Origin of the sequence: Dyella flagellata, assembly GCF_030160275.1 — a bacterium.
GTDB classification, from domain to species: Bacteria; Pseudomonadota; Gammaproteobacteria; order Xanthomonadales; family Rhodanobacteraceae; genus Dyella_B; species Dyella_B flagellata.
This window is the reverse complement of sequence record NZ_BSOA01000015.1, coordinates 23,935-136,547: the sequence shown is the minus strand read 5'-3', so window position 1 is coordinate 136,547 and position 112,613 is coordinate 23,935. Positions and strand designations below refer to the sequence as shown.

The 112,613-nt window shown below is 59.9% G+C and carries 115 protein-coding genes; 67 read left to right on the top strand and 48 right to left on the bottom strand.

All coding sequences use genetic code 11. The features are described from left to right. Positions 1-276 precede the first annotated feature (276 nt). From QQJ96_RS09580 to QQJ96_RS09570, 3 genes are all read left to right on the top strand, one after another. Positions 277-840: a hypothetical protein gene (locus tag QQJ96_RS09580; RefSeq protein ID WP_284331767.1), complete on the top strand. Its 564-nt coding sequence runs from the start codon at positions 277-279 to the stop codon at positions 838-840. Positions 841-930: 90 nt separating this feature from the next. Continuing rightward, a complete protein-coding gene (locus tag QQJ96_RS09575; protein WP_284331766.1) occupies positions 931-1,473 on the top strand; it encodes a GNAT family N-acetyltransferase in 543 nt (180 codons plus the stop codon). Positions 1,474-1,529: 56 nt separating this feature from the next. Next, positions 1,530-2,450 carry an alpha/beta hydrolase family protein gene (locus QQJ96_RS09570; RefSeq protein WP_284331765.1) on the top strand — a complete coding sequence of 307 codons (921 nt, stop codon included), beginning with the start codon at positions 1,530-1,532 and terminating at the stop codon, positions 2,448-2,450. A gap of 131 nt (positions 2,451-2,581) precedes the next feature. Here QQJ96_RS09570 and QQJ96_RS09565 read toward each other — a convergent pair whose 3' ends face one another. The 4 genes from QQJ96_RS09565 to QQJ96_RS09550 all read right to left on the bottom strand — a co-directional run bounded on the left by QQJ96_RS09565 (position 2,582) and on the right by QQJ96_RS09550 (position 9,223). Next, positions 2,582-4,237 carry a diguanylate cyclase gene (locus QQJ96_RS09565; RefSeq protein ID WP_284331764.1) on the bottom strand — a complete coding sequence of 552 codons (1,656 nt, stop codon included), beginning with the start codon at positions 4,235-4,237 and terminating at the stop codon, positions 2,582-2,584. 7 nt (positions 4,238-4,244) lie between these two features. Then, entirely contained in the window at positions 4,245-4,637 is a 393-nt protein-coding gene (locus QQJ96_RS09560; RefSeq protein WP_284331763.1) for a response regulator, read from the bottom strand. Positions 4,638-4,652: 15 nt separating this feature from the next. Then, a complete protein-coding gene (locus QQJ96_RS09555) occupies positions 4,653-7,283 on the bottom strand; it encodes a response regulator (RefSeq protein ID WP_284331762.1) in 2,631 nt (876 codons plus the stop codon). A gap of 335 nt (positions 7,284-7,618) precedes the next feature. Then, the gene (locus QQJ96_RS09550) at positions 7,619-9,223 is read right to left on the bottom strand and encodes an MFS transporter (RefSeq protein ID WP_284331761.1); all 1,605 of its coding nucleotides are present in this window, start codon (positions 9,221-9,223) and stop codon (positions 7,619-7,621) included. A gap of 3 nt (positions 9,224-9,226) precedes the next feature. On the opposite strand from QQJ96_RS09550, the gene QQJ96_RS09545 reads away from it, so the two are divergent. The 5 genes from QQJ96_RS09545 to QQJ96_RS09525 all read left to right on the top strand — a co-directional run bounded on the left by QQJ96_RS09545 (position 9,227) and on the right by QQJ96_RS09525 (position 11,537). Then, complete coding sequence (locus QQJ96_RS09545) at positions 9,227-9,487, top strand: hypothetical protein (RefSeq protein ID WP_284331760.1); 261 nt, start codon at positions 9,227-9,229, stop codon at positions 9,485-9,487. A 72-nt stretch (positions 9,488-9,559) separates the two neighbouring features. Beyond that, positions 9,560-10,063, top strand: a complete 504-nt coding sequence (locus QQJ96_RS09540) for a hypothetical protein (RefSeq protein ID WP_284331759.1) — start codon at positions 9,560-9,562, stop codon at positions 10,061-10,063. A 127-nt stretch (positions 10,064-10,190) separates the two neighbouring features. Then, positions 10,191-10,514: a DHCW motif cupin fold protein gene (locus QQJ96_RS09535; protein WP_284331912.1), complete on the top strand. Its 324-nt coding sequence runs from the start codon at positions 10,191-10,193 to the stop codon at positions 10,512-10,514. A gap of 83 nt (positions 10,515-10,597) precedes the next feature. Continuing rightward, on the top strand, positions 10,598-11,104 hold the full coding sequence (locus QQJ96_RS09530) for a hypothetical protein (RefSeq protein ID WP_284331758.1): 507 nt from the start codon (positions 10,598-10,600) through the stop codon (positions 11,102-11,104). An 85-nt stretch (positions 11,105-11,189) separates the two neighbouring features. Then, the gene (locus QQJ96_RS09525; RefSeq protein ID WP_284331757.1) at positions 11,190-11,537 is read left to right on the top strand and encodes a hypothetical protein; all 348 of its coding nucleotides are present in this window, start codon (positions 11,190-11,192) and stop codon (positions 11,535-11,537) included. A gap of 66 nt (positions 11,538-11,603) precedes the next feature. On the opposite strand, the gene QQJ96_RS09520 is transcribed toward QQJ96_RS09525, so the two are convergent. Continuing rightward, entirely contained in the window at positions 11,604-12,545 is a 942-nt protein-coding gene (locus tag QQJ96_RS09520) for a helix-turn-helix transcriptional regulator (RefSeq protein ID WP_284331756.1), read from the bottom strand. 141 nt (positions 12,546-12,686) lie between these two features. On the opposite strand from QQJ96_RS09520, the gene QQJ96_RS09515 reads away from it, so the two are divergent. Then, the gene (locus tag QQJ96_RS09515) at positions 12,687-13,208 is read left to right on the top strand and encodes a hypothetical protein (RefSeq protein WP_284331755.1); all 522 of its coding nucleotides are present in this window, start codon (positions 12,687-12,689) and stop codon (positions 13,206-13,208) included. A 63-nt stretch (positions 13,209-13,271) separates the two neighbouring features. On the opposite strand, the gene QQJ96_RS09510 is transcribed toward QQJ96_RS09515, so the two are convergent. Next, a complete protein-coding gene (locus tag QQJ96_RS09510; protein WP_284331754.1) occupies positions 13,272-13,895 on the bottom strand; it encodes a PadR family transcriptional regulator in 624 nt (207 codons plus the stop codon). Positions 13,896-13,990: 95 nt separating this feature from the next. Between QQJ96_RS09510 and QQJ96_RS09505 the strand changes: the two genes are divergently transcribed. The 3 genes from QQJ96_RS09505 to QQJ96_RS09495 all read left to right on the top strand — a co-directional run bounded on the left by QQJ96_RS09505 (position 13,991) and on the right by QQJ96_RS09495 (position 16,850). Beyond that, a complete protein-coding gene (locus QQJ96_RS09505) occupies positions 13,991-15,205 on the top strand; it encodes an FAD-dependent oxidoreductase (RefSeq protein ID WP_284331753.1) in 1,215 nt (404 codons plus the stop codon). 138 nt (positions 15,206-15,343) lie between these two features. After that, positions 15,344-16,120 carry a hypothetical protein gene (locus tag QQJ96_RS09500; protein WP_284331752.1) on the top strand — a complete coding sequence of 259 codons (777 nt, stop codon included), beginning with the start codon at positions 15,344-15,346 and terminating at the stop codon, positions 16,118-16,120. Between the two features lie 151 nt (positions 16,121-16,271). Beyond that, positions 16,272-16,850 (top strand): methyltransferase family protein, encoded by a 579-nt coding sequence (locus QQJ96_RS09495; protein WP_284331751.1) that lies wholly within the window; start codon positions 16,272-16,274, stop codon positions 16,848-16,850. Between the two features lie 17 nt (positions 16,851-16,867). Here the strand turns inward: QQJ96_RS09495 and QQJ96_RS09490 are convergent, their stop codons facing one another. From QQJ96_RS09490 to QQJ96_RS09475, 4 genes are all read right to left on the bottom strand, one after another. Further along, complete coding sequence (locus QQJ96_RS09490; RefSeq protein ID WP_284331750.1) at positions 16,868-18,415, bottom strand: carboxylesterase/lipase family protein; 1,548 nt, start codon at positions 18,413-18,415, stop codon at positions 16,868-16,870. Between the two features lie 260 nt (positions 18,416-18,675). Then, positions 18,676-20,055 (bottom strand): ATP-dependent RNA helicase DbpA, encoded by a 1,380-nt coding sequence (dbpA, locus tag QQJ96_RS09485; protein ID WP_284331749.1) that lies wholly within the window; start codon positions 20,053-20,055, stop codon positions 18,676-18,678. 45 nt (positions 20,056-20,100) lie between these two features. Next, entirely contained in the window at positions 20,101-20,595 is a 495-nt protein-coding gene (locus QQJ96_RS09480) for a YaiI/YqxD family protein (RefSeq protein WP_284331748.1), read from the bottom strand. Between the two features lie 93 nt (positions 20,596-20,688). Continuing rightward, positions 20,689-21,048, bottom strand: a complete 360-nt coding sequence (locus QQJ96_RS09475; RefSeq protein ID WP_284331747.1) for a YkgJ family cysteine cluster protein — start codon at positions 21,046-21,048, stop codon at positions 20,689-20,691. 243 nt (positions 21,049-21,291) lie between these two features. Here QQJ96_RS09475 and QQJ96_RS09470 point away from each other — a divergent pair, with 243 nt between their 5' ends. From QQJ96_RS09470 to QQJ96_RS09445, 6 genes are all read left to right on the top strand, one after another. Further along, a complete protein-coding gene (locus QQJ96_RS09470; protein ID WP_284331746.1) occupies positions 21,292-21,480 on the top strand; it encodes a hypothetical protein in 189 nt (62 codons plus the stop codon). Between the two features lie 201 nt (positions 21,481-21,681). After that, positions 21,682-21,972, top strand: a complete 291-nt coding sequence (locus QQJ96_RS09465; protein ID WP_284331745.1) for a hypothetical protein — start codon at positions 21,682-21,684, stop codon at positions 21,970-21,972. Positions 21,973-22,072: 100 nt separating this feature from the next. Next, positions 22,073-22,579 (top strand): hypothetical protein, encoded by a 507-nt coding sequence (locus QQJ96_RS09460; protein ID WP_284331744.1) that lies wholly within the window; start codon positions 22,073-22,075, stop codon positions 22,577-22,579. Positions 22,580-22,708: 129 nt separating this feature from the next. Continuing rightward, positions 22,709-23,644 carry an energy transducer TonB gene (locus QQJ96_RS09455; RefSeq protein WP_284331743.1) on the top strand — a complete coding sequence of 312 codons (936 nt, stop codon included), beginning with the start codon at positions 22,709-22,711 and terminating at the stop codon, positions 23,642-23,644. A 147-nt stretch (positions 23,645-23,791) separates the two neighbouring features. Beyond that, a complete protein-coding gene (locus QQJ96_RS09450; RefSeq protein WP_284331742.1) occupies positions 23,792-24,253 on the top strand; it encodes a hypothetical protein in 462 nt (153 codons plus the stop codon). 46 nt (positions 24,254-24,299) lie between these two features. Continuing rightward, on the top strand, positions 24,300-25,100 hold the full coding sequence (locus QQJ96_RS09445; protein ID WP_284331741.1) for an energy transducer TonB: 801 nt from the start codon (positions 24,300-24,302) through the stop codon (positions 25,098-25,100). A gap of 85 nt (positions 25,101-25,185) precedes the next feature. Here QQJ96_RS09445 and QQJ96_RS09440 read toward each other — a convergent pair whose 3' ends face one another. The 3 genes from QQJ96_RS09440 to QQJ96_RS09430 form a co-directional block, all read right to left on the bottom strand. After that, entirely contained in the window at positions 25,186-26,982 is a 1,797-nt protein-coding gene (locus QQJ96_RS09440; RefSeq protein WP_284331740.1) for an amidohydrolase family protein, read from the bottom strand. A gap of 501 nt (positions 26,983-27,483) precedes the next feature. Continuing rightward, positions 27,484-28,431, bottom strand: coding sequence for a CPBP family intramembrane glutamic endopeptidase (locus QQJ96_RS09435; protein ID WP_284331739.1), 948 nt, complete (start codon positions 28,429-28,431; stop codon positions 27,484-27,486). 150 nt (positions 28,432-28,581) lie between these two features. Further along, positions 28,582-30,126: a glycoside hydrolase family 30 protein gene (locus tag QQJ96_RS09430; protein WP_284331738.1), complete on the bottom strand. Its 1,545-nt coding sequence runs from the start codon at positions 30,124-30,126 to the stop codon at positions 28,582-28,584. Positions 30,127-30,475: 349 nt separating this feature from the next. On the opposite strand from QQJ96_RS09430, the gene QQJ96_RS09425 reads away from it, so the two are divergent. Then, positions 30,476-30,748, top strand: a complete 273-nt coding sequence (locus tag QQJ96_RS09425; RefSeq protein ID WP_284331737.1) for a hypothetical protein — start codon at positions 30,476-30,478, stop codon at positions 30,746-30,748. 48 nt (positions 30,749-30,796) lie between these two features. Here QQJ96_RS09425 and QQJ96_RS09420 read toward each other — a convergent pair whose 3' ends face one another. Next, positions 30,797-30,970, bottom strand: coding sequence for a hypothetical protein (locus QQJ96_RS09420; protein WP_284331736.1), 174 nt, complete (start codon positions 30,968-30,970; stop codon positions 30,797-30,799). On the opposite strand from QQJ96_RS09420, the gene QQJ96_RS09415 reads away from it, so the two are divergent. Both QQJ96_RS09415 and QQJ96_RS09410 read left to right on the top strand, forming a co-directional pair. Continuing rightward, a complete protein-coding gene (locus QQJ96_RS09415) occupies positions 30,969-31,712 on the top strand; it encodes a hypothetical protein (RefSeq protein ID WP_284331735.1) in 744 nt (247 codons plus the stop codon). The genes QQJ96_RS09420 and QQJ96_RS09415 overlap by 2 nt on opposite strands. A 136-nt stretch (positions 31,713-31,848) precedes the next feature. Then, entirely contained in the window at positions 31,849-33,207 is a 1,359-nt protein-coding gene (locus QQJ96_RS09410) for a hypothetical protein (protein WP_284331734.1), read from the top strand. Between the two features lie 113 nt (positions 33,208-33,320). Here QQJ96_RS09410 and QQJ96_RS09405 read toward each other — a convergent pair whose 3' ends face one another. After that, entirely contained in the window at positions 33,321-33,716 is a 396-nt protein-coding gene (locus QQJ96_RS09405; protein WP_284331733.1) for a DOPA 4,5-dioxygenase family protein, read from the bottom strand. 195 nt (positions 33,717-33,911) lie between these two features. On the opposite strand from QQJ96_RS09405, the gene QQJ96_RS09400 reads away from it, so the two are divergent. From QQJ96_RS09400 to QQJ96_RS09385, 4 genes are all read left to right on the top strand, one after another. After that, the gene (locus tag QQJ96_RS09400) at positions 33,912-34,799 is read left to right on the top strand and encodes a LysR substrate-binding domain-containing protein (protein ID WP_284331732.1); all 888 of its coding nucleotides are present in this window, start codon (positions 33,912-33,914) and stop codon (positions 34,797-34,799) included. A 96-nt stretch (positions 34,800-34,895) separates the two neighbouring features. Continuing rightward, entirely contained in the window at positions 34,896-35,537 is a 642-nt protein-coding gene (locus tag QQJ96_RS09395; protein ID WP_284331731.1) for a DUF6348 family protein, read from the top strand. Between the two features lie 164 nt (positions 35,538-35,701). Then, entirely contained in the window at positions 35,702-36,151 is a 450-nt protein-coding gene (locus QQJ96_RS09390; protein ID WP_284331730.1) for a hypothetical protein, read from the top strand. A gap of 719 nt (positions 36,152-36,870) precedes the next feature. Continuing rightward, a complete protein-coding gene (locus tag QQJ96_RS09385) occupies positions 36,871-37,191 on the top strand; it encodes a hypothetical protein (protein ID WP_284331729.1) in 321 nt (106 codons plus the stop codon). A 69-nt stretch (positions 37,192-37,260) separates the two neighbouring features. Here QQJ96_RS09385 and QQJ96_RS09380 read toward each other — a convergent pair whose 3' ends face one another. Next, a complete protein-coding gene (locus QQJ96_RS09380) occupies positions 37,261-38,385 on the bottom strand; it encodes an alpha/beta hydrolase (RefSeq protein WP_284331728.1) in 1,125 nt (374 codons plus the stop codon). Positions 38,386-38,905: 520 nt separating this feature from the next. Between QQJ96_RS09380 and QQJ96_RS09375 the strand changes: the two genes are divergently transcribed. Together QQJ96_RS09375 and QQJ96_RS09370 are read left to right on the top strand one after the other, a co-directional pair. Then, complete coding sequence (locus QQJ96_RS09375) at positions 38,906-39,979, top strand: alginate lyase family protein (protein ID WP_284331727.1); 1,074 nt, start codon at positions 38,906-38,908, stop codon at positions 39,977-39,979. Further along, positions 39,976-40,761, top strand: a complete 786-nt coding sequence (locus QQJ96_RS09370; RefSeq protein WP_284331726.1) for a hypothetical protein — start codon at positions 39,976-39,978, stop codon at positions 40,759-40,761. The genes QQJ96_RS09375 and QQJ96_RS09370 overlap by 4 nt, the downstream gene beginning before the upstream one ends. 114 nt (positions 40,762-40,875) lie before the next feature. Here the strand turns inward: QQJ96_RS09370 and QQJ96_RS09365 are convergent, their stop codons facing one another. After that, positions 40,876-41,577 (bottom strand): anti-sigma factor family protein, encoded by a 702-nt coding sequence (locus QQJ96_RS09365; protein WP_284331725.1) that lies wholly within the window; start codon positions 41,575-41,577, stop codon positions 40,876-40,878. Then, the gene (locus QQJ96_RS09360; protein WP_284331724.1) at positions 41,574-42,065 is read right to left on the bottom strand and encodes an RNA polymerase sigma factor; all 492 of its coding nucleotides are present in this window, start codon (positions 42,063-42,065) and stop codon (positions 41,574-41,576) included. The genes QQJ96_RS09365 and QQJ96_RS09360 overlap by 4 nt, the downstream gene beginning before the upstream one ends. Positions 42,066-42,186: 121 nt before the next feature. On the opposite strand from QQJ96_RS09360, the gene QQJ96_RS09355 reads away from it, so the two are divergent. Continuing rightward, entirely contained in the window at positions 42,187-43,413 is a 1,227-nt protein-coding gene (locus QQJ96_RS09355) for a S8 family serine peptidase (RefSeq protein ID WP_404649284.1), read from the top strand. A gap of 106 nt (positions 43,414-43,519) precedes the next feature. Then, positions 43,520-44,380: a hypothetical protein gene (locus QQJ96_RS09350; RefSeq protein WP_284331722.1), complete on the top strand. Its 861-nt coding sequence runs from the start codon at positions 43,520-43,522 to the stop codon at positions 44,378-44,380. 134 nt (positions 44,381-44,514) lie between these two features. On the opposite strand, the gene QQJ96_RS09345 is transcribed toward QQJ96_RS09350, so the two are convergent. Beyond that, positions 44,515-45,423: a LysR family transcriptional regulator gene (locus QQJ96_RS09345; RefSeq protein WP_284331721.1), complete on the bottom strand. Its 909-nt coding sequence runs from the start codon at positions 45,421-45,423 to the stop codon at positions 44,515-44,517. A 120-nt stretch (positions 45,424-45,543) separates the two neighbouring features. Here QQJ96_RS09345 and QQJ96_RS09340 point away from each other — a divergent pair, with 120 nt between their 5' ends. From QQJ96_RS09340 to QQJ96_RS09300, 9 genes are all read left to right on the top strand, one after another. Continuing rightward, positions 45,544-46,089 (top strand): carboxymuconolactone decarboxylase family protein, encoded by a 546-nt coding sequence (locus QQJ96_RS09340; protein WP_284331720.1) that lies wholly within the window; start codon positions 45,544-45,546, stop codon positions 46,087-46,089. A gap of 59 nt (positions 46,090-46,148) precedes the next feature. Continuing rightward, a complete protein-coding gene (locus QQJ96_RS09335) occupies positions 46,149-46,778 on the top strand; it encodes a pyridoxamine 5'-phosphate oxidase family protein (protein ID WP_284331719.1) in 630 nt (209 codons plus the stop codon). A 2-nt stretch (positions 46,779-46,780) separates the two neighbouring features. Next, on the top strand, positions 46,781-47,638 hold the full coding sequence (locus tag QQJ96_RS09330; RefSeq protein ID WP_284331718.1) for an alpha/beta fold hydrolase: 858 nt from the start codon (positions 46,781-46,783) through the stop codon (positions 47,636-47,638). Positions 47,639-47,740: 102 nt separating this feature from the next. Beyond that, entirely contained in the window at positions 47,741-49,087 is a 1,347-nt protein-coding gene (locus tag QQJ96_RS09325; protein ID WP_284331717.1) for an alpha-L-fucosidase, read from the top strand. A 226-nt stretch (positions 49,088-49,313) separates the two neighbouring features. Beyond that, the gene (locus QQJ96_RS09320; RefSeq protein WP_284331716.1) at positions 49,314-49,688 is read left to right on the top strand and encodes a type II toxin-antitoxin system RelE/ParE family toxin; all 375 of its coding nucleotides are present in this window, start codon (positions 49,314-49,316) and stop codon (positions 49,686-49,688) included. Positions 49,689-49,748: 60 nt separating this feature from the next. After that, positions 49,749-50,078: a transcriptional regulator gene (locus QQJ96_RS09315; protein ID WP_284331715.1), complete on the top strand. Its 330-nt coding sequence runs from the start codon at positions 49,749-49,751 to the stop codon at positions 50,076-50,078. A 710-nt stretch (positions 50,079-50,788) separates the two neighbouring features. Then, positions 50,789-52,102 carry a serine hydrolase domain-containing protein gene (locus QQJ96_RS09310; protein WP_284331714.1) on the top strand — a complete coding sequence of 438 codons (1,314 nt, stop codon included), beginning with the start codon at positions 50,789-50,791 and terminating at the stop codon, positions 52,100-52,102. Positions 52,103-52,225: 123 nt separating this feature from the next. Beyond that, the gene (locus QQJ96_RS09305; protein WP_284331713.1) at positions 52,226-52,720 is read left to right on the top strand and encodes an STM3941 family protein; all 495 of its coding nucleotides are present in this window, start codon (positions 52,226-52,228) and stop codon (positions 52,718-52,720) included. Between the two features lie 48 nt (positions 52,721-52,768). Then, a complete protein-coding gene (locus tag QQJ96_RS09300) occupies positions 52,769-53,713 on the top strand; it encodes a DUF488 domain-containing protein (RefSeq protein WP_284331712.1) in 945 nt (314 codons plus the stop codon). A gap of 22 nt (positions 53,714-53,735) precedes the next feature. Here QQJ96_RS09300 and QQJ96_RS09295 read toward each other — a convergent pair whose 3' ends face one another. The 4 genes from QQJ96_RS09295 to QQJ96_RS09280 all read right to left on the bottom strand — a co-directional run bounded on the left by QQJ96_RS09295 (position 53,736) and on the right by QQJ96_RS09280 (position 58,249). Continuing rightward, positions 53,736-54,509 carry a LytR/AlgR family response regulator transcription factor gene (locus QQJ96_RS09295; RefSeq protein ID WP_284331711.1) on the bottom strand — a complete coding sequence of 258 codons (774 nt, stop codon included), beginning with the start codon at positions 54,507-54,509 and terminating at the stop codon, positions 53,736-53,738. After that, positions 54,509-55,591 carry a sensor histidine kinase gene (locus QQJ96_RS09290; protein ID WP_284331710.1) on the bottom strand — a complete coding sequence of 361 codons (1,083 nt, stop codon included), beginning with the start codon at positions 55,589-55,591 and terminating at the stop codon, positions 54,509-54,511. Before QQJ96_RS09290 ends, QQJ96_RS09295 begins: the two co-directional genes overlap by 1 nt. Before the next feature lie 51 nt (positions 55,592-55,642). Beyond that, the gene (locus QQJ96_RS09285; protein ID WP_284331709.1) at positions 55,643-56,494 is read right to left on the bottom strand and encodes a DUF2306 domain-containing protein; all 852 of its coding nucleotides are present in this window, start codon (positions 56,492-56,494) and stop codon (positions 55,643-55,645) included. Between the two features lie 192 nt (positions 56,495-56,686). Continuing rightward, complete coding sequence (locus QQJ96_RS09280; RefSeq protein ID WP_284331708.1) at positions 56,687-58,249, bottom strand: phospholipase D family protein; 1,563 nt, start codon at positions 58,247-58,249, stop codon at positions 56,687-56,689. Between the two features lie 452 nt (positions 58,250-58,701). Here QQJ96_RS09280 and QQJ96_RS09275 point away from each other — a divergent pair, with 452 nt between their 5' ends. From QQJ96_RS09275 to QQJ96_RS09220, 12 genes are all read left to right on the top strand, one after another. Beyond that, a complete protein-coding gene (locus QQJ96_RS09275; RefSeq protein WP_284331707.1) occupies positions 58,702-59,532 on the top strand; it encodes a hypothetical protein in 831 nt (276 codons plus the stop codon). 824 nt (positions 59,533-60,356) lie between these two features. Then, the gene (locus QQJ96_RS09270) at positions 60,357-61,076 is read left to right on the top strand and encodes an energy transducer TonB (RefSeq protein ID WP_284331706.1); all 720 of its coding nucleotides are present in this window, start codon (positions 60,357-60,359) and stop codon (positions 61,074-61,076) included. Between the two features lie 158 nt (positions 61,077-61,234). Then, positions 61,235-62,290, top strand: coding sequence for an alpha/beta fold hydrolase (locus tag QQJ96_RS09265; RefSeq protein WP_284331705.1), 1,056 nt, complete (start codon positions 61,235-61,237; stop codon positions 62,288-62,290). A 183-nt stretch (positions 62,291-62,473) separates the two neighbouring features. Next, a complete protein-coding gene (locus QQJ96_RS09260) occupies positions 62,474-63,439 on the top strand; it encodes an RDD family protein (RefSeq protein WP_284331704.1) in 966 nt (321 codons plus the stop codon). A 132-nt stretch (positions 63,440-63,571) separates the two neighbouring features. Further along, on the top strand, positions 63,572-64,135 hold the full coding sequence (locus QQJ96_RS09255) for a CYTH domain-containing protein (RefSeq protein ID WP_284331703.1): 564 nt from the start codon (positions 63,572-63,574) through the stop codon (positions 64,133-64,135). Positions 64,136-64,228: 93 nt separating this feature from the next. Then, complete coding sequence (locus QQJ96_RS09250; protein ID WP_284331702.1) at positions 64,229-64,747, top strand: hypothetical protein; 519 nt, start codon at positions 64,229-64,231, stop codon at positions 64,745-64,747. Positions 64,748-64,749: 2 nt separating this feature from the next. Further along, positions 64,750-64,920 carry a hypothetical protein gene (locus QQJ96_RS09245; protein ID WP_284331701.1) on the top strand — a complete coding sequence of 57 codons (171 nt, stop codon included), beginning with the start codon at positions 64,750-64,752 and terminating at the stop codon, positions 64,918-64,920. Next, on the top strand, positions 64,917-65,492 hold the full coding sequence (locus QQJ96_RS09240; protein WP_284331700.1) for a hypothetical protein: 576 nt from the start codon (positions 64,917-64,919) through the stop codon (positions 65,490-65,492). The genes QQJ96_RS09245 and QQJ96_RS09240 overlap by 4 nt, the downstream gene beginning before the upstream one ends. A gap of 137 nt (positions 65,493-65,629) precedes the next feature. Further along, positions 65,630-66,223, top strand: a complete 594-nt coding sequence (locus QQJ96_RS09235) for a hypothetical protein (protein WP_284331699.1) — start codon at positions 65,630-65,632, stop codon at positions 66,221-66,223. A 127-nt stretch (positions 66,224-66,350) separates the two neighbouring features. Next, positions 66,351-67,451 carry a hypothetical protein gene (locus QQJ96_RS09230; protein WP_284331698.1) on the top strand — a complete coding sequence of 367 codons (1,101 nt, stop codon included), beginning with the start codon at positions 66,351-66,353 and terminating at the stop codon, positions 67,449-67,451. A gap of 48 nt (positions 67,452-67,499) precedes the next feature. Next, positions 67,500-68,444, top strand: coding sequence for an ABC transporter ATP-binding protein (locus QQJ96_RS09225; RefSeq protein ID WP_284331697.1), 945 nt, complete (start codon positions 67,500-67,502; stop codon positions 68,442-68,444). Continuing rightward, positions 68,441-69,202 (top strand): ABC transporter permease, encoded by a 762-nt coding sequence (locus QQJ96_RS09220; protein WP_284331696.1) that lies wholly within the window; start codon positions 68,441-68,443, stop codon positions 69,200-69,202. The genes QQJ96_RS09225 and QQJ96_RS09220 overlap by 4 nt, the downstream gene beginning before the upstream one ends. Positions 69,203-69,311: 109 nt before the next feature. On the opposite strand, the gene QQJ96_RS09215 is transcribed toward QQJ96_RS09220, so the two are convergent. Continuing rightward, a complete protein-coding gene (locus tag QQJ96_RS09215) occupies positions 69,312-70,760 on the bottom strand; it encodes a glycoside hydrolase family 2 (protein ID WP_284331695.1) in 1,449 nt (482 codons plus the stop codon). Positions 70,761-70,878: 118 nt separating this feature from the next. Between QQJ96_RS09215 and QQJ96_RS09210 the strand changes: the two genes are divergently transcribed. Genes QQJ96_RS09210 through QQJ96_RS09200 form a run of 3 tightly spaced genes read left to right on the top strand, consistent with a single transcriptional unit; the run spans position 70,879 to position 73,421 of the window. Continuing rightward, positions 70,879-72,591 (top strand): tetratricopeptide repeat protein, encoded by a 1,713-nt coding sequence (locus tag QQJ96_RS09210; RefSeq protein ID WP_284331694.1) that lies wholly within the window; start codon positions 70,879-70,881, stop codon positions 72,589-72,591. 35 nt (positions 72,592-72,626) lie between these two features. After that, positions 72,627-73,010, top strand: a complete 384-nt coding sequence (locus tag QQJ96_RS09205) for a cupin domain-containing protein (protein WP_284331693.1) — start codon at positions 72,627-72,629, stop codon at positions 73,008-73,010. Between the two features lie 42 nt (positions 73,011-73,052). Further along, a complete protein-coding gene (locus QQJ96_RS09200) occupies positions 73,053-73,421 on the top strand; it encodes a VOC family protein (protein ID WP_284331692.1) in 369 nt (122 codons plus the stop codon). A gap of 133 nt (positions 73,422-73,554) precedes the next feature. Here QQJ96_RS09200 and QQJ96_RS09195 read toward each other — a convergent pair whose 3' ends face one another. Further along, a complete protein-coding gene (locus QQJ96_RS09195) occupies positions 73,555-74,175 on the bottom strand; it encodes a helix-turn-helix transcriptional regulator (RefSeq protein ID WP_284331691.1) in 621 nt (206 codons plus the stop codon). Between the two features lie 145 nt (positions 74,176-74,320). Here QQJ96_RS09195 and QQJ96_RS09190 point away from each other — a divergent pair, with 145 nt between their 5' ends. The 3 genes from QQJ96_RS09190 to QQJ96_RS09180 all read left to right on the top strand — a co-directional run bounded on the left by QQJ96_RS09190 (position 74,321) and on the right by QQJ96_RS09180 (position 76,335). Next, entirely contained in the window at positions 74,321-75,322 is a 1,002-nt protein-coding gene (locus QQJ96_RS09190) for a catalase family peroxidase (RefSeq protein WP_284331690.1), read from the top strand. A 32-nt stretch (positions 75,323-75,354) separates the two neighbouring features. Further along, a complete protein-coding gene (locus QQJ96_RS09185) occupies positions 75,355-75,747 on the top strand; it encodes a tautomerase family protein (protein ID WP_284331689.1) in 393 nt (130 codons plus the stop codon). 168 nt (positions 75,748-75,915) lie between these two features. Beyond that, the gene (locus QQJ96_RS09180) at positions 75,916-76,335 is read left to right on the top strand and encodes an LIC_13387 family protein (protein WP_284331688.1); all 420 of its coding nucleotides are present in this window, start codon (positions 75,916-75,918) and stop codon (positions 76,333-76,335) included. Positions 76,336-76,383: 48 nt separating this feature from the next. On the opposite strand, the gene QQJ96_RS09175 is transcribed toward QQJ96_RS09180, so the two are convergent. The 3 genes from QQJ96_RS09175 to QQJ96_RS09165 form a co-directional block, all read right to left on the bottom strand. Next, complete coding sequence (locus tag QQJ96_RS09175; RefSeq protein ID WP_284331687.1) at positions 76,384-76,866, bottom strand: cupin domain-containing protein; 483 nt, start codon at positions 76,864-76,866, stop codon at positions 76,384-76,386. 50 nt (positions 76,867-76,916) lie between these two features. Continuing rightward, positions 76,917-78,758 carry an RICIN domain-containing protein gene (locus QQJ96_RS09170; protein WP_284331686.1) on the bottom strand — a complete coding sequence of 614 codons (1,842 nt, stop codon included), beginning with the start codon at positions 78,756-78,758 and terminating at the stop codon, positions 76,917-76,919. A 102-nt stretch (positions 78,759-78,860) separates the two neighbouring features. Continuing rightward, positions 78,861-79,226, bottom strand: coding sequence for a winged helix-turn-helix transcriptional regulator (locus QQJ96_RS09165; RefSeq protein ID WP_284331685.1), 366 nt, complete (start codon positions 79,224-79,226; stop codon positions 78,861-78,863). 158 nt (positions 79,227-79,384) lie between these two features. Between QQJ96_RS09165 and gstA the strand changes: the two genes are divergently transcribed. After that, complete coding sequence (gene gstA, locus QQJ96_RS09160; RefSeq protein WP_284331684.1) at positions 79,385-79,999, top strand: glutathione transferase GstA; 615 nt, start codon at positions 79,385-79,387, stop codon at positions 79,997-79,999. Between the two features lie 189 nt (positions 80,000-80,188). Here gstA and QQJ96_RS09155 read toward each other — a convergent pair whose 3' ends face one another. Beyond that, positions 80,189-80,812: a DUF4124 domain-containing protein gene (locus QQJ96_RS09155; RefSeq protein ID WP_284331683.1), complete on the bottom strand. Its 624-nt coding sequence runs from the start codon at positions 80,810-80,812 to the stop codon at positions 80,189-80,191. A 193-nt stretch (positions 80,813-81,005) separates the two neighbouring features. Here QQJ96_RS09155 and QQJ96_RS09150 point away from each other — a divergent pair, with 193 nt between their 5' ends. After that, positions 81,006-81,992: a phytanoyl-CoA dioxygenase family protein gene (locus QQJ96_RS09150; protein WP_284331682.1), complete on the top strand. Its 987-nt coding sequence runs from the start codon at positions 81,006-81,008 to the stop codon at positions 81,990-81,992. A 39-nt stretch (positions 81,993-82,031) separates the two neighbouring features. On the opposite strand, the gene QQJ96_RS09145 is transcribed toward QQJ96_RS09150, so the two are convergent. Further along, positions 82,032-82,499 (bottom strand): hypothetical protein, encoded by a 468-nt coding sequence (locus tag QQJ96_RS09145; protein ID WP_284331681.1) that lies wholly within the window; start codon positions 82,497-82,499, stop codon positions 82,032-82,034. Positions 82,500-82,837: 338 nt separating this feature from the next. On the opposite strand from QQJ96_RS09145, the gene QQJ96_RS09140 reads away from it, so the two are divergent. Continuing rightward, positions 82,838-83,194 (top strand): DUF1428 domain-containing protein, encoded by a 357-nt coding sequence (locus tag QQJ96_RS09140; protein ID WP_284331680.1) that lies wholly within the window; start codon positions 82,838-82,840, stop codon positions 83,192-83,194. Between the two features lie 250 nt (positions 83,195-83,444). Here QQJ96_RS09140 and QQJ96_RS09135 read toward each other — a convergent pair whose 3' ends face one another. Then, complete coding sequence (locus QQJ96_RS09135; RefSeq protein ID WP_284331679.1) at positions 83,445-83,765, bottom strand: hypothetical protein; 321 nt, start codon at positions 83,763-83,765, stop codon at positions 83,445-83,447. A gap of 317 nt (positions 83,766-84,082) precedes the next feature. Here QQJ96_RS09135 and QQJ96_RS09130 point away from each other — a divergent pair, with 317 nt between their 5' ends. From QQJ96_RS09130 to QQJ96_RS09120, 3 genes are all read left to right on the top strand, one after another. Next, positions 84,083-84,634 (top strand): hypothetical protein, encoded by a 552-nt coding sequence (locus QQJ96_RS09130; RefSeq protein ID WP_284331678.1) that lies wholly within the window; start codon positions 84,083-84,085, stop codon positions 84,632-84,634. Between the two features lie 89 nt (positions 84,635-84,723). Then, entirely contained in the window at positions 84,724-85,263 is a 540-nt protein-coding gene (locus QQJ96_RS09125) for a hypothetical protein (protein WP_284331677.1), read from the top strand. 128 nt (positions 85,264-85,391) lie between these two features. Beyond that, a complete protein-coding gene (locus tag QQJ96_RS09120) occupies positions 85,392-85,658 on the top strand; it encodes an FAD-binding monooxygenase (protein WP_284331676.1) in 267 nt (88 codons plus the stop codon). A gap of 301 nt (positions 85,659-85,959) precedes the next feature. On the opposite strand, the gene QQJ96_RS09115 is transcribed toward QQJ96_RS09120, so the two are convergent. The 3 genes from QQJ96_RS09115 to QQJ96_RS09105 form a co-directional block, all read right to left on the bottom strand. Continuing rightward, positions 85,960-86,973: an alpha/beta hydrolase gene (locus QQJ96_RS09115; RefSeq protein WP_284331675.1), complete on the bottom strand. Its 1,014-nt coding sequence runs from the start codon at positions 86,971-86,973 to the stop codon at positions 85,960-85,962. Between the two features lie 194 nt (positions 86,974-87,167). After that, positions 87,168-87,950: a LytR/AlgR family response regulator transcription factor gene (locus QQJ96_RS09110; RefSeq protein ID WP_284331674.1), complete on the bottom strand. Its 783-nt coding sequence runs from the start codon at positions 87,948-87,950 to the stop codon at positions 87,168-87,170. A gap of 2 nt (positions 87,951-87,952) precedes the next feature. Then, a complete protein-coding gene (locus QQJ96_RS09105; protein ID WP_284331673.1) occupies positions 87,953-89,056 on the bottom strand; it encodes a sensor histidine kinase in 1,104 nt (367 codons plus the stop codon). A 729-nt stretch (positions 89,057-89,785) separates the two neighbouring features. Here QQJ96_RS09105 and QQJ96_RS09100 point away from each other — a divergent pair. Then, a complete protein-coding gene (locus QQJ96_RS09100) occupies positions 89,786-90,157 on the top strand; it encodes a nuclear transport factor 2 family protein (RefSeq protein ID WP_284331672.1) in 372 nt (123 codons plus the stop codon). A 171-nt stretch (positions 90,158-90,328) separates the two neighbouring features. Here QQJ96_RS09100 and rpoD read toward each other — a convergent pair whose 3' ends face one another. Together rpoD and dtd are read right to left on the bottom strand one after the other, a co-directional pair. Further along, on the bottom strand, positions 90,329-92,188 hold the full coding sequence (gene rpoD / locus QQJ96_RS09095) for an RNA polymerase sigma factor RpoD (protein WP_284331671.1): 1,860 nt from the start codon (positions 92,186-92,188) through the stop codon (positions 90,329-90,331). A 163-nt stretch (positions 92,189-92,351) separates the two neighbouring features. Further along, positions 92,352-92,792, bottom strand: coding sequence for a D-aminoacyl-tRNA deacylase (dtd, locus tag QQJ96_RS09090; protein ID WP_284331670.1), 441 nt, complete (start codon positions 92,790-92,792; stop codon positions 92,352-92,354). A gap of 330 nt (positions 92,793-93,122) precedes the next feature. Here dtd and QQJ96_RS09085 point away from each other — a divergent pair, with 330 nt between their 5' ends. Further along, positions 93,123-94,001: an LpxL/LpxP family acyltransferase gene (locus tag QQJ96_RS09085; protein ID WP_284331669.1), complete on the top strand. Its 879-nt coding sequence runs from the start codon at positions 93,123-93,125 to the stop codon at positions 93,999-94,001. Between the two features lie 82 nt (positions 94,002-94,083). Here the strand turns inward: QQJ96_RS09085 and QQJ96_RS09080 are convergent, their stop codons facing one another. The 12 genes from QQJ96_RS09080 to def form a co-directional block, all read right to left on the bottom strand. Continuing rightward, on the bottom strand, positions 94,084-94,404 hold the full coding sequence (locus QQJ96_RS09080) for a tetratricopeptide repeat protein (RefSeq protein WP_284331668.1): 321 nt from the start codon (positions 94,402-94,404) through the stop codon (positions 94,084-94,086). Continuing rightward, positions 94,401-96,134, bottom strand: coding sequence for an ArnT family glycosyltransferase (locus QQJ96_RS09075; RefSeq protein ID WP_284331667.1), 1,734 nt, complete (start codon positions 96,132-96,134; stop codon positions 94,401-94,403). Before QQJ96_RS09075 ends, QQJ96_RS09080 begins: the two co-directional genes overlap by 4 nt. 153 nt (positions 96,135-96,287) lie before the next feature. Further along, positions 96,288-97,313, bottom strand: a complete 1,026-nt coding sequence (locus tag QQJ96_RS09070; protein WP_284331666.1) for a CDP-glycerol glycerophosphotransferase family protein — start codon at positions 97,311-97,313, stop codon at positions 96,288-96,290. Beyond that, positions 97,313-98,128: a glycosyltransferase family 2 protein gene (locus tag QQJ96_RS09065; RefSeq protein WP_284331665.1), complete on the bottom strand. Its 816-nt coding sequence runs from the start codon at positions 98,126-98,128 to the stop codon at positions 97,313-97,315. Before QQJ96_RS09065 ends, QQJ96_RS09070 begins: the two co-directional genes overlap by 1 nt. Positions 98,129-98,137: 9 nt before the next feature. Then, positions 98,138-99,139 (bottom strand): glycosyltransferase, encoded by a 1,002-nt coding sequence (locus QQJ96_RS09060; protein WP_284331664.1) that lies wholly within the window; start codon positions 99,137-99,139, stop codon positions 98,138-98,140. A 2-nt stretch (positions 99,140-99,141) separates the two neighbouring features. Beyond that, positions 99,142-100,395, bottom strand: coding sequence for an O-antigen ligase family protein (locus tag QQJ96_RS09055; RefSeq protein WP_284331663.1), 1,254 nt, complete (start codon positions 100,393-100,395; stop codon positions 99,142-99,144). 58 nt (positions 100,396-100,453) lie between these two features. Further along, positions 100,454-101,428: a glycosyltransferase gene (locus QQJ96_RS09050; RefSeq protein ID WP_284331662.1), complete on the bottom strand. Its 975-nt coding sequence runs from the start codon at positions 101,426-101,428 to the stop codon at positions 100,454-100,456. 120 nt (positions 101,429-101,548) lie between these two features. Next, a complete protein-coding gene (locus tag QQJ96_RS09045; protein ID WP_284331661.1) occupies positions 101,549-102,676 on the bottom strand; it encodes a glycosyltransferase family protein in 1,128 nt (375 codons plus the stop codon). Positions 102,677-102,681: 5 nt separating this feature from the next. Beyond that, the gene (locus QQJ96_RS09040) at positions 102,682-104,391 is read right to left on the bottom strand and encodes an ArnT family glycosyltransferase (RefSeq protein WP_284331660.1); all 1,710 of its coding nucleotides are present in this window, start codon (positions 104,389-104,391) and stop codon (positions 102,682-102,684) included. 137 nt (positions 104,392-104,528) lie between these two features. After that, positions 104,529-105,824: a 16S rRNA (cytosine(967)-C(5))-methyltransferase RsmB gene (gene rsmB / locus QQJ96_RS09035; protein WP_284331659.1), complete on the bottom strand. Its 1,296-nt coding sequence runs from the start codon at positions 105,822-105,824 to the stop codon at positions 104,529-104,531. Beyond that, positions 105,821-106,753, bottom strand: coding sequence for a methionyl-tRNA formyltransferase (gene fmt / locus QQJ96_RS09030; RefSeq protein WP_284331658.1), 933 nt, complete (start codon positions 106,751-106,753; stop codon positions 105,821-105,823). The genes rsmB and fmt overlap by 4 nt, the downstream gene beginning before the upstream one ends. Continuing rightward, positions 106,750-107,259 carry a peptide deformylase gene (def, locus tag QQJ96_RS09025; protein ID WP_284331657.1) on the bottom strand — a complete coding sequence of 170 codons (510 nt, stop codon included), beginning with the start codon at positions 107,257-107,259 and terminating at the stop codon, positions 106,750-106,752. Before def ends, fmt begins: the two co-directional genes overlap by 4 nt. Before the next feature lie 194 nt (positions 107,260-107,453). Here def and QQJ96_RS09020 point away from each other — a divergent pair, with 194 nt between their 5' ends. From QQJ96_RS09020 to QQJ96_RS09010, 3 genes are all read left to right on the top strand, one after another. Beyond that, complete coding sequence (locus QQJ96_RS09020) at positions 107,454-108,602, top strand: LysM peptidoglycan-binding domain-containing protein (protein ID WP_284331656.1); 1,149 nt, start codon at positions 107,454-107,456, stop codon at positions 108,600-108,602. Between the two features lie 82 nt (positions 108,603-108,684). Further along, a complete protein-coding gene (gene dprA / locus QQJ96_RS09015) occupies positions 108,685-109,830 on the top strand; it encodes a DNA-processing protein DprA (protein WP_284331655.1) in 1,146 nt (381 codons plus the stop codon). A 137-nt stretch (positions 109,831-109,967) separates the two neighbouring features. Further along, entirely contained in the window at positions 109,968-112,457 is a 2,490-nt protein-coding gene (locus QQJ96_RS09010) for a DNA topoisomerase I (RefSeq protein ID WP_284331654.1), read from the top strand. The last annotated feature ends 156 nt before the right edge of the window (positions 112,458-112,613 follow it).

Sequence of the window (112,613 nt, the reverse complement as noted above, 5' to 3'; positions counted from 1 at the left end):
TGCAGAGGATAGGAGATCGCCATCCTTAAGCCAGCGATCGAAACGGCGGCGAAGACTTGGAGTCGCGAAACCGAGTGCCGCGCGCGCAAATAGAAAGGCCCCCTTGCGGGGGCCAGTTGCTTCATCCCTAGGGGGGTGATGAAGCTTAGGGGTGCTAACCGCCGGGCTCGCAGAGGAAGGGCTGCCCGGCGCGCATAAGATTGCCCCTGGAAGAGAGGCGCTGCAATTCAGGGGGTGACCCGACGCTTTGTAGGAATAGGACTACAAGCTGCGCCCGTGCAGTTAGACTGGCCTGGCTGCCATTGTTCGCTGTCGATCCAAGGCGGAAGCCCCGGCGCACGCCAAAATCAGGAATGGGACAAGAAGATTATGGAAGAGCAGAGCTACTCCCTTCGTTACCGGTCAAGCCGCATGGAAGTCTGGCGGTGGTATTGGCGTGCCTGGCGATCCAAGTATTGGTGGTGGAATCTGCTCATTGCCGCAGCCGTAACTTTGGAAACATTGGCAAGCTCAGGCGAACGATTTGGATTTGCTGTTTGCTTGCTTCGATTCGCGTGGATTGCGCCTATGGTTATCGTCCTGATGGCTGCGTGGCCGCAGATCGCATTCAAGAGCCAGGAACGTGTACTGGAGGTGGGGCCTGAAGGATGGTCATCACGCATTGCCAAAAAATACGGTTCACGAACATGGAAAGCGGTCGCATCGGTTCAGAGCAACGACGAGGTCATATCCATCGTCAGCGCTTCGGGTAACGCCTTGCTGATTCCCATGCGGGCGTTTCAAAGCCAGTCTGCCCGGGAAGCGTTCCTTTTGGACATCCGGCGTTGGCATGAAGCATAGAGCGACTGGCGGCCGACTGTATCTTGCGGTGGCAATCAGAGAATGTTTGCTTCCGGCCCAATTTAAAACGCCCCGAAATCAGGCAAAGATATGTTTGAACCTGTCACCATCGACACCAAGCGCCTACGACTCCGCCCTCTACGCAAGGAGGACGCATCCGCCTTTTTCGAAATGTGGTCCGATCCTGAGACGGTGCGCTACTTTTCGTTTCCGCCCATGCAGGATATCGAGCAGGCTCACGCTCGCATTACCGACAAATTGCAGTCGTCGAGTAACGGCCATAGCGTGACTTGCGTGATCGAATCGAGAGACACGGGCGAAGTGATTGGCGATTGTGGGTTGTTCAACGGGGTTTCGCTCTCCCGGCGCGCGGAGATCGGCTACTGCCTCGGACGCAAATACTGGGGAAAGGGCTACATGGCGGAGGCGGCCGACGCGCTCATCGAACATGGGTTCAAGCAAGCGGGGCTGCACAGGATCGAAGCCGACATCGATCCGCGCAACCTGCCTTCGATCCAGCTGATCGAGCGGCTTGGATTCAGGCGCGAAGGCTATCTGCGCGAGCGATGGCTGATTGGAGGAGAGGTCGCGGATACCGTCCTGTATGGCCTCATCCAGAGCGATCGTTATTAAACCCAATACAGCATTCCAATTCTCAGCAGTCTGACCATTCGATCAGTGGGAACTACATGAAGATCCGCGCAACATCCGCGTTCCTGGCAGCTTGTTGGTACGCCTGCCTTGCCCCGGTTCCTGTCAGTGCGTTCGGACAAACTGCAACAGACGGCAATGTTGCTAAAGCGAGTGTCCCCAACAAGCCCCGGGCTTCCATGGAACCCATGCAGATCCCCAGTCACGGGGCGCAAATAAGCGCTTTGGCCTACGTCGCGGCAGGAGCTGGACCCCATCCGGCGGTGGTGCTTCTGCACGGCATTCCGGGCTATGAGCGCAACCTGGACCTGGCCCAGGATATCCGCCGCGCGGGCTGGGACGTGGTGTATTTCGACTACCGCGGCTCCTGGGGCTCGCCGGGAAATTTTTCGTTCTCGCATGGCATCGAAGACACCGCAGCGGTGCTCGCCTACGTGCGACAACCCGCAAATGCCGCGCGACTGCGGCTGGATCCAAAGCGTATCGTCCTTGTAGGGCACAGCATGGGCGGCTTCATGGCCGTGCAGGCAGCTGCGGCGGATTCCGGCGTAAAGGGGATGGCGTTGATATCGGCGGCCGACATGAGTGGTACGTTCGAGCAGTTGGCGAGACAAGAGTCTCGACAAATAGCCTTGCACGATATGAGCGCAGGACTGGCCTCGGTGGGACTAGCCCCGCTCAGCGGATGCACGGCGGACGGACTCGCCAATGACCTGGCGGATCACGCGTCAGCTTGGGCATTGCAGTCAAAGGTGGGTGCGCTCAAGAGCCGCCCGGCGCTGATCGTCACATCGGACGACGGTATGGCGAGCGACAATGATGCTTTTGCTGTTGCACTTCGGCATGCCGGCAATACACAGGTCACCACCGTGCACTTGCCCACCGACCATGTCTATTCGGATAAGCGCATTGAGCTTTCGCGTGCCGTGCTGAAATGGTTGGCGTCGCTGCCCAAATAGAGTCGATGGCCCGAACGCGTAGGCTGGTATGGCAATCCCAGCATTGCCATGCTTGCAGCCTCACGATGCTGGGATTGTCATCCCAGCCTACGCGTTGCAAGGATTCGAGTAGGCGCCGAATCATTCATGACTCAGTCGTCGTCCTCTCTCCACTCATCGGAGTCCGCCAACATCACCCGGTTGCGACCCGCCAGCTTGGCTTGATAGAGCGCTTGGTCCGCGAGCCGGTGAATATCGTTCGCGTTGGCGCCCAGCCGATACTCCGCAATGCCGCAGCTGAAAGTCGTGGTGAAAGTGAGATCGCTGCTGGCGCGCTGGCGTACCAGGGAAAACGCTTCGCGCAGTTCGTTCATCAGGTGAAGGGCCTGTTGGGTGTCGGTATCCGGCAGGATTACGACAAACTCCTCACCGCCGATGCGGCCGACGATATCGGTCCGGCGCAGGCGCCGCTTGAGCAGCTCGGCGAGATTCTTCAATACGCCATCGCCGATCAAATGGCCGTAGGTATCGTTGACGTTCTTGAAGTGGTCGAGGTCGAGCGCGGCGAGGCAAAAACAGCTTTGTTGACGCATGGCCCTCGCGGTTTCCGTGGCAAGGCGATCCTTGGCCGCGGCGTGGTTGAGGAGACCGGTGAGACTATCCTGTTCGATGTGGGAACGCAGTACGCGATAGCGCCGTAGCCGGGTAGAGACGGCGGAGACCAGGTGCTCGGGCGTAATCGGCTTGGTGAGGAAGTCGTCCGCACCCAGCTGCATGGCGATCAATCGACGATCGGTATCGGTTTCCGTGGACAGATACACGATCGGTACCAGCACATAGTTGTCCAGCTGCCGGATGACGGCAGCGAGTTCCGCACCCGTGCACCCGGGCATGTACATGTCCATCAGCACCAGGTCCGGCTTGAAATCGTCCAGGTGGGCGAGGATTTTCATGGGATCGGTCACGATGTCGGTGCTGATGCCGACCGATTGCAAGGTGACGGCATGGTGGCTGGCCAACGGGGCGTTGTCGTCGACGATCAGCACCCGATAAGGCTCCGGCGGCAAGTCGGTGACCAGATTGTCGAGCCGGGCGATCAGTGCACCGACGTCGATCGGTTTCACCATATAGGTAGCGCCTCCCGCGCGGGCGGCAGCGAGTCGCGCTGTCAGGTCGTTGCGGGAAGAGAAGAAGATGACGGGTGTGCGCAGTTGCCTGGCAACCGACAGCTGGATGATCGCTTCCGGGCCGGCAAGATCGCCCTGCGGGAACACGATGTCCATCAGTACCGCGGCCAGCAAGGGATCGACCGGCGTTTCGAGCAGCTGCGTGGGCGTCTCGAAGATCTTGACGATGTAGCCGAAGTGGCCAAGCTGCAGGCTGAGATCGGTCGCCAGGGAGGCGTCATCCTCAACCAGGTAGATAAGCTTGCGCTCCGTTTCCAGCACGTTGCTCGCAGGCAGTATGGGAGCCGGAGCGGGAACCATTGGGTTGCGCGCTTCCCTGGCCAGCGTTTCGATCAATTGGGCCGCGGAGTCGCTTTCTTTGGGAGTGAGAGGTCGCCCGTCGCACAAGGCAGCATCCACGAGTGTCTCAAGTTGCCGTGCCGCCACGGAGAGAGCGGGGTAGCCAAATGTGGCCCCGGATCCGGCCAGGCTATGCGCCAGGTGGCGCAGGTTCGGCAGCTCGATCAAATCGTCGCGCTGGCGAAACGCGTCTTCCACCTGGGCAAGTTTGGCGGGAAGTTGCTGCGCGTAGTTCTCCCGTAGCAGGCGCAATTGTTCGGTGACGTCCGGCAGGTTTTTCATGGCAACCTCAACCACGGTGTCGGTTCCAGATGTCACGCACTGTGGTGGATAGCGTCATCGGATCGAATGGCTTGGCAATCACGTCAATCGCACCCTGCTGCCGGTAGCGTGTCACTTCGGCCGATTGCACCTTGGCGGTCATGAATACGATGGGTGTTTCCTTGAGATCGGGCAATTGGCGCAACGCGCTGAGCGTGGAAGGGCCATCCATGCCGGGCATCATCACGTCTAGCAGAATCAGGTCGGGGCTGAAGGCCTGCACAGCGTCGAGCGCGGCCTTGCCCGAATCACAGATGCACACGTTGAAACCGCCCACGGCTTCCAGTGCAAGGCGAGCTACGGCCCGTATATCGGGCTCATCCTCCACGTAGAGGATACGTTCCAGGGATTTGACGACCACGTCTTGTCTCCCTCTCTAGAGCTTGCGGGTAAGGGACTGGATGGCATCCAGCAATTCGGGATTGGTGACATGCGACTTCACCATCGCCGCGGCGACACGGCCGGATTCGGCGATGGGCAATTCGCTCGCCGAGAAGACCAATACCGGCGGCCGGGGCTCCAGCTGCTCGATGAAGGGAATCAAATCCCAGCCGGAGCGATCCGGCAACGTAAGGTCCAATACCACCAGGTCGTATTGACTGGTCGACAACAAGACCGTCGCTTCCTGGAAGGTGGCCGCGCTGCTGAAATCGGCCATATCGGCGCACAGCGAAGCCACGATCTTGCGAAGGTCGGGATCGTCTTCGACATGCAGTACGCGGCTCTTTCCATCCGCGCTGCCGGCGATGCCGTTGCGAACCGCGCTGAGCAAGCGCCCCTGGTCGATCGGCTTGGCGATCCAGTCGACGACGCCAAGCTCATCGCCTTCGTTGAGGCGAGGAACCTTGCGCAGGTGGCCGGAAACCACCACCACACAAAGATCCTTGAGCGCAGGGTCGGCATGCATTTCGTGCAGAAAGGTCCGGCCGTCGAGACCGGGCATCTGCACGTCCAGCGTCATCGCCGCGAAGCGTTCCTCGGCCAGCAATCGCCGCACCATGGCGCCGTCATAGGCGGGTATCGCCTCATAGCCGGCTTGTTCGAGCATCATGCACAGCAAGGTGGACACGTCGCGATCGTCCTCGCAGACGAGGATTCTCAACCGGTGCGGTGTCGCTTTCAAAGGCTCCGGAGGAGTGGCTGGAACGGTTTCGGTCCATTCGGGCAAATCAAAATGGAAGGTCGTGCCTTCCCCTTCCTTGGTGTCGAAGCCGACGCTGCCGCCCATCGCTTCCATGATCGCCTTGGAAATGGACAATCCAAGTCCCGTGCCGCCCTTCGGGCGCGTATCCGAAGAGTCCGCCTGCGAGAACTTTTGAAAGACCTTGGGGCGGAACGACTCCGGGATGCCAGGCCCTTTGTCGGTTACGGATACGCGGATCAAGTCGTCATACCGGCCGATCTGCAAATCCACGCTGGCGCCTTGCGGTGAAAACTTGGCGGCATTACCCATCAGGTTGGTCATGACCTGCATCAGGCGATCGGCATCGACGCGAACCCAGATGCCGGGCATGGGTTCAGTGAGCTTGAAGCTTACGCCAAGCTGCTCCGCGTAAGCGCGATTGACGGCCATCGCCTGTTCCACCAGCGGCTGCAACTCGTGTGGCTTGAGGTCGAACTGCATATGCCCCGCTTCGATCTTCTCGATATCGAGAATGTCGTTGATCAGCCGCACCAGCCGCTCGCTGTTTTTGCTGGCCAGGTCGACCAATGCCTTGGTTTGCTCCGAAAGCACACCGCCTACGCCGCCGGCCAGCAAACCTAGCGACCCCATGATGGAGGTGAGCGGCGTGCGCAGCTCATGGCTCACGGTGGAAATGAATTCGTTCTTCATTCGTTCCACTTGCTTGCGCTCGCTGATGTCCTCCAGCGTGCCGACGTAGCCGAGCAGTTGTTCGCCATTGCGCATGGCAGCGGCTTTGCAACTTACCCAGGTGGTAGAACCGTCGTGGCGAAGGAAATGGCAGTCGACGGTAAAGTTGCTGTTCTTCTTCAGCATCTCGTTCCACAAGTCCAGCACCCGCGCCTGATCGCCAGGATGGATACCGAAATTCCACGGCTTGCCGCGCATGGCTTCATCGCAATAGCCGGTGATCTCCTGATACATTTGATTGACGCGCAGGCACAAGCCATTGGAGTCAGTCACGAACGTACCCAGTGGCGATGCTTCGTTCATGGCTGAAAAGCGCGCTGTACTCTCGACCAGGTTGGCCTCGACCCGCCGCCTTTCGTTGATCTCATCGGCAAGTCCGCTGGCATAGCGGCGCTGCTTGCCTAGCACCAGGCCGATGGCGGCGAGCCCGGCTAGCGCTACGACCGCTAGCGAACCGAACGCCTGCTGCAGAGATTGCCGCGAAGCCGTCGCCAGCGAAGACACCGGGCGAATGACCTCCAGCACGCCACGCACGTCACCCACCTTCCAATCTTTTTTCGGGCTGTCCGGACGGGAGTTGTGGCATCCGATGCACTGCGGCAGCATGCGGTCCGCCACGGCGTATCGAAATACGTACTGGCCTTGATAGGTATCAAAGCGACTCTGCGGCTGGTCGGGATTCTTCTGCAGAGAATTGAGCGCGTCGCGTTCGAAGTCGTCGTGAGGACCGCCATCCTTGCGCCAGGGGAACGGGTAAGCGCTGTAAAGGCGCACCTTCAAGCCCGATCCGCTGGCACCCAGCTGCTGGCCAAGCTCGATGGTGAAGGTTGCCGGCAAGGGAATGGCGGCGTCCTGCTTCTGATAGTCGGGCATCACCTGGATGCCATGGTTGCGGACACGTTCGACGACGTTGGAAGTGTAGAGGGCGCGAACTTGCGCAATCGTCCTGGTTTGCAGCTGCGAGCCCTGTTTGGCCAGGGTGGCGACCAGCCTCTCCTGGAGATGGCTCATGTACCAAAACGTCACCCCGGAGGCGGTGACGACCAGCACCATCAACACCAGCACGATGTGTTCGAAAATAAAGCGCGTGATGGCATTGCTTGCGGCGGACAGATTGCGCGTTATTGCGTTCAATTTACCTCCCCCTGTTGGAAGGAAAACCGTCAGCCCGACATGCTCATCTGCAATGAATTCTTTCGACCGGAAGAGCGGGGTCTGAATCGTCGCCAGCGAACTTTCGCCGCTTGCTGCGAGATAGAACCCTTTGCCCTGGTGCCCACTGTTTCAATGCATTTTTTTCACATAGTCTTGGTGTAATTCTTGTGAAGAATGTTCATATCGCATCGTAACAGTTGCGATTATCTCGCTGGGTAAACCCGAATACATGGCGCTGATTGTCACGACAGGTAACGTGTGCCGATGCGTTAGGGAAGGACGTTCGCGCGAAAAAAACGTGCCGGACGAAAATTTCATCGGTTTTCCGTGGCGTGAGATGCGCCGCGCACCGCTTGCTTCCCTCCCATGAATACCCAGGCACTAGCTGCGCTCAGCAACGCCAGCGTCGCGGAAATCAGCATCACACAGCGAAAGCCTGAGAGAAACGACAAGTGCACCGCGTGCTTCAGTGCGTTGACGGTCGCGGCAGGATAGCCACCGGGAATCTCGATACCCGCGAGCTTCTGGCGTTGCCCGACGACGGCGGAAACCAGCTGCACCGGCGCTTGCAGATTTCGAAGCGCGCTGTCCAGCTTCGCGTTGAAGATCAGGGTGAGTGCGAACCCGAACAAGGCAATGGCAAGCAGAGCCGCGGCGCGCGACACCGCGTTATTAATGCCGGACGCCGTGCCGGCCAATTCTTTTCCCGCCACGTTCATGACAGTAGTTGTCAGCGGCGCGATGGTAACAGTCATGCCAAGCCCGAGGACGCAAATGGCGGGAAAGAACGTCGTCCAGTACGTGCTTTCAGTGGAGGGCACGGCGAACATAGCGAATCCAACCGCCGCAATCGTTGGCCCGATCACCAACGGCGGCCTGGCCCCGAACCGGTCTACCAGACGTCCTGTCCAGCGCGACAACAAAAACATTATCGCGATAAACGGCAGCAACGCGGCACCTGCCGCCGTCGCGCCATAGCCCTGTACCTGGATCAAGTTCAATGGCACAAAGAACAGGCTGCCGCCCAATGCCGCATAGAGCAACAAGGTCAGCATGTTGGCGCCGGCAAAGGCTCGCTCGCGAAAAAGTGCCAATGGCAGCATGGGCGATACGGCGCGCGCCTCGACGCGGGCGAACAACAGCAATGCCAGGATGCCGATACCAGCAGCCATCCAGATCGGTGTCGCTGTCCACCCACGAGTGGGTGCTTCGATGAAAGCGAACACCAGTCCCGCCAAGCCAACCGTCACCAGGCAGGCGCCAAGCACGTCGACTGGACCGGCCACGCTGCCCTTGCTCTCAGGCACCTTAGCCACACATATCGCCAGTAACACGGCGCCCACCGGTACATTGACCAGGAACGCCCAATTCCATGAGTAGTGTTCGACCAGAAAGCCGCCGATGACCGGCCCGATCGCGGCGGTGATGCCACTGAATGCGGACCACGTGCCGATGGCTGCCCCCCGTTCCGATGGCGGAAAAGTCGCGCTGATCAAAGCCAGGCTGCCCGGCACTAGTAGCGCGGCGCCGATGCCCTGGAAGGCGCGGGCCACTATCAATGGCAGCACCGCCGAGGACAGCGAGCAGCCGATCGAGGCCAGCGTGAACAGGCCCACGCCGAGCATGAAGATACGTTTGCGGCCGAAGCGGTCTCCCAGCGTCCCGCCTACCAGCAGCAACGAAGCGAGAAACAGCGCGTAGGACTCCATCACCCATTGAGCGTCTGAAGTCGTGGCGCCAAGATCCTGCTGGATGGCCGGGAGTGCGACATTGACCACCGTGCCGTCGATGAAGGCAAGGCTGGACCCAAGAATCGCCGCCACGAGTGTCCAGCGTCGTGATGGCGCCGAACAGGGCTTCGCCTGTGTGCCACAGAGGATGACACCTTCTTCGCAAGGTGGTTTTCCGATCTGGCTCATGCGATGCACCGTGATCGAGACTTGGCGGAGCTTACTCCGCTATCGGCGAAGGCGATCGAGCAGTCCGGCCGCTTGATTGCGCTGGCGGAGCGAGAACCGGGTATCGTATGGTGTGCTTCCGATTCAGGGCAGACGTTGTCGTCTACCAGTGCTTCTACCGCGCCGAAAGTCTTGAAGGGGCAACAAGTGCGCCAGCGCATCTTCGGCCAGACGAAGAGCATGCGGGCATCAAAAGCAAATCGTGATTCGGCATCGGGTGCCTGAGTCAAGGTCTGTTTTCGAAGTGCACATTATGAAAAACAAGGATTTGGGCGAAGTCTTACGGAAGGAAGAGATATGACGGACGTCGAACGTTTGACTGGTACCGCACGTCAGCGATATTCAGAGATGGATTTGGCCAATTTAAAAGAGATGTGGACCGCTGACGGCCGGGCGGAATGGGCTGAAGCCGCATTGCGCGACGAACTTCTAGAACGCGGGGTATCCGAGCAAGATCTCGATGTGATCGCTCGGAGTAGAGCTGAGATTGCCGCGAATGCGCCGCCGTCAGCGCGAACGACTCTTTGGAACTATGGAGTGGTTGGACGTATCCTCACATTGGCTGGCATGTTTGCATGGTTCTTCATTGGCCATGCTTTTGGGGCCTCGGACAAGGTGGGAGTAGCCGGGGCTTTGGTTGTGGTCGGCACTTACGTTTACGTATTGAGTCGCCGAACACAGAAACAAAAGGAGCACTCTACGGCGACCTCGACAATTTTTGCTATGAATTGGCAACTGACCGAGGCGTGGTTTCTTCTTATAGCCATCGGCATCGTTGCGATCGCGATATTCGTTGGGTGACGAGCTTGCACAGCAAGACCTTTCTGCTCAAAGGAAAGAGGCGCTTTGAGCCTCCACTTTCGAGCCATGGCAGACACTGGCACATTAGGTTTCCATTTCGTTACCTCACAAGGAGGTGCTCGTGAACATGACCGACATCCCATTCGGTACGACCGACTGGTCGTCTGTGGACGCAACCCAACATAAGGGTGAGTCCGGCTTCGCCTATTGGCGCACCCGGCAGTTCGGAAGCATGCGGGTTCGGATGATCGAATACACGCCCGGCTACCTTGCGGATCATTGGTGCGTCAAAGGCCACATCCTCCTGTGTATGGAAGGCGAGCTTCACACGGAACTCGAAGACGGTCGCAAGTTCACGCTAAGACCTGGCATGAGTTATCAAGTCGGCGACGGCGCGGAGCCACACAGGTCCTATACGGAAGTCGGCGCCAAGCTGTTTGTCGTCGACTAAGCTGTCGCGGCTTGGCTCCTGCGCCAAGCATTGCCGTCTCATTCGATCAGCGCCATACACTATAGCCAGCACAAGCCAAGGGAGTGTTTGTCATCGACATCGCAAGTGCGCTGCTAACCTTTGCACAGGTAGCCATCGGCCTCGCTGGTTTCTCGGCAATCCTGGTCGCCCTGAGCGGTAAACCCCACCAATGGACGGCAGTCGATGCGTTCCGAATCCGGAATATCCTCGCCTTCAGCTTCCAATCGGTCTTTCTGTCGCTTATACCCTTTGTACTGACGTTTTTCTCGTTGCCTGGGCCGACGGTGTGGCAAGTTTCGTTGCTCATACTCTCGACGACGACATTGGGAGATGTGCTGCTGACGCTTAGTGGCGTCTACCGGTTGTCGTCTGCCGAACGCGCCGTTTTGAACGTCATGGTGGTGTTCTCAGTGGTAGCTCTACTGTGCACCACGGCCGCATTCGAACTACTGGCAGCATTCGGTATCGCGCGTCCGGCATCAGGCGTTTATTTTCTTGGTCTGGTGGTTTTGTTGGGGATCTCGACGGTATTGGTGGCTAGGTTCCTGTTTGCCAGGCCGGCCGATTGACTATTCGCCAGGCGGCCGCTTGCGCTGCGAATAACAGACAGATGCATAATGAAGCGGACCACCCTGCTGCCAGGTGCCGAACCTCATGCGCTATCTGTCGCTACTCCTGCTAGGCCCTTGGCTCGTCATGTTGGCCTGGGCCTATTGGGTGGTGGAAAAGCGCTTTCGTGTCACATGGCAGCTCAAGCTCTATGACGTCATGGTGGTTCTCATGGCCCTTGGCGTCGCCTGCGGAAGCGCCCTGGTGGCTTTTGACGACATCGCCATTCAGAACGTAGGTGGCTTTGGACGGGAAAGTGGCGGCATTTGGAAACAGGTCATGCCCGCGCTCTACGGTTACGGCGCTTTTGCGGCAGTGATGGTGCTGGGCATCGTGATGCGACTCTTCCTGCGAAGACACGAAAGCCATTTCGTCGCTCAAAAGAGAGGATAGAGAAGAGTGGCGCTGCACGGCTCGACGAGTCGTGAAGCAAGGCGCTTTCGCCCGGACAGGCGGCCATCAAGCCATGGCCAGGCGGCCGGCCAACTTTTGCAGGGCATCCCGCAGTAGCACGGGACTGTTCACGCGAAATCCGAATGGCAAACGAGCCAGCTCACGCGCGAGCCAGTCCAGGTCATCGACCTGGCTGCGCATCAATACACCGCGCTCGATCGGTTCGAATACGCCGATGGCGTTGCCAAGGTTGTTCATGGCGTGTGGCAGGTCCGTAAACAGCTCCACTTCGGCCAGATAGGTCCGCGGCTGGGTGGCGAGGCTGTCGGCAAGATGGGCAAGGGTGTCGAAGTGGGCTGGGCGTTCAAAGCCGTTGGGCAACTGGGATACGGCGGTGATGCGATCCAACCGGAATGAGCGCAGCTCTTGACGAAGGTGGCAGCGCCCGACGAGATACCAATAGCCATGGCGATGACCGATCCCAAACGGGTCGACGTCTCGCTCGGTGTGCTCATCTTGGGGCGAGCGATAACTCAAGCGGACCTGCTGACGTTCCTGCGCGGCCTTGCTCAGCTGCATGAGCAGGGTGCTGTTTACGTCGGGAGCAGGGCGCCCGCCTTCCAGGCTGACGGTTTCGGTCAACGCACGCACTTGCTGTTGCAGTCGCTCGGGCATCACCCGCTCAAGCTTGGCTTGCGCGCTGGCAGCCACCGCACCGGCATGGGTCATGCCCAACCTTTGGGCAGCGAGCAGGCCTACCGAAAGCGCCAGCGCTTCGTCATCACTGAACATCATGGGCGGCAATTTGAAGCCGGGCACCAGCATGTAGGCGCCGTGACGCCCGCGCTCGGTCGTAATCGGAATGCCGATTTCCTCAAGAATGGCGATGTAGCGGCGCAGGGTGCGAGGATGGATAGCCAACCGACGTGCCAGTTCGCTACCGCTGATTCTTCGGTGCGCTTGCAACAACTCCAGAACCGCCAGGGCTCGGCTAGTCGGGTGGTACATGCAAAGGTCCCGGGCAGGTAATTAGGACGGAAATTGCCCTAATGGCTGCCTAGCATGCAGGCGTCCTGTGGCTACCGCAAGCGAGCCATGCTCCAGTGCCGGCGGCCACTTATCGCTTTTCGCCAATGGAAGGAACTCCCTGTGAAAGCTTTCGCTTACGTTTGTGCCGCCTTGTTGGCCTTGAGCTTAGGCTCCCCGGCCGTCAAGGCTGCAGCCGACAATCCTCGCTGCGCCGACGCTGCCCACCGGCAATTCGATTTCTTTGCCGGCAACTGGGACGCTTATGACAGCGCCGGCAAGCTGCTTGGCCACAATCGCGTCGAAAAGGCCCATGACGGCTGCGTGCTGATCGAGCATTGGAGCGGTGTGGAAGGGGAGAGCGGCACCAGCCTCAACATCTATGACGCCAACCGCAAGGTCTGGAACGAGACCTGGGCGAGCAGCCACGGCACGCTGCTGACCATCGAGGGAGGCATGCGCGGCAAGCAAATGGTGATGATCGGCACGCATGTTGAAGACGATGGACGCGTTACCCTGCATCGCAATATCTGGACGCCGCTGCCGGACGGCGTGCATCAGGTTTGGGATTATTCGGTCGACGGCGGACAGACCTGGATCGTCAACTATGACGGCTATCTGCGGCCGGCCAAGGCCGCACGCTAAGGACAAACGCGACGTCTTTCCTTGAGGTGCCCAAACAGGCCGACATGAGGCCTGGGTATCCGATCAATCAAGCTGGCCGGTTTCAAACTGAGCGGCCAGCTTGCGCAGCCACTTCTCGTTCCAGGTCATCTCTCCGGATTCCAGCTCGGCAATCAGCCCGTCCAGCCATTTGATCTCGGCTTTCAGCAGCACTTGCTTGTATTCGTCATCCAGCAGGAACAGCCGCGGCAACCCCTTGCCCAGCAGTTCCTTCAGGTGGCCTGATGCATCGGTCCATTGCTGCTTTTGGGTTTCACGTCGTCGGCGCAATTGCGTAAGCACCACCTCCGGCGAAAGCGCCATCACCGTAGCCAGCGCGGCTGGAAATTCGTTGAACTCGGGCCGCGGCTCGCCCAGCATGCTTTCCAGCCAGGCGTGGAAAGTCTTCTTGCCCAGCGGCGTGATCTCATAAACCACCCGCTCCGGCCGGCCTTCTCCCTGTTGCGTTTCGCGTACCTGTATCAGTTCGGCCGCCTGCAGCTGGGCAATGGTCTGATAGACGCTGTTGCGTTGGGCCACGTTGACCACCTTGCCCTTGCCCCGCTGCTTGATCAGCTCATGCATGCGATACGCGTGCGAGGGGGCTTCCGCGACAAAAGCGAGGATCACCATCGCCAGGGGCGATCGCTGTCGAGGGCGAGTTTTCAAGTGCGCGTCCTGAGGCCTGGGGCAGCGGGCATCTTGCGTTCATAGTCATAATATGTCTATATAGTCATACTATGACCAAACTGGAGGGCAGGCGCATGGCTGCCATAAAACACGCACTCGTCATCGGGGGTGGCATCGCCGGCCCGGCAGTGGCGCTGGCGTTGGCCAAAGCCGGTATCCGTTCGACGATCTACGAATCGCATCCCGTCGGGGCGGACGGGCTGGGCGGCAGCTTGATGTTGGCCCCCAACGGTCTTGCGGCGCTAAAAGTCATCGGCCTGGATGCCGAGCAGTTGGCGCTCGGCCAACCCATCGCGCATATGGCCATTGCAAACAGCCGTGGGAAAATCCTCAGCCGTTTCAGCGGGCTCAACGGCATGCAGCCCAGTCGGGTGATGTGGCGAGCCGAACTCTACAAAGTACTGCGCGATGCGGTGGAAGATGCCGGCATACCCGTGGTGTATGGAAAGCGGCTGATCGAGGCAAGCGAGACGGCCAGTGGTGTACGTGCGCAGTTTACCGATGGCAGCAAAGCCCAAGGCGATATCCTGGTCGGGGCGGATGGCATTCGCTCTGCCGTGCGCGAGCTGATCGATCCGAACGCACCCATCCCGCACTATGCAGGCCATTTGGGATTCGGAGGCTGGGCGCCGCACGGCACGGTTGATAGCGCTCCTGGCACCATGACCTTTGTATTCGGGAAGCGCGGCTTTTTCGGTTATTGGCCGGACGCGGATCAAGGAATCTGCTGGTTCGGCAGTCTTCCGCACGATGTGCCGCTATCCACGGCAGAGGTGTGCAAGATGCCTGCTTCGCATTGGATGAATCGGCTGCGTGAGCTTTATCGCGACGACCAGCCGGCACAGGCCTTTTTAAGACACGTGGAACCCCATCAGCTGTTCGCTGCCGGCGCTAGCGAATGGATGCCGCCGGTTCCTCACTGGCATAGTGAAACAATGGTGCTGGTGGGCGATGCGGTGCATGCGCCGTCATCCAGTTCCGGGCAGGGAGCCTCGCTGGCGATAGAAAGCGCGGTGCAACTTGCGCGTTGCTTGCGCGATATTCCCACGCCCTCAGCGGCGTTCGCCGCTTATGAACAGCTGCGGCGCGCGCGCGTGGAAGCAGTGGCAGCCAGTGCCGCCAGGACCAATAGCCAGAAAGCCTCGGGGCCGTTCGCCAAGGCGTTGATGCACATCATCATGCCGATTGCATTGAAGACGTTCTTCAATCCGGCCAAGGTGTTCGCTGCGCAGCACGGCTATCGGATCGATTGGAATGCTCTTGCGCTGCCTTGCCCACATGATTTCTAAATAATTCGCAAAATCATGTAGTTACAAGCGACTGCAGCGGTGCCATGAATTGCGCGCATACTGGACCGGCTTCGTCCGCCCGAAGTGATCAGGGGCCTCAACTCAACCGTGCAGGGCACAGCCCTAAGCGAGGTTCTCATGAACACCACCACACCCTGGCTAGCGTTGTCGTTCACGCTGTTATGTGCCACCGGAATCCAGGCCGCGGACACCAGCGCTCCAACCATCATACGGGACTACACCGATATCGTGGCTCCCGCCGATCAGCAGGCCTATGAAGCGGGCGTCAAAAATTTCAACCAATGCCTGCATCAACATGGCTTCAAGTTCACGTGGAAGGCTTGGGTACATGAGACGGGAAACACCTATAAATACTCGTATGTCTCGGACCCGCTCTCTTGGGAAAGCTTTGATGCGATGAACACGGCGGGCAAGGCCTGCGACCCGACGCTCAGGACGGCCGTAAACCCACATCTGAAAAGCGAGACCAGCTCGTTTTTGGAGGTGATGCCGGAATTGAGCCATATGCCCAAGGCCGCAGACCCTGCATCAGCCCTGATTGAAGTCACGTTCTTCAAGCTCAAGCCCGGCCATGAGGCGGCCGAAGCGTTTGTAGCCGCCGCCAAGAAAATCGCGGCTGCCGCCGACAAGTCCAACTGGGCCTTCAACTACACGATCGGAAGAGTTCGAGAGGGAGACGAAGGCGCACCCGACTTCATCCTGGTAGGCCCCGCCAAAAGCTGGGCGGATCTCGGCAAAGAACCCGACCCCAGCGTGTGGAAGATGGTCGAGAACGTATACGGAAAGGAGGCCGGGCAGGCCATTCGCAAATCCGTCAACGAGGCTCTCCAAAGCGTTTCGTCACACGTAGACAGCTACAGCGCCGACCTGACGTACACGGCGGCTGGCAAGTAAAAGGCAGCCCCAAAGGATGGGGTGGATCAGATTCACTTCCCAGGTCGGAAGTGAATCTGGCTTCATTTCCGTTTGCGCCTGACAAACATCACTCGACCCTGGCATGGTCGCGGCCTATCTTGAAAGCATCGCCTTTCCAGAGATAGCCCCGATGTCGTTTCCATTTGACTACGCCATCTCGCTCATCTGGCTGGCCTGGCTGATCTACTGGTGGGTCAGTTCTTGTGGCACGAAAGCAGCTGCGCGTGTGGATAGCTGGGGGACGTTACTGGTGTACCGGGTACCCTTGGTGATCGGCGTCCTGCTGATGCTTGCCGTCGCGCCGGGGCGTTGGTGGCCGTGGCTGCTGCAGCCCTTTCTACCGGTCGAGGCGGCACTGGCTTGGATCGGAATGGTCCTTTTGCTGCTGGGCTTGGCCTTCGCCTGTTGGGCACGCGTGGTGCTGGGGCGCAACTGGAGCGCCACGGTGCAGCTGAAGCAGGACCACGAGCTGGTAACGGCCGGCCCGTATCACTGGGTGCGTCACCCGATCTACACCGGCGTGTTATTGGGATTGCTCGGCACCGCTCTGGTTAGGGATCAATGGCGTTGCCTGCTTGCGCTGGCCATCATTGCCGCAGCGTTCTGGTACAAGCTGCGGCACGAAGAAGCGTGGATGCGCGAGCAGTTCGGTACGGCGTACGTGGATTACATGCGCCGGACCAAGGCCTTGATCCCGGGTGTCCTGTAGGGCTGTCGCAGACTCGACTAGAGGTGCGCGTCAGGATCGATGCGTTGCAGAAATTCATAGCGCGCAGCGCTATGGTCTATAAGCTCGTGCGTGTCCGCGCCGATCACCTGCCGCAAGAGGCCACCATTCTTGCTTGCGACGGCCGGCCAAGCCGGTAGTCCCGCGCCATTGGGATTGCCGGTCTTGATGAAGTTGGCCCAGTAGCCTTGCATGAGATCGGAAACCTGGTGGTCGGCGGGAGTCCAGGCATAGACGTGGTTGCTGGATAGATTGCCCAGCGCGTATTCGATCTCGCCGCTATGCACCGCTCCTGCATCCGGGCCAGCGCTGCCATCCAGCTTGGCTGGGCGCGCCTGGGTGAAATAGTAGTAATACACCGGGGCTCGTCCGGTCTGGCGTTGCAGTTTCATCCAGCGCCAGGTAGCCGAAGCGATGAACTGGTCGCCTGCGACGGCCGTGCCAGAAGCCTTGATTTCCGCTTCGGTGCGGCCCGGATAGAGCTTCAATGCCTCGGCCGCATGCACGCCGAAGCGCTTTTCCATGGCGGCGCGATAGTTCGCGGGCGTAGGCGCCTGGTCGTCAAGCACGCTGGGGTAATCTCCTTCCTGCGAATTGGAGCCTAGCAGCAGCGGAATATGCGCCTGCGCACCGGCCTGGTAGATGTCCTCCGGCGATCGAGGCAGGAAATAACCGTCGACGGTAGGGTAGAACTCGGGCACCTCCTTCTCGCCGGCGGCCTTGAGCAGCACATCGGCACTCATGGCGCGCAACTGCTCCGGCGAGTGCGCACCGACGCGCTGCTGGAAAGCCTCGCCTTGCTGCTTGGCCAAGGCCAAGGGTCTTGGTTTGAGATTGCCGAGGATGGAGCCGCTCTCACCGATGGCACGCTGCATCAAACCCTTCGACAACGGTGAGGCCATCTGCGCCGACACCGACATGGAGCCGGCCGATTCCCCGCCGATGGTGACCTGATCCGGATCGCCGCCAAAAGCGGCGATGTTGCGCTGAACCCAACGCAGGGCAGCATTCTGGTCGAGCAGGCCATAGTTGCCGGTGGCGTGTTGTGGCGACTCGGCGGCCAGCGCCGGCAACGCAAGGAAACCGAACACATCCAGGCGATAGTTCACCGTGACGGTGACGATCCCTCGTTGGGCGAGACTGGCCCCGTCGTAGCGGTATTCCGAACCGTCGCCACCGGAGAAGCCACCGCCATAGAAGTACACCAGCACCGGCAACTTCTCGTTCGGCTGGCGCGCGGGCGTCCATATATTGAGATACAGGCAGTTTTCGCTCATGCCGTTGGAGCGAAACATCATGTCACTGAAGATCGGGCGCTGCATGCAGCGTGGACCGAACTGTTCGGCCTGCCGTGTCCCTGCCCATGCGGTTACGGGTTGCGGCGGCTTCCAACGCAATGGCCCGACGGGAGGCGCGGCATACGGGATGCCTTTGAATTCGTTCAAGCCAGTCTTGCTGTCATGAACGCCCGACAGCTTGCCGGTGGCGATGGTTGCGACGGGTGGCGAGTCGGAAGCCGTGGCGGAAGTGGCGAGTGCAATAGCCATGGCGGGAAGGATGCAGCGTATACGCATAAAGACAGTGAGCATGGATCAGGTCTTCGTATCGATTGCGTGGAGTCTTCTCGCAAGGACTATAGCCTTTTTGACCAGGGCATCTCCAGCGGTCGGTCAATCAGTATGTGTGTGGGACGCGTAGGCTGGGATGACAATCCCAGCTCTCGATGACGCGCCCGGCATCCGATGCTGGGATTGTCATCCCAGCCTACCTACGGTTGAGCTGTGCGGATCAGTACCCATCAGTAGCATCAATGCAGCGACCGGACTCGCAAATTGCGCCCTTTGATCTTGCCTGCACGCAAGCGCTCCAATGCCCTGTTCGCCAGCGATCGAGTGATTGCCACATAAGCGCGCGTGGCGAACACGTCGATCTTGCCGACGTCGTCCGCCTTGAGTCCGGCGTCGCCGGTCAGTGCACCGAGAATGTCGCCGGGGCGTAGCTTGTCCTGCCGCCCGGCATCGATGACCAAGGTCTTCATTGGCGCAAGGTTCAGCGTCTTGCCACGCGGTGGCGAAATCTTCAGCGGATGCCAGGCCAGCGGCCGGCCGAGCACCTGCTCGATGTTTTCGGCCTTGGGTTGTTCGCGCGGCGTGCATAGCGTTATCGCCAAGCCCGTTTGACCGGCGCGGCCGGTGCGGCCGATGCGATGCGTATGCGTATCGGGATCGTGGGCAACGTCGTAGCTGATCACCAGCGGCAGTGCGGTGATGTCCAGCCCGCGCGCCGCGACATCGGTGGCAATCAGTACGGAGCAGCTGCGATTGGCGAACTGCACCAGCACTTCGTCGCGATCGCGCTGTTCCATGTCGCCATGCAAGGCCAGCGCGGAAAATCCGCGGCGGTCCAGCTCTTCCGCCACCGCGTCTACATCGCGGCGCATATTGCAGAACACCAGCGCATGCTGGCCGCGTTCGCCGGTAAGCAGCTGGGCCAACGCATCGAGCTTGCGGTTGGGATCTACGTCGATGAATTGCTGCTCGATCGCGGGCTTGGTGTCGGTAGGTGCTTCTACGGTGATTTCGACGGGGTTGCGCTGTAGACGTCGACTCACTTCGCGGATCTCGTCCGGGTAGGTGGCCGAGAACAACAGGGTCTGGTGATGCTTGGCGATGCGCCCGACGATGTCGTCGATGGCTTCGCTGAAGCCCATGTCCAGCATGCGGTCGGCCTCGTCCAGCACCAGCACCTTGATGCCGCCGCCGTGCAGGCTGCCGCGCTTGAGGTGTTCCTGTACACGACCGGGCGTGCCGACCACGATATGCGGATCGTGTGTCAGCGAGGCCAGCTGCGGTCCCAAAGGCATGCCGCCGCACAAGGTCAGCAGCTTGACGTTGGGGATGTTCGCGGCGAGCTTGCGAATGGCCTTGCTCACCTGGTCGGCGAGCTCGCGCGTTGGGCACAGTACCAGCGCTTGCAAGCGGATCGTTTCCACTCCCAGCGACTGCAGCAGGCTCAGTCCGAACGCGGCGGTCTTGCCGCTGCCGGTCTGCGCCTGGGCGATCACATCGCGCCCTTCGAGCATGGCCGGAAGGCTTTGCGCCTGGATGGGCGTCATCTCGCTGTAGCCCAGTGTTTCGACACTGGTGAGCAGGGCGGGCTTGAGGGGAAGCGTGTTAAAGGCGGTCATGCGACATGATCGCACAATCGGGCTTTTCATCCCCGAGAGCTTGCTTCACTCCTTTGAGGAAGTGCTTTGCTTCGTGACTTGCGATAGCCAGCGATCAAGCTGGTTGGCAAAGGACTGCCGGTCACGCATATGAAAGGCTGACGGGCCGCCAGTTTGAACGCCGGCCCCGCGCAGTTCCTCCATGAAGTTGCGCATCGACAAGCGTTCGGCCATGTTTTCGGGCGTATAGCGTTCACCGCGCGGATTGATCGCTATGCCGCCCTTGTCGATCACGCGCGCGGCGAGCGGAATGTCCTGCGTAACGACAAGATCGCCGGCCTGCATACGCGCGACAATTTCGTTATCCGCCTCGTCAAACCCGCCCCGCACCGTAAGGGCGCGGATATAGCGCGACGTGGGACGCGGTAGCGCATGATTGGCGATCAGCGTCACATGAATCTTTGCTCGCTCGGCGGCGCGGAACAGGATCTCTTTGATCACACCGGGGCAGGCGTCGCCATCCACCCATATTTGTGGGCCAGTGGTGTCGGGCGAATTCATGCGAGACCTTTGGTCGCCAAGAGACAGTGACTCACTATATGCAAGGGAGGTGATTTTACCTGGCGCCGAAGGGAACTTGCTCTTGGCCGGGAGCTACTTGGCAACTTTGGTAGCGCCGTTTCCATTCGAAGCCTGCTTGGCGTAATCGGAACGAACCGCCCTGCAATACGGGCCGTTCATGACGAATCGTCGACAGGTACTTGGGCGACTCTCGTAAATGCCGCAGTTCATGTGGTTGCGGTCTAGCGCTACACACCATCCGTCTTCGCCGTGTGCCATCACGTGAACACCGTTGGGAAGATAGGTGGTGTACTCAGGAGGAATATGGTCTTCCGGCGTCAAGACGACGGTCAGGCGACAGCACACCGCTGCGCAGCTCTCGCAATGAGCTGCTTTCTTATCTTTCCGCCCGGGCGGGATAGGGTCTGAGGGACGAGTGGAACAGTCTGGCATTAGTGCTCTGGTGGAGCGCCGCCTCTTGGCCGAGGCGGTTCGTGAGGAAGCGTGGCGTACAACTGCTGAACGGCGACGCGAAACGCGGGAAACAAGCTAAGTCAAGCCAACTATAGTACACCAAGGAAACAACTGGGATTGTGTACTGCCGAAGCCTCTTGGTTATGGGAAAGGAGGGCCCTGCACAGCCGACGGTTTAGGAGTATGGTGACTAATCCAGTCATCACCCGCCCAGGTGCCCGAATGAACGACACACCACGCCCCCTTTCGGTAGCGACCATTCATTCGATTTATTCCGGCAAGAAGATCACGTCTGTCGTCGAGCAAGCCAAGCATTTCAAGTCGACGAACAGCTTTGCCCGTGATGTTTCGCATTCCGGCCAGGCGCCCGAAAAGGCCAAGGTGGAAAAGAAGCGGCCGGATCGCCCGTGACGTTTTCTTTTACTGTCATGTCGGGTAAGTGAAGCATGCCTTGACGGGACGTGCGGCGTGCCATGTGCGCGAGTATGAGAGTCGTCGCGCATAAATAATTTGCTTGCCATAGACGATGCTTACGTCCAGCCGGCGCGGCAACGTCCGTTAAGGCAAAGCCAAACGTAGGATGATGACGACTTGACAGGGACAGGGGAAGGAATGAGTGCAGGTCGTTTGGCCAATTTGGCTCTAGTACTCGCAGTCGCCGGTTGGCTGGCGGCGTTCTGCGGCACCACGGCCGTGTTAGGGGATCCAGCGCCGACGATTCCGCGTTCAGTCATTGAGGCTCAGCGGCACCTCAGCACCAGTGTCATGCTGCTTGGGGTCTTAGGCATCCTCAGCTCGCTTTGGCTCTCGGGGCGCAGCTTTCCGGAAGCCAAAAAGCGTTCGATCTTGGTGATCGCATTGATTGCGGTTCCGGCCGCTGCCGTGGCCGTAAGCTTGTACTGATTGCGCACAAATGGCCAATGTTCGCTTCTGACCTGAGGAAAAATAGGACGTCCTGCACCGGGCGGCCATTTCCCAGTCGTTTCATTAGAGAGTCGTGAACATGCCTTCCAAGGATGTTGCCAAAGAACTATCGCGCCGCTTCTGCGATCCCTCACATTTGACCCGCATGGCCTGCTGCTTGCCGCTAGCAATACTGACCAGTGCCGTGGTGGCAAAACCATCGGTTTGTTGGGTCGATAACGTGATCCGCATCGGACAGGATGTTGAGCTCCAATTCGTTGCGGACGGCGGCGTTCTCGTGCGAATCCAGGAAGCAGGTAAGGAAATGGCGCCAACGGATCGCGTCTATCGTGAGATAGGTGACCGGATGCATCGCCTATACCCAGGTGCCATGCAACCCGAGGCAGTAGTGTCCAAGGTCATTCTGTCTGATGGCGAAGCTGCCTGGGTAAGCACCGGATTGCATGGTGCTTGCACCTTGACGCCGACGCACAAGGGCGCGAGTTTGGGCGTGATGGCGACAGCCACGATGAGCATGGGCGGTCTACCGCCCCAGGTGACGTCCCAATTCATTGCAGCGGGGGAGGGGAGGGATGTGACGCCATGAGGTTTTCCGGACTTTGCTCGTCACTCCCATTTGGTTGAGCTGCTGGCCCGGCAGTTCGCGGTTTCGCTACCATGACACTTAGAGAGAGCCTGGCGGGTGGCTTTTTTGGCGGCTCCGTCAACCCGAATCATGGCTGGTCGTACAGGGGAAAATATGGATAACCGTCTCGTCAAGGTCATAGCCTTGTTGGTTTGCGTGTCTTCGGCGCATGCGTCAGACGCCGCGGCGCCCTCTCATGCTTCGGTGCTGAAGGCAAATCTTCAATACCCGGCCGATGCGGTCAAATCGCACCATGAAGGTGTTGCCATGGTGCTAGCGCATGTCGATGCGAGCGGTCAGGTTGCGGAAGCGCGCCTAGATAAGACCAGCGGCTTTCCCGAACTCGACCAGGCCGCGCTGTCCAGCGTCAAGGCATGGTCATTCAACCCGGCCACCCATGATGGCCGGCCGGTGGATGAATGGGTGACGTTGCCGGTGAGCCTCAAGCTCCAGGCGACGCCTTCCGCCTCGCCGATGCCTACGCCCCTTGAGCAGGCAAAGCTGCGGGAATGGATACGAGCCCAAGCCAATCCATCGCAGGAATTTGGATTTCTGTTCGAATGCAAGGGTGGCGATGGAAAATTCTCCACGACGCGCATCCTTGGGCGGGATTGCGTCGTGCACGAACAGCTAGGGCCGTACGTGGTGCTGTCCGATTCACCAACGGATGGCTGGCGCAAGGTTCAGACAACTTCACAAGCCGACTTCTACCTAGACAACAGCAGCTTTTCCTACATCGACGCACAGGCTACGCCAAAGCTGGGGGCGGGGCTATCAGCCTGGTTCAAAATGGTATATCGCAAGCCGCAGGTTGTTACACGCAGCACCAAAAAAGAGACGTTTACGACACGCATCATGTCCTTGAGCTATGGATGCAAGGGCAATAGGCTGGATTACGGCGTCGAGTGGTTATACGACGCTGATGGAAAGCTGGTTGACGCCTACCCACCATCCCCAACCATGATTCTGCAACCGCAGGATCCAATGGCACAGGTATTGAGCTCCTATTGCAGGGCTGGCACCTAGAAATATTCGCGCGGCGGCAAGGGTGGATCGATCGGCTGAAACTGCAATGCATAGCGTTCAGTTTTGCTTGAACTTTGGAGAAGCCATGGACGACTTGATATGTGTGAACTTGGGTTTGCTATAAGAACGCTGGATGACGGGGAAAACATGTCGCACAATCCATACGCCGCCCCGGCGGCAACGCTCGAGCGGTCGGAGTCTGCCAGTATCGCTCTCTATTCACCCATGCAAGCGGCCATGGGCGCGTTTTTAGGTGGTCCGGTTGGGCTTATCTACTTCCTGCGGCATAACTTCACTGCACTGGGAAACAAGTTCGCTGCGCGAATGTGCTTGATTGCCGGTGCGCTGCTGATTGTGGCTCTTGTGATCGTTTTACCGCTGTTGCCAGGCAAGTTTCCAAGCACGCCACTGACTGTTGCTTACGTGGTTATCGCTCGATACATTGCCACGAACTATCAGGCCTCTAAGCAGACGATTGCCGAATCCACTCGATACATTTTCAAGTCCAATTGGAATGTATTGGGTGCAGGACTGCTTTGCCTCCTTGTTTCCGTCATTGTGCTCGTCGGTCTGTATTGGGTGTTTCATCCCTCGGCAATGCACGCCTGAAGTCCTGGAGAGCGGGAAGTGAATTGAGCGCTAAACAGGAATTTACATGTTCAAAATAAGTCGACTAACTGCGATCACGTTGCCATTTTTTCTGGTCTTGCAGATGGCTACTACGCAGATCGCGTTTGCATTTCAGGACACGCAGAGTCAAGAAATCACACAACATGATCAGCTCACAAATGCGTATGTAGCGGCGATAACCCACGAAGTCATGTCCCATTGGCATCCCGACCCAGGCTTGGTGGGTGCGTGTGTGGTTGAAGTCACACAAAAGCCAGGTGGTGTGGTTGTGCAGGCAGCGCTTCTTCCATACTGCCGGTATAACGACATTGAAAAGCAACGAATGGTCAAGGCGATCATGGATTCGTCGCCGCTACCTTACAAAGGTTTCGAAGCTGCCTTTCGGGCTAAGCTAGACATAAACTTTGTACCCGATTCGAGTAGTTCGTCATCCACGCCTTGCCACGTTGGTCCTACGCTCAAAGCTTGCCAGAAGGCCAAGATAGATGAGCTGTTCAAAAAGTTGGACGAAGCTCAGGCGCAGATGAAAGCCAAAGAGCTGGCTGCCAGATACGTGGAGACCATTGGTCAGGCCGTTCGAAGCCAATTCGTGCGGCCGGAATTCATGCCCCAGGTACCATGTCTCGTAAAAGTCGTCCAAAGACCCGGTGGCTGGGTCGTAAGCGCTGCTGTGGATCAATCGTGCCCTTATGACACGACAAGTAGGCGTGCTGTGGAAGGCGCAGTCCTACGGGCGCAACCGCTTCCGTATAAAGGCTTTGAATCGGTATTCTCACCCGTCCTCGAATTTTCGTTCGATCCCAAGTTCCGGGGCGTTGGCAAATAGGTCGATCAGAGTGAGCCGCGTACTACTTTTCGCAAGAGCAGGAAGGAGGTGCCTGAAGCATTTAGCAACCTCCTTCCCTATGGCGTTATAGCGCTTTGTCCGCCGGTACACCGGAAAACCCAGCTACCGTACGTAAGGCATCGGCATCCATCAGCACCCCATCCATCATCACGAGTTGGGTTTGACGCAGTTCGCCGATGTTGACTTGCGGGTTGCCGTTGACCAGCAGCAGGTCGGCAGCCTTGCCCACTTCGATGGAGCCGGTGCGGTTGTCGGCGCCAACCAGGTGTGCCGGCACAATGGTGGCGCTTTCAAGCGCTTCGGTGGTGGTGAGTCCGGCGCCCACGTAAAGCTCAAGCTCGCGCACCAGTTCCATGCCATAGCCGTCCGTTCCCGCGACGATGGGCACGCCGGCCTTGTGCAGGACACCCACCAGACTTTGCAACTTGGCGAAGCTGGCGCGGTAGTCTGCGCGTGTGAGTCCCGCGGGAACAGCCAAGCCGCCTTGGCGCAAGCCACGTTCGAAGCTCGCGGGTAATGTGCCGGCAAACGGAGCATATGCAGGCGAAAGATTGCCGTTGTCCTGGACGTAGAAGGCCTCGACGACTGCGAGCGTAGGATCGGCAGTGATCTTGCGTTGCGCCATCGTTGCAATCAGAGATTTCATCGGCTCCGCATTGAGGTCAACATCCTTGGCTAGGCGTGCTGGCCCCTCTACACGCTTAAGGCCGGCAGCCGAAGTCACCGAATCCGGCATGGCCTGCATGATCACGTAGTAGATGTGGGTAAGCTCATCGTAACCGTCAGCAATAGCCTGTGCGGGGCGCATTCCTACGGGGAGGTGCCCATGCACATGCAAACCCAGGCGATGTGCCTCGGCAGCCGTGGCGCTCACCCATGCGGGATTGAACGAACCGTAGATCTTTATCGCCACAAAGCCGTCGGCCTTCGCTTGTCGTACCAGAGCAAGAGCCTGGTCTTGGGACGTCGCGACACTGCCCACTTGCGCGGTGTAAGGACTTTTGCCATCGATCAGCGATGAAGGGTAGACGTGCGGAAGCAGCAGTTCACCCTTAGCGCGTCTGGCCGCGCGCGATAACGTAAGGGGATTGACGTTGCCGGGATCGCGTACGGAGGTGATGCCCAGCGATAGCAGCACCGGACCAGTCGAATCGCCTTCTACGTGCTGATGCGCGTCCCACAGGCCGGGCACCAAGGTTTTCCCAGTGCCATCGATGACGTCTGCGCCCTTGGGCACAGGTATGCTGCCGGACGGACCGACCTTTGTGATGAGTCCATGATCGACGACAACGGTTTGGTCGTCGGCGAATCGATTTCCATCGACGAATGCGCGCACCTTTACAAACGCGATGGGTGCGGCGGGTTCTTTCAGAAACTTCTGCGCGATGTTGCGCGAACGCAAAGCCAATGCATCGGTCTGCGCCTTTTGCAGCATCGGAACCGCGCTTTCGTAACCCTCAAGGATATAAGACAGCGCCAATGAGTCGATTTGGGCGAACATCTTGCCCGCTCCATCGGCCCATATCACGAAGGGCGTATTGTTGACACCCGTAATGACATAGGCGATTACTTTCTTCTTTGAAGCGCCATTGCCGACGAAGGCATTAGCGAGCACTTCGGCATGAGCCTGGCCGCTAGGTAACATGGCTAACGATTTGTCGGCCCGAGCGAGCAAGGCCTCGATGAAGTCGGCTTGCAAATCAAACGGGCCGCCATAGCTGAGGTACTCCGCGGGCGAATGATAGGGCGCCGAGCCAGCATCCACCGCGCTCTTCCATGTAGCTACATCTTTTTTGATCGCAAATGTTTCGGCAGCGTCGCCGAACGATGTGCGACCACGAACGACAACACGATCGAACATGCCGTCGCTGCCTGTGTGTGAGGCACTATCCGTTTCGTTGACGAGGCCACGCAAAAGCGAGCTTTCCCGCCCCATCCTGGTGCCGTCGGAAGCCACCCACCGCGTGGAGGTCCCATGCCTCGCAGTAGTAGACACGATAGCGAAGCGCTGTGCCGTGGGTGGTGGCGTGGCCAGATCACTAGTCGGTGTTTGTCCGCTGGCTAGCAACGGAACACTGAGGCAGAAAGCAACTAAGGCGGTCACCTTGCGCATACCATTATCTCCAATGGCTCGTTATCAGGTGGTACATCGAATTGGGCGCGATCTAGTTCCTCTGAGTCATTCAGGACTAGAGATCGCAGCGGATGATGCCATGCCATGGCGGAGGGATGGCAGGCCGCCAAGCGAAGGGTGCGGCCGATCACACAAATCCTGCGTGAGCACGCCCCGTCATTCTGGCATTTGCTGAATTGACGGGGCGATTAAAGGCGGCCGAAAGACCATGCTTACAGTGCTCAGCAGCTAGGCCGCTGCTTCCAAAGAATCGATCTGCGCCACGGATTGCTTACGGCGTATCCAGGCAGGTGAAACGACGCAGCCGCGTTTCAGGGCGATGATGAGCAGCACCACTGACAACGTAGTGCATGTAAACAGGGCGATCACCGATGCCTCGGCGCCGAACGATCCGCCGGTGAGCCAATCGGGACCGGTGCGGGTAGAGACCAGCCAACCATCTGCCGACGTGCCTGAAACGGGAATGCCATAGACCGTACCCTGGCAGAAATTCCACGCGCAGTGCAGGCCCATACACAACGGCAATGAGCGTGTGACCATGTAAAGCAGGCCAAACAGGAAGCCGGCCTCGATCGTGATGGCGGCCGAACTCCATAGCGTGGCGCCCGGGTTGCTGATGTGCGCCAGGCCAAAGAACAGTGCCGAGACGATCAACGCCGCCCAGCTGCCAAAGCCTTCCTCCACGATGCGAAAAAGCGCGCCGCGAAACAGGATCTCCTCGCCAATGCCAGCGCCAAGGCCCACCATCAGCAGCGCCGTCACCCAATTGGCATGCGGATTGAAACCCGTGACATGGTAGCTACCGAGTAGCCACATCACGCCCACGACGGTGCTAAACAATAGCGTGCCTATCAACAACCCGGTCAACGCCCGAGAAAACATCGTGCGCGACACCAGTTCGGTAGGCGTGCGACGCTCGATGAAACGAGTCAACAGCAAGAAGGCGGTCAATTCCGGCACCGTGCGCCCAAAAAACTGACCCAAGCCCGCCTGCAAGGGAGGGGCACCATGCGTCCATCCCAAAGCATGCAGCGCCTTGGTTACCAGCATGACACTGGGCACGAACACAGCGATAAATATCACCAGCCGGGCGACCGACGAATACAGCAACCAACGCTGCCAAGCCGGCACCCCGACGGGCATGGCAAAAGCGACCTTTTGGCCAGAAACGAACATTATTAATTCCCCTATAGACGTGATTGCAGTATGGCAGTTGCTGCGGGTACGCGCACAGTGGCGTTGGTCATCCCTGCCGGAGGTCACTGCAGGAGAGTGCAACGTGGCTCCCGAGGACTATGGCGCACCTCGATTGCGTAACCCCTTGCCCTAGCGACTCCTATTGAACCAATCGAGGGCGCGCCGCATCCATGCTTCCGTGCGGCCCGGGTTCCACACGAACGTCGCCACGCTTTGCGGCGGCATCGTGTATTCGAAGCGAGTCTGCCCTTGGGCGATCGAGACAGGATGCTCAGACGCATTGCTGTTTACGATCACCAGTACGATCGATCCGTCAGTGGCATTCTGGAATGCCACGTTGTTGAAGCCCTTGTCGGTCATGGTCGATTCCACCCGAACGGCGCCGGGCAAGACGAATCGGCTGAAGTGCGCCAGCGCGTAATATTCGTCGTTGCGGCCTACCTCACCTGTATGGGAGTTGATGGTGACGACGCCCTTGCAGGCATCACAACCGCCGAAATGCGGGCCGTGTTGCTCGTCGAGTGCCAAGTTCCAATACACGACGCCACGAGCCCACTGCCTGATACCGGTGACCAGCAGCTCTCGGGTAAACCAAAGCAACTCGCCGTTTGCGCTCGATGCCCAATCGCCTCCGGAGCACTCGGTGATGTAGGTGTCTTTTTGGGGGGACGCACGATGGACACGGCCTTGGGCGTACTGGCTACCCTCATAGCAATGCCAAGCAACGCCATCGATATAACGCGCGGCATCGGGAGTCGCCAACATGCTCAATGGTTGCTCAGGCTGACTCCAGTTGTGGTCCCATTCCCAAATCTGGGTTTTCTGCTTGCGGCTCGCCAGCTTCGGGCCGAGGTATTGCGCGACGATGCGCGCCCGTGTCGCCTCAGGCACTTCCATGCCCGGATACGTAATGGGTACGAACCCGGGCTCGTTCTGTAAGGTCACCGCGAAGATGGGGATACCGTAACCCAGATATGTGTCGAGATACTTGACGAGATAGTCCGCGTACGTACTTTCGTACTGCGGCAGCAACTCCCCGCCAATAAGGTTCTCGCTGGTCTTCATCCACGCCGGTGCGCTCCATGGCGAGGCGACGATGCGCAGCCCCGGATTGATGGCAAGGATCTGGCGCACCGTCGGTATCACGTCCTGCACGGTCGGCGTGACATTGAAATGCTGCAGTTGCGGGTCGACCTGGCCGAAGGGAACATCATCCAGGGTGTACGGCTTCAGCGAGAAATCCGAAGCGCCAACGGTCAGGCGCATCATATTGAAGCCAAGAGCGGGTGGCGGGCCATACAGCTCGTGCAACAGGGCCCTGCGCTGGAAGAAATTCAGCTTGTGCTGGATCAACCACGCCGAGGAGTCGGTCATCGCCGCGCCGAAACCGACCATAGTTTGAAATCTTTTCTGGACGTCGATGACGATATCGGCGGGCGACGAGCCGCGGGCAGTCATTTCAATGTCGGGTTGCCGCTGCAGTTTCAGCCGACGATCCGCCGTGCTCAGCCACAGCTCGACGGTAGGCAAGATCGGCCGTGCGGATGGGACGACTTTCGGTTTTGCTAATGGCTGCGTGAAGCGCGGCGCGTCAAGAGCGACCAGTGTTACCAGGATGAGCAAGGCGATGAAGGCGATGACAGTGCGATAGGAATCCGGTCCGCGCTCATTCATGTAAGCAAATCACCGTGGCTCACGTTTGTCTGGGAGCCCTGTCGATCCTCCAAAGGTCACATCGGGCTGACTTGGCGTGGAGGAATCGTACACGCAAAGGCCTCCCTGATGGTTGGTTGAGAGGCTGTCGGCACTTTGTGAGCTTGTCGCGGCCGGAGCAAGGTTCGGTCAACTTCCGAAGGTCGCTTCGGGGCGGACGCTGGGCTTTCCAGGCGCACCGGCGGCCTGGGCTCGCCCGGCGCAGGAAAGTGGGAGAGGCTGGCATGGATCCCCTATGAGTTCCCTCGTTTCGGTTCCAGCCAGCTTTGCGCGACTATCCTGAAACGCGGACGAAACGTGAGATGCCGCCATGTCCGAGAACGCGAAGACTCCGCTCGAACACGTCAACGACTCCATCGCGCAGCTCAAAGAGATGCGCCACTACGCGAAGAACAACGTCGAGGCCCTAACAGCACAATGGTTGCTGTTCGACGGTGAGCTGAAGAAGCTCAAGCAAAGCGGAACGATCGAGACCTTGATGACCCATCAAAGCGAGCTGCACGACGAGCTGAACGAGGAGATCACCTCGCTTGAGAAACTGGCGGAGAAGCTGCAGCCGCCTTCACCTCCGCCAGAACCGTAGGCTGGGATGAAATCCCAGCATTCAGCCCATGCACGAAAGCTGGGATTATCATCCCAGCCTACGTGCGATCAGCAACATCCTGATGACTTCAAGCACATGACGCTCCATCCATGCCGGCCCTAGCGTCTGCGGCGGCAAGGTAACCTCAAAATGGGTGGGCACCATGGCGTCGTACTCCTCAGGCGTACTCCTGCTGGCCTTGGGTTTGGCCAGTCCAGTCATGGCTACCAATGCCCCTGGCGGCAATGACCTTACGCCCCAGTTGTCGGTGGGCCGGACGTACAGCAATGTGTTCTCGATCTATCGCTCGATCAGTGCGCCGGGCTATGACGATCGCTTGAGTCGTAACGGTGGTTCGGCAGACTATCGCGTGATCTCCGCTTCGCCGGGTGAGTGGCACTTCCAGTCCGCATGGAGCTATGGTGGCCAACAGCATGGGCAGGATGAGGATGCGCTGCGCGATCTGGGCGCCACTTACTGTTCCATCACCAATGGCGCCCTTACGAAATGCCAGCCCTATCTTGAAGCCAGCGGACTGCTCTACAACCCAGCTCTGTGGGGCGTGGCACCTGCGCGAATTTCAGCCGGCGCGAGCTGGAAGGTCGACCTCAAGACAGCCTGGGAGCTTGGTGGCAGCGATGGCACCCAAACGGTCACCGTGGTTCGTATCGATCCGGCCAACCACAGCGTGACGCTGATGCGGGAGGGAGACTCCGCGGGCGCGTATTCGGAAAGCGACCCGGCTACGGTTGAGCTGACTCATGGTGGCGTGAAGGAAACATTTGCGGTGGTCCCCGGGTTGTCCCACTGGAAGGGCTACACCACCTTCGTAAACGGTGTCGTCATCAGCGATGAGCTGCTGGTTACCCGAAAGGATGTGTTGCGGCGAAAGGATGGAACCCAACTGGACGCTACCGAACGGCGCATCATGCTGCTGAATGCGGCACCGTATCCTACGCTTTGACTGGCTAGGGCGCTTTTTCGGCACGTCGGCGACCCGAGCTACTTATCCTCGCTGAGCCTGGGGAAAGCCCTAGTTTCGCTCCCATCTAGGTCGGCCTACCTTCTCGGTCGCTAATGTCGAAGGAGGTCTTGACGCCATGTCCTTTCCCGTCGATGCCATCGCTGCCCGCTACGACGTTTCGCCGACCGACAACCAGGTCGATCAAACCAAGGTTGATGCGGCGTTGCGCATGATCCGCCCGGATGTGCCGATCAACCAGTCGCAGCTGGCCAATTTCATGCGCAATCCGAACCTGAACCAGGCCGAGCGCGACCAGATCATCCAGACCCTGGCGCGCGAAAATGGACAGCAGGTCCGCTTCTTTGCCAATGACGCGGTGCGCTCTGCAACGGGCGATCAAGCCTCGCTGCAGACTGATCAGCAGACCATTGCCGATGCCGTCCAGCAGGCCTATAGCGACGGTGCCGTCAACAAGGACGACCTGCTGCACATCGCCGATAGCAATGGAGCGGGAAATGGTGGGCAGCGTTTCATGGCCACTCTGCAGTGGGGCACCAGCACACGCGAGCCCAATGGGGTATGTGAGGTGCTTGCCGATGAACTGTGGGCGCGCAATGGCAACAGCGGGCTGGATCGTGCGAGTGCGGCGATGTTCTTCACCACCGATCCCAGCATGATGTCGCGCAACCTGAGTACGCCCGACGCACGCGCCCAGGCTTTCGAGGCCTTGGTCAATCTCAGCGACAAAGATCCATACAGCAAGCTGCCGGATACCCCGACCGCCACAGAGTGGCGCAACCAGGCCTTGGTCGCCGAAGGCCGTTTGTTCACCAGTTATGGACAGGAACTGGTGGATCGCTACACGGGCGTGGGGGCTGATGGCACGCCGATGCACACCGATGTGCTGGCCAAATTCATGAGCCAGACGGTGCTCAATCCGAATGCGAAGGACATCTGGCTCGACCGCTCGCGTGACCTTGTGCCAGCCATTCGCACCGAGATGAACAACGCCGCACAAACTTTTATCGACCGTGCCCAGCAACCTGGGGTCAGTACACAGGACCAGGAGCGTGCCATGCAGCAGCTCGGCCGCTTCACGTCAGCCGTCTCCGGTGCAACAGCCATGGCGTTGACCAAATACGACGCGCAGATCAATGCTAACGCGGCATCCAAGAAAGATTTCACCGACATGGTCAGCAAGATCATCGGCGTGACCCCGCTCGGGCCGATCGTCGGCAAGATTCCACTGGGCGAGGGCGACCAGCTGGTTCAAAATCTGGCTGGGGCGCTGTATGACGACATGACTCAAAATCCCGACCGCCCCAGTATCGCCATGGCCCGCACGTTATACGACTATGGCGCCGGGCAGGCCGAGTCCTTGAGCAATCAGGTCCACAACGAGGACCCGCGGATGGCCTTCGACTCCGCCTACTCCGCCGAATTGCTCAACCTGCAGCAAAGCCTCAACGTAAATCTTGGCGGGCATGCCAACTAGGTACGTGCGAGCAGGGGCGCGTTGACATCACGAGGCACCCAGGCAGATGGCCTGGGTGCCTGCTTTCATTTATCGATCAACTCGACGATGGGAATACGCGCGCGCCAAAAGCGTCAGAAGTCCGCTTTCCCGAAGCGCGCAATGCCTTGGTTTTTTCCCGGCGGGTCCAGCGTTGTCAGATCGAGTTCCAACGGTTCGCCGATCCAATGGGCCAAACTTGTGTGATCGGCAAGGTCGTCATCGGTTAGCGGGTGAACGAGCGCCCGGAAGCCCGATGCCTTGATGAAGTCGACAATGGCCGGCAGCGCCTCTTTCGTGAAATGAATTTCAAACTGCGGGATGGGGTGCGGTCCTTCCTTGCCGCTCTTGAGTTGGCCTACGAACAAGAGCGTGGGGATTTTTCCCGAGTCCATGGAATCGCGCAGGAGCGTCTGTGCCGTAGCGGCCAGGCCCCGTTGGGACGGTTCGAAATAGATATGCGCGTGGTACGGCGCATTGTCGGTGCTCACGGTTTTCGCTCCTCTATGGCCCGGCCGCTTGGTCAGCATCCTCAGATCCACGCAGGGTAGATCGAGTTGAAAGCTTGGCACAGTAACCCCCTGGGATAGGCGCGCCGGGGCCGGCGGTGCGTCATGATGTCCGCCTTGGTCTGCTTGATAAATATGCGATGATTTCACCCATTCCAAACCTATGGGTTGTTAATCGTGAACAAGCTGGCCAACATGGAAATGTTCGTTCGCGTGGTGGAAAGCGGAAGTTTCGCCGCCGCCGCGGAGGCGAGCCGGGTGTCGGCAACCATGGTCGCCAAGCACATCAACGACATCGAACAACGACTGGGAGCGCGCCTGCTTCATCGCACGACGCGGCGCCAGCAGCTTTCGGACGTGGGGCGCTTGTACTACGAGCGCTGCAAGCACGTGCTCGCGGAAGTGGAACTCGCCGAAGCAAGCGCATCGGAGCTGCAAGCGACCCCGCGCGGGCAACTGCGCGTGATCGCGCCGGTCAGCTTCGGTAGTCACATTCTCGTGCCGGCACTGAGCGACTACATGGCCCGGTATCCGGAGATCAGCATCGAACTGACCCTGGACAATCGCCGCCCGCAACTTGTCGACGGGGGCTTTGAGCTAGGTATCCATATTGGTGATATCAACGAGCAAGGCATCGTCGCGCGCCCATTGCGTCCTTATCGCCGAATACTCGCAGCATCGGCCAGCTATCTGGATCGTCATGGCCAGCCTGGGCACCCGGAGCAATTGAGTACGCACGACTGCCTTGGCCCCTCATATTGGCGAAGATTTGACCAATGGCTGTTCGTTGGGCCGGCCGGCACTACCTGCCAGGTCACCGTGCGAAGCCGTTTCACCGCCAATCAAGGCAACGCGCTTCGCATCGCCGCATTGAATGGGGCTGGCATCGTATTGCAACCCGAAGCCGTACTCGCCGATGACCTCGCCGCTGGCCGGCTGATTCCCGTGCTTCCCGAATGGTCGCTGTCACCCTCTCCGATGTATCTGATTTACGCGCAAGACGCGCGCCCCACAGCCAAGCTGCGCAGCGCGATAGACTTCTTGCTGGCCCGGTTGAACGCCTAGTATTCCCCAGACACCTCTATCGAAGATGGTCGCGAGGCTGGGAGCCACTGCCCATTTGTGAGAGGCTGTCGCGGCTGACAGCCCAGGAGTCATCCGATGAACGACAACGCCGTGCAAACTGAATTGCTTCGACTCTTTGAGCGCCACGGCGTGGAACTGGAATCGGATGAAGAGTGGCTCACCACGGATGGCGATTTTCCCGCCGTGCGCGGCAGCTGGCATGAGGGCGAACAAGGTGAGCCGGGCTGGTTGGATGTCGATGTGGTGATCGGCGAAGAGCGCCATGTCGAGGAGAGCTTTGCCGGCCAGGGCCGGGGTGAAGCCGGTGCGCGGGATGCACTGAAGGCGTTCGAGCGCGATGTCTTGCACGTGCTGTTGGCGGCATGCTGGTACGTCACCGACGATCGCCGCATTCAGCTGCAAAGCTGGGAGCTTGGCATGCGCAGTTGGGATGTATTCGCCGGCCCACTAGCGTTCGACCGTGACGGTGTGACACCGCCCGAAGGCTTGTTGCCGGGGTTGCATGAGGCACTTGGCAAGGAATCATTGAGCGGTGAATTGCACTGGGTCCGTCTGTTCTATCGCCGCAACGATGACGGTTCGGTGGTTACCGGGGCATTGCTGGACAACCAGCCATGGCAGGGTGGTGATCAGCTGATGGGCCAGTTGACCTGGCCGTCAACGGAGAAGGGATATAGCGCACGTTGCTTTATTGCGCTGGATATTCGCGATTACTGAGGTGGCGAATCGGTAGCGTGTAGGCTGGGATGATAATCCTAGCTTTCCATGCGGCATCATGATGCTGGGATTGTCATCCCAGCCTGCGCGCCAATCAGAGCAAGCGTGTCGATGCAACTTAGGGCAACTTACGTTGCCAAAAAACCAAACACAGGGGGAGTCGAATGTCCGCGGATGATGATCGATTTATCGAGCAGGTAATGCAGGAGTTCGAATTAGTCATCCAGAAGGAACGCCAGTCGGCCCCAGAGACGCCGTCGTTTCAGTCTCAGGAGGCCTATGCATGGCACCACTTTCGTGATGGCTTATTGCGGCCGGAATTGGACTCATTCCGAGTCCGCTTCAACGACAACTACCAGTCGCGCATCGAACGTGTCGGAGATGGTGTCAACAGCCTTGGCATAGTGCTGTTCAACATGCGACAACTCAGCTACCCCAAGGGCGGCATCCTTCGATTTTCCCACGCCCCCGTCCGCGACAAGGTCCATATCGAAACAGTTTTCGGGGACGAGGTCGTAGCTGCCGAAGACCGCCACGTCTTGGAGACGCATCTGCCTTGGGTGCACATCTGGTTCAAGAACCTTGTCTTCGATTTTCTCAAGAGGGCGCGGTAGCTGTGGCCGGTTAGCGCGAACATGTCAGCACGTAGGCTGGGATTAATCCCAGCTTTCCATGCGGCATCCAGATGCTGGGATTGCCATCCCAGCCTACGCGCTGCTTAATGCAGTTGATAGACCTTTTCGTAAAGGAGATTCAATCGATGTCACCGCGGATGTGGTTTACGCTCGTCCTTCGCTACCTTGCCGCTTCTGAAATATTCTATGGCCTTCGGGAGTTCGTCACGGCATACAACGTTCATGCAGGTAGTTACTCCATTAGTGCTACTGCCATGGCCTTCGTGAACCATGGGGTTGCGAGCACTGCCCTTGGCCTCATTGTTCTGTTGGGGGCCGCGAACATCTCCGCGCTCCTCGTGCCTCCGCTGCCCGCGAAGCAGGCCGAACCTCGCAACGCTGAGCCGTCAAACATATAGAAAATGGCGTCAGCTGATGCAGGTGCCTAAGGCGCACTGTATAACGTAGATTTCCATATCCGCTTCCGACACGAAGCGGTCGCGAGTGTTACGGCTGATGAGGATTTTAGGGGCAGGGTGTGAGGTGGGCAAAGTTGTGGAAGCGGATTTTTTCGGCGTTTTACGAAAACGTTGGAAGCGGCCTCATTGGGTCATCGATCTGAAGTCCGTTCAAAATGTTTCGTATCGAATGACAAGCGAACCAAAAGAAAAGTGACGTCTGCTTTCGATCCGAGCCGGCACCCCAACAAGGGATATGTCATGAAATGCCGCCCCTGGTGTTTGCTGCTTTCAATCGCATTGAGCGCCTGTGCGACTACATCGAAGGTCGGCAGTACGTACGCGGGCTCTTACTTCTACAACTTTGAATATGCGTACCTGACGCCACAAGGAATGGATGAGCATTGGTGTGTTGATGGCGATATGTTGCTTGCCGAGTTGGCGGGAGGGTCGGGATCTTCCGACGTGGTGGTTCAGGGGGTTGTCGGTCCGATCGGACACTATGGCAACCTCGGTGTGTGTCAGCGCGTTATCAAAGTGACGCGGGTGCTTGAGGTCAAGAGTCGACGTAAAGGTTCATGAGCACGTAGGCTGGGATGACAATCCCAGCTTTCCATGTGGCATCCCGGTGCTGGGATTGTCATCCCAGCGCTACTTGGCACCTCTGGAGCCTCCATCGGCGAGTGGGCGCACATACTCCACCAGTGAGATCAGCGTCTTGCCCGGCTCTTCCGTCATGACTTCATGCGCGGAATTTTCGAACCATACCAGCCGCTTCGATGGCGCCTGCAGTTTCCCGAACCAGGCCGCGGCGACGTTGGACGAGACGTTGTAGTCGTGTCTGCCGAGAAAGAGGAACACGGGACAGTCGATATGCCGCACATTACTGAAATCGACCGTGAGCGCCGTAGTGAGCAGCTTGCCAACCGAATATTGGCTGGCAACGCCGACCGCCTCCAGGTCGCGGTCGGTGTATTCAGGGGATAGCGACATGGCTGCGGCTTCCGCATCGCCACCGGTTCGCCGGTAGACCATGCCGCCATATTGGTTGAGCCACTTTCTTTGCGTCATCACGCTGGCGAGCGGTGCCGGATCGGTTCCCTGGGCGTAGGGGGCAATGGACTGCAGTTCCTGGATGGCCTTGGTGTTGCCGGCCTTGCGGGCCTCCCGCATCGCAAACGCCCAACCCTCACGCTCGCTCTCGGGCATGTTGGTCATCTGGCCGATGCCTATATAGGCGTAGAGCCAATCGGGATGGCGCTGCGCGAGCTCCAGCCCGAGGTAGGAGCCCCAGGAGTGGCCGAGCACGAAGATCTTCTTCTGCCCAAATTCCTTGCGCAGCCACGCTACCATTTCCTCGGCGTCGCCGATCATGCGTTCCGGTGTCATCGTGGGAGCAACGGCTGCCGGGTCGTTTGCGGCGTAGGTGCTGCCGGCGCCTCGTTGATCCCATTGCACCACAGTGAAGTACTCCTCCCAGCCGCGTTGGAAGTACCAGCTGGTCGGCATGGATACCCAGCCAGGGCCGCCGTGGATCATCAGCAATACGGGATTGTGGCGATCGCTGCCGCGAATGCTGACCCATTGGTCGATGCCGCCGATGCGCACCTTCTCGTGCAGATCGATGCCGTCGGGCGTGACGATGCGTTGCATGTCGGCAATGATCTTTACGGCCTCCGCCCGGTTGTGCGGAGAGGGCGGTTCCTCCGCGTGGAGGTTGGGCAGGGCAATGCAGGAGGCGAGTGCCGCAATAAACCACAACAATCCGTGACGCATGAACAGAAATCCTCTTGATGAACGCATTTGTGGAAGTACTCAGCAAGGCGCGCGCCAATAGCGACGACGGAGCCCACCCTTGCATCTACACCATTTGCGGGTACCGCAAGTATGCCGTGGGTCTGTCCGTGGACAGTCCGCGGACGTCCGACCGTCACGCGAGTATCGTGCTCCGGGCGGACAGGTCCCGTTCGCCTTACTCGTAGATAAATTGCCACGCGTCGCTCCAGGGCCGTTCGGTCATCCGGCCCCTTTGGAGCTGCGTTCCCCAAGCAGCGATCACGTCGTAGCCATTTGATCGCCGGCGAGCGCAACAAGGCGCGCTTGCCGGTTCCTGGCGATGAGTGATGGAAAAGCCATGTTCCACGGCTTTACCATTCGGGGCTCGCTACCTTGCCAGAGCGCAAAGCGTTTCTTCAGGGTCGAATAGATGACTAACAGGCAAATAGGTCGCGGCGTGAAACGGGATATTGGTGGACTTGGTGCCGGACATCGCGGCCCTTGGCTTCGTGCGGTGGTCATGGTTGCTATCCTCATGGCTTCGGGGTGCGCCAGCGATGCCGTTCGCCACAGCGCGGCATCGACACCGGAGGTGACTCTTGCATCGTCTGGTTCAGCCGCCTGGCCGAGCATGGGCGACATCGAATCGTTGCGCGCCACGCCTGCACGATGGCAGCCGCTGCGCAATGCCTGCGATCGCGATATCGGCTATGTGCCGCATCCGGTAAGCGATTTTTCACCGCCTCAGCATTACGTCGACCGCGAAGGTGAGCAGCGCATCGCCAAGCCGTTCACGGACGATGGCCATGCGGCTTACCGTGAAGCGCTGTGTTTTGCCATCAGTGGCGACCGGCGTTACGCCGTAGTCGGCGAGCGGATACTCGATGCCTGGGCGGCGAATGTGCAACGCATCGGCCAGGGTCAAGGGGTTGCCGATTTCAATTTCACGTTCCCCGAGTATGCATTGGCCGCAGCGATGGTTCGCACCGATGCCCAGTGGAATGATGCTGCGTTCCGTGCATTCGTGCGTCAGCGTGTATTGCCGATTTCGACAGCGTCACATGCCAACAACTTTGGCAACTGGGGAGTGCTGCTTGAGGCAAGCAGCGCGGTCTATTTGCGTGATCAAAGCTTGATGCAGAAAGCCGCGCAGCGCTGGCGGGCATTGATGCTGAGCCAAGTTGCACCGGATGGATCGATGGCGGCGGAAATTTGCCGAAGCAATACCTCCAACTATTGTGGTGGACCCGACAAGGGCGTCAATGGCCTGTCCTATACGCACTACGCACTGTATCCAACTGCGCTGGCGGCGGAGATCTTCCGCATTGAAGGGATCGATGTATACAAAGGCGATGCAGGTCACCTGCTGAGCCTGGCCTACGCCAGGGCCGCACAATGGACTTTGCATCCGGAATCATTTCCCTACTATGCAAGCAATCATGGGCATCTGAATGGTGTGCGCAATGCTGCTTACTTTCGGATATTGCAGCGAAATATTCCCTGCGACGACGGCCGCGCCGTGATCGACCAGGGACGCCTTGGCATGGATGGCTATGAGATCAATCTTCTTTACGCGGAAAAGGCTGACCCGTGACGCCCAAGGAAAAAACGATGAAGTGCCACCATTCATTCAAGTCTCTTTTGACGCTAGGCATCTTGGTCGGGGTTATCCAGGCCGCGCATGGTGCACCAACTGAGTCGTCGACATTCGTGATAGGGCCGGAGTCGGGCGATCCCCATTCGCATGCAGCCTTCCCGCAGTTGCCGAACGAAATCATCAAGGTGACGTCGCATGTGCGCGTGACCAATGCCGTCAACCAGGGACTCAACTTTTTCGCCATCCAGGTCAACTTTCCCAACCAGACCTGGGCGCACGGCGGGCCTCAGTTGGTGGGCGGCAAATATCAAATGAATTGGGGCGGCCTGGTGAGCCGTGGAGGCAGAGCTACCGATTATCGCGAGGAAAACCCCGCTTCGGACCTCCTGCTGATGCAAAATGCCAAGGATTCGGAGCGCAGCGCTCCGTACGCCTGGGTGGTTGGCAAAGAGTACGTCCTGACGATCGAGCGGGGAAAGCAGGTGACGTTTCCTCCCGGGCAATATGTCTTTATCGGGTCCGGCCCGGTCGTATCCCTACCCAACGTACGCACGATGTGGGAATGGAAATTCACGCTGAAGGCGGCGGACGGTCACGGCCCGGTCCAGGTGTCCACTTTGTATGATGCGGCGGACCGTATCTCCAGCTTTTATATCTGGAACGAATGCGGTTACGGTTCGTGCAACAAGGGGCAGAGCGCTATCTGGTCGATGCCGGTCTATACAGCGCTCGGAGCTTCCGGACAGGGAGAGCATGCTCAAGTATTTAGGCGGTTCTAACTGATCTACGGTCCGACGAATATATGGATGAGGCCCCCCCAATTCGCTCGCAAGCGGTAATCCCAGCTTTCGATGCGGCATCCCGATGCTGGGATTGCCATCCCCGCCTACGCGCTAGCGCCAGCCGGCTGCTCGCGCCGCGCGCTCCTGCTTCGCATCGAAAACCTTGCCGCGTAGGCGTTCATCAACCGCCGTCTGCACTTCGGGCGGCAACGCGCTGGCCGCCTGGCGCAGCTCACCCTCTTCGGATGGCGCCGCTGCGCCGAGCACAGGCAATGCCCAGCCCGCATCGCCATGACAGGCAAGGCCAGCGAGCGTGGGTGGCGTGCGCACGACGAAAGTGCGGCAAATGTGCCCATCGGCCTCACGAAAACTCAAGCCGATGGCGACCGGGGCATGCGCCTTCGGTTCGCTCGCCAACGCTTGGTCGAGTGTGAGGGCGAGGACGCCGGCGGCGTATGGCTGGCCGTTCCGCATGCGTGTCAGGCCCTGATCGGAGCGCCACCACCACACCGACAAAGCGACCAGTACCAGCGAGGCAGCCAGTGCAACTGCTGGTACCCAACGGCGCCGGGCAGGGCGGCGACGAGCGGCCGATACAGATGGTTGCAACAGAGCAGACAGATGCGCGGGCACAGGTTCGTCCAGCACCGGATCGAACATGGCCTGCAATTGCGTACGCAAAGCGCGCATCTGCTGCACGCGATCGGCAAGCACTTCATCGTGCACCAGCGCGGCATCGATGCGCGCCGCGGTGGGAGCGTCGAGTTCGCCATCCACATAGGCCTGCAAGATGTCGTCGTCGATAGGATTCATGCTTCTGTCCCAAGATGAGCCTGCAAAGTGGCGCGAGCGCGTGCCAAGCGGCTGGTGACGGTTCCCACGGGCACTTCAAGCAACTCGGCGGCCTCGCTGTACGACGTGCCTTCGACCAGTACCAATGCCACTACTTCGCGATGATCCGGCGGGAGTGCTGCCAACGCCATCGCCAACTCCAGTCGTTGCGCTGGCGGCGCGGCAGCGACATCGGCCACGGTGTCGCCGTCTTCTTCGGGCGCGAACAGGTTTTGCGATCGGTTGCGTGCACGCAGTTCGTCCCGCCATGCGTTGCGCGCGATCGCGAACACCCATTTGTCCAGTGCGGCATCGGGTCGCCATTGCTCGGCGCGCGCCAATGCCCGCTCCAACACCACCTGCACCAGGTCGTCAGCGTCCGCAACTTGCCACGCCAACGCCCGCGCCAGCCGACGCAGGCGCGGTAACAATGCAATCAGTCCTTCGCGCATGGCGTCGCTCGAATTCACACATCACCTGCCATTACGTTTGGAGGGGCGGATTCCTTCCATGGGGCGCTTCGGCGCGGTTCAAGGGGATAGAGCGTGGCCATGCTAGCATCCGGCCCGATTGCTCTGGAGGCCTCTGGCGATGTGCTTGCGCCGTACTCGGTTCGTTTCGGGCCTGGCCATCGTGCTGACACTGATGAGTGCGGCGCCGGTGCAGGCTCAGGTGCTCGGCCAACGGCTGCCGGGTTTGCCGGCTCCCCTCAACCCTGGCGTGCCGGGCGCGGTGCCTGGTGTGAGCCTGCAAGCAGTCGACAACCTGCTGCAACAGCCACTGGAACTCACCAGGAAGATGCAGATCGACAGCTTGCGTCGCCATGAACGCAGGCGTGTCGATCTTGACCCGCACGGAGCGCCGATTCTGCGCGGCGAATTTCTCGCCATGAACCTGTCGGGCGCGCCGCTCGACGCGGTGCTGGCGGCGGGCTTTACCAAGCGACCAGAGGCGTCGATGGAGGCGCTGCCGGAGTTGGATTTCGTGGTGCTGCATGACACACGCGACCGCAGTACGACACAGGCCATGCGTGCCCTGCAACAGGTAGCACCCAACGCCACGTTCACCTACCAGCATATTTACCTGCCGGCGGGCAGCAGCAGCGAAGCCCCTGCAACGACCTCTTCGGTATCCGCGCCGGGCGTGGCGGAACGACGAGTGGGAATGATCGACGGCGGTGTCGACCCTGCCGATCCCGCCTTGGCGCACGCACACATCGAGCAGCACGGGTGCAACACGGCAAAACCGTCGCGGCACGGCACGGCAGTCGCGGCGCGCCTCGTCGCCGGCGAGCCGGACACCTTGTTCGCAGCCGATCTTTGGTGCGGTGACACTGTCGGCGGCGCCACCTCGCAACTGGTTGAAGCGCTCGCGTGGATGGCGCACGAGCACGTGGCGGTGATCAATATCAGCCTGGTCGGGCCCGACAACCCGGTACTCGCGCGCGCCGTGCAGGCGATGCTCACGCGTGGCTATGTGCTGGTCAGCGCAGTCGGTAACGATGGCCCCGCCGCCCCGCCCCTGTTTCCGGCGGCCTACCCGGGCGTGATCGGTGTCGGCGGTGTCGATGCACACAATCGCGTGCTACCGGAGTCCGCCAGCGGCGACCAAGTGGCCTTCTGTGCATCCGGTGTGATCGGTAGTGGTCGCGACATGTTGCGTGGCACTTCGTTTGCGGCACCGATCGTTGCACGTAAGGCGCTCCGTTTGCTGGATGCGCCCACCCAAGGGGCTTCTGCCCAGGTACTGCAACAACTGATTGGCGAGGCCCGTGCCCTCGATCCCTCGCGTTGCGGCCATGGCCTGCTGTCGCCTTGAACCTGAATGCCGAGCAACCATAGCCCTTAGGTGCGGAAGGATCTGTTGATCGCAAACGTACAGGACCCTGCAAGCCGGGCATTTGCTCCAGGCAGGAAACCGACTCATGCGAAACACGATCCGCAACAACAAGACTCTCTCTATCGCTCTGTGCGCGGGTGCCCTTGCCTTGGCCACCGTAGCGACTGCGCACGCCCAGGTACTTCGCGGCGGCCTCGCAGGTGGGCTGGGCGGCCGGGTCCAGCCCGCGATGGGTCAGATGGCCGGCCAAGTTGGCGGTTCAGCACATGGCATGGCCAACTTCGGTGCGCCGGACATCAACCAGATTGCTGCAGAACGACGCGCTGAGCGTCTACGCCAACGCGCGACGACAACCGCCGCTTCGGCGAAGGACACCGCAACCCAGGCGACCCGCCAGGTTGGCGAGCAAGCGGCCAATGCGCGTCAAGCCGCGACGGGAGCTGCAGGGCAGGCGGTCGGCCAGGCGCGCTCGGATGCTTCGATCGCCAAAAGCGGCACCCAAGGAGCGCTCGATCGTGCGCGCAATGCCGCTGGTAATGCTGTAACCAATACAGGCGGCGTGACCCATGCAGGCACGACCGTGGCCGGACAAGCAGCCGGTAGCGCGAACACCGCCGGCAATTCCACGCAGGCATCATCATCGGGCACCAGCAGCAGCGGAGCGGATAGTCAAACATCGCAGCCATCGGGCAGTTCGGCGCAGTCGTCCAACACCTCAAGCGGTAGCGCGGCTGGCATGAGCAACTTGACGGGCGCTGGTTCCGCTCACGGCGGTGCGAGTGCCAACGGCACGACTTCGAACCGCAATGCCACGGCCAACGCCAACGGCCATGCCGACACGGACGCTCATGTCAGCGGCTCGCACGGTACAACCGGAGGCGGCATCTCCACTTCTGCGCAATCCGGCGGCAACGCAGACGCCAGTGTGAATGCGTCCAAGCACTAAGCCGCCGACATCGCGAAGAACCGAGCAACAAGTGCGTAGCGCCATGGATGGCGCTGTACTCGGCTGCTAAATGAAGCGACAGATGCGGCGATGAATCGCGTCGACCCTTCCAAGCGAGTCGTCAACATTGAATGCTAAGGGAGGTGCACCAGACTCTCGCGCAAACGTGGCGCGGCGAAATCGATAAAGCTGCGCAATTTAAGCGGCATTTGCCCGCGTGAAGCGTGAAGAAGGTGGACGGGTACGGGCTCCGGCTCATACCTTTGAAGAATCCTTTGCAGGGTGCCGTCCCGTATCGCGTCGGCCACCTGATAGTGCAGCAAGCGAGTGACACCTACGCCTCGGATCGCTGCTTGCACCGCTGCTTCCGGCGTGGTCACTGCTAGTCGCGGAAGAATCGGAACATCGCGCATGGCCTGTGACCCGGGCATGCGGAAGCGCCAGGACGGTACCGGCGTGGGCGTGAGGACCGCCACGCATGGATACGTCAAAAGATCATCCGGCTGCTTGGGTACGCCGTGACCCGCGAGAAGTGTCGGGCTGGCGCAAGTCACAGTGCGCATCAAGCCAACCTGGGTGGCCACCATGGTGCTGTCGGGCAAGTTGCCGATGCGAACGGCCATGTCCACGTGGTCTTCGATGAGATCGACGTTGCGGTCGGCCAGGATCAGGCGAAGGTTGATCTGCGCATAGAGGGCGAGGAAGTCGGTCACCACCGGCAGCACATGCAGGCGGCCGAAGAAGACCGGCGCGGTCACCACCAATTCGCCTTTGGGCGTGGTGAATTCGCCTGCCGCCTCGCGCTCGGCGCCTTCCACTTCATCGAGAATGCGCCGCGCCGCCATGACGTAGGCCACACCTGCATCCGTCAACGTAAGTTTGCGAGTGGTGCGGACGAGTAGACGCGTGCCCAGGTGCGCTTCGAGGTCGGAAATCTTGCGGCTAAGCGTGGCCAACGGAACCCGCAGGGCCCGTCCCGCCGCGGAAAAACTGCCGTGATCGGCAATCGCTACCAGCATCGACATGGCTTCGAGGCGGTCCATGGATTATTCCGGTTTTCGGTAAAGACATTCCCGACTCTGCCCGATTATCTTATCAAATGGAAAGGCGCAGCATCTCCGCTCAAGCAAGGCCACCCCGGCCTTCAAAAGAGGAGTTCCCCCATGTCTCGCTTCCCTATCCCTACCCTTGATGCCGCTCCGGAAGCTTCCAAGCCGATCCTGGACGCTGTGCACAAGCAACTGGGCGTCGTGCCCAACCTGTTCCGGCTGGTCGGTACCAGCCCGACTGCCCTTGCCGCGTTCACCAGCTTTCAGGGGGCGCTGTCGAAGTCGCTGGACGTGAAGACGCGCGAGCGTATTGCGCTGGCTGTTGCCCAAGTAAATGGCTGCGATTACTGCCTGTCGGCACACAGCTACCTGGCTTTGAACCTGGCCAAGCTCAGCCCCGAAGAAATCGCCCTCAATCGCAGGGGCGCATCGAAGGACATCAAGGCCGATGCGGCCGTGAGCTTTGCATCGAAGGTGGCTGCGCAGCGTGGTCATGTCGAAGAAACGGATATCGCCGCGGTACGCGCCGCGGGATTCAGCGACGCGCAGATCGTGGAGATCATCGCGATGGTTGCCGAGAACACCTTCACCAACTACCTCAACGAAGTCGCCAAGACCGATATCGACTTCCCGGTGGTGCTCGCCAAGGATGCCGCCTGATTGACCCGGGCCGGGGGCGTGTTGGCGCCTCGGGCTGGATTCGTTGTCGGAGAGCAATCATGTCGTACGGATTTCTGGATGTCGCCATAACGCCAAGCGTCCGCGCCGTGCAGGCGGAGATGGGGGGCGATCGCTTCTGGGCGAACTTCAAGGGTCACCGGGAATTCGACCGGTTTACCGAGGGCGAAGCTGCGTTCATCGCTGAGCGGGACAGCTTCTATATCGCATCGGTGTCCGAAAACGATTGGCCATACGTGCAGCATCGCGGCGGTGCGCGCGGCTTTCTCAAGGTTATTGACGACAGGACCCTGGCGTTCGCCGACTACCGTGGAAACCGTCAGTACATCAGCACAGGGAACTTTGCAGCCAACGATCGCGCGTGCCTGTTCCTGATGGATTATCCCCGGCGTGCGCGACTGAAGATCTACGCACACGTGGAGACGTTGGCGCTCGACGCCGATCCAGCGCTAACCGAGCTGGTGACGGACGTTGCTTACAAAGCGAAGCTTGAGCGAATCTTCCGACTGCGGCTCAAGGCCTTCGACTGGAATTGCCAGCAGCACATCACCCCGCGCTTTACCGAGCAGGAGATCGCCACGGCGATCCAGCCGCTGCGTGAGCGCCTTGCCCGATTGGAGTCGGAAAACGCGGCCTTGCGTAGCCGGCTCGAAATCCCTGGAGAAAATTGACCATGACACATGCCACCTATCGCAGCGTTGACGTCGATGGCTTCGAAGTGTTCTATCGCGAGGCCGGAAACCCAAGCAAACCAACACTGTTGCTGCTGCACGGATTTCCAACCTCCAGCCACATGTTCCGCGACCTGATTCCGCTGCTTGAGGATCGCTTTCACCTGGTGGCGCCGGATCTCCCGGGCTTTGGCCTGTCGGCCCTGCCTACGCGGGACAAGTTCACCTACAGCTTCGACAACCTCGCCAAGGTGATCGGGCGCTTCACAGAGATCGTAGGTCTCAAGCGGTTTGCTCTCTACATCTTCGACTATGGCGCGCCGACCGGGCTGCGTATCGCGATGGCTCATCCGGAGAGGGTGACCGCCATCATTTCGCAGAACGGCAACGCCTACGAAGAGGGGCTAAGCGACGGATGGAATCCGATCGAGCGCTACTGGCGTGAACCAACAGATGCGAATCGACAGGCGTTGCGCGAGTTTCTCACGCCGCAGTCGATCCGCTGGCAGTACGAGCATGGTGTGCAGGACGCCTCGCGGATCTCACCGGATGGCTACGCGCTCGATGCCTGGTACATGCAACGCCCCGAGGCGGATGAGGTGCAGCTCGACCTGATGCTCGACTACGCGAGCAATGTCGCTTTATATCCCGCCTTCCAGGCCTACTTTCGCGAGCACCAGCCCAAGTTGCTGGCAATCTGGGGCGACAAGGACCCGTTCTTCCTTCCGCCGGGCGCAGCAGCGTACAAGCGCGATCTGCCGAACGCGCAGGTCTGCTTCCTGGATACGGGACACTTCGCGCTTGAAACCCACGCGGTGGAAATCGCGGCCGCAATCGGAGATCTCCTATCGTCGAACTAGGCAATGCCGGGCGCCGTGGGCTAGGGTGATGCGTGGACGACCATTGGTCTAATCATCGGACTATTGCGTATGATTGGCCGGTCCCACCACCACCGAGCCATCATGAAAAAATCCATCGCAAAGTCATTCCTGTTCACGGCTCTGGCGGCCCTTCCCTTTGTCGCAGCGGCACAGCCGACGGCGATGAAGCCCGTACCATCGGCGGCCAAGGAACAGCGCATGCAGTGGTTCAAGGATGCCAAGTTGGGTATCTTTATCCACTGGGGCATCTATGCGGTGGACGGCATCGACGAGTCGTGGTCGTTCTTCAACGGGAAGATCAGCTATCCCGACTACATGAAGCAGCTGCACGGCTTCACGGCGGCGCATTACGACCCCCAGGCCTGGGCCGACCTGATCAAGCGTAGCGGTGCCCGCTATGCGGTGCTCACGACCCGCCATCACGATGGCGTGGCACTGTGGGACTCTGCCCAAGGCATCAATGTAGTGAAAGACACGCCGGCGGGCCGCGACCTGATCGGGCCGTTCGTCCAGGCTCTGCGCAAGGACGACCTGAAGGTGGGCTTGTATTACTCGCTGGCGGACTGGTCGTCGCCGAATTACGACGTGTTCACCCGCAAGGAGAAACGCTACACCAACGATCCAGTGCGCTGGCAACGATTCGTCAGCTACTACCAGGGGCAGCTACGTGAACTTTCGCAGCGCTATAACCCGGATCTGTACTGGTTTGACGGTGACTGGGAACACAGCGCAAAGGAATGGCAGGCCGACGATACGGCCAAGATGCTGCGCGGCTACAACCCGCAAGTCATACTCAATTCGCGCCTTCCCGATAACGGTGACTACGCCACGCCCGAACAAGGCCCGCCGATTACCCGGCCCGCGGCCACATATTGGGAATTGTGCCTGACCACCAATGATTCCTGGGGCTACCAGCAGCGTGATCACGACTTCAAGACGCCGACGCAGGTGATCGGCCTGTTCGCCGACACGATCGGCATGGGCGGCAATCTCCTGCTCGACATCGGCGCCCGTGCCGACGGCACCATCCCGCAGGAGCAGATAGACATCCTTGATGCGCTTGGGCGCTGGGTACATCAGTACCCGCAGGCGATCTACGGCACCGACGCCGGCGTGCCGAAGGATTACTACAGCGGACCGAGCACCCTTTCAGCCGACCACCAGACCTTGTACCTGTTCGTCGACGGAAAGCCGAATGGCCCGGTGTTGGTCAAAGGGCTGATGAACAAGGTGGTTGACGCCCGTGTGCTGGGCAGCAACGCCAACTTGAAGACCCAGCTGATCGGCAACAGCGTAAATATCCCGGGGCTGCTGTACATCGACCTCGCCGGGCAGACGTTGGATCCGCAAATGAGTGTGATCGCACTTAAGCTGGATGGCCCGCTCAAGCTCTTCAAGAAGCCGTACGACGCAACCACGGGGAGCTAAGCTCGACAGCGGAGACCTGGCATTCCATGCATTCCTTGGATGGCCAGGTCTCTATGGTGCCAGCCTAACGGAGCGGTACCGAACTACAAGAAACGGCGGCAGCCCAGGACGTCCCCGATTCCGCCAAGGTCAATGCGCCATGAATGGCGAGTTTCCGAGGAATTTGCTAGATGGTAACAAATATGTTACCATATGCACGCATAAGAACGATAGGGAGCTTCTTCTTATGCCGGCTATTACCGAATATGTAGATAGCAAAGGTCGCAATCATTACGCTGAATTTTTCAATGATCTACCTGCCGTCGCTGCCGCTAAAGTCACAGTGGCTGTGGTCAGAATGGAAACCGGCCATAGCTCAGGATTGAAGAGCCTCGGTGCTGGCTTGGCCGAATGGCGCATCGATTGGGGCAAAGGCATTCGCATTTATGTTCATCAGGACGGTGACGAGCTTATTGTTCTGATGGGCGGCGGCGATAAGAGCGATCAATCAAAGGAAATCGAAAAAGCCATCGATCTAGTCAAGGAATACAAACAACGCAAAAAACAGAGCAAGGAAGCGACCAAGAAAGCGACAACAGTCAAACGGAAAAACAAGAAGTAATCGTATCTAGTATGGCTGCCCTACCTTCAGCTTTACTGAGAAAGCAAAGGAGTTCTAAACATGGCACTCACCGTGGACTACCGCGAAACCGTAGCGGAACGTATCAAAAAAGACCCGGAATTTGCCCGCGCTCTACTGGCTGAAGCAGCCACCCTACTGGTCAATGGCGAAGCCGAAGCAGCACGCCTACTTATGCGTGATCTGACACATGGTCTGGTAGGTTTCGAAGGATTGGCCAAGGAAACGGGCAGGCCGTCCAAGAGCCTTCATCGCATGCTTGCTGCGGGTGGAAACCCTGGCATGGATGCTCTGGCAAGTATCTTCAAAGCCCTCACTGGCGCCATGTTGCATGGCAAGAGCGCGGTTGTGAAGATCGCCGAGGCCGCCTGAGCCAAATGCTCGCCTTCGGGTCTGGATTTACCAAAAAGGATACTTGATGAATCCAAAGACAGCGGTGATTTGGCTTTTGGCCTTAATCACATTTTTAAGCGGAGCGATCGTACAGTACTTCCACCAAAGACATGCGCAGCTCCCTCCCTTTGCGGTGCTGTCTGTTCCAACATATGCGTTTCTTCTTTTTCTATGGTACCGGCTGGATGCTGAGCAGCGGTCATATAGGCGTAGCTACCTGTTAAACGTGTGCGTCGCTGGCCTAGTCTTGATCGGACTTCCGTATTACTTCCTTCGCTCTCGCGGAGCCAAGGGTGGTTTCGCAGCGACCGTGCTGTTTATCCTGTCATTCCCGGCTTCGCTCTTGGTGTCATTGGCTGGCCAATTTCTCGTCTTCTCGCTGCTGCGAAATTGGCACTAGTTTTCGTCGGGACCTGCATCTGCCACGATGTACCCTCGTTACGCCTGACGTCCGGCTTTGATCGTTCCCATAGACTCGCTTTTCGATAACACATCGGAGCAAATCGGCAATGAAGCGTACCCACGGACTACTAGTGTTGTTGGCATCCGTACTGGCTTTTACGCAAGCTCCTGCTGCCACTAGCCCGCGACACGCGGAGCTGGCGCAGACAACGCGGTTACCCGACTCTGGGGCGGGTCAGCTACTAGGAGCTTGGCTCGATCTGTGTAGGACACCCAATGCCGAACAGATGGCGAAATGGCTGGCGGCGAATCTTTCGGCCGAGGTTACAAAGCACATATCGGCGCAAGAGCTTGCGCAATCCGATTTCGAAATGTGCACCGATAACGGTGGCTTTCGTTTGGTAAACGTCACCCAATCCAGCGCTCACAGCGTTACGGTGCTAGTGAATGGCGTGAAGTCCCACGAATGGTTCAAAACGCAGCTTGCGATGGACGACGCTGGCCGCGTCGTTCGATACTTCACCTTCCCGACCACACCCCCGGAATCGGCCTTGCCGAAAGACCTTGGCGATGCGGCTATCGCGCGTGAAGTGAGTGAAGTAGTCGCCGAGAAGTCACGCGACGGGTCTTTCTCGGGCATCGTCGTGGTTGCACGCGGAACACAGATCATTGCCAGCGCCAGTGCCGGCTATGCCGATCGTGTAAAGAAAACCCCGATCAGCTCTTCGACGCAATTCACCCTCGCCTCCATGGGCAAGATGTTCACGGCAGCTTCGATCGGTCAGCTGGTCGATCAAAAGAAAATGTCGTTTGACGATACCGTTGGCAAGTTCTTCCCTGACTATCCCAATCAGACCGTGCGCAACAAGGTCACGGTCGGCATGTTGTTGTCACATACCTCCGGCATGGGTGATTTCCTGGGTGCACGCACGCCGGAAATGATGAAGCATGGCGTGAAGCGCGCCGAAGAATTCATGCCGCTGTACGACAAGGATGAGCCGAAGTTCGCGCCAGGAACGAGTTGGGCCTACAGCAATGCCGGCCTCGCGCTAGCAGGCGCCATCGTCGAAAAGGTGTCCGGCGAAGACTATCCCAGCTATATCCGCAAGCACATCTTTGCAGCGGCAGGAATGACTGGCAGTGATCCCAACAATATCCCGTACTCCGGGGCGAAACTGGTCGTCCCCTACACGAGAATGACGGAACAGGGGCCATCGAAGACCTGGCATGAAGCGGAACGTGATATCGGCAGCCCTGCTGGTGGCTCGATCTCCACGGCAGATGACCTCGTGCGATTTGCTAGTGCTTTGCGCGATGGAAAGCTGGAGAGCAAAGTGACGTTCGATCAGATGGTCAAGTCCCGTACTACCAAAGCGTTTGGCGACGAAAATTACGGCTATGCGATGGAGATTGAAAACATCTATGGCCGTACCGTCGTGGGACACGGGGGCGGCTTTCAGGGCGTAAGCACGGATCTATCCATGATCCTCGGCTCGCCGTATACCGTCGTGATACTGGCCAACCAGGATCCGCCCGCCGCGAAGCGCGTCGGGAGCGCTATCGTCGCGTTGGTGGTAGAAAAGGCCAAGTCGGGGCAATGACCTGGCTTGCAATCCTTTTGGCCGACGCGATGACATCTTTGAAGTGACGGAAGCGAGCGCGAAGACAGAGGAGCCGTGGGCACTCTCTTCGCGAAGGAGTGCCGGATGTTAAAGGGGGGAAAGATGAATCAGAGCTTCGAGCTACGCAATTCATTGTGGAGAAATGCTGTGCTATTCGCTCTGTGTCTGGGCCTCTTCGTTCCAGGCTTGCTGCTGCAAATGTGGCAGATATGGTACGGGCTGATTCTCTTTGGAGGAGGCACGATTCTGTTTGGTTACAGGACGTTCGATCGCCGTGTCAAAGTCGTGATCGACGAGCGCGGAATTCAAGATTTTCGCTCCAGGAAATACGGATTGGTTCCCTGGGGCGATGTCGCCTCGTTCGAATTTACCAACGTCAAGGGCAATTATTACCTCTATTACTTCCCGCGGGACCCGTCCAAGTTTCATCAGCCATCCTCCAAGGTCGGCAAGTGGCTGGATAAGAAGATCAAGTTCAGGGTGCAGGTTTCATTGCAAAACATGTCCGTGGACATTGGTGGGCTCAGTATGTTTATGAAAAAAATGATCGCCGCGCATTCTTCGGTGCAACTGCCCGTAAATCAGGTTTCGGCATAGGAGAGATGGACGTGGTTCTTTATTGCGCTTACCAATCATGGTCTAGGCGTGATATTCAAGCTTGCTCGTGGAGGTCAGACGGCGATCTGGGTGAATGACGGCCTATTGGACGCCGCGAAACTGGAGCAACTGCGAGCTGAAGGTTTTGACTTGACAAATTTCACCCATCGAATTGATCCGATGGATGAGCTGGATGTTCAAGGTGCAGTGGAGACGATCAGGGAGCATCATCCGAACCAGGTTTTGTACGTTGAGCGAATCCAGCCTCGATGCCGCTTAGGCATTGGTTATGCGCTTATGGGTGAGAAGGCGTTTTCCATGAACAGCCCCGGGGAACAGGGTGCTCCTTGCTTCCCTTTACGGAATCGCTACCAAGGCAGGGGCAAAGTAAGCCCGTATCGAGCAGGTCTGAAAGCCAACCCCGTATTTCATCCAAGGCGTTGCATGACGCTTCCTTTCTTCACCATCGGCCATTCCAACCGCTGCCTGGACGAATTTGTCGGGCTGTTGCGCGAGGCGGAAGTTCAGCGCGTGGTGGATGTCAGAGCCTTTCCGCGTTCACTGACCAATCCGCAGTTCAATACGGAGGTGTTGCCCGAGGCGCTGCAGCCTTTCCAGCTATCGTACGAACACCTTGCCGCCCTTGGCGGCCGTCGCTGCCGGTCCAAGCCTGTCTCTGCCGAGGTCAATGCCTTCTGGAGCAACCAGAGCTTTCACAACTACGCAGACTATGCGCTCTCGGAGGCTTTCCACAGCGGCCTTGAACATCTGCTTGCGCAAGGACGCAATGAGCGGTGCGCGATCATGTGCTCGGAAGCCGTGTGGTGGCGCTGCCATCGACGCATCATCACGGACTATCTGCTGGCGCACGGTGAATCGGTCTTCCACATCCTTGCGCCTGGCAACGTGGATGCGGCTCGGCTGACCGAGGGGGCGGTGGCTCAGTCGGATAGGACGCTCACGTATCCCGCTGCCGAATCACCACAGAGGTGACTACTGTCTGACAAGCACCCGTCTACATTTGTCGAAACAGATGAAGATAACTGCGGCTGACGGGCAACTGCTCCTTGCGATCCTTCAGGTGCACGCTGGCGGTTTCGTTGCCGCCGCGGGTGATATGGCTTATGGCACGCAGGTTGACCACCACCGAACGGTGCACCTGTACAAACTGCGCGGCATCGAGTTGGGTGATGAGTTCCTTCAGAGTGCTGCTGATCAGTGCTTCGCAGGCTTGGCCGGCCTCGCCGCGCCAGGCGATCAGCGTGTACTTCGCCTCCGAGCGCAAGTAAACGATGTCATCCACGGGAATCAGGCGCAAGGTCTGTCCGACCTGCGCGCGTATCCAGCGCAGCGACGGAGGTGAAGCGCGACGTTCGAGCTGGGTGGCGAGTTCGCGCAGCAAGGCTTCGGTATTCGACGCCGGCTGCGCCATGCGCAGGCGTTCCTTCAGGCGTGCCACGGTTTCTGCCAGCCGCGCCGGTTCCACCGGCTTCACCAGGTAGTCGAGCACGCCTTGGGCGAAGGCTTGCACAGCGTATTTGTCATAGGCGGTGACAAACACCACGTGTGCGCGCCGCCCGATGTGATGCGCCACATCGACACCGGAAACGCCCGGCATGTGCACGTCGAGGAAACATACGTCGGGTTGGATGGCGTCGAATTGCTTGATCGCTTCACGGCCGTTGCGTGCCTGTGCGGCTACCTGCAGCTCCGGCCACGCTTGCGCAAGCATCTGGGCCAAGGCGCCACGCAACAGCGGTTCGTCGTCGGCGATCAGCGCGGTAGTCATCAGCCACCTGCCTCGCGCGCCGGGAATTCAACTTCGGCGGAGACGCCGTGTGGATGTTGTGCGTTGATGCTCAGTCGTGCGTCGCCGGCGAAAGCCAAGGTGAGGCGCTCGCGCAAGGTTGTGAGGCCGGTACCCAGGCCTTTACTGGAGGACTGTAGTCCCACGCCTGTATCGCTAACGCGCACTACACAGCGATCGCCACGTCGCTGCACGTGGATGTCGATGCGTCCGCCTTCCTCGCTCGGGTCGATGCCATGCCGCACTGCATTCTCGACCAAGGTAAGCAAAGTCAGCGGTGGACAGCGCAGCGAACGTGCCGCGTCATCCACGTGCAGCGCAAACTGCAGGCGATCAGGAATGCGCATATGCATCAATTCCAAGTACGCCTTCACCAGCTCCAACTCCTCGCCGAGCGTGGTGACCGATTCGTTCAAGCGCGGCACCGCCGCGCGAAGATAGGCGATCAGATTACGCAGCACTGCAGATGCTTGCGGGGAACCTTCATCCACCAGCACCTGTACGTTGGCGAGCGTATTGAACAGAAAATGCGGCGCGACCTGCGCCTGCAACAAGTGCAGGCGCGCATCCAGTGCCTGACGCTCAAGTTCGCTGCGTTCCAAGTCGAATGCGAGCGCTTGGTGGCGGGCCAAGGCCTCTTTCTGGCGCACGAGCGCGCCCAATGCCGCCCACGGCGCCAGCAGAATGCCGAGAAAGCTCAGGGTAAAGAAGCCTCGCAGGCGGTCCTCGTCATGCCAAAACGACGGCGCGCCTGCCGGAGTGGTGTACACATAGAGCAGCCAGGTCGCAAGCGGGACGGCCACTGCCACGCCCAGCACCTGAAGGACCCAGCGTGCGAGCCATCTCGGCATGCGTGCGGGCCACTGCTCGAATGACCCGAACGTCAGCATCGCGGCCAGTCCTGCTCCCACTGTCTTGAGCAGCAGCGTAGGGGTGCTCGACAACCAGCTAGGGGCCAGCAGCAATCCCAGGGCACCCGAAATACCCAGGGTAAAAAGCAGGCGCTTCCAGCCCAGCATCAAGGCCAGGCCCTTTGGCTTTGCGTGAAAATAGGATGCGGACACCGCGGAAGAATAGTCAGGTGATCTACCGATCGCCAAGCCCCCGACAACCACCTACAAGTGGGGCAGCCACAGGAAGGCGAACGCGGCGGCGATGCCCACACCCATCATCAGCGTCAGCGTCACCAGGCCGCCGGCCATCGCAAACTTCGCCGATGCCTTCCGGCTCTTCTCCGCGACAAAGTAAAGCTGCAGAACGCTCAGGGGCAGCAGGTATTCGGCAAAGCCCAGAAAGCTCAGGAAGGGACCGGTAAAGGTCTTCGGATCGAAACCGACCGGCCCGTGGTTTACCGCGATCCAGAACATCAGGCCCACGCGAAAGAACCACACCCCGCTTACCGCCAGGAACAGGCGAAGCGCCCAACGACGATGCACATCGAAGCGTCGGCCGCGTGCGTGCTTGAGGGCAAGACCGGCAAAGCCCAGGATCAGCAGCGCGTTTAGGCTCCCGCTCAGGCGCCCGATCAAATCGCCTCCGGCGACATGGCGCGCCCAGATCATGTACACGCCACCAAGGCTGGCGATCATGGCGGAGATCAGGAAGAAGCGGCCATTCCAGCGATGAAAGCGCGGCCAGCGCCGTCGGACCAGCGGCACGAGCTGGGCGGCCCCGCTCAGCATCACCGCTACGGCGCACAGCAAGTGGGCAACGAGTGCCGTGTTGCCAAGGGTGTCGCCGCGGATATATCCGGCGGCAAGCACGGTATTCCATTCCTGCCAGTGCCCTCGCATGGCCGTGCGGCCGTAAAAGTCGACCACATAGAACGCAAACAGCAACTGGCCCAGTACCGCAACACCTAGCCAGAACGCCGCCGCGGCACGCAAGGCCGGAGTCGCCCCGCGTTGCCAGGGAGACTCATGGGTGTTGAGGTCGGGTACGGTAACAACGGTCGCAGACGCGTTCATGAGCCTCTCCTCGGTATACCGGGGAGCTTTCCGCGAGCGGCGCGTTACAAGGAAGAGGTCATCCGACGAACGACGGTCCGAGGGCAATGAGTCGCACCCAGGGGCGATGGGCGCCTAGCCCGTTTTGGCTTGGCGCAGCTATCCGTGGTCGGTGGGTGGCGGCGTAAGGGCGGGGTTCTCCCCAAAACGTGGCTAGAGCAAGCTATCGATAGGAAGTTGGCGCAGCAGCGTTACTTCCGCACGTCGCTTTACGCTTGCAGCCGGTTCGCTATGGAAGGTAACCGGCTTGCCATTATCGTCAGCCTGCCAGATGACGTCATGCGAAGCCGAGTCGTATGTCACCTGGTACGCATTGGAAGGCTGGGTCGCGGTATGGAAGAAATCGCTGACCGCGTGAGCCAATCCGGGCGAATCGACAATGACGCCCATTTCGGTGTTGAGCAACTTGGAGCGCTGGTCCATGTTGAGCGAGCCTATGAAGACCTCGCGGTCGTCTACGACGATGGTCTTGGCGTGAAGGCTGGTACCTGACGATTTGCCGACGGATGTGGTCGGCTGGCTTTGGCCCGGCTGCGGTTTGAGTTCGTAGAGCTGCACGCCACCTTCCACCAGGGTCTTGCGATAGTGCACATAGCCAGCATGCGCTGCCGTCTCATCGGTCGACGCGAGCGAGTTGGTCAATATCTTGATGGACACGCCACCCTGGACCCGCGCCACGAGGTGCTTGGTGCCGGCGTCGCCGGGTATGAAGTAGGGCGTCGTCGCCAGTATCTCGTGCTGGGCGCCGTCCAACATGGTCTTGAGCTGCGGGCCGATGCGCAACGCCGGCACGTCGCCGTCGGCCTCGATCTTCGCCGGTTGATCGGCCACGAACTGGGCATCGCCCCAAAACCATGCACCTCGCTTATCGGCGGTCGGTCCATCGGGCAACTCATCCAGCACGGCTTGCGCATAGTCCGATTGGGCGAATTTCCGCACTTCCTTCTGGAGCGTCACCCGTGCGGCGGCGAGGCGCTTGCCGGAGTCATCCGCCTTCTTGGGCTCGAGTGGATAGGCGGCATCGCAGTTCCAGTAGGTGTCGAATGCCTCGGAAGCCTGCTGTACGACGGGGCCGATGGCCACCACGTCCAGGTCGCGGAAGTGCGTGTCGCTGCCGGCGTCGAAGTAAGGATCGCCGATGTTGCGCCCGCCAATGATGGCCACGTTGTTGTCGACGATGAATGCTTTGTTATGCATGCGCCGATTGAGGCGCCGCCACTCCATCATGAACTGGACGGCACGGGATACCAAGGTTGGGCTCCGCGTCCGGAAGGGGTTGAATAGCCGGATTTCGATGTTCGGATGCGAGTTCAGCGCCGAGAACAGATCGTGCTTGTCATCGAAGTTGTCGTCGTCGATGAGCATCCGCACCCGCACGCCACGGTCTGCCGCGGCAAGGAGGTGCTGCATCATCAGGTGCCCGGTCATGTCGTTGGCGAAGATGTAATACTGCAGGTCGATCGAGTGCGCAGCGTGATCGGCCAGCGCCACCCTACTGAGCAGGGCATTCGTACTCAGCGTCAGCAGCCGAAAGCCCGACTGGTGCGAATGCTTGTTCACCTCCGCATGGGTGTACCGCGCCGACGGCGTATCGGTGGCTGCCGGCAGGTGGTGCGTCTCCGCCTTCGCCGTGCTCGGCGGCAGCGTGGAACACGCCTGCAGCAAAAGGCAAACGATTGTGAAGGCAAACGCGACGACCCGACGATCTGTTCGCATGCATACACCCTAAGGTTGGCCAGCCAGCCCGCCTCCCGCGGACATCTCCCGCTCTTGTCGCATTGTTCATTTAGCATAGCCGGGCAGTATCCCTGCTGACTATCGGCGCGCATCCCGCTCAGACGCAGCCAGCATCGCAACATGCGTCGTCTACCGTTCAGAGAAGCGTCGACTCACCCACGTCGCTCAGGGCGGATGGGATTGGCCCGCTTGCGCCCGGCACCCCCTGACACTTGGATTGTCGTCAAGCTAAATTAGGTTCGCTTGCAAAGCCAGGCGAAGCTTGGGTCTTGGCCTGCCTTTCCTTACGAAAAATCGGGTCGGAACGCATTTTCGAGAAGACTTTTTGCAGATCGGACCTCGCCGCAGGCCTAGAAAAGTGTTCTGATACCTTTGATAGAAAAAGCCAGTGGCGCGGACTTGACCACTCGCCCTTGCATTAGGCGCTTCAAATGCAACGACTGATACCCCCTAGAATTCATGTATTGCTGGCTCGCGACAGTGCTGCTGCAGTGGTAATCCGTCGAGGTCCGACGCGCCATACCGCTATCATCGGATGGGATAGAAAGACGGACAAATTCAAAACTGGACAATGGTTGTACGGCCGCATCTATGAGCGTCGCTGCGATCTTGCTCCCGACGGTAAGCATTTGATTTACTTTGCAATGAATGGAAGGTGGGGCTCCAGTGCAAAGGGTTCATGGACCGCCATTTCGAGGGCGCCCTATTTGAAGGCCGTTTCACTCTTTGCAAAGGGTGATTGTTGGCATGGTGGCGGGCTCTTTCGGACATCGACCGACTATTGGTTGAATGATGGGCATGGGCACGAACTGCAAAAAGAAGATCGAAGCCTTCGAAGAGTCGTTGAGTACCCGTGGCACGAGCAATACGGCGGGGAGTGCCTAGGTGTGTACTACATACGGTTGCAACGCGATGGTTGGAAACTGAAGTACTCGGCACCCGATGGAGAGGGAGATCAAGTCACCGTGTTTGAAAGGCGTGTAAACGATCACTGGACTCTGCGCAAGCTAGCTCATGCCGGCCTTGCTCATTCTGCCGGTCGCGGCGTCTATTTCGATACGCACGAACTTTTCAACTCTCGAACTGGGGAGGTCATCTCAAAGATGGATTGGGAATGGGCGGAGCTTGATGGTGCTCGATTGATATGGGCCGCCAAGGGGTGCCTGCACTCTGGGCGTCTTGACGCCAAAGGCCTGCGCAATGAGAAGGTGCTGCATGACTTTTCGCCTATGCAATTGGAAAAGCTTGCGGCACCGTACTGACGCTGATGCCACACCTTCAAGTGGCACTGAGTCCCGTATTCGAAGTGGATACTGCAAAGTACCGATCAAAATCAAGGTGCACATCAATTCCAACGCACCAGGATTCTATTAGGAGCTGCACGTTGGGCGTTTCAAACCGTACCTATGCTTGTGTTGTATGCGGTGTGGTGCTCAGGGCACGATTGCCGGACGGCTGCGTGTATAAGGGATTGAGGGGCATTCCAGCGGCAGATCTAGTTGCACCCGCTCCGTACGGCCATTGGGCGGGATTGCGTGTTACTCATGGGTATAAATTGCCGGACTGGCTGCATCACTGTGGGGAACCAATGTTTCTTCTGGGACGACGTGCTTCGCAGGCTGCAATGCAGATTGAACCATCCGATAGGGTGGCGTGGCTGGCGCTCGGGGCGCGCATCTCGAAGCATGCAGGCCGAAAGCGGTGGCGGCCGATCACTGAGTTATCGAAAATGCGAGATGCTTATCCATTGATCTGACGTGCGGCCAAAACGATGCCGTCGACGGTCCTTGGCAGGGTCATCTAACGTCCGCTCCTGGACGGGACACTGCCAATTTTGGGTTACGTACCTAATCAGGCACCAGATAATTGACTAAAAACCTCGGGCAGTTGGGTGGTTCAAGTTCGTGTTCAAACTCAAAACGCCTTGGAGGATCCGGATAACCTGATAAAGAGCGTTCAACCGCCGCGACGACATCAAACCGTGCTCGAGATGCGCGCCCACGCAGCCACTAACCATTGGGCTTTTTTTTATGGATGCTTCTCGATAAGCTGATGTGCTTCAAGGGGACATCCAGGGAAAATCACTGTGAAAACATTTCACGTGGTTGCGTTAGTAGTTGCTTCGCTCGCGAGTGGCATGGCTCACGCCATTTCGCCGTCATCGGTATCCGACCCATACCAAATTCAGGTTACCGTCGACACTTCCGGCCACATTTCGTCGATACTGCCCGAACAGAACATGCGCGACGAGTACATACAAGCGCTCAAGAAGGCCGCGCCGCAATGGCGATTCGCCGTGCACCAAGTAAGAGGTAAGCCGGTTCCGTGCACCACATGGATACGCGTCAAGTTCAGTCATGCAAGTGCGGTGAATGGAGTAAGCGACTACGTCGCAGAATATATCGGAAATGGGCCCTACATCGAACCCACGCGCATCTCCTATCCCCCGCACCTGTACCAGTGGCGTATTTCCGCCATTTTCTACGTTCGTTTTGTCGTTGAACCCACTGGCGTCATCGATAATGTACAACTCATTCAAGCATGGACTAGTGGTGGTAAGCCAATTGGCGATGCGATGCAGGACGTCACAAAAGGCATCGTGCGTTGGAAAACAAAGCCCATGCTTGTCGATGGCCGCCCGGTTTCCGCTCAGATCATTGAACCAGTCTCCTTTATCACCGAAAGCAGCCTCGACAAGTCCAAGCCGGATTTCGGGATGGAGATTGCCGGCGATTCGCCGAATTCAGGGCGGCCGATTGGCAATATTCCGGAGTCCGGGGCGGTGGCGCCGCTATCGAAGAATTGACGCAAAAAAACAATGCGATAAAAAAACAATGGGGTCAAAACACTTCTTTTAGAGCACTTTTCGCTGATCCAACCACGAAGCAGGAGGGTTGGATAGGCTCGTCTTGTGCAAATGATAGCCTTGTAAGAAAGTGTCTTAAGAAACCAGGAGTATCCACAATGGAAGCAACGACATTTGCGGTATTGGTCGCGGTGGGCTTATCACTTGCCTCTTCAGCCGCAGCGCAAACGATGCCGGCAAAGCCGCCCATCGTCGACGACCCGGTCTACACCAAGCCTCAGCAACTCGTGGACGTTGGTGGCGGCCGTCGGCTGAATCTATATTGCCTAGGCGAGGGCTCTCCTACGGTGGTGTTCGATTCTGGCCTGGGTGATTCGACAGTGGCATGGGCGCTAGTTCAGCCGGTCATCGCCAAGAAGACGCGTGCGTGTTCGTACGACCGCGCGGGCCTTGCTTTCAGTGACGCTGCTACGCAACCAAGTGACGCGAAAAACGACGCGGAGGATCTGCATGCGCTATTGCAGGCCGCTCATGTCGCTCCGCCCTATGTCCTGGTCGGGCACTCCTCCGGTGGCATGGCGGTGCGCGTTTTCGCCGATCGCTATCGCGACGAAGTGGTCGGCATGGTCATCGTCGACGGCGCGCACGAAGACCAATCCCAGCGCGAAGAGGCCGCCGGGCCCTTCCGCAAGGCAAAATGGGAAGCCGATCTGAAAGACACAAGTTGCGTGGATGCCGCCAAAAATGGCGTGATCGCCAAAAACGACCCGCTTTACGACAAATGTGTGGGAAAAGTGGCTATCGACCCGCATTATAGCCAAGCCATCAACGATGCCTCATTGAAATACAGCGCAACGCTCAAATGGCAATCGGCCGTGCTTTCAGAGAAAAGAAGCGTCTTCGACGCCAGCGCCGACGAGACGCGCGCTACCCGTAGGGATTTCGGGGACATGCCTATCATCGTGCTAACGCACGCGCCGCATCCGTGGCCCAAAGACTGGACACAAGCGTCGCAAGACCGGCATACGCTGCTATGGGAAGACATGCACAACGAAGTCGCGGCGATGTCGACCCACGGCGTCAATGAAATCGTGCCGCGATCGGGTCATGACATCCAGTACGATCGGCCCGAAATCGTGATCGATGCCATTGAACAAACTATTTCGATTGCCGATAAGCAGGCGCGGCAATCTACAGTGGCGTCGACTAAATAGTTTCGTGACGCCTGCTTGGTCGCTCAGTGCGTAGGCTGGGATGAAAATCCCAGCTATCCGCGCGGCATGTTTGTGCTGGGATTGCCATCCCGACCTACGCGGCGATGGCGGGGTGAGGCTGGCCATCTCTACCGATACCGAAGGATTTCCGGCAGAATCCCCTCTACAAAGGGGGAGTGGAACATGGACGCATTGCAAGAAAACGGGCAGCTAAACGAGCTGCCTACACTGACGATCGCCAATTTCTGGTCGCGCTTAGGCGCCATATTTATCGATCTGTTAATCGTTGGCGCAGCCGGTTACGTGCTTGGCTTCTTTCTGTTCGATACGCTCGCCAGGCTCGGCGCGTATGCGCGCATTATTGGCTTTATTATAGCCATCTCGTACTTCGGCATACTCAATAGCCGTATAGGCAACGGCCAGACCTTAGCCAAGCGCTGGCTGGGTTTGCGAGTTGTCGATGGCCGTGGTTTGTGTATCGCGTTGCCGCGCTCGCTGCTGCGCTACACCGTGCTTGGGCTTCCCTTCTTTTTGAATTATCTGCCCTTGGATTCTGAGGTAACTGCACTACTCCTTGAAACGTTGATATCGATCATCCTTTTCGGGGGCATGTTCAGCACCTTCTATTTGTATCTATTTAACCGGCGAACGCGTCAGTCCTTGCACGATTTGGTTGTGGGAACGTATGTCGTCAACGTCAATCCGCCTGGCCTTCGTCTGCCGTCGGTTACCCTGTGGCGTGGGCACCTGGTGGCAGTCGGACTGATCGGGCTGTTTGTGCTCCTCATGCCGCCATTGGGGAAAATGCTGGCGCGGCATATAAACTTTCAGCCAGTACTTGAAGTACAGCACCAACTCCAGCAGCAACCGCACGTACGCCATGCTGGTTTTGTGGAAGGCGAAACCTTCGTCTATTCCAACACCGGAAATCGGACAGTCGGCCATCTTCAAGCCGATCTTACGCTCGATGCCCCCATGACATCCGATGCAGACATCGCCCAGGCTGCGGCCCGCGTCATTCGAACAGCCTATCCGGAAAAATCCAAACGAGTTCCCATAGTGGTGCGCCTGGTTTACGGCTACAACATGATCATCGCGGCGCGACGGAATTCTCAGGTGTATCGGTATGAGCCGGGTGAATTGCCGTAGACCTGTGTGGCTGGCTTCGTGAAATATGAGCCACTACGTTCTGACACGTTTGCTCGCGATAAATGGCCTCCCTTCGTCGAACTAGTGACGGCCGCCTCCGACCCAAGACTATCCGCGCATTCAGGGGAAGTAATGAACGTTGACAGCCATTTGGCGGCTTCGCTTGGATTTCATACATCCAAATACTTGGCGGTCGAGCGTGAGCGCCGATGGCTCTGCCGCGCGATGCCTGATGGGCTTGAGCTTCAAACTGAGCGAATAACCGATCTCTATGTCACTGGCGCAAGTCTTCGACTCAGGGAGGCCAGGCCTGTATCAGGGGGTTCGGCGATTCTTCGTCTGACCCGAAAAGCCGATGTGGATTCATGTACCCGGCTCCTTACGACCATTTACCTGTCTGAGGAGGAATTCCGAATTCTTTCCAGTACGCTTCCGAGCAAGCGAGTGCACAAACTTAGGCATCGGCTGCCGCCGAAATCCGGTGTGGTGACGGCGATCGACGAATTTCAAGGCGAGCTTTCCGGGTTGGTCATGGCAGAGGCCGAATTTGAATCGGCCGAACAATTGTCGACCTTTCAGGCTCCGCCCTTTGCGGTACTTGAAGTCACTGGGGATTTGCGGTTTACCGGCGGTGCTCTTGCGAGTCAAGGTCTTCCCCACGACCTTTCAGAACTTCTCGCAGCCAACGCCGGTTAATTGGAGGTATCCGCTTCCTCAGCCAGCAACGGACCTAGCCTTCGCTCGGGAGATGGCTAATACTCGCGCTTGGTTGAGATCCAGGGGAGAAGGATGAAAACGCCTGAAGAATTCGCGGAAGCGATGAAAGGGAAGGGAACCTATACGCAAAGGCGCCAAGACGCGCCGTTTGTGCTTTCAGGGGCCACGCCAAAGAAGCCTCACAATATATCCTGGCCCGAGATAAGTAACGTTGAGCAGGCCGTACAAGCTTCGAACATGGGGGCCAGCGCGGCCATAATCATTGCCGCTGTCAATGCGATCGTCGCGACCATAAGCATCGTTAAGCACACTAACATCGTCGGTGTTAATGGTGCCGGATATGTCGATGCAACTCTGTTCGCGCTCTGCGCCTGGGGCATCTACCGTCGATCGAAACTAGCAGCGATCGCAGGGTTGGCTCTCTTCGCGACGGAAAAAGTATATCAATTTGCCACGCAACCAAAGGCGCTACTAGGACTTGGCTTGGCCTTGTGCTTAATGCTTTTCCTTATCAGCGGCGTCAGGGGTACGTTTGGTTACCATCGCTTTACTTCGAAAGACACACTGAAGGACGTGGAGCCTAAGGTATAGACATGCCCGTCTCCGACACATGGGGATTAGGTGCGGTGGATGTTATGGGGGAGTCATGCTCGAGTCATTCAACGTCGATGGGTGCATTTTTCAAGCGCCTGTGGCCGATCAAGCAACCGATCGCCTTCAAACCGAAGCAAATGCCGGAAGGTTTTGAAGGAGTGAATTCGTGAAACGTTTGTTGCTTGTCCTAGTTGTCGTCACTGCGACATGGGCTAGTGGCGTATGCGCCTCTGAACCAATAGGGACGAAGGAATGCCCTGACCCGTACTCCGCGTTTGGACTACAGGCATTTAACGAGCCTCTACTCACTGCAGTCGGCAAGAGGCTGGACTATTTCGCCATCAGGCTTACCTATCTGCCAACGTTTCGGCATCCGATTGTGCTTCGTTATGAAGAAAATGGCTCAAATCTGACTCGACGAGCGGCGGTGTTGACTGGCCGTTTTGGGTTTTCCGCTGGCGATCTTGGATTCCAGAAGATCGACAACCCGTCCAGAGCCGAGATCGAAGGCATAAAGCAAGCGCTGAACGACTCCGGCTTTTGGGCGCTTCCCACGAAAGACGATGTCATGGGTGCTGACGGAGATATCCTGATGGTTGAGGTCGTGAATCATGGGGAATGCAAGGCCATATCACGGTGGCAGCCAGATTTTAATGCCCAGGTAAGAGGCTTGGCAAAGCTCGTTGATTTGTACACGGCATTGTATAAACGAGCGGGGATATGGGCCGATGTCAATAAGTAGTTCCTATTTGTGATCGGTTGCTTTGCAGATTGAAATGGAGTTGATTGAAATCGCGCGAGAGGGATTCTTATGCTTCCCTTCTTGATCTTGATGCGATCCAGGCAAAGTGCACTTTTCGACGCGGGCACGACAACCTTATGAATATTGACACGACATCGTCCACCGAGTCTGCAGATAGAGACCTCAAAAAGGGCGCTTTCTATCTGTTGGCCGTGCTGATCGTTGGCCCCGCTTTTCTGGTGATTAGCATGACCACCTCCGAAGGGGTGAGCCTTTATCCATCTGTCATCAAATATATTGTCTCGCCAGCCGCATGCGCCTTAGCATTAATCTTGACTTGGATGTACTGGGATAATTTCAAAAGCAAAGGCTACCGATATCGCAACAAGCGAGGCGAAATAAAACAGGCATCACCTGCTTCGGCGGCGGCCAGAACTCTCCTGCTACTTGCTATACTAGTGCCGATGTGCTGGTTTAGTATTCGCGGCGTGCTGCGTTTTGTTGTGACCATTGAGTCCGGGCGTCAGGTAACAACGCAGTCAACAGTGCTAGGTTTAGCGTCAGGAAGAGGTTGCAGGCTGGTGATCATTTATCGAGACAATGTCACGTCCGAGAATGTGTCCACATGTCAACTTGTCGTGGACAGAACACCATCAATCGGGCAGCCGATAACAATCAAAAGTGAAGTCTCGGTATTGGGTACAAGGTTAATTGGACTCTCTTTCCATTAGTCGTGGGAATTTGATAGTACTTTGTCGCAACTCCATTTTTTTGCCTTGCAATGGTAACCGCGATTTCGCAAGCCAAAACAGGCGTTCTGTAATGGAATTTGGTCAGGGACCTAGGGAAAGAACACTTATGTCGATCGATCAACGCGTGTTAGAGAAATTCAAGTCCACGTATGAAGCGATGAACGATGAAACGTTGGCTCTGATCGCTCGCAACAAGTTCATGGATCTAACGGAAGAGGCGCGCCTCGCCCTCAAAGAGGTCATTCGCCATCGCCCCGCCGAGGCCTTTGCAGGGCTAACCTTTGAAGAGAACGAAGGCCGGCTGGAGCCATCAGAGGAATCTGCCCCCGACGCAGGGCGCGGTCGAGTAGGGTTGGGCGCCGTTTTCGGATGGTTCCGTAAGGAGAAGCTCCTCGATCCTGACTTGGCCGAATGGCAGTTGGAATGTTTCGAGTGGCTACTCAAGCACACGGGCGGTATCGAAGCCTATCGACAACGCAAAGTGATTCAACCCACACGAGAGTTCTTTCCGAACGATGGATCACGTGGTCATGAGCTGGCACAAAGGCTATTTCAGCAAGTGAAAGTATGGGCCGGCATGGAAGAGTGGCCATGCCGGCTGGAGCAGCAGGACGAAAGCCAGAAGACCTTGGTTGCCTCCAAGCATCTCCTTTTGCCGCCATCGGACCATTCCCCTGCAGGGACCTTCCGCGCGCTCGAGGAAGGTGGGGCCGTCATTACCTACCATCCGCGAAGTTTGCAAAACCCCATGTCGCTGGTGGCCACTTTTGCACACGAATTGGCGCATTACCGGACCGCAGGATTTCCGGAGCCACCACCTGGGGGCTGGGAGGTGTGGGAGCCGGCGACAGATATCGCTGCGGTCTTCCTTGGTTTTGGCATTTTTCTCGCGAACTCGCGTTTCCACTTTGAGCACTTCACAGAGGATAGGAAAACCAGCTTCGGATGGCGGCAGCGTTCAGGATACCGATGGCAAAACCAAGGCTATATTTCGGATGCCGAAGTGCTGCATATGCACGCGCTGGTATCGAAGATGCTGGGCGCGGGCGTCGGCGAAACGCTACCGCATCTGAAACCGGCTTTGCACGGAATCTATAAGCGCATGGACAAAGACATCTCTTGGCCTGAAATAGCCGCGAGGCTCGGGAAGCCGACGCCATCAACCCGGGGTAACCAAGTAGCGCCTGCCAAGGTAGACGCTATATAGCCAATCAAGGCGTAGACTCAGGCGGATCGAATCACGTCCCGGGATGCCATGACCGACCAGGCCACTCCGACACACGCCGTTTCCGTTCAAGGCGTCAGCAAGACCTACAAGGGCGGCTTCCAGGCGCTGAAGTCGATCGATCTCAATATCAGGCGGGGCGAGATCTTTGCCCTGCTTGGCCCGAATGGTGCGGGCAAGACCACACTGATCAGCATCATTTGCGGCATCGTCAGGCCCAGCGGCGGCACGGTGATGGCGGATGGCCACGATGTGTTGCGGGACTATCGCATCACGCGCTCGAAGATCGGCCTGGTGCCGCAGGAACTGTCCACTGATGCGTTCGAGACGGTATGGGCGTCGGTACGGTTCAGCCGGGGTTTGTACGGGCGCCCCCGCAACGACAAGCACATCGAGAAGGTGCTGCGCGATTTGTCGCTGTGGGACAAGAAAGACTCCAAGATCATGACCTTGTCCGGCGGCATGAAGCGCCGCGTGCTGATCGCCAAGGCCTTGGCCCACGAACCCAGCATCCTGTTCCTGGATGAGCCCACGGCAGGCGTGGACGTGGAGTTGCGGCACGATATGTGGCGGATGGTGCGCGGGCTGCGTGAAACCGGCGTCACCGTGATTCTCACCACGCACTACATCGAAGAGGCCGAAGAAATGGCCGACCGCGTTGGCGTGATCACGCGGGGCGAGTTGATCCTGGTGGAAGACAAGCATGTGCTGATGCGCAAGCTCGGCAAGAAGCAACTGGTGATCACCCTGCAAAGGCCCATGCAAGCGCTGCCTGATGGGCTGGGTGAGTACACCTTGGAGCTTACCGAGGACGGCTCGGCACTGACGTACACGTTTGACGCGCAAAGCGAAGACACCGGTATTACGGTGTTGCTGCGCAAGCTGGGTGATCTGGGGGTGGATTTCAAGGACCTGCACACCCTGGAAAGTTCGCTCGAAGACATTTTCGTCAGCCTGGTCCGGGAGGCGCCATGAACATTCCTGCAGTTCGCGCCATCTATCGCTTCGAAATGGCCCGCACGTTCCGCACGCTGACCCAGAGCATCGTCTCGCCGGTGCTGTCGACGTCGCTGTACTTCATCGTGTTCGGCACGGCCATCGGCTCGCGCATGGGGCATATCGGCGGCACCAGCTATGGCGCCTTCATTATTCCCGGCTTGATCATGCTGTCCTTGCTCAACGAAAGCATCTCCAACGCCTCGTTCGGCATCTACCTGCCCAAATGGTCCGGCACCATCTACGAGCTGCTGTCCGCGCCGGTTTCACCACTGGAGGCGGTGCTGGGCTATGTCGGGGCGGCGGCGACCAAATCGGTGATGCTGGGCTTGCTGATACTTGTCACTGCGCGCTTCTTTGTGCCTTACAGCATTTTGCACCCGGTATGGATGGTCGCCTTTTTGCTGCTGACGGCCGTCACCTTTTGTTCGTTCGGTTTCATCATCGGGCTGTGGGCGGACGACTTCCAGAAGCTGCAGGTGATTCCACTGATGATCGTCACGCCCCTGACGTTTCTCGGCGGCGCCTTCTACTCGATAGGCATGCTGCCACCGTTCTGGCAGAAGGTGGCGCTGTTCAATCCCGTGGTGTACCTGATCAGCGGGTTTCGCTGGAGCTTCTATGGCCAGTCCGACGTCAATGTGATACTGAGCGCGGGCATGACCACGGCATTTCTTGTGCTATGCGGCGTGGCCATTGCCTGGATCTTCCATAGTGGCTACAAGCTGCGCTCCTAGGTGGGCCAACGAGTGGGCACGGAAACGAGCCCACTCCGATCTCCGCTCCCCGCGGATCGGGCCACAAATCCATAAAAGCGACCTGCGCGGTATGTCGAGGCAAGCAAGCTTAGTTTGATCTGCTGGAAAATGATGGCTTGCGCGCATAGCTGACTAGCCGCATCCCAATCAGCAAGAACAAAAGCGGAATGAAGACAGCATACGCATACTGACCCCTCGCCACGCCCGTTCCATAAGGAAACCAGATGCCCGGGACACCCAGGGCGTTTAGCTCTGTCGCGAACAAGCCGATGCCGACCAGGATGGCGCAGAGTGCGGCCAGATAGGTGGGTAGCTTTTGCGATCGAATTACGCCCAACCCCATGATCCATAGATAGAGCGCGACAAATGCCAGGCGGGCGCCTTCGACAGCGAAATCAGCGAACACCTTGAGTCCGTGGTTTGCTTCCGGCATAAACCACGGACGGCTCATCAGCGCGGAGAGCAGGTGAACCACGGTAAGCACACTGATCACGTTGCGAAGCCATGGAGTTCTCTTCAGTCGAAACCAGTCGCGCCAGGCCAACGTCCATACCGCCAAGTTAAGTGGCTTAAGTATCACGGCCGTTGCAATGTCATAGCAGCGCAAACTTTGCCAGTGCGTCCAAGAAAACAGCACCTGATTAACGCGTAGCAGGGCAAGCAGAAGCAACGCTATGACCAGCCAACGATAGGCATCAGGGGTTCGGCATGCGATCAATGCGAAGACCATCAGCGCAAGCAGGGCAAAGGCGAGCGGTTCGATCGCATCGGCGACGTAACCCTTGAATGTCTGTAGCCATTGCACCTGATGCAGCTGATCGATGTCGTTTGCACTGCCGATCGTGGGTGCGACATGGATGCCGCCACTGTCCTCGGCCGCATCTAGGGGATCCATCCACACACGGAACGCAATAAGGTAGGTTTGCACGCCTGACGACGATGACGACGGCAGCGGATAGACACTCGGCCGTACGCCGAACACCGTAGGCGCCGTACCCGTGAACACACCTGAGCCACCGAGTAGTTGTCCGTTGACGTAGAGCTGGTAAGTCGAATCAACCAAGGTTGGCCCCGCCAAGGCAAGCGGGGTGTCCTTGTCGCTATCGACGGTCACTTTGATCCGATACCACGCATAGCCGGTGTAGTTTGCATGGCCGCGCAGACTCCATCCCCGCACATAGCCCGGTAGGCCGACATCGCCGTCATGGGCACCTGGCGCGGGCGTGAGATCCACGGTTTCCCAGGAGCCGTCATCGAAATCCGGGGAGGACCAACGAAGATCATCGCCGACGTGGAATCGCCAAAGTCCATTCAAGGGCACGGTGGAATGGCCAAGGGTGATGCGCGCGACGGGGGCTGGCTCGGCCGATGCCGGGCGGCCTCCGATCATCATCACCATAAGCATGCAAAGGGAAATCAGCAGCCCTGAACGTCGCATCGCATCGCTTCCCGATGGGTCAGCGCCGAAGTCTAAGAGAGACTCCCGGAAAACGCATGGGCTGCGTGGTCGGTTAGCCAGGCGCGGGCGCTTGGCCATGACGTCCAGCACTGGTTAGAGGCTGATTGCCGACCTAGCTTGCATTGCTCCCTTGCCGCTCTCCCCACCACCAGGCATTGCGATTCACTTTCACTGCCAGGCGCACTTGGAGGATGAAATGCAGTCTACGAAGGCCGTCCCATCCCTCCTGACCCGCTCAACGTGGGTGCGCTTGATCGCCCCATGGTTGTTGGTTCTTGTTCCATCGTTGGCGTTTGCCGATATCCATGGTGGTCACGCTCCGCCGATGAAGTCGATGGGCCACATGATGGCCATGACTTCCCCTAGCACTGTGCCAGCGGCGACAACGCTTCTAAAGGGCTATGGCACGGGTGGATTTACGATAAAAACCTCGAATCCGGAGGCGCAGGCCTACTTCAACAACGGCATGCAGCTCGCGCATGCCTTCGCTCACAAGGCAGCTATCGCGGCATTTCGCAAAGCTGAGCAACTTGATCCAAGCTGCGCGATGTGTGTATGGGGAGAGGCGTGGTCTCGCGGACCCACGATCAACTATCCGATCAACGAATCGGTTCAAGCGCAGCTGGCCAGCCTGGCTGATCGCGCCGCAGTACTCGCAAAAGACAATCCGCCCAAAGAAAGGGCGTTGATTGCCGCCTTGCAAAAGCGCTACCGCCAAGGTGGCGGCAAAGGTCCGGGAGACTTGGCGTTTGCGCAAGCAATGGATGCCCTTTACGAGGCCTATCCTGCCGATGACGAGGTTGCGATCATCGCGGCCGATGCCTGGATGATCCCCGCTTCGCAGGAGAGCAACCGCGACCATCTGGATCGATCGGTGCAGATGCTCGAACAAGTACTGCATCGGTCACCCGACAATAGCGCCGCCATCCATTTCTATATCCACGCGACGGAGATGGATGGGGTGGCGGGTGAGGCGCTTCCGTATGCGGGGAAATTGCCCACACTGGCGCCGGCGGCGAGCCATCTCATACATATGCCATCGCATACGTATTTTTCGGTGGGGCAGTATCGCTCCGCGGAGGACGCGAATCTCCAGGCCGTAAAAATCGATGATGTAAATGCGGCGAGATTGAAGCCCAAGGACGGCGTCTTTGGGCTGCCTTATCATGGGCACAATGTGCAGTACGGCGAAGCCGCAACGCTGATCGATGGCGACGCGAAAGAAGGGCTCGCACTGGCGACACCACTGTTGCAGCAAATGTCGGCGCCTCATTCTTCCAGCTTCCTTCATCAATTTGAATTGGTCACCGCTTATTTCGTGTTCGGACGATTCGCTTCATCGCAAGCGGTGGCGGCCTTGCCGCAGCCGGACAAAACACTCTCGTACGCGTTGGCCATGTGGCATTACGCAAGGGGAGAGGCTGATGCGCGAAACGGTGATGCCCACGGCGTGCAGCTGGAAGCCCAAAAGATTGCCATCGGCCATGACGACCTCGCCAAATTTGGCGACTCCGCCGCGCAAGTGCAGTCGATGGTCGACATTGCGAAACTGGTCCTTGAAGGGCGCGTTGCGATGATCGAGAAACGCTGGAGCGACGCGGAAGCCGACTACCGCAAAGCCGCCGATATCCAGGATGCGAAGTTGGGAGCGTTCACCGATCCGCCGACCTGGTGGTATCCCGTGCGCCGAAGTGTCGCCGCTGCTTTGCTGGCCAAGGGCGATCCGACGGCGGCCGAGGTCGAGGTAAACCAGGCGCTCTCGCACTGGCCGCTGGATCCCCAGAGCCTGAGAATTCTCGCGGACTGCCAGCAAGCGATGGGGCATCCGGAACAAGCCAAGCAACAGAATGCGCTTGCCAGCAACAACTGGCTTGGAGATAGCACGGCCTTGCCGGTGGCGCAGCTTTAGTCAACTGAAAATTTGTCGGCGATGAGGCGCCGCGCATGAAGAAGTCACTAACCGAAGTCCTTTCAGGCCTGAAGCACCTGCCGAATAGAACGCCGGAGCTGGCCTTTGGGCAAGACGCCAGCGAATTCTTCGCCGAGGTCGCACCGTATCGCGACGGCGCCGTGTATGTGAGCTATTACTCCGGCTCCAGCGAATGGGAGCGCCACCCCAACGGCGACGAAGTTGTGATGGTGCTAGCTGGAACCACCACCGTTGTCCTGCTGAGAGATGCCAAGGAAGAACGGTTCTTCCTCACTGAGCATGAGCTTGTCGTTATACCCGTAGGCGTCTGGCACCGCTTCGAAGGATCCGACCGGCTGAAGGTGATGACGATTACACCGCAGCCCACGGAGCATAGCCTTGAGACGCCGGCTGTCTAGCCGCGTTCTCTGCGCCTTATTTCACACACTTGAGGAGAACTCATGTTTGACCACGTCGTCTTCGGAGTCAGCGATTATGAAGCGAGCAAGACGTTCTTCCTCAAGGCACTCGAACCGCTTGGCCTAGAGGTCGTCAATGAAGGGAAGCTCGGTATCGAACTCAGCTCGGACGGCAAGGTTTCCTTGTGCCTGTTCCCCACCGAGGAGAAGCCCGCGCGCCTTCACCTGGCGTTCGTGGCCGAAAATCGCCAGCAAGTCGATGCCTTTCATCGCGCGGCGCTGGCTGCGGGTGGCAGCGACCATGGCGCACCGGGTCTGCGCCCGCACTATCACGCGAACTACTACGCGGCTTTCGTGATTGGTCCGGACGGGCACAATATTGAAGTGGTTTGCCACAAACCAGAAGGCTAGTTTCATGGCGAGCAAAAATGCGTAGGCTGGGATGGCAATCCCAGCATCCGGGAAGCGGCGCGGGAAGCTGGGATTGCCATCCCAGCCTACGGCATTGTCCGTAGTGGAACACAGCCCAGAGCCGGCTTGAGGGCTACCGTCGCTTAGGCGTCTTTATCTGTATCAGGTACTGGCAGATAAGCTTGCCCTCGCGTAGGCAGTGTTCCTGGACAGGCTTTCCTGTCGCTTCGGAGAAGAACGCCGCAATGGCCCTGCAGCCGCAGGGCTCCTGGCGTACGGCACCGCCGATGGGACAGCTGTAATTGCGCACCATGATGCCGTCGGGTTGTTCGATGGCTTCGGTGTTGGCGCCTAACGCATCCGCAGCCGCCATGGCTGCGCGCAGCCCGCTTTCAAAATCAACAGGTGAAGAAAGGCCTGCGGCGCGCGCGAGTTGGCGGCCGGTCTTTTCCAGGATGTCGCCCAAGGCTTCCTTGCCGCACGTGTCGCCCAGGGTGGCCAGCAAGGCCTTGAGGAAGGCGGGGTAAGCACCGGAGTTCACGTCCTCGGCACCCGGTGCCGCCTCAAATACCGTGGAAGGTTTGCCGACGGCCCCGCGTTCCGGTGCCTTTTGCCGACGCACCAGGCCCTCGGCTTCCAACTGCTTGATCTGCACGTTGATGGCATTGCGGGTAATGCCAAGGCGCTCGCAGAGCTGGGCGACGGTCAATGCTTCACGTTGGAGCAGGCTGAGGATGTCGTTCTTGGTACTCACTTAAATCATGGCCATGCGCGAGACCATCGGGACTATAGCCCGATAGGTCATTTTACTCACTACAAACAATTATAACAATACGTATTGTCATTATGGTCGGATTGAGTCAGAGTAGGCGGGCGCCCCACCATCGAGGAGTCCAGCCATGCGCAAGCCGTTCCCCTTACTCGCCGCGTTCGCCATGACCCTGGCGTGCTCCGGTCCTTTGCTGGCCCAATCCAGCGACCATCAGCCGCCCCAGAAGTCCACGCCCACGCATCTGGTCGACGCGCTGAATGGCGTCTTCGGCAAACATCCCGGTGCACGGGCCGTGCATGCGAAGGGCATCGTGCTGGAAGGCACATTCACTCCAAGCCCTGCCGCAAGCAGCATCAGCAAAGCCTCTCATTTGCAGCATGATGGCGTACCGGTGACGGTGCGTTTCTCCGATTTCGCCGGCATTCCTAGCGTGTCCGACACCGACGGGCTGGCGAGCCCGCGCGGTCTCGCCATCAAGTTTCACCTGCCTGGCGGCGCTGTCACCGACATCGTGGCGCATTCGTTCAACGGATTTCCCTCGGCCACCACGGACGACTTCCGCGATCTGCTGATCGCCTTGGGTCAAAGCGGTCCGAATGCTCCCAAGCCAACGCCGCTCGACACTTACCTGGGAAGCCACCCGGCCGCGAAGGCCTTCCTGACCGCCCCCAAACCCGCACCGATCAGCTACGGCACGCTGCCTTTCTATGGCGTCAACACGTTCAAGTTCACCAATGCGGCGGGTGTCGTCACTTACGGGCGATATCAATTTCTGCCGGTGGCCGGCGATCACTATCTGAGCAAGGCCGATACGGCCAAGCAGGCTCCGGATTACCTGGGCAAGGAGATCGGCGAGCGGGTGAAGCATGGCCCGGTCAAGTTCAAGATGGTGCTGCAGATCGCCGATGCCGGCGACAAGCTGGATGACCCTTCGGTGACCTGGCCCAGCACGCGGCGAACCGTGGAGTTGGGAACGCTTAGCGTGAACAAGGTCGTGGCGGACAACGACGCCGCGCAGAAGCAGCTGTTGTTTCTGCCCAATGCGCTGCCTGCCGGCATCGAGCCGGCGGACCCCATGATCGATGCGCGTTCGGCGGCTTATCCGGTTTCCTACGGGCGCCGACAGTAACAACCCCACTTACCGCTGCAGGAGTAGACCTTATGCCACTGCTTAAATTTGATGTCATTACCGGCCGCAATGACCAGGAACTACGAACTATCCTGGACACCACGCATCAAGCGATGGTCGAAGCGTTTGAAGTGCCGGCCACCGATCGCTATCAATCCGTCACCCAGCATCGCCCGGCAGAGATGGTGCTGGAAGATACCGGCCTGGGCTTTCGCCGATCGGACAAGGTGGTTGTGCTTACGGTGATCTCGCGCCGACGAACCGAGCCGCAGAAGCAAAAGTTCTACCGACTGCTTGCGGAGCGCCTGCACGAGAAATGCGGCCTATCCCCGGATGACCTGATCGTATCGATCGTGGAGAACTCGGATGCGGATTGGTCGTTTGGTCATGGCAGGGCGCAGTTCCTGACCAACGAGCTGTCGTAGTTTTCGCCAATCCGGCGGCCCACGCCGGATCGCGCCAAATGAAGAGACAGAGCACTTTTCAGGGTCGATAGTTGCCGGAAAAGTGCTCTGACTCAACTTGGCTCGAGCTACTATGGCGGAGCAGCGCCGTTGCCTTTGATTTCGGAATTGCCTGAAACGGAGGACCGCATGAAACCAACCCTACTGTTGCGAATCGCGTCAATCCTTACGTTGCTGCTCGCCGTAGGACATACCAGCGGCGGCTTGAGCTTCTGGTCCCCGCCTGGGGAGACGGATGTGCTCCGCGCCATGAGATCGTTTCATTTCGACGCGGCGGGGGCCAGCCGAACGTATCTGGATTTCTTCCTTGGCTTCGGGTTTATCAACAGCGCCTACCTGTTCATGCAGGCGATCGTGCTCTGGCAGTTGGCATCCATGGCAAAGTCGGATACGCCGCGCGTTAGGCCGCTGATTGGCTCGTTCCTGTTGGTGTCCGCGGTGTCTGCCGTGCTGGCGTGGAAGTTTATCTTTGTGGTGCCGGTTGCATCGTTCACCCTGATTACCGTTTGTCTTGGGCTTGCGTTTTACTCAGCCGGTAAGCGCGGATAGGCTTGGTTCCTGCCTCGCACGGGGAAGCCAGTACCGCTACCGGCAATCCTATTTGGGAGCCCCATCGGGAGCAGGTACCAGAACATCATCATCCTTGCTCCACGCCGGCGTAGTAATGGCATAGAACCTGAGCACTTCACCCTTGCTGGCGCGGATGGAGCGGACCACCGCGGGAGGAATGAGAATGTAGTCTCCGGGACCCACAGAGTGGGCGGTGCCATCCGTCCAAACCTCACCATGCCCTGCCAGGATAAAGAAAGATTCTTCGCCAACTTTGTTGTGGCTCCATGCACTCGCATGACCGGGATCGAGTTCGAACAGCGCGACGCTACCTAGCGTCGACTTCGCCCCAATAGGCGCAGCACGTCCCGTCAGTTCCTTCAGTCTTACGCCCTTGGAGACTTGGGCAAAGGGCAGCTTGTCCGGAGAGATGACCTTGGCAGCGTCGCTTGCGCGGACAGCATCTGGGGCGCCCGCGCCCGATGCAGTAATGAGCCCGAGCAGGGCACAAGCAAAGAACTTGTTCGTCATGAGTTATCCGCTTCCAAGGTCTGAGGTTTAGTAGGGCGCTGTTTGAAGGTTCAGCCGCCAGCTTTCGGCGGCGTGGCTTTCTTACGCACGGTCTTGGCTGCCGTCCCTGCACTTGCTGGTTTCGCGGCTCGGCCTTTCACGCTTGTAGGATATTCGCCCAGCACCTGATAGTCCCAATGCAGCGTGATGCCCTCGACACCTTCCTCTCCCGGCGAAGCGCTAATGCGTGCAAGCGTCGGGTTGACTTCCGGGGACAAGTCGGCGCTCCACGCGCGGCTGTCAGGATACGGAGTCGACGTGCGCAAGCTGGCACCAAAGCTGGTTTCGAAGCACGCGGCGGAAAGATGGCCATCGGCTTGGCCGTAAGCCGAGACGATACGCTCGCCCTTCTTCAGCACCAGCTCGTGGCAGGTGCCTTCCGCGCGGCCTACCAGCGGCCCCCAGCCGGAAACATGCTTGGCTTGGATGCCGCGAAGGCGACGGTTCATGTAGTAGACGCGCACGCCTTCGATCGGCTTGTCCTGGGTGAGGTCGACCGCCGTGCCGATACCGCTGCCGAACGGACCGACGGTGGCACGGATGGTTTTTTTCGCAGGCTCCGGCTGGCCCGGAATGGCGGCGTTCCAGATGCGCGCCGAGGCAAACAGCGCATCCAGCTGCGCACCGTACATCGCGGTGACATGCGCCTGGTACGCGGGCAGTACCTTGGTCTCTGCCTTGTGCATCTCCGAGGAGTGGAACGGCGGAAAGACCCTCCAGAAGTAGAAGCTTGCTGCGCGCCCCTCGCTCTCGTCGGCGGCGTCTCTCACCGTAAAGTCGAACCACTGGGCCTTGCTGGCGTCGTATCGCGTGACGCCGGAAAGAAATTTCAGCCGACGCGCCATCAGGGCCGCACGAAATTCCAACGCGGCTTTGGTGTACTCCGCGACGGCTGACTTGAGCGATTCCAGGTGCGCCTCGGCGCTGGGATCCGTGTCGGTCTTCGCGATGGTGGTGTAGTTGAGCAACCGCTCGCGCAGCAGAGCGATCTTGAGCGAGCCCATCGTCATCAGATAGGTGGCGGTCCGCTCCGGGTCTTTCTTGCGGAAGAAAGCGCGGTCGGTCGTGTTGAGCGTGGCGATCACCGAGTTCATGTAGCCGAGCTTTTCCGCCCCGGGCTGCAGGCCGTTGTATTCGTCCAGGTTCTTCTTCGCGCCTTCCAGTGCCAGCTTCAGGGCCGTGATGCGCTCTTCCAGCAGCTTGGATTCGACCAGCTTGTCGATATATACGGTGATCTGGTTCCACACCATCTGCAGCGAATCGTCGGGCCAAAGCGCGCCGGTGATGAATTTGATCGCCCCGCCGGCCTTGGGAATCAGGCCGAGGCCGCCAAGGGTGATCTCGCGCAGGTAGTCGAGCGGGCGCTGAAAGGTAGGCAGCTTGGCCATGCTGATCTCGCTAGTCGCGAGTACCGGCCGGAACTGCTGATGGTGGGCAGTGTCGGTGTAATGATGCGGGTGCTGCACGAGGGGCGAACCGGCTGCCGTCGCCACATGTTGGACATCGAGGCATTTGCCGCTGTGTTCGGCCTCGATGAAGAAGTAACCATCGCCCGCGTCGAGCAGGCGGAAGCGCTGGTTGCTATTGCCATGCCAGGCGCTCTGGATGACGTTGGCGCCGTTCGTCAGATAGGCGCCGTAGATATCGACCGCGTGATCGGAGTGCTCCGGGCGTATCGCGAACGAGCGCGGACCGACCGCCTGGAACCTGAAGCGCTGGTGCTTCTCGTCCGCGGCATCCGCTTGGACGATGCGTGCACCCGACGCGCCGGAGGCGTTTTCAATCTCCAGCACCTTGCCGCTGTGGCGTGCGACGAGATAGTAGTAATCGTTCGGACGTGGCGAAAAAGCCATGGCATGCCTTCCCCTGAGCAAGTGACGTGGCCGCTGCGGCGTCCCCCGATGCTGGGGAACGGCTACTGGTCGGCGGAGCATACTCGAAGGCGGCCGCGGGCATCAGGCTACTTCGCGTTGACTCGCTTCCCACTCCTCGATCAACTTCCGGCCTACGTTCGCCAACGCATCGATCGCTGGCAACAGCTCACGGCCCAGCGGCGTGAGTGCGTATTCGGCCGAGGGTGGAGAGGTATTCAACACACGACGGGTCACCAACCCGCGCGACTCCAGTTCGCGCAAGCGCGCGCTCAATACGCGCGCGGAAATCTTCGGCATGTCGTGGCGCAGCTCGCCAAAGCGGCGGGCTTCGCCGCTGAGTTGCCAGATGACGTTGGGCGCCCACGCGCCGCGTAACAGCCCAAGCACTTCGCTGAGCGGGCAGGTAGGAGGAGGCGCGACTTTGCTTTTTCTGACGGGTAAACCCATGGTGGCCCAAGTCCCTTGGAAAGTCCGATAACCGGATGGTTACCGGATTTTACGGGTTACGTGCGGTTAGGTGGTATCAAACAGTAACCATGCTGGCTAGCATTTGTGGTCTGCGCAAGCCCGGGTTGCGCTGATCCCATCCCCAACGGAGAACCAGCATGAAGCTTTACTACGCTGCGGGCGCCTGCTCGCTGTCCCCGCATATCGTTGCCCTGGAAGCGGGCCTACCGGTGGAACTGGAAAAGGTCGACACCAAGGCCAAGCGCACGGCCAGCGGCGAGGATTTCTGGCAGATCAACCCCAAGGGATACGTACCCGCGCTGCGGCTCGACAGCGGCGAAGTGCTGACCGAAGGCCCGGTCATCGTGCAGTACCTCGCGGACCTGAAGCCCGAAAGCGGCCTGGCGCCCGCCAACGGCACGGCAGCGCGCTATCGCCTGCAGGAAGTGCTCGGCTACATCAACTCCGAACTGCACAAGACCTATTCCCCGCTGTTCAAGCCGGAGACGCCCGACGCCGTACGGGCGGAACGCAAGGAATACCTGCGCAAGCGCTATGCGTTGCTCGAACAGCGCCTGGCCACGCATGAGTGGCTGGTGGGCGACCAGTTCACGGCGGCCGATGCCTATCTGTTCACGGTCACCAACTGGGCGCAGCACGTGAGCCTGGACCTTGCGGATTTCCCGGCGATCCTCGCGTTCCAGAAGCGCGTCGCGGCGCGTCCGAACGTGCAGTCTGCGCTGAAGGCCGAGGGCTTGCTCAAGGCCGCGTAAAAATGGCCCGGAATCGCTTCGTAGGCTGGGATGGCAATCCCAGCTTCCTGCGGCTTCCTGGATGCTGGGATTGCCATCCCAGCCTACGCTCTGCGATCAAGTTTGAACTTTCCGAGGACAGCAGTGGGGCCTGCGCCCGAATGACGATTCGCTTTGAAACGACAGTGGGCGTTTCCGACGGTCAGAAGGTCATGGTTTGTCTTTACACACCGTCGAGCCGTCCTTGCCGACCGAGCACCATTGGTTCCTGGCCGGGTTGAAAACGACGTTGGACTGCATCTGCAGAGCCTCGCCCTCGTGCTGTTGCTTTATCTCGCTCCAGTGCTCTTTGCGAAACTTTTCTTGCGCGGTGTCAGCCTCCACCAGTTTCGCCTGCATTTCGTCCATCGTTTGTTGATGGCGGGCTTGGTCTGCCGCTGCGTTCGCACGCCGCATCTCGGCGTCGTTGGCAATTTCCTGTTGGCGCTTTATCTGATCGCGCCTGACGTTGTCTAGAATGCGCTGCTGGAAGTAGGCGCTGGCGCCATTTGCGGCAGCGAAGGATCTGGCTTCATCGATATGGCCGCTATCGATCATGCCATTGAGGGTCATGGTGATACGATCCTGTTTCGCCTGGGCGGCCTCTGCCTCCGTCTCCTTGTGCAACAGGGTGGCTTGTTGGCTAGGGCAGGGCCTATCCGCATAGGAAACCACCCCGTTCTTGGCCGTGCACTTGTAGATATCCGTGGCGGTTGCCGTAGAGATCATCAAAGGCAAAAGAGCAAGAACCCAAAACCTGGCATGCATGCGCGTTCCCCATTTACGTGCAGTCATGGGAAGTCTAGCAAGCAAGCCGAGGCCACACACCGCCCCTATGCCGAAGCGCTGATTGATCCAAGTGGCTGTTACGTAGGAAGAATGCTCCAAGGCTAGCCCCTTCCCCGCAGGCACGAAACGCCTCATGATCCAGTGCAGCGTCGCCGCGACGCACGGGGCAGGAAGAACTTTTCAAGTAATGGGGAGCACGATGGTCGAGACGGCGACAAGCCTTGGTATCGAGGAGTTGCATACTTACTGGGCTTGCCAATGCGCGCCAGGCTCTGCAGCACCGCTGCCACAGGATGTAGTGAAGACGTTGCTGGCCGGCTTGCGCCTTAACGTGCTGGAAACCCTGCGTTATTTGAACGACCAGCGGCCGAGCTATGTGCAATTCGAAGCCTGGGTCAGCGAGCGCAATGGCGGCGACCTGAGCGAAGCCTCGCTCCATCGCTTGCGACGTGCACTGGCAGGCGAACCCGTTGGCGCCGAAGTGGGCAATCTCGAGCATGTCGAAGGCCTGAGTGCGGATGATCTTGAACACTGGCACGAGCATGGCTACGTTGTCCTGCGCAACGCGATCAGCCCGGAAGCGGCGGAAATCGCCGAGATGGCCGTCTACGATTTTTTAGGAATGGATCGCGACGATCCGGAGTCCTGGTATCACCAGTCGCTGGGCCATTCCATCTGGGTGCCGCTACTGCGGCATCCGGCGCTGGTGGCCAATCGTCGCTCGCCACGCATTCATAAGGCCCATGCCCAGCTGTGGGGGCGCGAAGATCTTTGGGTGACCATCGACCAAGGCGGATTCAATCCACCGGAGCGCAAAGACTGGCGTTTTCCCGGACCGCATTTGCACTGGGACGCCACCCTCGCCGAGCCGCACTGCTTTGACTTGCAGGGCATCCTATATCTCACCGACGTTGCCGAAGACCAGGGCGCATTCAGTTGCGTGCCGGGCTTTCATCGCACGCTGAACCAGTGGCTGAAAAACGTCCCCGCAGGCGTGAGTGTGCAACAACATGCGAGCCGCACCTTGACGATGAAACCGGTTGCCGCCAAGCGCGGCGACATGATCATCTGGCATCACCTGCTACCTCATGGCAGCAGTCCGAATCGAGCCCAACGACCACGCGTCGTGCAATATATGTCGCTGCAGCCCACGCGCTTTGCCTACACGGAGGAATGGAAGTCTTGATGGCAGATTTGGGGTGTAGCCCCAAATGCTGGCGCCGTGTCAGCCTCCGATATTGCGCATGATGTCGCCGGCGCCCATGTTGCCTAAGGCACCCGGCGATGCATCGCCCAAATCATCGGTGCGTGTCCATGACCTGATCCAACGCCCCTGCGCATCGAATGACAGCATGGTCGAGTAGCGCATTTTGTGGCGTTTAGGCAGCGCCGTGCCTGTTTCTGGCGTGCGATCGTTGCCGTAGATTTCGTTACGCGTAACGGCGTAAGCAATCACTTGATCACCGGACGGCGTGCGCACGGCACCGGCCGGCTTTCCAAGCCTCGTCTCCACCTGATCGATAGTGGTAACCCCCGCTGTGAACGAAGCAATGATCGCCGGATTCACGGCATACACGATGGTGCCTGATGCTGTGCTGGATCCTGCGCTCTGTGATGAGGCTGTACCTCCGGAAGTGCTGCATCCGGTCAACACCATGCTTGCCATAACGATCGCTGCTAAGAACGTCTTCATAGACCCTCCTGCTTCGTCATTTCTGTTTGAGCTAGGGGACTCTTCGGTTCACGGATCCGGCTCGTTGCATGATCCGACATAGTTTAGCCACCGTAGAGTAGTGCGTCATCAACTCATTGAATTTACGGGTAATTCCTTCGGGGTCGGCGAGTCAGGCCCTCTCGCTCCGAGGACTTGGGTATTCCTTTGCCATTGAGGTCGGAATACCTTTCCAAGAGCTATCGACGTCAAAAGTGTTCTGACCTGCTATTCGCTTATTGGAGGATTCCGCGCACGCTCATTTGCCACATGCATGAAGGCGACCATGTCGGCCGCCCCTTCCCGCTGAGGAAATTGTCATGTCCTACATCGATGGTTACGTGATCGCCGTACCTAACGCCAACCGCGAGCAATTCATCGGACAAGCCCGTGCCTTCGACGCCATGTTCGTGGAGTTTGGCGCCATCCGAGTGATGGAGTGCTGGGGTGACGACGTGCCCGACGGCAAGCTCACCGATTTTCGCCGCGCCGTCCAGGCAAAGCAGGACGAGTCCGTGGTGTTCTCCTGGATCGAATGGCCCGACAAGGCCACCCGCGATGCTGGCATGGAGAAGGTCATGAAAGATCCGCGTATGCCGTCCGCCAGTGATATGCCCTTCGATGGGAAGCGCATGATCTTCGGCGGCTTCGCACCGGTGGTCAGCCTGCCGGACTAGGGAAACCCTGATTTTTCCCGTCAAGGCAAAAAGTCCGACAGCCAAAGTGAGGCCGGAATCTGCTTTGGGGGCTTGGCTCCGTTTTTTACCGGCGTTTTTACCGTCACTTTTACCGGCGTTTTCGAGCTTACCTCGCGGATTACGCCGTAAATTTAGCTCAGCGTGGCTAGAAGGCCCACACGTTTCACGCAAAAGCGACACGTCATCCTCGGCTGACGTGTCGCATCAGGACTACGCATGCGCGAACGAACTAGCCCTCATGTTCCGCCCTCATGATGGCGTCGCCATGCCGATGAAGAACATACAAGGCCGCACATAGGCCATCGATCTGGGTAGGAGAGAGCGGCCATGCGCCAGGTGCCGGGGGCTTGTTGGCCGCTTTTGCCAGGTTGAAGGCTTCGTTGTTCTTCAGCAGGTTTCGAATGACCTGGATGGCCAGGCTGTTACCGGCGAGCTTCATCAAGTAGGCGTACCGCTCGCCCCTCTGTGGGTCTTTGAAATGCTGCGATAGTTGGCCCAGCCAGAACGGTTCAGTTGGACGCGTGCGTGCCGTATTATGTTTGGAGACCATGATCAACTCCTTCAGTAAGTTGGTTTTGGTTTAGCGGGTCGTGGGAGGTCCAAACTCTCACGATCCGCGCTACTTCTAAGCATCGCTGCAAAGTCACTCACGCGGGGCCGCTTGAGATGGCGTGAGTGACAGGTCTACGCTATCAAATGGACCGGGACAATGATGTAGGGGATGGTCGGCTCGTATGTGCGGCTTGATCGATGGGGCAAGCGATAATCTTTGCGCAATTAGGCAACGCCATTGCAGGCGATACGGACACGGAGTCAAGCTCATTCGCTGCCATCCAATCACTCGGAGTGAGGAGAGCTAGACCGCTCATGCACAAAATGGAAATGCTAGTCGAGGACAAATGGGTGGCCCACTCGTTCAAACCCATTTTTCATATTCCGCAAAACGACGATTCTAGTAAGCGCATCGTTGCAGGCGTGCCAGGTGGCGATCCCGCTGTATTGGGTAGCTTGGTGGAGTGTCTTGAGCCGCCTTACTACTTGCTTTACGTCCTGCACACTCCCCGCGGTGAAGCTAAGCCAGGACGTTATCAAAGTCCGCCACTCTCACTCGCTCAAGTGCAGGCGCTTCTGGAACGTTTTGGAGCGTTCTTTTCTGCTGATGCACGTTACGATCTCTGGGCACATTCCCAAAGCAGCAACGCCACAGTCGTATGGGACAGACACAATCTGTTGTTCGGTTACGGCCCGCTTGATGTCTTTTCCTCTAAGCTGCTATCGCTCGGATTTTTCCGAGGTACACCGGAAGTTCCGGCGCCCCATTCGCACCACTATCGTGCAGAATTCGACGCTATGGCCAGAGATGTCATGGTCGCATTTGATTGGTCTCGGTCACCGCTGATGCCTGAGGATGAGCAATGAGGGTTCAGACGACATACTTTCCGCGATCTGTGTGAGCTGCTGCCCGTGTGGCATCGGGGCAAAACCATCAACCAAGAAGGAGTCGAGAAGTGAAGCGATATCTGATCGAACCCGAATTTCTCCTGATTCATGATGTGAATCCAGATTCCTCGACCAGCCACAGCGCCCTGGCGCCCAGGCAGCAAATGGTCTACCACATTGTGGATTTGGCGACCATGCAGAGGGTGCCGTCCGAGAGCGGACACATCGATGCCGTTGCGAGCACGTGCATGCAGCTCAATGAGTCCAGCGATTCGGCCAGCTCACTTCCCTCCGACATCGTGCAATCCATTGCGATAAGCAATGCTCATTCGATCAGCGAGCAGCCCGCGATCCTGGCAAACCTTGCTCTCGCGCAGAAAATATTCAACCAGAACATGCAGCAGCAGAACGCGGTCAGTCACCAGCAGGCACTTAATCAGATCAAGCTGGCTGTCGTTGGTAAATATGTGGCCATGATCAATAGCGTTGGCCTCGGTGATCAAGCGGCCACCGAAAAGATGGGCGAAGAGATCGAAAAACTGGTCAGGCAGCTGGAACGCATCATTGATGACAAGGCTAGCGACAGCGTAGCCCGGGAAGCAAGCTGACGGCACGTCGCACTTCCGCCACTACTAAGTGAATGCTTACCTGATTATCGAAAGTGAATGTAATGAAGGGGCCGGTCCATTTCATTACGCGTCTCGAACCCACCCACCGCCACATCAGGATGATCGTCATGACTGCCATTCCCGAAGACGTCGCAAGCGCCATTGCCATAGGCAACTTCAAGGCGATTTCCGAACAACCCGCCATGTTGTCCAATCTCGCCTTCTCAAACTTAGTGGCCAACACCAACCTGTCACAGCAAAACGCCGTGGCCAACCAGCAGGCCATGAACGAATTTGGCATCACCGTCGTTGCCGGGGCCGTCGACCTTATAGGTAACGTCGGGGCACAGAAGGCGCATCCGTCGACAGATGGCACCGGGCAACCCGGCAGTTGAAAAGTTCCGACGTTAGGCGATGGGAGACGCCTGAATTGGTCCTTCGCTGACACGTTTCCGCACCAACCACGGCCAAGACTTCTCTGAAGAGAGAAGCAGGTTCCTGCGCCTTATTTGGCACCGCTATCGTCCGGAGTTCGATCCAATGGGCAAGGATGTGTGGGTCGCGTTTGATTGGTCTCAATCAGCACTGAGGCCAGGGGAGGAGCAATAAGGTTTCCGGCGGCATATCGCCGGCTTGGCTCAAGCGTGCCGACGGCCTGCCTTGGCATCGCCTGCGGACTTTCCAGCTGCGGCTGTGTCATTTCTCAATGCCAGGTGGAGCCCCCACCAAGGAATCAGTGTCATTTCGAATCTGCCGAACGAGGGTGATGGTCTGCTGAATCACCACGTCCGGACGGTCGTAATGAATGTAGTGTCCGCTTCCTGTTGCTATGACGCGGCGGCTACGCGTGGAAAGTTGAAGGTAAGCCGCCTGTTCTTGGTCATGTACGGCGCCATACCACTGCCAGTCCTTTGCGGTGATGCGCTTTGAAAGAAAGGCCGGTATCGCTCGCCTCGTGTCTTGCGAGAGGATCAGCACGGGCATGTTTCCGAAAGGTCCTGCATGGGCGCCCTCTTTTTGCGAATCGGCAAGGGCGTGATCCTCGCGTACGTAGGCGTCAAGCTGCGGATAATCGCACTCGCTGGCCTTGATCCATCCTGCATAGGCTTCCAAGCCAGATGGAATGGAGTCGCATTGACCCATCAGGCGCGCAACACCCAGTGCTACTGTGGCTTTGACAAAGGCGAACTCCGCGCTGGAGTGATGATCGAGTGCGACAGCAAATGGGGGTTCCGGCAGCGGGGAGGGAGTGTAAGCGTCCACCAACACTAGGCCTGCAATGTCTCGGGGGTATTTCGACGCGTAGACAAGCGCGAAAAGGCCGCCTCCGGAATGGCCTTCCAGCACGATTGGCTCAGTGATGCCGGCCTGCATGAGCAGGGCATGCAATTGATCGGCGATATGTATTGCATCACGCTCGCCGGGCTGCGGGTCGCTCCAGCCGAACCCTGCGCGATCGTAGGAGCAGGTGCGTGTAACGCGGGAAAGGCTGGGTTGGACCTTGCCCCATACAGTGAAGTCCTCGCCATGGCCGGATTCCAGCACCAGCGTAGGCGAACCCGTTCCCGTGCAGTAGATATGCATGGCGTAGCCATTTACATCATAGATGCGGCCGGGCGGTGGATTGGCGGCGCGATCGCGCCGGATCGCCAGGAAATTCCAGGTGGCTCCGGCAGTGCCCAGCACTGCCAAAGCGACCGCCGCACTCATGCCCATCCACCGTATGACACGCCATGCGCGACGCCCCTTTGTTTGACGCTGCTCCATAGTGTTTAGGCACTCCAAGTGTGTGATCGCCGTGCCCCGAAAGGCGCTGACCACGACTATAGGGAGCATTTCGCGGCTCGTGGCTGCAGGGCGCGGCGAACCGGTAGATGGGCGAGACGAGCCGTTGTCTGATGGGTTTAGACCGGCTTCGTTGCGGGGTGCTGTCCCTCTAGCGCAAGGTGCAGCGCCTCAGCATAGGTTCGGCTGACGCGTAGCGGAGTCCCGTCCCGCAAACGCAGCATGCAGTCCTTATTGGGAAGGGCACGCGTTTCGGTAATCCTGTCCACGCTTACGATTGTGGAACGATGGATGCGCACGAATTTCGAGGGATCGAGCCTTGCGGCCAAACGGTGCAGCGGCTCCCTCAAAAGGTATTCCCGATCACCACCCGTATGCAGCCTTACGTAGTCGCCAGTCGCTTCGATCCAATCGACCTCGTCGGCGGCGACGATGGCGACATGATGCCCGATGCGTACTGCAAAGCGTATCGCATAGCGAGGGACGCCCGGTAACGCATCCAGGAGTTCGTCCATGCGCTCTCTTTGCGAGCGTGCCTGCCGATGGACAAGTGCATCGCGCGCACGATCCATGGCCTCCATGAATCGGTCGTCATCGATGGGTTTGAGCAAATAATCGAGCGCGTGAACTTCAAACGCCTGCAAGGCGAACCGGTCGTAGGCAGTCAAGAATATCGTCAACGGACGCTCTGACGGCGTGAGCAAGCGCAGGGCGTCCAGACCACTCATACCCGGCATTTGCACATCCATGAAGACGAGGTCTGGCGTATTGACGGTTATCGCGTTCAATGCCGCTTCACCGTCTTCCGCTTCGCCGATCAGCTCGACATCCGGGTGCTTGCTCAAGCGTAGCGCGATACCGCGGCGAGCAAGGGGTTCGTCATCCACGATTAGTATGCGCATGGTCATACTGCGATCACCTGGCCGATCGCGCTCGGTTCGCTTGTGCATCGATGGGGAAGATCAATGCTGACCACGCAATGGCCGTCCTCGTCCACGTTCATCGTCATGTGATGATCGTTCGCATAGAGCCGCTGCAATCGCTCGCGCACGTTACGCAGGCCAACGGAGGTTGGTTCCGATCGGTCAAGCAGCGCGCTGATTGGAAGGCTTGCATGTCCATCATTAGATATCTGGAGCTGCAGGCGCTGGTTGTTCGCCGTTGCCGCAATCTGAATCTTGCCGCCTTGAGGACGGTGCGCAATACCATGGCGGATGGCGTTCTCCACCAAGGGTTGGAGTATCAGGTAAGGCACCGCGGCCTGCATGGCGTCGGCACCTACACGCAGGGATACCGTCAGGCGTTCGCCAAAGCGGACCTTTTCAATGTCCAGATAATGCTCCGTGAGCGAGAGTTCCTCGGCCAGGGAGACTTCATGGGCCTTTTGGTCATCCAAGGTGACACGCAAAAAGTCACCGAGCCGCGCGAGCATGCGGGTGGCGTCGCCGGTACGCTTCTCGACAACCAGGGTGGAAATGGCGTTGAGCGTGTTAAACAGGAAGTGCGGATTCAACTGGTAGCGCAAAGCCCGCAACTCCGCCTCCCTCGTCAGAGTCGTCGCTTCGAGTACGCGACGCGCTTCCGTTTGCGTGGCCAGGTAGTAACCCGTGCCCAGATACATGGCGCAGAACACCATCAATAGAAACCACATGGACTGCATGCCGGTCAGCACGTAGCTCCATTGAAAGGGCGGCCTAAACTCGCCCTCGTGCAGGCCAAACATGTATCCAAGGGAGGTGACGACCAGGGCGAGCAGGAGTGTGGTCGCGATAAGAAGGGGAATGCCTTTTCCCAGGCGCATGGGCCGCTGCCACAAACGACGAAGCAACACGGCTAGGGGGATTGCCGCCAACGAATAGAACAGCAGCACAAACGCATGAAACCACAATTCACGCGACGGTGCGCCAACCATCGCCAGCGCACTGATGACATTGGCGAGGATGCAAGGTCCCCATCCGATTAGAAAGGTGAGTTTCAGCGAAAGAGGGGTGCGCGCTTGCGCCTGCATATTAGTGCCGTCTCAAGTGAATGATCTTGGGTCGTCAATAAATCTGACAGAACTCATTGCGCTGCCGCAATGTTCTTCGCGGTGTCCGGCTAACAACCGGATGTATAACCGGAGGGAGAGCTACGATCATGAAGCGTCCACTTCGGTCGGAAGCTGCCGACCCATAAATAAGTGGATGGCCCTGCCCGCACCAGCTCAGCTGGCCAAACTATGGTTTAGCGAGCACGTTGACGAGGCATCTCTGAGTAGATGGTGGGCCCACCAGGATTCGAACCTGGAACCAAGGGATTCGCGTGGTCCAAAGGTTTCCCTCTGGCGCGGACTATCTCTTCACCCTCCGCCTGTTTTGCGGGCGGGTGGGGTGCGGGACGCTCGAGCCTGTTATGAAGGACGCTGAAGTCCTCAGGTAGTCTCTGCACCTTCCGGCGGTGTACCGCCGGCTTGGCTCAGGGTTACCGCCGATCCGCATTGGCGTCGCTGCGGGTTCCCTGAATTCATCCCGTTCCCGTTCGCGCATTACTGCGCGACGGCACCTTTCGATGAGTCCCCTGCTCTAACCGTTGAGCTATAGGCCCTATCTCGCCGGGGATGATACCAGTATGGCGGGGGCAGCGGTGTAGGTCTGCGCCCTGGTTCGGCGTCGCCCAAGCTCCTCGGGGTGACGCGCGTGCTCGATTCTTTAACGTTGCGGGGCATAGATTGGTTACCCCTTTACGCGGAGGTGGAACCATGAGCACTGAAAAAGTGGCGAAGCGGTTGGTGGAGCTGTGCCGCGAGGGCAAGTATGAGCAGGCGCAGCAAGAGCTTTATGCGAAGGATGCGATCAGCATCGAGCCGAAGGAGATGGCGGAAGGGCCGATGGGCAACGCGAAAGGCCTGAGGGCGATCCTGGACAAGGGGCATCAGTTCATGGAGGCCCTGGAGACGATCCACAAGAACGAAGTCAGCGAGCCGGTGGTGGCCGATGGCTGGTTCAGTGTGGCTATGCATCTGGATGCGACGATGAAAGGGCGTGGCCGGACGGATATGCGCGAGATCTGCGTGTATCACGTGAGGAACGACAAGATTGTGCAGGAGCAGTTTTTTTACGATGTGCATTGAGGGGGTGGATACCTGCCTTCGCCGGGATGATTCGCGCGTTGGTGGGTGGCGCGGCCAGATCGGTGATGCTGGGATTGTCATCCCAGCCTACGAACATCCCAGCCTACGAAGATCCCCCAAAAGAAAGGCCCCGCGAGTGCGGGGCCTTTGCTGTAGCGCTGGGCGTTTCGATCAATCGATGTCGAGGAAGGAACGCAGCTGTTCCGAGCGGCTCGGGTGACGCAGCTTGCGCAGGGCCTTGGCTTCGATCTGGCGGATGCGCTCGCGCGTGACGTCGAACTGCTTGCCGACTTCTTCCAGGGTGTGGTCGGTGTTCATGTCGATGCCGAAGCGCATGCGCAGCACCTTCGCTTCGCGCGGAGTGAGGCCGGCGAGCACGTCACGCACGGTTTCCACCAGGCCGGTTTCGGTCGCCGAGTCGATCGGCGAGCTGGCGTTGGTGTCTTCGATGAAGTCGCCCAGATGCGAATCCTCGTCGTCGCCGATCGGGGTTTCCATCGAGATCGGTTCCTTGGCGATCTTCAGCACCTTGCGGATCTTGTCCTCGGGCATGTCCATTTCCTTGGACAGCTCTTCCGGGGTGGGCTCACGGCCGAACTGCTGCAGCATCTGGCGCGAGATGCGGTTGAGCTTGTTGATCGTTTCGATCATGTGCACCGGAATACGGATGGTGCGCGCCTGGTCGGCGATCGAACGGGTGATGGCCTGGCGAATCCACCAGGTGGCATAGGTGGAGAATTTGTAGCCGCGGCGGTATTCGAATTTGTCCACCGCCTTCATCAGGCCGATGTTGCCTTCCTGGATCAGGTCGAGGAACTGCAGGCCGCGGTTGGTGTACTTCTTGGCGATGGAGATCACCAGGCGCAGGTTGGCCTCCACCATTTCTTTCTTGGCGCGGCGTGCCTTGGCCTCGCCCACCGACATGCTGCGGTTGATTTCCTTGATGTCGGTCAGCGGCAGGAACAGTTTCTTTTCGATGTCTTGCAGTTTCTGCTGCTCGGCATCGATGTGTTCGCGGTGTAGCTTGACGTTGGGCGACCATTTCTGACGCTTGCGGCCGAGCTCTTCGGCCCACTCCAGGTTGCCTTCGTTGCTGGGGAAGGCCTTGAGGAATTCGGCCTTGGGCATCTTGACGTGCTTGACGAAGATGTCCATCAGCACGCGCTCGTGATGGCGGATGTTGCCCACCACTTCGCGCAGGCGGCGCACGAAGCTGTCGATCAGCGCGGACGGCAGCTTGAGCTTGAGGAATTCCTCGGCCATCTGGTCGCGCAGCTTGGTCACCTTCTTGTCGTCGATGTCGGTGGCCTTGGCGGCGGCTTTCTGGAACTTGCCGAGGTGGTCGCGCAGCAGTTCCATGCGGCGCTTCACTTCTTCCGGATCGGGACCGCTGGGGCCTGCCTCTTCGTCTTCGCCGCTGCCTTCTTCTTCGTCCTCGTCTTCCATGTCGGCATCAGCTTCGGCTTCAGCCAGCTCGGCTTCGGCCAGGGCGGCGTCGGCGGCCTGCTCCAGGTCGGCGAAGCCGGCCAGGATTTCGCTGAGGCGGCGCTTGCCGTCCAGGTGCTGGTCGTATTCTTCCAGCAGCAGCTCGATGGTCAGCGGGAAGCTGGCCAGCGCGGTCTGTACCTGGGTGAGGCCTTCTTCGATGCGCTTGGCGATGGCGATTTCGCCTTCGCGGGTGAGCAGTTCCACCGTGCCCATCTCGCGCATGTACATGCGCACCGGGTCGGTGGTGCGGCCCACTTCGGAGTCGACGGCGGACAACAGCGCTACCGCTTCTTCGGCGGCGGTCTCGTCATCGGTGGCGGCGCCGGGGGCATTGTCGGCCAGCGGGTCGGCATCGGGGGCGGCATCGTGCACATCGATGCCAACGCCCTTGAGCACCGCCATGATGTCTTCGATCTGCTCCGGATCGACAATGTCGTCGGGAAGGTGATCGTTGATTTCGGCGTAAGTCAGATAACCCTGCTCCAGACCTTTGGAGATAAGGGCTTTGATTTCCGACTGTTGCTCGTGGGCTTTGTTGTTCATACCGTCCGCCGCGGGATAGGAACCAATCAGTATAGCGATGTGATGCTTTTTTGACCAGTTTTCAAGAGAAAAATTCGCTGCCATCGGCACGCAAAAATCGCGCCAAATCGCGGTTTTGGGCGTAAATGGAAGCGTTCGTAAGGGCTACGTGTCCACCTGGCACCTAACGCACCTCGAGCCAAAAGGTGACGGGGCCATCGTTGATCAGATGTACTTGCATATGGGCACCGAAGCGCCCGATTTCCACCCCCGGATGCGCCGCGCGCGCCAACGCCACCAAGCGTTCAAACCAGATTCGACCATGCTCGGGCGAGGCTGCGCTGGTGAAGCTCGGACGCATGCCCGAACGTGTGTCCGCAGCCAGGGTGAATTGGCTGACCAGCAGCAGGCCACCGCCGGTATCGGTTAGCGAACGATTCATCTTGCCGGCGTCGTCGGAGAACACGCGGTAGCCGAGCAACCGCTCCACCATCCGTTTTGCTTGTGCCTCGCCGTCTTCCGGCTGCACGGCCACCAGTGCCAGCAGGCCGGGGCCGATGGCGCCTACGGTTTCGTTGTCGACGTCGACGCGGGCGGAGAGCGCGCGTTGGATAAGGGCAATCATGGATGAGGCGTGGCGTTGGGGCGAAACGGTAACTCTGCAGGGCGACGAGGGTTGGGTAAATAGCTTGGGCTGCGGCTGGTTCACGCGCTTGCCACTAATGGGGCAACGGCAGAAGACGCCAATGCTTTAGGCGCTTTGCCCCCTCCCCTGCGGCGGCAGGGGAGGGTTGGGGTGGGGTTGTACGAGTTTGCGGCATTGTTGGAATTCATCGCGAGGTTGCTTCACCCCACCCTAGCCCTCCCCTGCTACACGCAGGGGAGGGGACTGATCGCGCAGGCGTAGAGCATTCCTTTACCCTTACGCGTTCGCCTGCTTCCAAGCACAACATCCATGCGCCCCGACATCTACCTGGTCTACCTGCTGCTGCGCCTGTTCGGTCTGTTGCCGTTGCGCTGGCTGCAAGGCTTCGGTGCGTTGCTGGGGCGGGTGGCCTTGCGGCGTGGCGGGAGGATGGCGCGCTACACGGCGGTGAATCTGCAGATCGTGCAGCCTCAGCTGGTCGAACAAGCGCGGGCCGCGCTGGTGCGGGAGGCGATGGTCGAGGGCGGCAAGTCGATCACCGAGATCGTGAAGATCTGGGGCTCGGGCGCCGAAAGCTCGCTTGGCCTGGTGAAGGAAGTGCGTGGCGAAGCCTTGTTCGACGCCGCGCTGGCTTCCGGCAAGGGTGTGATCATCGCCGCGCCGCACCTGGGCTGCTGGGAGCTGCTCAATTACTGGCTGTGCCGCAAGACGCCGATGGCGATTCTCTATCGCCCGCCGCGCATTGCGGCGGTGGAGGCGTTGCTGCGCAAGGTGCGTGGCGCGCTGGCGCCGGAGCAGGTGCGCGCGGAAGGGGCTGGCGTGCGTACGCTGTACAAGCGGTTGGCCGCCGGCGGCACGGTGGGCATCCTGCCGGACCAGAAGCCGCGCGAGGGGGAGGGCGAGTTTGCGCCGTTCTTCGGGCGCGAGGCGATGACGATGGTGTTGTTGCCGCGTCTCGCGGCGCGTACCGGCTCGACTGTGTTGTTTGCGTTTGCGGAGCGATTGCCACGTGGGGAGGGGTATCGCATCCACTTTTTACCGGCGCCGGAAGGTTTGGATGATGCCGATCTGCCGAGTGCATGCGCGGCGCTCAATCGCGGGGTGGAGCGGTGTGTGAATCTCGCTTTTGCGCAGTATCAATGGCACTACAAGCGTTATTCGGCGGATGACCGGCCGAGTCCGTATTGAGGCAGGCGTGTTTGAGGTTCGTAGGCTGGGATGAAATCCCAGCATGGGAACACCGCGAGAAAGCTGGGATTGTCATCCCAGCCTACGCACCTTCGATGCGGCGCAGGAATACGCTCATTTCTTTTTCCGCCTGCTTGTCGCCACGCTGCTGCGCTACGGCAATGCCTTGCCGCCATGCTTCGGCCGCGCCGGCTTCGTCATGCACGGCGAGGCAGGCTTTGCCCAGCAGTTTCCAGGCGGCGGAATAGTTGGGATCAAACGAAACCGCGCGCCGGAATTCTTCGATCGCCGCGGCATGATCGCCGGCACCGAGCAGCGCATTGCCCAGCGAAAACCGCAGCAGCGCACCGTCACGCGGACCACCGCATTGCGCGCGCAAGCCGTCGATCAAGGCGCTGCTCACGACTGCGGCACTTCCTGCGCAGAGGTGGCCGCGGGGAAAACGCGCGGCGGCTGCGCCGGTTCCGGCGGCGTGCGGCCTGCTTGCACCATCGCCACTGTCTGCGCCGACCACACCACCACCCAGGCCGAGCGGAACGGCTGCGCCAGCAGGGCATAGCGCAAGGCCGAAGCATCCAGATTGTCGGGATGGGTGATGATCAGGCCGTCCGGATGTTGCTGGGCGAACGCCTGCACCGCTGCGCCGTCGTGCAATTCCGCAACGGGCTGGGCCAATCTTCCGGCGAAATGAAACTGGCCTTCGTAGTTGCCTTCGTAGGCGACGGAATGGCCGGCGTGTTGCGCGGAGGAAATCAGCGCCGTGGTGGGGCTGAGGTCATACTTGTGCCATAGCGTCAGCGTGAACAAGGTGTTCAGCGCGAGGACGCCGAGCAAGCCGGCTACGGCCACGCGACGCATTTCACCGCGGCCGCGAAGTAGCAGCAGGCCGCCCAGCAACAGGAAGGCCACGCTGAAGGTGCGGCTGTACGGCGCGGCGCCTTCCACCCATTCGCTGTGGAAGGCGAGGCTGGGCATGGCGTAAGGCAGCGCAAACAGCAGGCCCGCGAACACGATGCTGCCTAGGCCGAGCGGCCAACTGCCCAGCCAGTAGTTCTCGGCCAGCTTGGCGTTCCGTTCGCGCAGTACGGCCACAGCGCCAGCCAATAGCAGCATCCAGCCGCCGAATTCCGGCAGCAGGTAGTACAGCTGTTTGCCGCTAATCGCCGAGAACACCAGCAAGGTCGGCAACAACCAGCACAGTGCGAAACGGATACCGTCTTCGAATGGCTTGCGCAGCGCACCGATCGCCACCCACGCGCGTGGCCACGCGGCGAATGGGAGCAGCAGCACCGGCAGCCGCAGCAGGTACCAGCCGAACCAGTGAGGATGGCTCTGCACCGCTTGCGATTGCTGTGCGTTGTTGACCACGCGTCCGGCGGTCTGGGTGAAGAACAAGCGATGTTGATAAGCCTCGCCGCCGGCGAAGCCGGCCGGAATCGCCCACGCCAATAGCATGGCGAAGCCAAGCAACAGGGCCAGTACGCCACGCCCATACCAGCGTGCGCGATGCTCGCGCGCCCAGGCGTTCCACAGCGGACCGAGCAGCCAAGGAAACAGCACGTGCAGCAGCATCACCGGCCCCTTGGTGAGCAGGCCTGCGCCGGTCAGTACGCCGAACAGCAGCCAGCGCGGCTCGGCACGGCGCAGCGTTGGGGTGAGGCACAGCAAAGCGCCCAGTACGCAGTTGGCCAGCAGCACCTCATACATGACTTGCAGGCCGAACAAAAAGGCGTAAGACAACGCCAGCAGCATCCACGGTGCGGCCTTCTCCACCCAGGGGCGAGCCGGGAACAGGCGGCGCGCAAGCACCGACAGCTGCACCAGCTGTATGCCGCCGAAGATCACTTCGAGCACGCGCGGCCATACGTCGCTCACCCCGAACACCCACCAGCCGGCGTGGATCAGCCAGAACAGCAGCGGCACCTTTTCACTGTAGGGCTCGCCGTTGATGTGCGGCACCAGCCAGTTATGGTCGCGCCACATCTCCCAGGCCACGGCGAGGGTGCGGGTGGAGTACAGCGGCATCGGACCATGCGAGAAGATCGCCACTAGCGCCACCACGGTCCACAACGGCAGCCAGGGCCACAGGCTGCGCAAGGCTTCGGAGCGGCGGTAGGTGTTGGATGTCGGCACGGCGGGCGCCTTGGGATGGAAGTTGGGCGGGATTCTAGCCGGTTGGACTTCAGCGGCTCCTATACGCGGCGTGTAGGCTGGGATGGCAATCCCAGCATCGCGCGCGCATGCATGGCAATGCTGGGATTGTCATCCCAGCCTACGGGAGCCTGGTCAGGCTGGACCCCAGTAGCCGATGCGCTTGCGCAGCTTGAACTTGCGCCACCAGTTGCGTGGCTTGCGCTTGCGATTGCGCCCACCGGCGGCGATGAACGCATCGATAGCGGCTAGCACGCGCTCGCTGGAGTGCCCGTCGTGATAGGGGTGGATCGCTTCGCCGAAGGCCTTGATCGCCTGCATCAGCTCCGGCGGACGCGATAGCGCGCGCTGGATGGCCGGCTCGAATTGGGTCGCCTCGTGGATGTCGATCAGCTGCGGACCCGGCGCGCGGTTGTTGAAGGTGACCACCGGCTTGCCGGTGAGCAGGAACTCGCTCAGCGCGGAGGAGGTGTCCGAGCACATCATGTCGACCTGGGGGAACAGCTCCAGGATGTTGTCGTTTTCGGCGAAGCTCAGGTAGTCGTTCTGCAGTGCCTTGTACTTGGCTACCGTCTCCGGCTCCATCTTGGGATGGAAGGTGACGATCCAGCGCCAGCGGCCGTCGCGCGACAGGCGCTTCACTTCTTCGTACAAGGTCTCCGCCGCGCTCCACGATGGCGAGAAGGTGGAGTGGTAGAGAATCACCGGCGGTTTGCGCACCGGCGCCAGCGGACCGGCGATCTCGCGCATGAAGGGGTCGAGCTTGGGCCAGCCGGTTTCGGTGACGGTGAAATGGCCGAGCTGCTCAGCTAGTGCGCCGAATGATTGGGTGTCGCGCGGGCCGGTGGTGCAATACAGGTCGAAGAAACCGCGGATGTAGATGTGCCTGGGCTTGCCCGCGTTGAAGCCATGGAACACTTCCACTTTTACGCCCGGGAAGAAATGCGGCAAGTGGTTGCCCGGTGTGATCACCGCGATCGGCTTCCATTGACGCACTTCCGCCACGCTGAGCAGGCGCTCGCCTTCAAGCAGATCCTCCGCGCCGGGACCGTCGAAGAACCAGGCGGTTTCGTCGCCGCGTGCGCGTATCGCTTCCTGCAGCGGGCGCAGGACGGCCAGGGCGTAACGTTCCGATCCGTACAGAAGGTAGTGTTTGGGCATCAGTGATCCAGGCCGCTACGTGCCAAAGCAGCCGCGGCGGTATCGCGGGAAGCGGGATTCAGGCACATTTCGTAGTAACGCATGCGTTTGTACGCGGCGTAGCTGGCGGCGGTTTGCGCGATCGCATAGCCGCGCCAGCCGTCGAGGAAGCCCAGGCGCAGCACGTAATCCTTGAGAAACGCCAGGGCAAATACGAACGGCGTCTGCCACATGCGGGTGGATTTGTTCTTGTCCAGCCAGTCGCGGCACTTCAGCTCGGAATACAGCAGCACCTTGAGCTGCTTTTCCACCAGGCTGGGATTGTTGTCGTGCAGGAAAGGCGCATGGAAGGTGACCGATGCGCCTTGGAATTGCAGCGATTCGTGCACGCGCACGTCGCTCCAGCGGGCGCGGTCGCGATGATAGAAACGCGCCATTTTTTCGCCGACGGCCGGGCGATACCAGCGCATCGGCCGGCCCATGTAGATGAGATGGCGGCGCAGGATCGCGGCGGCCGTATTGCTTTCCAGCAAGGCCGGCAGCTGGCGTTGCAGTTCGTCGGCCAGCTCCGGCGTCAGGTATTCGTCCGCGTCCAGTGCAAGGATCCATGGGTGGCTGCACTGGGTGGCGGCGAAGTTGCGTTGCGGGCCGAAGCCCAGCCAATCCTGGTGCACTACGCGCGCGCCATGCGCGCGGGCGATCGCCACTGTGTCGTCGGTGCTGCCGCTGTCCACCACCAGTTTTTCCGCGGCGAACGGCACGCTGTCGAGGCAGCGCGCGATTTTTTGCGACTCATTGCGGGTGATCACAACGAGCGTAAGGGGTAGGGTCGGCATGGCGCGATCTTACAGCAGCGGCTGCAGCGCATCCGCCAGGCGGGCCTTGAAGCCTTCGTTGTTGGCAAGAAACCAGCTGCGCGCGCGCTGTTGCATGGCGCTACGCTCGGCATCCGGCATGGCGATGACGCGCTCGACTGCGGCTTCCAGCGAGGTTTCGTCGAACAGGTAGCGGCGCGCGGCGTTTTGCGCGCCGACATCCTGCGCTTGCACCAGCACGCCGCGGTCGGGCCGCACCAGTTCGTTCATGGGTTGGCCGTCACACGTCAGCACCACCGCGCCGCAGCCCATCGCTTCGACGATGTAATGCCCCCAGCCTTCGGCTTCGGACAGGCACAGGTGGTAGCTGCAACTGTTTTGCAGCTGTGCGATTTCGGCGATGTCGCGCGGATAGCCGACGCGGTGATCCAGGTTTTGCGGTGCCTGGCCTTCGCTCGCTACCGCCGTGGCCGGCGACTGCTGCACGATCAAGCGAGGCCATTCCGGGTGGCGGCGCCATACGGCCAGCATGCGCTCGGTCCCTTTCATGCGGCTGGCGCCGGCCAGGTGCAGGAATACCGGTTCGCGCGCCGCCTGCGGATCGTGGCGATCTATGCTGAGGAAACCGATATAGGTGGCCGGATGACCCAAGCCAAGCAGGGTGCTGGTGGCGGACTGGGTCTTGGTGAAGACGGCATCAAACCGGTGCAACCAGCGGAGGTCACGCTGGGACAGCCATTCCGGATTGGGGATCAGCACATTGCGGCGCGCCAGCTTGAGGTAGGACGGCCGTACGTGTTCGAGAAAGATGTTGACGTCCAGCTGGCGCGGTTGGCGTCCGCCACTCAGCAGCCAACGCAGGGTCATTTGCAGCCGCTGCCATCGAGCTTTCCAGGCGCCGTGCTTGCGTTTGGGACCGGCATCGGCAAACGCCACTTCGTGTCCCAGCGCTTCCAGGGTTTGCTGGAGCAGGCGCAAGTCGTGACTCATGCCACGGTTGTTGTCCCAGGCGATAAGGTTGATGCACGCCATGGTCAGGAACGGGGGGCAGCGTTTCGTTGCCGCACCACCAGCACGGCAAGCCCGGTGATCAGCAGGAAATACAGCGAGTGCGGCATGGCGCGATAGAACACGTTATCGGTCAGCGCGCACAACACGTACATGCCGCTTGCCGCGAAGCCGCACATGGCCGCGGCGGCGACGCCTTCATCCGGGGTCATCACCTGGGCCAGGAAAAAAACCAAAGGCACATACAGCACCAGCAAGATGATGATCAGGCCGGGGAGACCGCCCGCGGCCGCAGCTTCCAGGTATTCGTTGTGAGCATGCTCGTATTGCACGATGACCGCATCGCTACGATGCAATGCCACTTGCTCACGCACGTACTGCCCGAATCGCCCAGCACCGACACCCGCCAAGGGATGCTCCACGAAGGCCTGCTTGGCCGTGCGCCACAGCTCCAGGCGCTCGCCCACCGATCCTACGGTTTCGTGTGCATGGTCATAGCTGGTCACCTCGGTATGCCCCTGGACGAAGCGTTCCAGGATTTGCGGCTGGACGAAGGTCGCCACCAGGGTCACGCCGGCAAGCAGCAAGGCGATCACGCTGACCGTCCGCCGCCATTGGCCGACGCGCTTGCCGTGGATGAGCATCAGCAAGACGAAAACGGCGAGAAAAGCCAACAATGGACCCCGGCTCTGACTCAGCAGGGCGCCATACACGGCCAGACCGGCACCCGCGGCGTGCACGATTTTTTCCGGCCAGGAGGTCTGTTTGCGCATCAGCTGGATGATGGCAAGCAAGGCCAGCACGAGCAGGAACATGGCGAATTCGATCGCGCCCCATTCGCCATTGTTGAGGCCATACGGGCGCTCGATGCCGGTCAGGTAATGCTGCATCACGCTGGTGCCGCCCAGCACGCAGGCGGCAAGGCTGAAGCCTATCCACACCACGCTCCAGCGCAGCGGTAGCGCAAACACCGCGGCAATTCCCAGAAACAGCAATTCCTGCCCTTGCAGGTCGAACGCCGCCCAGCCGGAGCGATGGCTGAGGATGTTGATCGCCGTATAAAAGATGTTGAGTACGCAAACCAGCATGATGGCACCGGCGCCGCGGTAGATGCGCCGCAGCTCGGGGCGGATGGCCAGCAGGACCAGTCCGCTTACCCATAGCGCGGCGATCAACAGCGCCTTGGCCTTATAGGGCACGGCAAAGCATAGCGGCATGCTGGCCAGCAGGATGGACAGCAACCAATAGTGCTTCGGCCTAGGAGGGGATGGGTCGTGCACGCAGGGGCTCTTGAGGGGGTTGCGTTAAGCTAGATGAAGAAGCCTGACTGGAACGTGGCTAGAACGCCATCAGGGCCTCGCTCAGTCGTTGTGGGAAAGAGCTGACCTCGTTTTCGTACCAGCTGCGGGCGGCCTTGCCCAGCACCTGAGTCTGTGCGTCCGACAAGGCTATGCAGCGTTCGATCGCCGTTGCCATGTCTTTCGCGTCAAAACCGAATCGATCAGCAAGATCTTGCTGGCCGCATGGGCGTGCCGGTACCAGGATACCGCGCTCGGGGGCGACCAGTTCGTGCATGGGTTCCGCGTCCAGCGTGATGACCACCGCCGCGCAGCTCATGGCCTCCACGATGTAGTGCCCAAAGCCTTCGGTTTGCGACGGGCACAGGTGGAAACGATGCGCGTTCTGCAGGCGACGATAGGCATCGTCATCCAGGTGATGGCTGATCATCTTGACGTTGGCGGGCAGTTGCATCGGTTCGGTTCGCTTGCGCCGCCATACGACCGTCAGCACCGGCCAATCCGGATGTTGCGCCCAAAGCTCGAGCAAGGCCTGCGTACCCTTGTTGTTGCTGCGTCCCGGGCCATGGAAAAAGCTGCGTTCGCGTGGAACCTCGGTGCGCCGGCAATCCATGCTGGTGAAACCGATGTAGCGCACCGGCATGCCCAGCGCCTGGAACAGTCGCTCGGCATGGCGGGTCTTCACCCACACCGCATCGAGGCTATTGAGTGCCGCGCGATCGCGCGGGCGAAAATATTCGGGATTGGGAATCAGTACATTGTGCCGCGCCGCCCGCGAGAATTCCGGCCGAATGCGTTCGAGCATGATGTTGAGGTCGAACGCGGGGGGGCGGCCAAGCAGGCGTAGGCGGGTTGTCCATTCGGCCAGGCGGCCCCGGTGCGGCAGGGCGGATGCCGTCACGTCGACGCCCGCGCCAATGAGGTTGCGGCTGAGCAAGGCGATGTCGCGACTCAAACCCGCGCCATTGTCGCGACCGATGACCTGGCAGCGGATCGCTTTAGAACGGTTGGGCACGGGTTTACGACTCCAGGTAGATGCGCCGGTAGGCGTCGCTGACAGCCGGATGGAAGACATGCCAGGCGAGCACCGCGTAAAACGCGAGCAGCGCCAGAATCAGCAGGGGATAGAGTCGCTTCATGTGGTCCAGGATTTTCCCTGCATCCAGGCGATGTACATGTACACCATCCCGGCGGCGAACAAGGGGATCAGCACCAGGCGTGCGGCACGCCATTTCATGATCTGCGCCAGCAGCAGCAGCAACGGTGCCTGCCACCAGATGTAGCGGGGCATCGACTCCAGTCCGGATGACAGGGGAATCAGCACGCTGACCAGCGAGAACACACCCAAGGCCGCGTCCTGCATGAGCATCAGCAGCAGCGCAGCGATCACCGCGGCCAGCGACATCAGCGCCCAGTCCAGATGGATGGTGCCTTTGTGGATGCCGGTTGCAATCACCGCGAGGGGATTGCCGAAGTTGCGCCCCCAGGCCTTTTGCACGTGGAGAAAGGCCAGGGCGTCACCCATGTGCTGATACAGATGCATCATGAACAGGCCCAGGCCGAGCGGTATCAACAAGCCGCCAAGCACGATTTCCTTGCGCTGCTCCCAGTTGGAGGTGCTGAGACTTTGCAATGCCACCAGCGCATAGGAGAGGCAGACCAGGATGCCCGGAGCACGGGAAGCGGACAGCAGCATGCCGACCAGGCCGCAGGCGAGAAAGCGGCGATCCTTGAGGAACACGAAGAACACCGAGGTCAGCAGCAGGAACAGGGGTTCGGTGTAACCGCTGTTGCCGTACACGGCGTAGGGGCTCAACGCAACGATCAGTGCCGGGTAAAAGGGCGGCAGCGTGCTGCTGTACTTCTTGGCAAACAGGATGAAGGCGTAGATCGAGCCGAGGAAGAGCAATTTACCCAGCAGCACCGCCGCGAGCGGCGCTGAAATCGCGGTCACCGCAACGATGGCGCGTATGAGCAGCGGGAACAGGGGAAAGAACGCCCAGTTCTCCATGTGGTCGACGGTGGTGAGGGTCGCCGGGTAACCCTGTTGGGCGAGTGAGACGTAGCGTACGCAGTCCCAATTGCAGGTCTCGAACACACTGTGGTGGTAGATGACCGCGATCACCCATTCGATGAGCTGATGCAGCACGAACATGCCCAAGGCCAGCATGCCCGCTTCGAACTGGACCCCCGTGTTGGAAGTGTCGAGCACGCCGCCTGGCTTGCGCCCGACGCGATGCAGCAGCTGTTGGATGGCGGGCATGGGTGTTATTCCGTCTCGTCGCTGTCGCTCTTGGGCACGCAGCCGGCGATCACCGCATTGGCCTTGAACAACCACCAGTCACGCCGGTTCGCGTGACCGACGTCGATGGCCTTGCTGCGGTCCACGCAATGGCCCATGGCCGGTTCCTGCACGAATAGCCAGCGCGTGGCCGGGGCGGCGGCTTGCCATTGCACGCCAAGCACGAATTGCTGCGCGGTGGGAGCGCTGAAGCCGAAATCCGTGGCATGGCGGTCGAGCATCAGCATGTTCTGCTCTTTCCAGTCGACCAGGCCGACTTCATCCTGGGGAGCGAGATGTGCGTCGACGCGTTGCATCAGGCCGATCGATGAGCTGCTGTCGTCGAGCAAGGGGTAGCCCCATAGGCCCCACACCATCCACAGCGCAAACATGCCACCGGCCACGGCGTAGTGCACGCGGCGCAAGCGGAATATCGCCAGCGCCAGCCATTGCGCGGCGCCGATCACGATGCACATCCACCATAGGCTGTCTTCCGGGCCATCGAAGCCGCGGTCGTATGCTAGCTTGCTGGCGAATGCCGGATGCGTGGCCAGCGCATAGACGCCCAGGCCCAGCATGCAGCCGCCGATCAACAGCAGGAAGATGGCGCCCAGCGTGCGCAGCCATCGCTGCGCGAGCATCTCCTCAAGATAAGGCGCGGTGATCAGCGCCAGCATCGGTACGATCGGTAGGATGTACACGTCGCGCTTGCCGCCCGACGCGCTGAAAAACAGCAGCACCAGCACGATCCAGCCCAGCGGCAGCAGGATGCGCGCGTCTTTGGCCTGCAGCGCTCGCCACCAGCGTGGGAAGGTGCCGGGATAGGTGAGCGAAAGCGGCAGCCAGTTGTAGAGCATCAGCGGCAAATAGAACAGCGGCCCATGCAGGTGGTGCCAGGCATTGGCGTAGCGATGTGCTGTCTGCTTGAACAGGATGTTGCCCACATAGGCTGCATAAACAGGGTCGCCGGCATGGGCGCGTGCGGCCAGCAGCATCGGCATCAGCCACAGGTCGATGGCCACGAGCACGGCGACCAGTCCAAGCAGCCAGCGCCACCACTTGCCGTTGTCGATCGTCGCGATGCCATCCCAGCGGCGTATCGCGGCCCATGCGTAGGGCAGCAGCATCAGCAGCGCCAGAAAGCCCACGCCCTTGGTGATTACGCCCAGGCCCGCGCAGAAGCAGCCGAACCAATATAGCGGCCAGTTGGGACCGGCCAACAGGTGTCGCAGCAGCCCCCAGTTCGCCGCGGTGATGTAGAACACCACCAGCGGATCGATCTGCGCGCGCTTGGCCTGGAACACGAACTGGATGCACATCAGCGCGGCCATCGCCGCGTACCGGCCGACCCGCGGATTGAACAAGCGCCGGCCCAGGTCGTAGATCAGCCACAGTGTGCCCAGCGCTGCGAGGAACGAAGGCAGCATGAAGGCAATGCGCCAGCTGCGCGTCAGCTCGAAACTGGCCGCCTCCAGCCACATCAGCATCGGCGGCTTGTCGGCATACAGTTCGACGCCGCGATGCGGGAACAGCCAGTCGCCGCTTTCCACCATCTCTTTGGCGGCAAGGGTGTAGCGCGGTTCGTCGGAGGGCCAGGGATGGCGCAGGCCGATGCCGATGCCCAGGATCAGGAGGGCGAAGATCGCGAGCAGCCAGTATTGGCGGCGGTCATGGGCTGTAACGGCAAGGGTCGACATGCACGCGTCCGAATTCTTACCCGCCCCCTGCTGCTTGCAGGAGGATGATGGGAGGAGGTTGTCCGAGCTTGCCGCAAGCGTGGGGGCTCCCTCCCACCTCGTTCCTACCGGACTCAAGTTTGCGGCGTGCGCCGGCGCTACCGACGTTCCAGTACGGCATAGTACATGCCGTCGAGATCGCCATCGCCAGGCAGGATCTGCCAGCCCAGCGTGGCGGCTTGTCCGACCGGCAACTGCACCGGTCGCACCTGCGCGTCATCGTGACTGGCGAGGAATTGCTCGACTACGGCTTCATTCTCGGCGCGCAGCAACGAGCAGGTGACGTAAACCAGCTTTCCCCCCGGCGCGAGCAGCGGCCATAGTGCAGCAAGAATTCGTTGCTGTTGCATGACCAGCGAGGCGATGTCGCTGGGGCGACGATGCAGGCGCACGTCCGGACGTCGGCGCAGCACGCCGGTGGCGGAGCAGGGGGCGTCGATCAGGATGCGGTCGTAAGGCTTGCCGTCCCACCAGGCGGAAGGTTCGGCCGCGTCGCCGATGCGCAAATCCGCCTTGAGGCCGAGTCGCTCCAGGTTCTGGCGAATGCGCGTGGCGCGGTTGGCGTCGAACTCGACCGCGGTCAGCGCGATGTCGGCACGTTCCAGCAGGTGGCAGGCTTTGCCGCCCGGCGCGGCGCAGGCGTCCAGTATGCGCTGGCCATCCTGCAGGTCGAGCAGATCGGCCGACACTTGCGCGGCGCCATCCTGCACGGCGAACTGTCCTTGCGCGAAACCGGGCATGCGCGTGACATCGCTGCTGTGCGGCAGCACTACCCCATCGGTCAGCCAGGGATGCGCAGCGGCCGTGTAACCGGCGGCGACCAGTTGTTCGATCAGCGCTTCGCGCGATGTACGGCGGCGATTCGCGCGCAGCATCAACGGCGGTTCGCGGCTGCTGTCGGCAAGCACGGCGTCGACCCGATCGGGCCAGTCGGCCGTCACGGCCTGTACCAGCCATGGCGGCAGCGCATGACGTGTTTGTGGTTGTGCGTCCAGTTCGGCCAATAGCGTGCTTCGCTCGCGTTGCCACCGGCGTAGCACGGCATTGGCCAGCCCGGCCAGGCGCGGGCGATTGAGCGCGCGGGTCGCCTCCACGGTGGCGGCGACCGCGGCGTAATCCTGCAGCTCGAGGATTTCCAGCTGCACCAGGCCCAGCACCAGCAGCGCGTGGACCTCGGGCTCCTTGCGACGTAGCGGCTTTTCCAGCAGATGATCGAGCGCGGCATCGAAGCGCAGCCACCAGCGGGCGCCGTCGCTCAGCAAAGCCGTAAGCAACGCACGATCGCGTGGATCGCGCAGTTTCGGCGCGCGTTGCTCCATGGCATCGCGCAGCGATACGCCGCGCAGTGCGATATCCGCCAAGGCCTGCGCGGCAAGGGCACGTGTGTCATTCATCGCGCGCTACGCAGTTCGGGGCGGGCATTGAGGTAATCGGCCGCGGTAATGCGCTTGCCGCCCGCGCGCTGCAGCGCTGTTACCCGCAGCAGGCCGGTGCCGCAGGCGATGTCGATACCATCGCGTTGCGCGGCTACCACGCTGCCGGGCGCGGCGTTATGCGATTGATCAAGGCCATGCGCGGCCCAGATGCGCAGGATTTCGCCGGCCACTTCGCCTTCGGCCACTGGCCACGGATCGAACGCGCGCACCTGATGTTCGAGCGCCAACGCCGGGCGCGAAAAATCGAGGCGTGCCTCGGCCTTTTCCAGTTTGTGCGCGTACATCACGCCATCCTCGGATTGCGGCGTGGCTGGCAGCGTTTCGCCGGCGAGCGTGCGGCGCAAGCCTTCGGCGAGCACGTCCGCGCCCAACAGCGAGAGCCGATCATGCAGCGAGCCGCCGGTGTCCTCGCGCGAGATCGGGGTGCGACGCTCCAGCAGCACCGGGCCGGTATCGAGGCCGGCTTCCATCTGCATCAGGTCGACCCCGGTTTCGGCATCGCCGGCCAGGATCGCGCGTTGAATCGGCGCGGCGCCACGCCAGCGCGGCAAGCGGCTGGCATGCACGTTCCAGCAGCCGAGGCGCGGAATCGCCAGCACTTTGCGCGAGAGAATCAGGCCGTAGGCGACCACCACCAGCAAATCCGGCCGATAGGCCTCCAGCCTGGCGCGTGCCTCGGCGGTTTTCAGCGTCTCCGGCTGCTCGACCGGAATTTGTGCGGTGAGCGCGGCTTGCTTTACCGGGCTGGGAGTGAGCTTGCGTCCGCGGCCGGCGGGGCGGTCCGGTTGCGTATACACGGCCACGACCTCGGCGCCGCTGGTGCGGCAGGCTTCGAGGCAGGGGACGGAGAATTCCGGGGTGCCGGCAAAAACGATACGCAAGCTCACGCGCTCGCGGCCTGCTTGCGCTGTTTCTCCAGGCGCTTGAGCAGGATTGAGCGCTTCAGCGGCGACAGGTAGTCGACGAACACCTTGCCGGCCAGGTGATCCATCTCGTGCTGGATACACACGGCCAGCGGGCCTTCCACTTCCAGCTCGAAGCTTTGGCCCTGCACGTCCTGCGCGCGCACTTTCACTTTCAGCGCGCGGGTGACGTCGGCGAAGATGCCGGGGAAGGACAGGCAGCCTTCCTGGTAGACCTGGGTGCCGTCCTTTTCGAGGATCTCCGGATTGATCAGGGCCAGCGGCTGGTCGCCATCTTCGCTCATGTCGGCCACCAGTACGCGCTGGTGCACGTTGACCTGGGTGGCGGCCAGGCCCACGCCGTTGGCGGCGTACATGGTCTCGAACATGTCATCGACGAACTGCTTCAATGCGGCGTCGAACGCGGTTACTGGCGCGGCCTTGGTGCGCAGGCGCGGGTCGGGAAATTCAAGAATGGTCAGGACTGACATGGAATGTAATACCTCAGACGCCGGAAATGCGGGCGAATTGGTAAAAAGCCAGCCCGGCCGCGGTCTAGAATATGGTTATTGTACGTGCTTCAACATGCTGTCGGCGCACGAATTTGCCAACTGACACGTGTTGCTTGGATTAACGGTTCGGTTACACTCGCCCGAGCGTAAGGGGAGTGGGGGGAATCCCGTTTATGATCAGAAAGTCCATCGGGCTATTAGCCGGCATGCTGGTTACCGTGGCCGTGTATGCGGCCGGCGCCCAGCTTCGTGCGGATCACCCTGACAGCTACACGGTGCACCGCGGCGATACTCTCTGGAGCATCTCCGCGCGCTTCCTGTCCAAGCCCTGGCTGTGGCCGGAGATCTGGCAGGCCAATCCCCAGGTTCACAATCCGCACCTGATCTACCCGGGCGACGTGCTCGACCTCTCCTTCGTCAACGGCGGCCCGTCGCTGCGCCTGGAGCCGTCGATCCACCATGAGGGCGAGGCCATCCCAGCCATTCCGCTGGATAAGATCAAGGCGTCCTTGAAGGACTTCCGCGTGGTCGATCCGAGCGAGGTGAAGGATGCACCGTACGTGATGGGCTTCGAAGAAGCCGACATCACCGGTTCGCCGGGGCACAACATTTACGTGCGCAAGCTCAATGCCCAGCCGGGGCAGCGTTGGGCGATCGTACGTCCCACCCATGTGTTCCGCACCTTCGACGACAAAGAGGCTCAGCAGAGCGGCGAAATGGCGGCCAACGTCGCCGATTCCGACGTCGCCACCCAGGACACCCCATGGATGGAGGAGTGGGCCACTGACATCGGTAACGTCACCCCCAACCACGCCCTTCGCGGCAAGCCGCTGGCGATGGAAGTGGCAGTCATCGGCGACGCGGAAGTGCTGCGCGGCGGCGATCCGGCCACCCTGCTGGTGCTGAACTCGACCCAGGAAATTCGCGCCGGCGACCGCCTGATGCCGATCAACGACGATCCCTACGACCCCTACTACTACCCGCATGCGCCCAAGAGCCTGCCGCAAGACGGCCGCGTGATCGCCTTTGCGCAGGACCGCCTGAGCCAGGTCGGCCCCTACGATGTGGTGGTTTTGTCGGTGGGTTCGAAGGATGGCGTGGACAACGGCACCACCTTCGCGCTGTGGCAGCCGGGCGAAAAAGTGCCCGACGACGTCGACCACAGCAGCTGGATTCGCAGCAGCCACAAGTGGGTGCGGCTGCCCGACGAGTATGTGGGCCACGTGATGGTCTTCCGTACCTTCGATCGCGTGAGCTACGCCCTGGTCATGGATGGGCTCAAGCCGGTGCAGAAGGGCGCTCGCGTCAGAATGCCGGAATAAGTCCACCATTCCCGATTAAACCCACAGCACGGCGCGGCGATCCCGCGCCGTGCTTGTTTTTGCCTCCGCGTAGACTCGTGCCATGAGCGGGCAAACGGAACTGCGTGACTGGCTGGTGGCCCTGCGTACGCCGGGAATAGGCGCGACCGGCCTGCGTGAACGCTTGGCGGCAGCGAACGGGCGTATCGGCGACGTGGTGGCGCAGTTGCGGCGCCAGGCGGCGACGCTGGAGGCCGGGGCGAGGGCATGGCTGGAACAGCCCGATGAAGCGCGCCTCGCCGCCGACCTGGCTTGGCTGGCCGAGCCGAACCATCGACTGCTGTGCTGTACCGAGCCGGATTTCCCACCGCAGCTGGAAGCCATCCCACAGCCGCCTGTCGCGCTGTTCGTGGCGGGTGATGCCAGCCTGCTGCTGCACCCTCAGGTGGCGATTGTGGGGGCGCGCAGTGCGAGCAGCAGCGGCAAGACCAACGCCCGCGCCTTTGCCCGTCAGCTGGCGCTGGCGGGTTTCGTGGTCACCAGCGGTCTCGCCGACGGCATCGATGGCGCGGCCCATGAAGCCACGCTGGAGGCTGGCAAGGCCACCGTGGCCGTGATCGGTACCGGGCCAGACCTGGTCTATCCTCGCAAACACCGTGAGCTATCCGCCCTGGTGGCGGCACAAGGTGCGCTGGTCAGCGAGTTTCCACCCGGCACGGCAGCGCGGGCGGATCATTTCCCGCGCCGCAATCGCCTCATCGCGGGGCTGTCGTTGGGGACGCTGGTGATCGAGGCCGGGCTGCAATCGGGCTCGCTGATCACCGCCCGCCTGGCCGGCGAGCAGGGGCGGGAGGTATTCGCGCTGCCCGGTTCCATCCATAATCCGCTCGCCCGCGGGTGCCACCGCCTGATCCGGGACGGTGCGCGGCTGGTGGAGAGCGCTTCGGAAGTGGTCGAAACCTTGGGTTGCGCGGCCCGGGCGCTGGGTGCCGAACTGGCCCTGCGCCTGGAGCAGACGCCGACGGCATCGGCTGGCAGCGCCGGGAAGGCGTCTGGCGGTTGGCGTGAAGACCCGGATTACCGCCGGCTGCTTGAGGTCCTTGGCCACGATCCTTTGGCCCTGGACGAGCTGGCGCTGCGGACCGGGCAAAGTGCCGCCGAGCTGTCATCCATGCTGCTCATGCTGGAGCTGGAGGGCTGGGTGGAGGGTCTGGCGGGCGGGCGCTACCAGCGCTTGCCTGAAGGCTGAGCCGCCAGCTCGAAAGGCGCACTGCAGCGCGGTTTCACGCACGCCAGCTTGACAGCCGTCAAGCTGGCGTGCTTCCAACTATAAATAGGCGGCCGTTCAGGATCGGCCGCAGTAGCACCTTTGGAACCCCAAGCCACATGGCAAAGAATCTGCTCATCGTTGAATCGCCGGCCAAGGCCAAGACGATCAACAAGTACCTCGGCAAGGACTTTCAGGTCCTGGCTTCCTACGGCCACGTGCGTGACCTGCTGCCGAAGGAGGGGGCGGTCGACACCGAGCACAACTTCGCCATGAAGTACGAGGTGATCGAGCGCAACGAGAAACACGTCGACGCCATCGCCAAGGCGGCCAAGCTGGCCGACGACATCTATCTGGCGACCGACTTGGACCGCGAGGGCGAGGCGATCAGCTGGCACATCAGCGAGATCCTCAAGCAGCGTGGCCTGGTCGACGGCAAGAAGCTGCACCGGGTGGTGTTCTCCGAAATCACGCCGCGCGCGATCAAGGCCGCCGTGGCCGCACCGCGCAAGCTCTCGCACGACATGGTGGATGCGCAACAGGCGCGCCGCGCGCTGGACTACCTGGTCGGCTTCAATCTTTCGCCGGTGCTGTGGCGCAAGGTGCAGCGCGGCTTGTCCGCCGGCCGCGTGCAGAGCCCGGCGCTGCGCATGATCGTGGAGCGCGAGGAAGAAATCGAAGCCTTCGTGGCGCGCGAATACTGGACGGTGGAAGCGCAGCTCAAGCATGCCGATGGCGATTTCGGCGCGCGCCTGACCAAGCTCAACGGCAAGAAATTCGAGCAGTTCGACCTCACCAACGAGGCCGACGCAATGGCTGCCCGCGCGGCGCTGAAGGAAGCCGCGCATGGCCAGCTCACGGTCAGCGAAGTGGGCAGCAAGGAGCGCAAGCGCCGTCCCGCGCCGCCGTTCACCACCTCCACCTTGCAGCAGGAGGCCGCGCGCAAGCTCGGCTTCGGCACCACGCGCACGATGAAGATCGCGCAAGGCCTGTACGAAGGCGTAGGTCTTGGCAGCGAGGGCAACGTCGGCCTGATCACCTACATGCGTACCGACTCCACCGCGCTGTCGGATGACGCCGTGGGCGAGCTGCGCCAGCTGATCGCGCGCGACTTCGGCCACAAGGCGGTGCCAGATCACGCGCAGGTATACCGCACCAAGTCGAAGAACGCGCAGGAAGCGCACGAAGCGATCCGCCCGACTTCCGCCATGCGCACACCGCGCGAAGTGGCCGCGTTCCTCAGCGACGACCAGCGCAAGCTGTACGAGCTGATCTGGAAGCGCACCGTGGCCTGCCAGATGATCCACGCCACCTTGAACACGGTGTCGGTGGATTTCGATCTCAAGCACGTGAAGGGCGGCGATGCCGCGTTTCGCGCCACCGGTACCACGGTGGTCGACCCTGGCTTCCTGGCCGTGTACGAGGAAGGCCGCGACCAGAAGAGCGCCGAGGACGACGACGAAGGCCGCCGCCTGCCGAGACTGGCGAAGGGCGAGCAGGTGCCGCTCAAGGACATCCTCGCCGACCAGCACTTCACCGAGCCGCCGCCGCGCTATTCCGAAGCCAGCCTGGTGAAGGCGCTGGAGGAATACGGCATCGGCCGGCCGTCCACCTACGCCAGCATCATCCAGGTGCTGCAGAACCGCGAATACGTGTACCTGGACAATCGCCGCTTCCGCCCCACCGACGTGGGCCGCGCGGTGAGCAAGTTCCTCACCCAGCATTTCACCCAGTACGTCGATTACGACTTCACCGCCCGGCTTGAAGACGAGCTGGATGCGGTGAGCCGTGGCGAAGAAGCCTGGGTGCCGCTGATGCGCCGCTTCTGGGAGCCGTTCAAGCAGCAGGTGGAAGAAAAGACCGAATCGGTCGACCGCAGCGAAGCCACCGGCGCGCGCGAACTGGGCACCGATCCGAAGAGCGGCAAGCCGATCTCGGTGCGCCTGGGGCGTTATGGGCCATACGCGCAGATCGGCGACAAGGACACCGACGAAAAGCTGCAGTTCGCCTCGCTGCGTCCCGGCCAGAGCATGCACACCATTACCCTGGAAGAAGCGCTGGAGCTGTTCAAGTTGCCGCGCAAGCTGGGGCAGGCGGAGAACGGCGACGAGGTTAGCGTGGGCGTCGGCCGCTTCGGCCCGTTCGTGAAGCAGGGCAGCACCTATGCCTCGCTGAAAGCCGAGGATGACCCTTACACCATCGAGCTGCCGCGCGCCTTGCAGATCGTGCAGGAAAAGCTTGAGCTGATCGCCAACCGCATCATCAAGGACTTCGGTAACGGCGTGCAGGTGCTCAACGGACGCTTTGGCCCGTACATCACCGACGGCGAAAAGAATGCGCGCATTCCCAAGGACCAGGAGCCGAAGGAACTGAGCGAAACGCAGTGCCTGGAACTGCTGGCGGCCGCACCGGTGAAGAAGGGGCGCTTCGGCAAGAAGACGGCTTCGGCGAAGAAGGCGCCCGCGGCGAAGAAGGCGCCCGCGGCGAAGAAGGCCGCGCCTAAGAAGGCGGCTGCGAAGAAAACGGCCGCCAAGAAAACCGCCACGAAGAAGACGGCGAGCAAGAAGACAGCGACTAAGAAAGCGGCAGCCAAGAAGGCTGGCGCTTAAGGATGCTCTGATCTATTCCACGTACCCGGCATGACGTCCAGAAGGCCCGCAGGGCGTGCCACGCGGCACAGGGCAGACTGGCCGTCTGTTCAAGCCGCGGGGCACGCCCTGCGGGCCTTCTGGACGTCACCCCGTCATTAAAATTCAAAAGGTTGG

Bases quoted from the DNA above. Each gene is read 5' to 3' on its own strand.
- QQJ96_RS09575 (WP_284331766.1), top strand. From the start codon at position 931: ATGTTTGAACCTGTCACCATCGACACCAAGCGCCTACGACTCCGCCCT.
- QQJ96_RS09570 (WP_284331765.1), top strand. From the start codon at position 1,530: ATGAAGATCCGCGCAACATCCGCGTTCCTGGCAGCTTGTTGGTACGCC.
- QQJ96_RS09565 (WP_284331764.1), bottom strand. From the start codon at position 4,237: ATGAAAAACCTGCCGGACGTCACCGAACAATTGCGCCTGCTACGGGAG.
- QQJ96_RS09550 (WP_284331761.1), bottom strand. From the start codon at position 9,223: ATGAGCCAGATCGGAAAACCACCTTGCGAAGAAGGTGTCATCCTCTGT.
- QQJ96_RS09545 (WP_284331760.1), top strand. From the start codon at position 9,227: ATGCACCGTGATCGAGACTTGGCGGAGCTTACTCCGCTATCGGCGAAG.
- QQJ96_RS09540 (WP_284331759.1), top strand. From the start codon at position 9,560: ATGACGGACGTCGAACGTTTGACTGGTACCGCACGTCAGCGATATTCA.
- QQJ96_RS09535 (WP_284331912.1), top strand. From the start codon at position 10,191: ATGACCGACATCCCATTCGGTACGACCGACTGGTCGTCTGTGGACGCA.
- QQJ96_RS09525 (WP_284331757.1), top strand. From the start codon at position 11,190: ATGCGCTATCTGTCGCTACTCCTGCTAGGCCCTTGGCTCGTCATGTTG.
- QQJ96_RS09520 (WP_284331756.1), bottom strand. From the start codon at position 12,545: ATGTACCACCCGACTAGCCGAGCCCTGGCGGTTCTGGAGTTGTTGCAA.
- QQJ96_RS09505 (WP_284331753.1), top strand. From the start codon at position 13,991: ATGGCTGCCATAAAACACGCACTCGTCATCGGGGGTGGCATCGCCGGC.
- QQJ96_RS09500 (WP_284331752.1), top strand. From the start codon at position 15,344: ATGAACACCACCACACCCTGGCTAGCGTTGTCGTTCACGCTGTTATGT.
- QQJ96_RS09495 (WP_284331751.1), top strand. From the start codon at position 16,272: ATGTCGTTTCCATTTGACTACGCCATCTCGCTCATCTGGCTGGCCTGG.
- QQJ96_RS09490 (WP_284331750.1), bottom strand. From the start codon at position 18,415: ATGGCTATTGCACTCGCCACTTCCGCCACGGCTTCCGACTCGCCACCC.
- dbpA (WP_284331749.1), bottom strand. From the start codon at position 20,055: ATGACCGCCTTTAACACGCTTCCCCTCAAGCCCGCCCTGCTCACCAGT.
- QQJ96_RS09480 (WP_284331748.1), bottom strand. From the start codon at position 20,595: ATGAATTCGCCCGACACCACTGGCCCACAAATATGGGTGGATGGCGAC.
- QQJ96_RS09475 (WP_284331747.1), bottom strand. From the start codon at position 21,048: ATGCCAGACTGTTCCACTCGTCCCTCAGACCCTATCCCGCCCGGGCGG.
- QQJ96_RS09470 (WP_284331746.1), top strand. From the start codon at position 21,292: ATGAACGACACACCACGCCCCCTTTCGGTAGCGACCATTCATTCGATT.
- QQJ96_RS09465 (WP_284331745.1), top strand. From the start codon at position 21,682: ATGAGTGCAGGTCGTTTGGCCAATTTGGCTCTAGTACTCGCAGTCGCC.
- QQJ96_RS09460 (WP_284331744.1), top strand. From the start codon at position 22,073: ATGCCTTCCAAGGATGTTGCCAAAGAACTATCGCGCCGCTTCTGCGAT.
- QQJ96_RS09455 (WP_284331743.1), top strand. From the start codon at position 22,709: ATGGCTGGTCGTACAGGGGAAAATATGGATAACCGTCTCGTCAAGGTC.
- QQJ96_RS09450 (WP_284331742.1), top strand. From the start codon at position 23,792: ATGTCGCACAATCCATACGCCGCCCCGGCGGCAACGCTCGAGCGGTCG.
- QQJ96_RS09445 (WP_284331741.1), top strand. From the start codon at position 24,300: ATGTTCAAAATAAGTCGACTAACTGCGATCACGTTGCCATTTTTTCTG.
- QQJ96_RS09440 (WP_284331740.1), bottom strand. From the start codon at position 26,982: ATGTTCGATCGTGTTGTCGTTCGTGGTCGCACATCGTTCGGCGACGCT.
- QQJ96_RS09435 (WP_284331739.1), bottom strand. From the start codon at position 28,431: ATGTTCGTTTCTGGCCAAAAGGTCGCTTTTGCCATGCCCGTCGGGGTG.
- QQJ96_RS09430 (WP_284331738.1), bottom strand. From the start codon at position 30,126: ATGAATGAGCGCGGACCGGATTCCTATCGCACTGTCATCGCCTTCATC.
- QQJ96_RS09425 (WP_284331737.1), top strand. From the start codon at position 30,476: ATGTCCGAGAACGCGAAGACTCCGCTCGAACACGTCAACGACTCCATC.
- QQJ96_RS09415 (WP_284331735.1), top strand. From the start codon at position 30,969: ATGGCTACCAATGCCCCTGGCGGCAATGACCTTACGCCCCAGTTGTCG.
- QQJ96_RS09420 (WP_284331736.1), bottom strand. From the start codon at position 30,970: ATGACTGGACTGGCCAAACCCAAGGCCAGCAGGAGTACGCCTGAGGAG.
- QQJ96_RS09410 (WP_284331734.1), top strand. From the start codon at position 31,849: ATGTCCTTTCCCGTCGATGCCATCGCTGCCCGCTACGACGTTTCGCCG.
- QQJ96_RS09395 (WP_284331731.1), top strand. From the start codon at position 34,896: ATGAACGACAACGCCGTGCAAACTGAATTGCTTCGACTCTTTGAGCGC.
- QQJ96_RS09390 (WP_284331730.1), top strand. From the start codon at position 35,702: ATGTCCGCGGATGATGATCGATTTATCGAGCAGGTAATGCAGGAGTTC.
- QQJ96_RS09385 (WP_284331729.1), top strand. From the start codon at position 36,871: ATGAAATGCCGCCCCTGGTGTTTGCTGCTTTCAATCGCATTGAGCGCC.
- QQJ96_RS09380 (WP_284331728.1), bottom strand. From the start codon at position 38,385: ATGCGTCACGGATTGTTGTGGTTTATTGCGGCACTCGCCTCCTGCATT.
- QQJ96_RS09375 (WP_284331727.1), top strand. From the start codon at position 38,906: ATGGTTGCTATCCTCATGGCTTCGGGGTGCGCCAGCGATGCCGTTCGC.
- QQJ96_RS09365 (WP_284331725.1), bottom strand. From the start codon at position 41,577: ATGAATCCTATCGACGACGACATCTTGCAGGCCTATGTGGATGGCGAA.
- QQJ96_RS09355 (WP_404649284.1), top strand. From the start codon at position 42,187: ATGTGCTTGCGCCGTACTCGGTTCGTTTCGGGCCTGGCCATCGTGCTG.
- QQJ96_RS09350 (WP_284331722.1), top strand. From the start codon at position 43,520: ATGCGAAACACGATCCGCAACAACAAGACTCTCTCTATCGCTCTGTGC.
- QQJ96_RS09345 (WP_284331721.1), bottom strand. From the start codon at position 45,423: ATGGACCGCCTCGAAGCCATGTCGATGCTGGTAGCGATTGCCGATCAC.
- QQJ96_RS09340 (WP_284331720.1), top strand. From the start codon at position 45,544: ATGTCTCGCTTCCCTATCCCTACCCTTGATGCCGCTCCGGAAGCTTCC.
- QQJ96_RS09335 (WP_284331719.1), top strand. From the start codon at position 46,149: ATGTCGTACGGATTTCTGGATGTCGCCATAACGCCAAGCGTCCGCGCC.
- QQJ96_RS09330 (WP_284331718.1), top strand. From the start codon at position 46,781: ATGACACATGCCACCTATCGCAGCGTTGACGTCGATGGCTTCGAAGTG.
- QQJ96_RS09325 (WP_284331717.1), top strand. From the start codon at position 47,741: ATGAAAAAATCCATCGCAAAGTCATTCCTGTTCACGGCTCTGGCGGCC.
- QQJ96_RS09320 (WP_284331716.1), top strand. From the start codon at position 49,314: ATGCCGGCTATTACCGAATATGTAGATAGCAAAGGTCGCAATCATTAC.
- QQJ96_RS09315 (WP_284331715.1), top strand. From the start codon at position 49,749: ATGGCACTCACCGTGGACTACCGCGAAACCGTAGCGGAACGTATCAAA.
- QQJ96_RS09310 (WP_284331714.1), top strand. From the start codon at position 50,789: ATGGCGAAATGGCTGGCGGCGAATCTTTCGGCCGAGGTTACAAAGCAC.
- QQJ96_RS09305 (WP_284331713.1), top strand. From the start codon at position 52,226: ATGAATCAGAGCTTCGAGCTACGCAATTCATTGTGGAGAAATGCTGTG.
- QQJ96_RS09295 (WP_284331711.1), bottom strand. From the start codon at position 54,509: ATGACTACCGCGCTGATCGCCGACGACGAACCGCTGTTGCGTGGCGCC.
- QQJ96_RS09285 (WP_284331709.1), bottom strand. From the start codon at position 56,494: ATGAACGCGTCTGCGACCGTTGTTACCGTACCCGACCTCAACACCCAT.
- QQJ96_RS09280 (WP_284331708.1), bottom strand. From the start codon at position 58,249: ATGCGAACAGATCGTCGGGTCGTCGCGTTTGCCTTCACAATCGTTTGC.
- QQJ96_RS09275 (WP_284331707.1), top strand. From the start codon at position 58,702: ATGCAACGACTGATACCCCCTAGAATTCATGTATTGCTGGCTCGCGAC.
- QQJ96_RS09265 (WP_284331705.1), top strand. From the start codon at position 61,235: ATGGAAGCAACGACATTTGCGGTATTGGTCGCGGTGGGCTTATCACTT.
- QQJ96_RS09260 (WP_284331704.1), top strand. From the start codon at position 62,474: ATGGACGCATTGCAAGAAAACGGGCAGCTAAACGAGCTGCCTACACTG.
- QQJ96_RS09255 (WP_284331703.1), top strand. From the start codon at position 63,572: ATGAACGTTGACAGCCATTTGGCGGCTTCGCTTGGATTTCATACATCC.
- QQJ96_RS09250 (WP_284331702.1), top strand. From the start codon at position 64,229: ATGAAAACGCCTGAAGAATTCGCGGAAGCGATGAAAGGGAAGGGAACC.
- QQJ96_RS09245 (WP_284331701.1), top strand. From the start codon at position 64,750: ATGCCCGTCTCCGACACATGGGGATTAGGTGCGGTGGATGTTATGGGG.
- QQJ96_RS09235 (WP_284331699.1), top strand. From the start codon at position 65,630: ATGAATATTGACACGACATCGTCCACCGAGTCTGCAGATAGAGACCTC.
- QQJ96_RS09230 (WP_284331698.1), top strand. From the start codon at position 66,351: ATGTCGATCGATCAACGCGTGTTAGAGAAATTCAAGTCCACGTATGAA.
- QQJ96_RS09225 (WP_284331697.1), top strand. From the start codon at position 67,500: ATGACCGACCAGGCCACTCCGACACACGCCGTTTCCGTTCAAGGCGTC.
- QQJ96_RS09220 (WP_284331696.1), top strand. From the start codon at position 68,441: ATGAACATTCCTGCAGTTCGCGCCATCTATCGCTTCGAAATGGCCCGC.
- QQJ96_RS09215 (WP_284331695.1), bottom strand. From the start codon at position 70,760: ATGGCCAAGCGCCCGCGCCTGGCTAACCGACCACGCAGCCCATGCGTT.
- QQJ96_RS09210 (WP_284331694.1), top strand. From the start codon at position 70,879: ATGCAGTCTACGAAGGCCGTCCCATCCCTCCTGACCCGCTCAACGTGG.
- QQJ96_RS09205 (WP_284331693.1), top strand. From the start codon at position 72,627: ATGAAGAAGTCACTAACCGAAGTCCTTTCAGGCCTGAAGCACCTGCCG.
- QQJ96_RS09200 (WP_284331692.1), top strand. From the start codon at position 73,053: ATGTTTGACCACGTCGTCTTCGGAGTCAGCGATTATGAAGCGAGCAAG.
- QQJ96_RS09190 (WP_284331690.1), top strand. From the start codon at position 74,321: ATGCGCAAGCCGTTCCCCTTACTCGCCGCGTTCGCCATGACCCTGGCG.
- QQJ96_RS09185 (WP_284331689.1), top strand. From the start codon at position 75,355: ATGCCACTGCTTAAATTTGATGTCATTACCGGCCGCAATGACCAGGAA.
- QQJ96_RS09180 (WP_284331688.1), top strand. From the start codon at position 75,916: ATGAAACCAACCCTACTGTTGCGAATCGCGTCAATCCTTACGTTGCTG.
- QQJ96_RS09175 (WP_284331687.1), bottom strand. From the start codon at position 76,866: ATGACGAACAAGTTCTTTGCTTGTGCCCTGCTCGGGCTCATTACTGCA.
- QQJ96_RS09170 (WP_284331686.1), bottom strand. From the start codon at position 78,758: ATGGCTTTTTCGCCACGTCCGAACGATTACTACTATCTCGTCGCACGC.
- QQJ96_RS09165 (WP_284331685.1), bottom strand. From the start codon at position 79,226: ATGGGTTTACCCGTCAGAAAAAGCAAAGTCGCGCCTCCTCCTACCTGC.
- gstA (WP_284331684.1), top strand. From the start codon at position 79,385: ATGAAGCTTTACTACGCTGCGGGCGCCTGCTCGCTGTCCCCGCATATC.
- QQJ96_RS09155 (WP_284331683.1), bottom strand. From the start codon at position 80,812: ATGACTGCACGTAAATGGGGAACGCGCATGCATGCCAGGTTTTGGGTT.
- QQJ96_RS09150 (WP_284331682.1), top strand. From the start codon at position 81,006: ATGGTCGAGACGGCGACAAGCCTTGGTATCGAGGAGTTGCATACTTAC.
- QQJ96_RS09145 (WP_284331681.1), bottom strand. From the start codon at position 82,499: ATGAAGACGTTCTTAGCAGCGATCGTTATGGCAAGCATGGTGTTGACC.
- QQJ96_RS09140 (WP_284331680.1), top strand. From the start codon at position 82,838: ATGTCCTACATCGATGGTTACGTGATCGCCGTACCTAACGCCAACCGC.
- QQJ96_RS09135 (WP_284331679.1), bottom strand. From the start codon at position 83,765: ATGGTCTCCAAACATAATACGGCACGCACGCGTCCAACTGAACCGTTC.
- QQJ96_RS09130 (WP_284331678.1), top strand. From the start codon at position 84,083: ATGCACAAAATGGAAATGCTAGTCGAGGACAAATGGGTGGCCCACTCG.
- QQJ96_RS09120 (WP_284331676.1), top strand. From the start codon at position 85,392: ATGACTGCCATTCCCGAAGACGTCGCAAGCGCCATTGCCATAGGCAAC.
- QQJ96_RS09115 (WP_284331675.1), bottom strand. From the start codon at position 86,973: ATGAGTGCGGCGGTCGCTTTGGCAGTGCTGGGCACTGCCGGAGCCACC.
- QQJ96_RS09110 (WP_284331674.1), bottom strand. From the start codon at position 87,950: ATGCGCATACTAATCGTGGATGACGAACCCCTTGCTCGCCGCGGTATC.
- QQJ96_RS09105 (WP_284331673.1), bottom strand. From the start codon at position 89,056: ATGCAGGCGCAAGCGCGCACCCCTCTTTCGCTGAAACTCACCTTTCTA.
- QQJ96_RS09100 (WP_284331672.1), top strand. From the start codon at position 89,786: ATGAGCACTGAAAAAGTGGCGAAGCGGTTGGTGGAGCTGTGCCGCGAG.
- rpoD (WP_284331671.1), bottom strand. From the start codon at position 92,188: ATGAACAACAAAGCCCACGAGCAACAGTCGGAAATCAAAGCCCTTATC.
- dtd (WP_284331670.1), bottom strand. From the start codon at position 92,792: ATGATTGCCCTTATCCAACGCGCGCTCTCCGCCCGCGTCGACGTCGAC.
- QQJ96_RS09085 (WP_284331669.1), top strand. From the start codon at position 93,123: ATGCGCCCCGACATCTACCTGGTCTACCTGCTGCTGCGCCTGTTCGGT.
- QQJ96_RS09070 (WP_284331666.1), bottom strand. From the start codon at position 97,313: ATGCCCAAACACTACCTTCTGTACGGATCGGAACGTTACGCCCTGGCC.
- QQJ96_RS09065 (WP_284331665.1), bottom strand. From the start codon at position 98,128: ATGCCGACCCTACCCCTTACGCTCGTTGTGATCACCCGCAATGAGTCG.
- QQJ96_RS09060 (WP_284331664.1), bottom strand. From the start codon at position 99,139: ATGGCGTGCATCAACCTTATCGCCTGGGACAACAACCGTGGCATGAGT.
- QQJ96_RS09045 (WP_284331661.1), bottom strand. From the start codon at position 102,676: ATGCCCGCCATCCAACAGCTGCTGCATCGCGTCGGGCGCAAGCCAGGC.
- QQJ96_RS09040 (WP_284331660.1), bottom strand. From the start codon at position 104,391: ATGTCGACCCTTGCCGTTACAGCCCATGACCGCCGCCAATACTGGCTG.
- rsmB (WP_284331659.1), bottom strand. From the start codon at position 105,824: ATGAATGACACACGTGCCCTTGCCGCGCAGGCCTTGGCGGATATCGCA.
- def (WP_284331657.1), bottom strand. From the start codon at position 107,259: ATGTCAGTCCTGACCATTCTTGAATTTCCCGACCCGCGCCTGCGCACC.
- QQJ96_RS09020 (WP_284331656.1), top strand. From the start codon at position 107,454: ATGATCAGAAAGTCCATCGGGCTATTAGCCGGCATGCTGGTTACCGTG.
- dprA (WP_284331655.1), top strand. From the start codon at position 108,685: ATGAGCGGGCAAACGGAACTGCGTGACTGGCTGGTGGCCCTGCGTACG.
- QQJ96_RS09010 (WP_284331654.1), top strand. From the start codon at position 109,968: ATGGCAAAGAATCTGCTCATCGTTGAATCGCCGGCCAAGGCCAAGACG.